We start from the raw sequence: 115,051 nt of genomic DNA on the forward strand, positions 1-115,051 counted from the left end.
ATCGGTGTAAGTGTAGGAGCCAATCAGGTTGATGTTATCCATCAGCGTGGCGTGGATTTCCGCTTCAGCGCCTTTCGAACGCACCTTGCCCGCATTTTCGAACCAGCCTTCAGCGCTGTTATAGGTCGCTACGTTGTCCTGAGTTAAATCGTACAGCGCGAGAGTCATCAGCGTGGTGTCGACCGGCTGATATTTCAGGCCAATCTCGGTCTGCTCACCGGTAGTTGGCCTGAATGGCGCGACGCCCGGCGCACGGTTGGTTTGCAGGTTCGGCTCAAACGACGTGCTGTAGCTGATGTACGGCGAGAGGCCAAAATCGAACGCGTACAGAAGGCCAGTGCGCCAGGTAAATTTGCTGTCGTTCTGCTGCGTAAAGCTATTATCGGTGAAGTCGTTGGTACGCACTTCGCTCCAGTCGTAGCGCCCGGAAACCAGCCACTCCCAGTTGTTCCAGCTCATCTGATCCTGAAGATACAGCCCCATCTGGTCGAGATTTTGCTGCTCGTCGGAGGCCGTTTTGAAGGTGCTTTCATCCACGTTCACGCCGTAAACCGGGGTTGTCCAGTCGAGGTCATACTGTGAGCCGCTCCCGCGCGCCAGCAGCTGTTTATCCTTGCTTGTCTTGTAATCAAACCCGCCGAGCAGGGTATGGCTGACGCTCCCGGTCTCCAGCAGATATTCCAGCTGGTTATCGAGGCCAAATTCATTGGTCGTGCGCTCTTCACGCTGGGCGCGACGGGTCAACACCGTGCTGTTGGCCGCGCTGTTGGCGTAAACCAGATAACGGTATTTCTGCTTGATGGTGGCGTAACGGGCGTTCTGGCGGAAGGTGAGGTTGTCGGCGAACTGGTGTTCCAGCTCGTAGCCAATTATCGTCTGCTCGCGCCAGGACTGATTGTAATTCGGATCGCTGACGTTAAAGTCGCGTGGGATATACTTCCCGACGACGCTTTTCACCGTGCCATACGCGGGCAGGAAGTTGCGGTATCCGGCATCCGGATCTTTCTGGTAGCTGGTCAGCAGCGTAAAGCGGGTCTGATCGTTCGGATACCAGGTGATCGCCGGGGCGATCGCCATCCGCGTCTCTTTATAATCGTCCACCTGATTATGCTGCGTACGGGCGATACCGTTCACGCGATACAGTACGCGGCCGTCGTCGCTCAGCCTGCCGCCGAAATCAAACGCACCTTCGGCGAGATCGTTATTGCCGGTGCGGAACTGCACGTTGTGAATGGCCTCCGCCGTCGGGCGCTTGCTGGTCATGCTGATTAACCCGCCAGGATTCACCTGACCAAACAGGACCGACGCCGGGCCGCGCACCAGCTCCACGCGCTCCAGCAGCCACGGGTCAACTGTGCCCGTCTGTGATGAGGCCGTTGCACCAAAGCTTAAGCCGTCGAGGAATTTTGGCACGTAGCTAAAGCCGCGCACAAACACCTCGTCGTTACGGTTAGACGAGCCCCGGTATTCGGTAAACACGCCCGCCGAGTAGCGCAGCGCCTGCGAAACGGATGTGACGTCCTGCATGTTCATTTGATCGCGGGTGATCACCGATACCGACTGCGGCGTCTTCACAATCTCCGCGCTGGTCTTGGTGGCGGAGAGCGTTTTCGTCGCCACAATGCCTTTTACGGGCGCAGTGGGCTCTTCACTCACGCCCTGCGTCACCGTAATCGTTTCTTCTTTCGTTTCTGCCTGAGCCGCGACGCTGGTCGTCGCCAGACTCATCAGCCAGAGATACATTATCTTATTATTTTTAAACATTTTTATTGAACGTCCTTGGTTGCTATCGCCATAAAAACACCGGTAAATCGCCGTTGATGATATTGCAAATTATTACCATTTGCATTAGCGTTGTTAACAAATTTCGTTGGGGAACAAGCGGTAATGAAGAGGGTATGGAGTGGGTTGCTGTTGGGGATCGGCGCGCTGCCCGCCGTGGCGGCAACGTGCGAGCAGTCGTCCCGGCAGGGCGATGTTCAGGGAAAGTTTGATGCCAGCGGCGAAGTCTGCTTCTCCCTGCCTGAACTGGGTGAAAATTACGTTTCCGCCACGCTGAATGGCGTGACGGATGCGCGCCTGCTGGATGGGCAAAACCGCCGCATCCGCACGCTGATCGAAAATGGTCCTGCGGACGGGGAACACACGCTGCTGTTTGCCCTGCCGGTGAAACAGAACACCTCGCTGGTGCTACACGGCGAAGCCGGTAAGCCGTGGCGTTTTCAGTGGCGGATGAAAGAGACCTCTCCATTACCACGCGTGCAGATGCTGGCGCCAGTAAGCCCGACGCTAAAGGCGCTGGCAAACGTCATTTCTGCCGGTGGAAGTACCGAGGCGTTCTGGCAGGCGCAGCGTCGACAGGGAACGCCAATGGTGGAACCGGTAGATGCGAACCATAAGCGCGTGACCTTTCTGTGGCGCGGCGCGCGGGATAACGTCTTCATTCTCGGCTCTCCGGCGGGGGATCACGATCCGCTGTTCCGCCTGGGCAACAGCGACGTCTGGTTCCGCAGCTACGTGGTCCCCGCTGATACGGTGATGCAATATAAGCTCGCCCCCGATGTGCCGATCGTTGAAGGCTCTGCCCGCGATCAACGCCGTGCCATCCTGGTGAGCGCACAGGCCGATCCGCTTAACCCGAACACCTTTGGGGAGCAGAAGGCGGATCGATGGAACCGTTACTCGCTGCTCGATCTCAGCCCGGCGCGCTACTGCTCAGTTCAGGCCACGGCAAAGCCGCTGGTGCACGGGACGTTGAGCCGTCAGAGTTTTTCCAGCCACATCCTCGGCAACGCCCGCGACGTGATGATCTACAAACCGCGCGGCGCACAGCCCGCACGCTGGACGTTAATTCTGTTCGACGGGCAGATTTATCAGGACGAATACCATTTTGCCAACGTGCTGGACGGTCTGATTGCCCGGCATCACCTGCCACCGATTAACGTGGTGTTTATCGACAGCCTCGATCACGCCCGTCGCGGCAACGAGCTGCCGCCGAACCCGGAATTTGCTGACTTTATGGCGCACGAGCTGCTGCCGTGGCTGCGCGGGCAGGGCATCGGCATGCAGCGGCAGAAAACGGTGCTGGCGGGGTCGAGCTACGGGGGAATTGCCTCGTCATGGGTGGCGCTGCGCTATCCGCGCCTGTTTGGCAACGTGCTGAGCCTTTCCGGCTCCTACTGGTGGGCGCCGAAAGGTGACGCCCCCGGCTGGCTGACGCGTCAGTACCAGCAGTCGCCGCCGTATCCGGTGCGCTTCTGGTTACAGGCCGGAAAGTTTGAAACCACGGGGCCGGGCGGCGGCATTTATCGCACCACGCAGGATTTTGAACAGGTGCTGAAGGAAAAAGGCTATCGCGTCAGCTTCCACCCCTCATCCAGCGGCCACGACTATGCGGCCTGGTGTGAAGCGCTGATCCACGGGATGCGCGATCTCACTGGCTTACGACGCCAGTGAAAACCAGCGGCGCCAGATGAAACGCAGGATAAAGAATTCGATGGCGCCGAGCACCAAAAACCACAGACAGAACAGAATGGTGTACAGCTGATTCAGATCGACCATATGAAAGGTCTGAACCAGTTTCTGCGCCAGCACCAGACCCAGCGACGGCGCAGGTAACAGCAGACAGGAGAGCAGGGCCATCAGCAAAATGCCCCCTGCGGTGAGCAGCGATTCTAACGGGTGTTTCATCGTAATGTTAATCGTGAGTTAAAAATGTCATTGTCCGGCATCCTGAAACGTAAAGCAATATCATCCCCACTGGCAAAATTGAGTGAAAGGCCACCGTTATTCTGTGAGTTAATAACGGAAAATAGATAATATTTACGGGGCGATTAAATTAATATCGCGTAATGTAAATAAACGTCTTTTTCACGAAAATAATTTTACAAAGCTATAGGTGCTATATCCAATTAACGTCGCAATAACAATGGCTGCGACAATGTATAACGCCAGGCGCCGCCCGCGATAAATACCAAACATGCTTCCTCCTCGTTTAGTGTTGGTTTAGAAATATTTTGTAAAAATCAACGCGTCGAAATAATTTTAATCAGTTTTGAATAACCGGGTAGTCAATATATTGCGGTAGATCAATTTAACCCGCAAGACTTAAAAATGAATTATTTAAAGCCAGAAAGGAATTCCGGCTTCCGTCCACCGGATATTGAAGGAAAAATACCATGACCAAAAAAAATTTCTCGCAGAATATGCCACCCGCAGGCGGGCAGGCGTACCAGCAGACCGTAGAGCAGGTGCTTGCTCAGGCGCAGAGCCAGGCGAATGGCCTGGACCGCACCGAGGCGCAGGCACGTTTGCAGAAGCATGGCCCGAACGCGCTGCCGGAGAAAAAAGGCAAGCCGGGCTGGCTGCGTTTTCTCGCGCATTTTAACGATGTCCTGATTTACGTCCTGCTGGCGGCCGCCGTATTAACGGCTGTAATGGGACACTGGGTTGATACGCTGGTTATCCTGGGTGTGGCGGTAATCAATGCCTTAATTGGCCACATTCAGGAAAGTAACGCAGAAAAATCCCTGAAGAGTATTCGCAATATGCTCTCCAGCGAGGCGCGCGTAATTCGTAATGGTAACCATGAAACCATCCCGACGACGGAAATCGTCCCGGGCGATATTATTGTGTTGCGCGCAGGAGATCGTATTCCGGCGGATATGCGCTTAATAGAAGCGCATAATTTACGCGTGGAAGAGGCAATTCTGACCGGCGAATCCACCGTGGTGGATAAACACATTAATCCGCTGAGCGGTGAATTGCCGCTGGGCGACCGCACCAATATGGTCTTCTCCGGGACGACCGTAAGCGCGGGCGGTGGCGTTGGCCTGGTCACCGCGACCGGTAAGGATACGGAGCTCGGCCACATCAACCAGATGATGGCGGGCATTGAAAAGCACCGCACCCCGCTGCTGGTGCAGATGGACAAGCTGGGCAAAGCGATTTTCGCCATCATTCTGGCGATGATGGCCGCGCTGTTTGTCTTCAGCCTGGTGTTCCGCGAGATCCCAATGGGCGAGCTGCTGCTCTCCCTGATTAGCCTGGCGGTAGCCTCCGTACCGGAAGGTCTGCCGGCGATTATCTCCATCATCCTCTCTCTGGGCGTACAGGCGATGGCGCGTAAGCGGGCGATTATCCGCAAGCTGCCGACGGTTGAAACCCTGGGCGCGATGACCGTGGTCTGCTCGGATAAAACCGGCACCCTGACCATGAACGAGATGACGGTGAAAGCCATCATTACCGCCGATACGTGCTATCGCGTGGACGGCAACAGCTACGAGCCGGTGGGCAACCTCTACCTCGAAGGCAGCGACGAGCCGGTGCAGATCCAGCCGGGCACCGTGCTGGAGCAGTACCTGCGCACCATCGACCTGTGTAACGACAGCCAGCTGATTCAGGACGAGCGCGGCCTGTGGGGCATCACCGGCGGCCCGACCGAGGGCGCGCTGAAGGTGCTGGCGGCAAAAGCCCACCTCGCACCGGTCGAGACCACCCTGGTCAACAAGATCCCGTTCGACTCGCAGTACAAGTACATGAGCACCCACTACCAGATTGGCGGTGAGGAGCAGATTTTGATCACCGGCGCGCCGGACGTGATTTTCGCCCTGTGTGAGCAGCAGCAGACCCGCAACGGTGCGCAAGCCTTTGACCGCGCGTACTGGGAAACGGAGATGGAGCGCTATGCGCGTCAGGGGCTGCGCATGGTCGCCGCGGCGTTCAGGCCAGCGAACGGTGAGCAGGCACTGACTCACGACGACCTGAGCCACGGCCTGATCTTCCTCGGCATTGCCGGGATGATGGATCCGCCGCGTCCGGAAGCGATTGAGGCGATTAACGCCTGCCAGCAGGCGGGGATCCGCGTGAAGATGATCACCGGGGATCACCCGCAGACGGCGATGAGCATAGGCCAGATGCTGGGGATCACTAACAGCGAGCAGGCGGTCACCGGCTATGAGCTGGAGAAGATGGACGACGCCGAGCTGGCCGAAGCGGCGGTGAAGTATGACATCTTCGCCCGTACCAGCCCGGAGCATAAGCTGCGCCTGGTGAAAGCGTTACAGGACAAAGGCGAAATCGTCGGCATGACCGGTGACGGCGTGAACGATGCGCCAGCGCTGCGTCAGGCGGATGTGGGTATTGCGATGGGCATCAAAGGCACGGAAGTCACCAAAGAGGCGGCGGACATGGTCCTGACGGACGATAACTTCGCCACCATCGCCAGCGCGGTGAAAGAGGGGCGTCGCGTTTACGACAACCTGAAGAAGACCATTCTGTTCATCATGCCGACCAACCTGGCGCAGGGGCTACTGATTGTGATTGCGCTGCTGGCGGGGAACATCATTCCGCTGACGCCGGTGCTGATCCTGTGGATGAACATGGCGACCTCCGCCACGCTCTCCTTCGGCCTGGCCTTCGAGGCCGCCGAGCGCAACATCATGCGCCGCCCGCCGCGCCAGACCGGGCAGCACGTGATGGACGCCTACGCCGTATGGCGCGTGGCTTTCGTCGGCACCATGATTGCCATCGCCGCCTTTGCGCTGGAAGCCTGGCTGGCCCCGCGCGGGCACAGCGCGGAGTTCATCCGCACCGTGCTGCTCCAGATGCTGGTCTGCGCCCAGTGGGTGTACATGATTAACTGCCGCAACACCGAAGGGTTCTCCCTGAACCGCGGCCTGCTGGCGAACAAAGGGATCTGGCTGGTAACGGGCGTACTGTTCCTGCTCCAGGCGGCGATCATCTACCTGCCGTTTATGCAGATGCTGTTCGGCACCGAAGCGCTGCCGCTGCGCTACTGGTTCGTGACGCTGGCGGTGGCGGGGGTGATGTTCTTCGTCGTCGAAATCGAGAAGCGACTGACCCGCAGGTTCCGTAAGGCTGCATAACTAAAACCTTACCCCTCACCCTGCCCTCTCCCCTTTGGGGAGAGGGTTAGGGTGAGGGGAAAATACTGAGGTACTCCCATGAAATTCCCGCTCCTGCTCATACTCCTCGCCGCTACCCTGCCGCCCGCATTCGCCGCAGTCATTCCCGTGCGTGTCGCCACCGTGGAGCAAACCGCCCACGCCGCCGAACGTCAGATCCCGGGTCGCATCGAAGCGATTCACACCGTTGAACTGCGCGCGCGTACGGAAGGCGTCATCTCCAAAATCCACTTTCGAGACGGCCAGTACGTGAAAAAAGGTGACGTGTTGTTCGAGCTGGACGACGCCGAGCCGCGCGCCGCCCTGCGCCTGGCGCAGGCCGAAGTGAAAAGCGCCGAAGCCACGCTGCGTCAGGCGCAACAGCAGCTGTCCCGCTTCGAAAGCCTGGGCAGCAGCAACGCCATCAGCCGCCACGATGTGGACAACGCCCGCATGCAGCGCGACGTAGCGAGCGCCGCGCTGGAGCAGGCGAAAGCCCGTCTCGACACCCGCAGCGTCACCCTCAACTACACGCGCATTACCTCACCGATTGACGGACGCGTGGGGCACAGCAACTTTCACGTCGGCAGCCTGGTGGATCCTGCCAGCGGTGTGCTGGTGGAGGTGGTGCAGCTCGATCCGATCCGCATCGCCTTTGCGCTGGAAGAGGGCGCGTTCGCCACCAAAGCCGGACAGCATGCGGATATCAGCGCCATGAAGCAGGCCTGGCAGGCGCTGATTGACAGCAACGGCCAGCGCGTCAGCGGGGAACTCACCTCCGTAGACAACCGCATCGACCCGCGTACCGCCAGCGTGATGCTGCGCGCCGAGTTCGCCAACCCGCGCCATCAGCTGCTACCCGGCGGCAATGTGAACGTCTACCTGCGTCCGGCAAGCGAGCAGCCTGTCCTGACCCTGCCCGCCGCTGCCGTACAACAGAATGGCGACGGGTTCTTCGCCTGGGTAGTTAACGCCGAGGATAAAGCCGAAATGCGTCCGCTGAAGGTCGCCGGGCAGATGGGCCAGCAGTTCCAGATTGCCTCCGGCGTTAAGCCCGGTGAGCGAGCAATTACTGACGGTGCGCAGCGCGTGCAGCCAGGCGCTGCCGTTCAGATACTGAATTAAGGAGCCATCATGCTGACGTTTTTCATCAAACGCCCGCGCTTTGCGATGGTGATTGCGCTGGTCATCACCCTGCTGGGGGCCATCGCGCTGAGGATTATTCCGGTGGAGCAGTACCCGCAGATCACACCGCCGGTCGTGAATGTGTCAGCGTCATGGCCGGGCGCCAGCTCGGCTGACGTGGCGGAGGCCATCGCCACGCCGCTGGAGACGCAGCTGAACGGGGTGGATCATATGCTCTATATGGAGTCCACCAGTTCGGACGAAGGCACGTATAGCCTGAACATCACCTTTGCGGCGGGCACCGATCCGGATCTCGCCGCCATCGACGTGCAGAACCGCGTGGCGCAGGCCGTGGCGCAGCTGCCGACCGAGGCACAGCAAAACGGCGTGCAGGTGCGCAAGCGCGCCACCAACCTGATGATGGGGGTAAGCCTTTACTCACCAAATAACACCCACACGCCGCTGTTCGTCAGCAACTACGCCAGCACCCAGGTGCGCGAGGCGCTGTCGCGTCTGCCGGGCGTCGGGCAGGTACAGATGTTTGGCGCGCGCGACTACAGTATGCGCATCTGGCTGCGTCCGGACCGCATGAATGCCCTGAACGTGACCAGCGATGACGTGGCGCAGGCGTTGCGCGAGCAGAACGTGCAGGGGGCGGCAGGCCAGGTCGGCACGCCGCCGGTGTTTAACGGCCAGCAGCAGACGCTAACCATCAACGGGCTAGGGCGCTTAAACCAGGCCGACGACTTTGCCAACATCATTATCCGCACCGGGGAGATGGGCCAGCTGGTGCGCCTGAAGGACGTCGCCACCATTGAGCTTGGCTCGCGCAGCTACAGCTCGGGCGCGCAGCTGAACGGGCATGACTCCGCCTACCTTGGCATCTACCCGACGCCGTCCGCTAACGCCCTGCGCGTGGCCGATGCGGTGCGCGCGGAGCTGGAACGGTTATCCACGCGCTTCCCGGACGATCTGGTCTATGAAGTCAAATTCGACACCACCTCGTTTGTGGCCGCTACCATCAAAGAGATTGGCGTCTCGCTGGCGCTGACGATGCTGGCGGTGGTGGTCGTGGTGTCCCTGTTCCTGCAAAGCTGGCGCGCGACGCTGATTGTCGCCCTTGCCATTCCGGTGTCGCTGGTGGGCACCTTTGCGGTGCTCTACGCGCTCGGCTACTCCGCGAACACGCTCAGTCTGTTCGCCATCATTCTGGCGCTGACCATGGTGGTGGATGACGCCATCGTGGTAGTGGAGAGTGTCGAAACGCTGATGGCGGAAGGGCAGAGCCGCACGGCGGTGACCGCGCTGGCGCTGCGTCAGATTGCCGGGCCGGTGATTGCCACCACGCTGGTGCTGCTGGCGGTGTTTGTACCGGTGGCGCTCCTGCCGGGGATCGTGGGCGAGCTGTACCGCCAGTTCGCGGTGACGCTCTCGACCGCCGTCACGCTCTCAAGCCTCGTGGCGCTGACCCTGACGCCCGCGCTCTGTGCGATGCTGCTGCGCCCGCGTCCGGCACAGCCCGCCGCCGTTTTCCGTGGGTTCAACCGCGGGCTGGACGCCACGCGCACGCTTTACACCCGGATCGTGAGCGTGTTCAACCTCCGTCCGTGGCTGGCGCTGCTGGCCACCGCAGGCGCGGCGGCGGTGGTGGTATTCAGCTTTATGTCGATGCCAAAGGGCTTCCTGCCTCAGGAGGATCAGGGCTACTTCTTCGCCAGCGTCCAGCTGCCAGAGGCAGCCTCGCTGGAGCGCACCGAAGCGGTGATGACCACCGCGCGCGAGCTGATCGCTAAAAACCCGGCGGTGGAAGACGTGATTCAGGTCTCCGGGTTTAACATCCTCAACGGCACCAGCGCATCGAACGGCGGGTTTATCTCCATCATGCTCAAAGACTGGAGCGAGCGTCCGCCGGTGGATGAGGTGATGGGCACCCTTCAGCGCCAGCTGCTGGCCCTGCCGGAAGCCACCATCATGACCTTTGCACCGCCGACGCTGCCGGGGCTGGGCAACGCCTCCGGCTTCGATCTGCGCATTCAGGCACAGGCGGGGCAGAGCCCGGCGGAGCTGGAGCGCGTAACTCGCGAGGTGCTGGCGAAAGCCAACCAGCACCCGCAGCTGAGCCGCGTGTTCACCACCTGGAGCAGCAACGTGCCGCAGATGACGCTCACCGTTGACCGTGAGCGCGCGGCCCGCCTCGACGTGCCGGTGTCGCGCATCTTCAGCAGCCTGCAAACCGCCTTTGGCGGCACGCGCGCCGGGGATTTCAGCGTCAACAACCGCGTCTACCACGTGGTGATGCAGAACGAGATGCAGTGGCGCGAGCGCGCAGAGCAAATCAGCGAGCTGTTCGTGCGCAGCAACAGCGGCGAGCGGGTGCGTCTGAGCAACCTCGTCACCATCACGCCGACCGTCGGCGCGCCATTTATTCAGCAGTACAACCAGTTCCCGTCGGTATCGGTGAGCGGCTCGGCAGCGGAAGGGGTGAGCAGCAGCACCGCAATGGCGGCGATGGGCGAGATTCTGGCGGAAAACCTGCCAGCCGGGTACGACTACGCCTGGAGCGGCATGTCGTATCAGGAGCAGCAGACCGGCAATCAGGCGATATGGATTGTGCTGGCGGCGGTGGTGATGGCGTGGCTGTTCCTCGTCGCCCAGTATGAGAGCTGGACGCTGCCGGCGAGCGTGATGCTCTCGGTGCTGTTCGCCATCGGCGGAGCGCTGGTCTGGCTGTGGCTGGCAGGCTATGCCAACGACGTGTACGTGCAGATTGGTCTGGTGCTATTGATAGCCCTCGCCGCCAAGAACGCAATTCTTATCGTGGAGTTTGCCCGCGCCCGTCGTATGGACGGAATGGCGATTGTCGATGCCGCGCGGGAAGGGGCATCGCGCCGCTTTCGCGCGGTAATGATGACCGCCGTGTCGTTCATCATAGGCGTCCTGCCGATGATGCTGGCGACCGGGGCGGGTGCCCAGAGCCGCCGTATCATTGGCACCACGGTGTTCAGCGGCATGCTGGTAGCCACCGTGGTGGGGATAGTGTTCATCCCGGCGCTGTTCGTGCTGTTCCAGCGCCTTCGCGAGTGGGGGCACGGCCTTACGGACTCGTCGCCCACAGTTCACAGTGCTTCTGCACCAGAGAAATCAGCGAGCCGCCATCGGCGATAAAGTCCCGCATGCGCTGCGCCTCGCTCTTGCCCTGCTTTAACAGCAGGGCAATTTCCTTGATGGCGCTCGTCGCGCCGAGTTTCTCGGCCGACGGTGCAACCTGCTCCAGCAGCCAGGCGATATCTTCCGCCACGGTTTTGTGCTCGCCGGTATGCACGTCGGTCAGAATGCCTTCCAGCCCGTAGCGACAGGCCTGAAAACGGTTAAAGCGGTATAGCAGAAAATCCCGTTCCTGATGCTTATAGGGCCGCGCAGTCAGCAGCCAGTGCGACGTCGCCTGAATAAGCCCGGCGATGTTAATGGCGTGACCGAGCGTCAGCGGCGTATCCATCACCCGCACCTCTACGGTGCCAAAGTGCGGGCTGGGGCGGATGTCCCAGTGCAGATCCTTAATGCTGTCGATCATGCTGGTGGAACTCAGGCGGCGGAACAGCCCCTCGAACTCCTGCCAGCTGTTGACCCACGGCATCTGGCCGTTATCCGGGAACCCGGAAAATATGTTGAGCCGCGACGAGGAAAACTTGGTGTCCGTGCCCTGCATATAAGGCGACGACGCGGCGAGGGCGATAAAGTGCGGCACGAAGCGCGACAGGCCGTGCAGCAGGTAAATCGCGTCGTCCCCGTTTCGGCATCCCACGTGCACGTGCTGGCCGAACACCGTCGCCTGCAAAATCAGATAGCCAAAGCGCTCCAGCGTGACGTTATAGCGCTCGTCGTCACACACCTCCTGCCGCTGCCATTTCTGGAACGGGTGCGTGCCGCCGCCGCAGATCTGGATGTGCTGCTCCGACGCCGCCCGCAGGATGCTCTGCTGCATCACGGAGAACTGCGCCGCCGCCTGGTCGATGGTCTGGCATACACCGGTGGCGATTTCGAGCATGCTTTCGGTGATGTCGTGTTTGACTTCGCCCCCTTTGATGTCGTCTTTGACGGCGGCGATGAGGGCAGAGGAGTCCTGGCTCAGATCGTAACCCGGCGGGTTAACCACCTGGAGTTCGAGCTCAATGCCGAGGGTATAAGGTTCAGAGGACTTGAAATCGGGTAAGGGCATGGCGCACTCCGTTGTCTGTTATGTGTTGAGTATAGACAATGGGCGTGGCGCGCTCTTTTCAGGGTGGTATAACTGATAGCAGGCTTAGCAAAAGGGGAGTGACCCATGTCTGACTATCCAACCATTGCGCTGATTGGTCCCGGTGCGATTGGCACCACCATTGCCGCGGTGCTGCATGACGCGGGCCGTACGCCGCTGCTGTGCGGTCGCACCGCGCATCCGGTATTACGCCTGCGTCACGATGAGGATGAAATTGTGGTGCCCGGTCCGGTACTCACCGATCCCACCGTCATTACCCGCCCCGTAGACCTCGTTTTTGTGGCGGTAAAAACGACGCAAAATGCCGACAGCGCCGGGTGGCTGCGCGCCCTGTGCGATGAAAACACCGTGGTCTGCGCGCTGCAAAACGGCGTGGAGCAGAAAGCCCAGCTTGCGCCTTTGGTCAACGGCGCAACGGTGCTGCCGTCGGTGGTCTGGTTCCCGGCGCAGCGCGAGCCGGACGCCTCCGTCTGGCTGCGGGCAAAACCGCGTCTGACACTACCGGATGTGCCGCAGGTGCAGCGGGTGGTCGAGGCGCTTCGCGGGACGCGCTGTGATGTTGAGCTCTCGACAGATTTCACCACCGTCGCCTGGCGCAAGCTGCTGCAAAACGCGGTCGCCGGGCTGATGGTGCTGGCCAACCGCCGCGCCGGGATGTTCAGACGCGAGGATATCAGCGAGCTGGCCCTGGCCTATCTGCACGAGGGACTTGCCGTCGCCCGCGCCGAAGGGGCGAAGCTGGACGATGCGGTGGCCCAGGAGATTCTGGCGAACTTCCAGCGCGCGCCCGAGGATTTAGGCACGTCAATCCTTGCCGACCGTCAGGCCGAACGCCCGATGGAGTGGGATATTCGTAACGGCGTGATCCAGCGCTATGGCCGCAAGCATGGTATTGCGGTGCCCATCAGCGACGTGGTGGTACCGCTGCTGGCGGCGGGGAGCGAGGGGCCGGGCTAACGGCCGCTGTTTTTCCGTTCGGCGAGCGTGACGGTGGAGCAATAATCTGGGGATAGTCAGCCTTAAACACATATGCGAAACTTACCGCTTCTGAAAAAATGTGGTGGGACCCGCTCAATGTCAGAACCATCTTCGCAGTGCCTGTTTAATGAAGGAATGATTGCTTTTCCTGAGGGCTATCAGGACCGTACCGTCAATGTCTTCGCGCCGCCTGCAGCGGATGCGCCCGCGTTCAACATTTCCCGCGATGCCCTCAACCCCGGCGAAGCGCTTGCCGCGTATATCGATCGCCAGCTCGCCCTGATGGCAAAGCACATCAAGGGCTGGAAGCAGGGTGAGCGCAGCGCCGCTACGCTGGGCGACAGCCTTTTACAGGGTGAAACCGTCCATGCCAGCTACCTGCGCGACGGGAAACGCATCTGGCAGCAGCAGGCCGTGTTTAACGTCGACGGCGATAAAATCCTGGTGTTCACTATGACCTGCACCCGTGCGCTGGGCGATGCCGACGGCGCGCTGTTTGGCGATCTTCTCAGGAGCTTCCGCTTCCACCATTAACTTCAGGGACCGTTGTTATGTTTGAAGCAGCACGCGTTGGTGATGATATCGGCCACTCCGGTGCGCTGGCCGGGATGATTGCCGGAACGATTGTCGGTGGCCTGATTGCCGCCGCCGGGGGCATTCTGGCGGGGGCCATGTTTATTGCCGGTCTCGGCGCATCCTGTCTTGGCGTGGGCGTCCTGCTTGTCGGCGCCAGTCTGGCCGTGGGGTATTACACCGGGGAGCTGGCGACTGCCGCCAGGGACAGCATCGCCGACGCCGGGGCATCCAGCATGACGAAGAAAGGCGTCATCACCTCCGGCTCGCCCAACGTGTTTATCAACGGTAAACCCGCCGCGCTTGCCACCGATAGCACCGTCGACTGTTCTGACGACGGCTCGCAGCAGATGGCCGAAGGCTCTAAGCGAGTCTCCATTAACAGCCAGCCTGCGTCACGCATCGGGGATCGCACCACCTGCGACGCGAAGGTGATGACCGGTTCGGACAACGTCATTATCGGCGGCGATCCGCAGCAAACCCTCCCCATTCAGTCTGAAGTGCCCGAGTGGCTCTATAAGGTCTCCGATCTTACCCTGCTGTTCGCCGGGCTTCTCGGTGGCTGGGGCGGCGCCGCTGGCAAAGTCGGGGCGCTCTCTAAGCTGCTGGGCAAAATCCCCGGCATCAACAAGCTGGCCCGTATCGCCTGTCGCGCCGGCACGCTGATGACCGGCGTGGCGGCCGCGGGGATCATCGCCCGCCCGGTGGATATCGTCAGCGGACAGAAGTTTCTCAGCGGGGATGATGAGCTGGACTTCGTCCTGCCTTCCCGTCTTCCGGTGCGTTGGCAGCGCTACTGGCGCAGCGGCAATCCCGGCGACAGCGTGTTGGGCCGCGGATGGAGCCTGTTCTGGGAAAGCCGCCTGGAGCCTTATCAGGACGGCCTGGTGTGGCGCGCACCGTCCGGCGATTACGTCGCCTTCCCGAAGGTCCCGAAAGGGATGCGCTCCTACTGCGAAAGCGAAAAAAACTGGCTTGAACATCACCAGGACGACAGCTGGTCGGTGTATGACGTCAGCGGCGAGCGCTGGCACTATGCGCCGCTGCGGGATGCTGCCCCGTCGCTGCTCCAGCGCCTCTCCGAACCCTGCGGCAACGATATCCTCTTTGAGTGGAATGCGGATAATACCCTGCATGCCCTGACCGACTGTGCGGGCCAGCGCGTGGTCTGCCGCTACGACCGCGACAGGCTCGTTGGCGCCTGGCTGGATGACGAGATCTGCCTGGTCAGTTACGCTTATGATGAACAGCGCCAGCTGGTCTCCGTGACCGGCCGGGGCGGTAGCGTGCGCCGACGCTTCAGCTGGCAGGACGGGCTGATGAGCGCTCATGAGGACGCCAACGGCCTGCTGAGCGAATACCGCTGGCGGGAGATTGACGGCCTGCCGCGCGTGGTCGGCTTCCGCCATAGCGGCGGCGAACGGCTGACGTTCGAATACGATTTTGAGAACGGCACCCGCCGCGCGACCCGCGAAGACGGCGCGCAGGCGCACTGGCTGGTGGATGACGACGACAACATCGCGCGCTTCACGGATTACGACGGTCGCCAGACGACGTTTGTCTACCGCGACGGCGAGCTCTGCCACGTCATTCTGCCGGGCGGGGCGATGCGCCGCAGCACGTGGGACAAATACGGCCGCATGACCAGCGAGACGGACCCGGCGGGCCGCCGCACGGAGTATCACTGGCATCGCCTGACCGACCGCATCACCCGCACGGTTTACCCGGACGGTACCTCATCGCAGGCCATGTACGACCTTCGCGGTCGCCTGCTGTCGGAGACGGATCCGGCCGGTAGCACCACCGCGTATCGCTATCCCGATGATGAAGAATTCCTCCCGGAGAGCATCACCGACGCCATCGGCGGCGTGGTGCGCCTGGCCTGGAACCACCAGGGGCTGCTGACGCAGCGCACCGACTGCTCCGGCAGCGTCACCCGCTTCACCTACGACCGCTTCGGGCAACTGATTGCCAGCGAAGATGCAGAAGGGAATATCACGCGGCGGGAGTGGAGCCGTGCCGGGCTGCTCAGCGCCGTGATCCATCCGGACGGCAGCCGCGAGTCGCTGGTGTGGAACGAACGCGGCCAGCTCACGGGCTGGCGCGACCCGCTGGAAAGCGAGGTGAGCTGGGCCTATAACGCGCTCGGCCTCCCGGTCAGCCTCACCGACCGTATTGGCCGCGTGCGCCAGTGGCGCTACGACCCGCGCGGTAACCTGCTGCGACTCGATAACGGCAACGGGGCGGAATACCGCTTCACCTACGACGCCGTGGGCCGCCCGCTCAGCGAAACGCGCCCGGACGAGACCGTGCGCCATATGGAATGGGACGCGCGAGGGTTCCTCTGCGCGCTCGAAGAAAACGGCCGGCCTGCCGCCGACGGCGGCATCGCCCGTCGCGTCCAGCAGTTCAGCTATGACGACAGCGGGCTGCTGATCGGGCGCACTCAGCGCCACGCGGAGTACCGCTACTTCCGCGACCTGAGCGGCCAGATTACCCGCATCCGCCGCACGCCAACCGCCGAAGGCGTTGCCCTGGGTATCGAAAGCGATGAGATCGCTTACCGCCACGACGCCGCCGGGCGCGTGCTGAGCGAGTCCGGCATTAACGGCGCGGTGGGCTACGAATGGGATGCCCTGAGCAACCTGACCGGCCTGACGCTGCCCGGCGGGCAAAAGCTGGCCTGGCTGCACTACGGCTCCGGCCACGTCAGCGCCATCCGCTTCGGGCAGCAGCTGGTGACCGAGTTCACCCGCGACCGCCTGCACCGGGAAGTGCGCCGCACCCAGGGCGCGCGCGAGCAGTTCCGCCAGTATGACAGCCTCGGCAGACGCACCCTGCAGTGCAGCGAACTGAGCACGGACGTTACCCTGCCGGAGCAGGCGCTACTGGAACGCCTGTACCGCTACACCGCGCGCGGTGAGCTTTCCGGCGTCAGCGACACCCTGCGCGGTGAGGTGGACTACGGCTACGACGCCGAAGGGCGTCTGCTGAAGCACTACGAGGCCCGACAGGGACACAGCCGCGCGCAGTTCAGCTATGACGCCGCGGATAACCTCGCCGCCAGTGACGATGCGGTACCGGTTACGGATAACCGCCTGCAGCACTGGCAGGCGCTGTTTATGAAATACGACCACTGGGGCAACCTGGTCAGCCGCCGCATCGGGCTGTACGAGCAGCATTATGCGTATGACGCCGAGAACCGGCTGGTGTCCGCCCGCGGAACCGGGCCGGAAGGGCGGTTTGAGGCGCGCTATCACTACGACGCGCTGGGCCGCCGCACGCGCAAAATCGTCACCACGACGCACGGCACTACCGACACCCGCTTCCTGTGGCAGGGCTACCGCCTGTTGCAGGAGCAGCAGCAAACCGGGCTGTGCAGTACGTATATTTATGACCCGAATGAAGCCTGGAGCCCGCTGGCGCGGGTGGATCACCTTCGTGACCAGAGCAACGGTGAGATTTACTGGTTCAACACCGATCTGAACGGCGCGCCGCTGGAAGTGACCGACGAGCGCGGCGCGGTGCGCTGGAGCGGCCAGTACGGCAGCTTTGGCGAAGTGCGCCATCAGAGCGAAGGGTTCTCACGGGTTGTGAATCGCACAGCGATGGCACACCAGCCGCTGCGCTATGCCGGGCAGTACGCTGACGGTGAAACGGGACTGCACTATAACCTGTTCCGCTACTACGACCCGCAGGTCGGGCGGTTTATTGTGCAGGATCCGATTGGGCTGAATGGCGGGTGGAACCTTTATCAGTATGCGCCGAATCCGTTGGGGTGGATTGATCCGCTTGGTTTATGCAAGACAGAATCTAATGCTGGTGGAAAAAATCCTAATCCTCCAGGGCAGGGGTACCACAATGAGACTTATGCTCCTAAGCCAGTTAAACCAGAGGATGCCCTTAATCGTTGGGATGATTTCCTTGGCCCCGGCCCCCATACAAATATCCATCCAAGAACTGGATTACCAGACCCAGACCGAATCGTATCGGCTGACGGTAAGAGAAGTATCCGTTATGGTAACCATGAAATGAATAGTAAACCTACTAAACATCATTACCATGAAGAAACATGGACATTAGATCCTGCAAATAATGTCATGAATGTTGATAATCTTGTTGTGAGAGTACCGATACTAAAATGACAAACATAACAGTAGTAAAATTTGATGGAAATAAAGTAGAGTTCACCTCATCTTTAGGCAATGGAGTGGCTGTATGGTGTGGTGAACCACCGGAAGTAAATGGTTGTTATAATGTCGAATTTGATGTAGATGACATTTTTAAATGGGGCTTGAATATTAATGATGTTTGTCAGGAGACACCTGAAATCAAGGTGGATGGTGATGGAATGTTATTTGTTTCTCAGGTCATCTCTTATGAGAGTGACGGGGTTTTAACTGTTTCATTAGGTGGTCAGATCATTTTTTTAGATGTTGAGTCCTACCCAGGTGGTAGTAAATTTGTTTCGTTTTCAACAGCCATAAAAAATATCTCATTGTATCCTTTTGAAGTGTAGTTTGAAACTGAGAAGAAATTACTTGTTCCGCTACTAAGACCTACAGGTTGGGCAGTTAATTGTGCAGGATCCGCTTGGGTTGAATGCATGGTGGAATCTTTTTCAGTATGCACTGTATCCGCTGGGGTGGTTTGCTCTGTGGGGGTTATGTAATGGTAATACTGTCATAAGAGCGGTGACGCCTGGAAACGCGAGAGTTTGTGAGCGGATAAAAAAATAAGTACAACAGCTTAGCATAAAATAACACCGGCCTAACATATTGCAGGTGCTCCGCATTCGCGTGACTCTTGGATTTCCTCCACCAGAAGCCAGGCATCAGCAGAGAATTTACAAACGCCGTTTACTCGAAATGCTGATGCGGCGCACCAGAAAGTTTTAATTTTGGTGAGGCATTTCACGAAACCTTAATATTTTAATAGGTCATTTATGTTAAATGATGTAAAGAAAAAAATAATTGATAATGATTTTGTTAATATTGTTAGAATTAATATGATTTTCAATGATATACAGTATAATGAATTGGTCTCTAGTTTAGAAGAGCTTGCTAATCTTTTAAAAAATAATGAATCCATAGATAAAGAATTAGCTTTGTATTTATATACAATACCTCAAATGATAAGAAATGCGTATGCTAGTTTTGATAAAGTGGAAAACAAACCAGATTTGGCTTTTAAATTAGAAGATGCAAGGATAGAGTTAGACTCGCTAGTAATAAACTGTCTAAGCTAGAAAGAATGAAGGCCGGGTGAGAAATTCGCCCGGTTTTGATATGATATAATCCTTTCTTGAACCACAAACATAAAATTAATAATCCATCCTCTACTACGACCCGCAGATTGTGCGATTTACTGTACAGGATCCGATTGGGTTATGTAGGGGATTTGAAGTCAGAGGTAACAATCCATACCAGACGCGGGTTGATCCTCATTACACCGGAGGACCTCATCATGCATTCTAAATAGATACCAGAACGTTAATATCAGGAACACGTACTTCAAATTGTTATATAAGAAAACGTCAGGAATTTTGGAGTCAATAATCTGATATGCATCGGGTTCCTTAAGTTAAAGCGAGTTATATAGAATAAAAGAAGTAGAACAGTTACCGAAAATAGATGAAACCTAGATTAACGTATTTCCTGAGCATGTGAATTATAAAGAAGTTGCAATAATACGTTAACATGTCGATTTTGGAATATATGCTATACTCGCACCTGGACGTACTCATGTTGGCAATGGTGATGTTTGACATACGAATTGAGAGTAATAATTCTGTTATTAACAATAAATTAAATTGAAGTTAAATTACATGAGAAGTTCTCTCCTTTTAATGGAGAGATGGATGATTTGATTTTGAAAAAAAGAATTTCGCCTGTAAACAATATCAAACTTTCTGAGGAAAAACTTCGTGTAAATTTCTCAAAGGATTTTATTGAGTTTGTCAATAATTATGATATTGATAACTTCTCTTTGGGGAATATATCTTTCGGCCATGGTGGTGATTATTTGGAGAAAATAGTCAGTATTAACAATGATGAATTTAACCATTGGTGGATTGGCAAGCATAGACCAGATGGTGTGATATGTGTTGCAATATCAGACCCTTATACTATCTTGCTTAATACTCACGATGGCAAAGTTTATGCTATTACAAGTGAACAAACGATGGATGGATGGGAATCGATAGCTGATACTTTTGAGCTATTTATCAGAGGTGTTGGTTCGCATGTTTTAAAAACATGTTCTATATCGGAAATTATTAAGTTAACAGGGGCGAGCGATACTGCATTTTGGAAGGATATCTGATGGCGGTGTCTGGTGATAATTTATATATTTCTGCGCTGGGTGTCTTTTTCGAACAATATCAGAAATGGTGAAAGAAATAGTTTCTTCAATTGTTGTGGTTTGAGGTGGGCATTAAACCAACTTTCGAACTCAGTCCTTTGTATAATTTAATACGTGCGGAACCTTTACAAAAATACGCGCCTGTAGATGCGTTAGGGTGAAATTACTATGTGTCTTACTGGTTCAGAAAATAAACTAACTGTATACGAGATAAATGCTTTCAATACGAGTTTTGATAATCATCTTCCCGCTTCATTTCTTGATTTTTATCTGAAAAATAATGGCGGATATCCTCATAAAAATGAAGTTGGTAATCCGTTTATGCTTGGCGGGTTTAACCCTATAAAATATGGTGACCTGCCTATAGAACAACTCTACCGTGACCTTGTTGAGTCGTTTGGCAAATTGAGGAATATGGTTCCTTTTGCATATGATGACGGGGGGAATTCTTTTCTGCTATCTCTCAAATCTGATGATTCACTAGGGAAAGTGTTTGTTTTTTTGATGGATGATAAAGAAGTTGAATTGGTTTCTGGTGCGTTCTCAGAATTTTTAGAGGAATTGTTTCTTTGAAAGCAATGAGGTAGTGTATAAAATTCATAAAAGGGATTTTGTTGTTAACGAAATCTTAAGAAAAGTACCCAATTAAACTATTTAATGTCAGTCATTAATTTAATGCTTGTAAATTTAATAACTGGGTTTGTGTTTGATTTGTTTATATTTATTAGTAATGATTGATATTGTTATGATATGAAAACCAAGATTAAAACCGTAAGCTTCAGCGTACGTGTAATTTAATGTTAATGCTGAAGAATAGCATGTCAAATGGCAATGCGTGCAATAGCCCAATTTGGAATGGTATAGCATTTACATGCTTGGTGAATTTTATTACATAGCTTCAGATTGATGACGAAAGAAGGAAAGGATAAATGCAACGATTGATGGGAGACGGTTACGAACCTTATGTTAATAAGTTAAATGACAGGCTTATATATTCATTACCTGTTGAATCGGGATTTTTCAGCTTTTATTATGAGTTTGATATTCGTCAGACCGATCTTGACGTCCTGCTGTCCGATCATTACCGGCGGGCCGTCCTGGAAGTGATCGCGCACACTCTGCTTCAGCACTCGACGTTGAAAGGACATAAACGATTTACTCAGAACGATTTTGATAATCTTATTGCCACTACCCTTCACGAATCGCAAGAGCATCTTAGCGCATTGATTTCTCAGATTAATCGGGAGCACAATATGTCGATTGAACATTATGTGAATGACATAGTGAATACACGCTTAACCAAAGGATGAATATACCGATCCCAGATAAGGTCAATATTCATCTTAAAATCACGCTGTATCTACAGCTCTTTTCAACCTCGTGCTGTCAATCGATTTCATGATAACCGGCGAATGCGGCAAGGTGCGCTGGAGCGGCCAGTACGGCAGCTTTGGCGAGGTACGCCATCAGAGCGAAGGGTTCTCAAGGCTTGTGAACCGCACGGCAATGGCGCATCAGCCGCTTCGCTATGCCGGGCAGTACGCTGACGGTGAAACGGGACTGCACTATAACCTGTTCTGCTACTACGACCCGCAGGTCGGGCGGTTTATTGTGCAGGATCTGATTGGGCTGAATGGCGGGTGGAACCTTTATCAATATGCGCCGAATCCGTTGGGGTGGATTTATCCGCTGGGATTGTCTACCTGTTCATCCAAAGACTCATATAAACAGGCCAGAAATAAGGCTCTTAAATGGTTAGAAGAGCGAGGTTTTAAAGCCGAAAAAGTTAACACAGGCAAATTTGGTTCGACTAAAGGTCAACCTGTCGGGATGACAACAATTGACGGAAAAACAGGTTCTAGAGTTGAGTATGATGAGCGAAGCGGAGCTCATATCAATGTGTTTAGCGGTAAAGATAAAGGGGAGCACTTCATGTTTGATGCACCTGAATCCGTTGTAACAAAAATTCAACATTTATTTAATTTACCATCAAAACCATGGAGAGGCTATTAATGACGCTCGATGATGAAATCAGGAAGGAAATATCTTTGCTTCCTGAACAACCAGAAATTGTGGATGACTGGGAACACATTGCGGATGAGTTATCCGATAGTTATAGTTGGGCTGGTTCAAAAATTGACTGGTCAAAGACCAGTGCTCATAGGTCTTTAGAACTACATGGAGACTATAAGGATTGGTTGGTAGATATAAAGAAATTCATTCATGAAACTGATGTTCATGACGTGATTTCAAATAGTGATGAGATTTACTATATAAATGATTCGTCTCTTGATTTTTCTGTCAGATTGAATCCCGCGCAGTTCTTTTTATTTTTTGATGTGGCTATAGAAAATATTCCTCAGCATCATTATTTTTTTGATAGGGAAAATAAATGGTGTCTAGTGATCAGTGCAGAGGGATATATTGACTTCGGTTTCTCATGTTTAGATAAAAAATGATTGAAATGGGAGGTTCATCATCCCAGAACGTTTAGGTAATGCTTTTGTTTTGATACAAAGAAACCTAGGGGGCGAGAGTCTTGCGATGATGATGTGCCTCTACAATTACCGTAAGGTTTTAGACGCGACATGGCTAGCCTGTTTGCCGTACTGTATGGTGATGCTGATCCATTTCGAGCAGATGGCACAATTGTTGAGCCAACGTTCAACGGCGAACAGAATAGCTGTGTCGCTTTTTACTTAATACCTAATAGAATTCTATCCTCATCAATTCCCCACAAATGCACTTACCTGCACGCCAAAACGCTTCGCCAGCGCGCGCATATGATCCAGCGTTAACGTGCGCTGTCCGTTGAGGATCCGACTCACCAGAGACTTCTTACCTATTTCGTTTTCGAAATCGCTCTGAGTGAGATGGTACTGATCCATCAGCGTTCGCAATAACGCAACGCCTGACGGAATGCTGGCAACACGCGCGTTAAATTCTGCAAACTCCGGAGACTCGTTTTCGTATTTATCGATTTTAGCGGTGAGCATCTCTACCAGCGGACTATCGGGGTCATGCTCAATTAGATACTCCACCAACCCCATAGCATCCTCATAATCTTGTCGCGACGGGCTTGAGCCCAGGAAAGGGAGCTCCCTTGTTAGATCGTTTGCCGCTTTGATGGCTGCTGCAAAGTTCATTCTTTCGTTCTCCGGTAGAGGTACGTGAGCTTGTCATACTCTGCGTGAGTGCTGGTGTGTTTGATGAAGAGCTTTCCGCGCTCAAAATCAGTAAATAACATTACTCTTAAATACCCGCCACCTACGTCAATGACCCACCATTTTTCCCGGTATTTCATCCTCTCCCGGCTGGGGAAGCGCTTTCGCATGTCGTCTGGTGATGGGTAGTGGTCTCCTTTTAGTACCCAGTAAAGATCTTCCAGAGCGAGTTCTTGAATAGGAAAATGTCTGGTGGCCGCGTCGAAAGCGCTCTTGAGACTGCGGGCATTTTTGCCCCTTGTTTCCAGATTGGAAACATTTAAGGTGGTGGTCGGCGGGTTGAGAATGTGGGAATTGTCATGGATTGCAGTTTTCATTTGCTCGTGATAAAGGCGATCATTTAATGAGTGTGAACACTGTAAGAGGTGACTGTGAAAGAAATGTCCACTTTGTGCCAGGAGCGGACATTGTTATTAATAGCAGCAGACGCCAGCCGGACTCTCTCGTCTTACAGCACTTCAACCACTTCAAATTCTTCTGCGATCAACTCCATATCTTTAGAAAAATGACCTTCGCGGGTAAAAAATCGCTGATGCTCATTTCGCCAGTATTGAAGGCTTAAATCGCCTTCACCTTCTTTGCGGGCAAACTCCTCAGTCACATCACAAAAACGCACCAGTCGCATTGAAACCAGCCGGGTCACGCAGACCGGGGCATTCAGGCCATCAAGGATAATGTTATAGTTTCCAATCCTCGGGGCAGACTTTTCTTGCTGGTAAGAGGCAAAGGATCCGCAGGAGGCCGTTTTAATCCCTTTTTTAATCAGGTCCGCAAGCTCGCTGGCCAGTTCCGGGCTGTCTCCCATTTGCCAGGCATCTGCGCCTGGATACTTTACTTTTAATACCTCAACAGTAGCCATTAAGAGCCCTTTTTAATCGTCGATGAAAAATGTCATACAGAGTTTTAACATGAACTTTCCGGACATTAACATTGATGCTTTCCCTCTGCTACTTTGTCCGCTCTTCGCTCTTACCAGACATTCAAAAACAACATTAAATTTTGCGTATGGCCGGGGATCCGCTTCTTACCCAGCAGAACTCCGGCCTCCCATCACCCGCCTCAGTGCGTCGTTATATACGGCTCCTTCACAAACTCTGCCAGCAACCAGACCATATCATGCAGTAGCCCGGTGAGTTCTTTCGCCACGCTCGCAGGCAGTGTCCCGCCCATCACCGCCAGCGTTAATGCCACGGCATAATCCACCTGCAACACCGTTTCCTGCCAGCAGTCCGGCACGCAGGAAGTAATCTTTTCACCTGCAATCAATTGCTCAACCAGATACGACGGAAGCTCTGAGTCACAGCACTCACGCAGCCGCTTCAGCGCGGCCAGCAATCGCTTGCAGAGCGTGGTAAACGTCACTGTGTCGTCAGTTTCCACCAGCACGCTGACATACGCGGCGCAGGTATCAGCCAGCTCGAAAAGATTCGCAAAATCGGAAATTGAAGCGTTGATGAGCTGATGAACAGCGCTTTCTTCAGAGAGCGCATAAGAAAAGTTAGGTGTAGTAGCCATTTAGCATCCTCGTTGTGCAGAAAAGTGTCATGTTATGCTAACGGGTTCCTACGCCCGGTTACGGATGTGCCGCAACGCAGGCACTTTACGAGCGTGAAGAAGGGATGAAAAGGGATAACCCTGAATTACATAAGGTTGCTTGCAGGTTTGCGAGGCGGCTTCCAGAAGGGGATTGCCGCGTGGCGGCTACGCCCGACCCGGCCTCCAAAACCACCGCGATACGACCCGTAGGCCCGCGCAAGCGCAGCTCCGCCGGGCACAGTTTGCACTGTGGTTACGTCTTACGCAGACCTTTTCATTTTGAGCATCCCTTCTAATGATGTCTGCGTCGCGCGGGAGGATTTTCCCGCCTGTGAACAAAACACCCCAAACTCCCGGCACAGTGAAAGCGTAGACATTTTGTAGTACATGGTAGACCTCAAGCCAGAACGATGTCTGGCACCGCGACCAGCCATCCGGGCGTTTAAATGGTTAAAATAAATAATAATAATCATTGCGCAATAAATTTCGCTGTGTCTTAATAGCGTCATCGGTTTGGAATACAGACCTTATGAAAGCAGTTTTAGTAAAGCAGTCCTCAGTTCAGGTGTTATCAGTAGATACTCCTTCTTCGTGAGCCTCCTCCTAAGTGCCAAATAAGTAACTCTCGAAATACAGGCCATCATCGCCGCGCTTAAGTGGCTCATAAATTAAGGATTTATCTATGTCTAATAAAATGACTGGTTTAGTAAAATGGTTCAACGCAGATAAAGGTTTTGGCTTTATCACCCCTGACGACGGCAGCAAAGATGTATTCGTACATTTCTCTGCAATTCAGAGCGACAACTTCAAAACGCTTGATGAAGGTCAGAAAGTTTCCTTTACCATTGAGAATGGCGCAAAAGGTCCAGCAGCTGGAAACGTTTCTCCACTGTAACCCGCGCTAAATATCAGTGCGGCGTACGATAGCGATGAAGACAATAGTCCGAGCAGTTAAGCTGTACTGATAAAAAATTAACCCGCACCTGTGCGGGTTTTTTATTTTTAAAGGGTAATGGTACTGAGTTTTATATGGCAGCCTGCCCATACTCTTTTCAAATTCAGCCTCAAAAACTGCTTCGCAATAAATTGGGCATCAATACAGTCCGCAGTTTCTGAAAAGGTTCATCCCTGCTCCCGTTCCCCCTCGCTCATCATCGCCAGAAACCGTTTCACCGTCCGTGAGCGTTCAAAGCGCCGCCAGCAGAGCGCGATATCGGTATAAAGCTCCGGTGAGCTCAGCGCGTGGTAGGTGACATTCGGCGGAGAAATAGCGGCCATCGATTTCGGCACCAGCGCGAACCCGCCGCCAGCGGAGACCATGCTCAGAGAAGAGGAAAGTTGTGAAGATTGCAGCGTGTGTTGCATATCGACTCCGGCCCGCTCGCAGCTGCCGTAAACGCGGTCATACAGTCCCGGCGCGACCTCCTGGGGGAACAGCACCACCGGTGTATCCCGAAGCTGCTCTAACGCCAGCGAATCGCACGCAGCCAGAGGATGATCGCGATGCAACGCCACCACCATCGGCTCCCGGTCGAGGATTTTCAACTCGAACACCTTGCTGCTCTCGCACGGCAGGCGCACGAAGGCGATATCCAGTTCACCCTCCGCCAGCATTGTCGTCAGCGAAGACATATTGGCTTCCACCTGGTGAACCTGCACCGCCATGTTCTGCACCTGAAACTGACGAATCAGCGCGAAAATTTTGGGATGAAAGGCGTCGGAGCTGGTGATGCCAATCGAAAGGCTGCCGTTCAGGCCGCGCGCGATGCCCCGGGCTTTCTCCAGCGCGGCGTCGCTCAGCGCCAGGATCTTACAGGCGTCCTCATAGAAGGCTTCTCCCGCCTCGGTCAGCTCCACGCCCCGCGTCAGGCGCCTGAACAGCGGCGTGCCCACTTCCTCTTCGAGCCGTTTGATCTGCTGACTCAGAGGAGGCTGTGAAATACCCAGCGCTTTGGCCGCCCTGGTGAAGTGTCGCTCGCGTGCTACCGCGACAAAATAGCGCAGATAACGAAGTTCCATATCAAAAACGTCTCAAACCAGCATGGATTCTATATTGGAACTCTCTGCTGAATCGGGTCAACATTTATTTAACCTTTATAAATAAAGTTGAAGAGGACGGGCATGATGATGCATTCATCTGCATGCGACTGTGAGGCGAGTTTATGCGAGACCCTGCGTGGGTTTTCGGCTCAGCATCCTGACAGCGTGATCTATCAGACATCGCTAATGAGCGCCCTGCTAAGCGGCGTCTACGAAGGGGAGACGACGATCGCCGACCTGCTGGCACACGGTGATTTTGGTCTCGGCACCTTTAACGAGCTGGACGGTGAAATGATTGCCTTCAGCAGCCAGGTGTACCAGCTGCGCGCCGACGGCAGCGCCCGCGCCGCGAAGCCGGAGCAAAAAACGCCGTTCGCGGTGATGACCTGGTTCCAGCCGCAGTACCGCAAAACCTTTAACGGTCCGGTCAGCCGTCAGCAGATCCACGACGTGATCGACCAGCAGATCCCCTCCGATAACCTGTTCTGCGCGCTGCGCATCGATGGCAACTTCCGCCATGCGCATACCCGCACCGTTCCGCGCCAGACGCCGCCGTACCGGGCGATGACCGACGTGCTGGACGACCAGCCGGTGTTCCGCTTTAACCAGCGCGAGGGCGTGCTGGTCGGGTTCCGCACCCCGCAGCATATGCAGGGCATCAACGTGGCGGGCTATCACGAGCACTTTATCACCGACGACCGTCAGGGCGGGGGACATCTGCTCGACTATCAGCTGGAGAGCGGCGTGCTCACCTTCGGCGAAATCCACAAGCTGATGATTGACCTGCCCGCCGACAGCGCGTTTTTACAGGCCAACCTGCACCCCAGCAACCTTGATGCGGCTATCCGCGCCGTCGAAAACTAACAGGAGAACTACCGTGAACAGTGAGAAACAGTCACGTCAGTGGGCGCACGGCGCCGATATGGTTGTCGGCCAGCTGGAAGCGCAGGGCGTGAAGCAGGTGTTCGGGATCCCGGGCGCGAAGATCGACAAGGTCTTTGACTCTCTGCTGGATTCCTCCATCGAGATTATCCCGGTGCGTCACGAGGCGAACGCGGCGTTTATGGCGGCAGCGGTAGGGCGGTTAACCGGCAAGGCCGGAGTCGCGCTGGTCACCTCCGGGCCGGGCTGCTCCAATCTGATCACCGGCATCGCCACCGCCAACAGCGAAGGCGACCCGGTCGTCGCGCTGGGCGGGGCGGTGAAGCGGGCGGATAAAGCCAAGCTGGTGCACCAGAGCATGGACACTGTCGCCATGTTCAGCCCGGTGACCAAATACGCCGTAGAAGTGAACTCCCCGGACGCGATTGCCGAGGTGGTGTCGAACGCGTTTCGCGCTGCCGAGCAGGGCAGGCCGGGCGGGGCGTTTGTCAGCCTGCCGCAGGATATTGTCGACCAGCCCACCACGGGGGCGATTTTACCCGCCAGCGGCCCGGCGCTGATGGGCCCGGCACCGGAGTCCGCCATTAACGACGTGGCGAAGCTTATCGAGAACGCCAAAAACCCGGTCATTTTACTCGGCCTGATGGCCAGCCAGCCCGCCAACAGCGCCGCGCTGCGCACGCTGCTGGAGAAAAGCCGCATTCCGGTCACCAGCACTTATCAGGCCGCCGGGGCGGTGAATCAGGAACACTTCACCCGCTTCGCCGGGCGCGTCGGCCTGTTCAACAACCAGGCCGGAGATCGGTTGCTGCATCTGGCGGATCTGATTATCTGCATCGGCTACAGCCCGGTGGAATACGAGCCGTCCATGTGGAACAGCGGCGATGCCACGCTGGTGCACATTGACGTGCTGCCCGCCTATGAGGAGCGCAAGTATGTTCCCGATCTGGAACTGGTCGGGGATATTGCCGCCACGCTGAATCTGCTTGCCAGCCGAATCGAGCACAAACTTGAACTCAGCCAGCGCGCCTCGGAAATTCTTGTCGATCGCCAGCATCAGCGTGACCTCCTCGACCGTCGCGGCGCATCGCTAAACCAGTTTGCCCTGCATCCGCTGCGCATCGTGCGCGCCATGCAGGACATCGTGAATAACGACGTAACGCTCACCGTCGATATGGGCAGCTTCCACATCTGGATCGCCCGCTACCTCTACAGCTTCCGCGCGCGTCAGGTGATGATCTCCAACGGTCAGCAGACCATGGGCGTGGCGCTGCCGTGGGCGATTGGCGCGTGGCTGGTCAACCCGGGGCGCAAGGTGGTGTCGGTCTCCGGGGACGGCGGATTTTTGCAGTCGAGCATGGAGCTGGAAACCGCTGTGCGCCTCAATGCCAACGTGCTGCACATCATCTGGGTGGATAACGCCTACAACATGGTGGCGATCCAGGAAGAGAAAAAATACCAGCGTCTCTCCGGCGTGGAGTTTGGCCCGGTCGATTTTAAAGCCTATGCCGACGCCTTCGGTGCGAAAGGCTTTGCCGTCGAGAGCGCCGACGCGCTCGAACCGACGCTGCGTGCCGCAATGGATGTCGATGGCCCGGCCGTGGTGGCCATTCCCGTCGACTACAGCGATAACCCGCTGCTGATGGGCCAGCTCCATCTCAGCCAGATTTTGTGAATCAATATAAGGACAGAGAAATGCAAAAAGTGGCTCTCGTAACCGGCTCCGGCCAGGGGATTGGCAAAGCGATCGCGCTTCGCCTGGTGAAGGACGGCTTTGCCGTCGCTATTGCGGATTACAACGAAGAGACGGCGAAAGCGGTCGCGGATGAGATCACCCGCAACGGCGGGAAAGCCGTCGCCGTGAAGGTGGACGTCTCTGACCGCGACCAGGTGTTTGCGGCGGTGGAAAAAGCCCGCACTGCGCTGGGCGGCTTCAACGTCATCGTCAATAACGCCGGGGTGGCGCCGTCCACGCCAATCGAATCCATCACGCCGGAAATTGTCGACAAGGTCTACAACATCAACGTGAAAGGGGTGATCTGGGGCATTCAGGCCGCGATTGACGCGTTCCGCAAAGAGGGGCACGGCGGTAAAATCATCAACGCCTGCTCCCAGGCGGGCCATACCGGCAACCCGGAACTGGCGGTGTACAGCTCCAGCAAGTTCGCGGTGCGCGGTTTAACCCAGACCGCCGCGCGGGATCTCGCGCCGCTGGGGATCACCGTTAACGCCTATTGCCCGGGCATCGTCAAAACGCCGATGTGGGCGGAAATCGACCGTCAGGTCTCCGAGGCGGCGGGTAAACCGCTCGGCTACGGAACGGAAACCTTTGCCAAACGCATCACGCTTGGCCGTTTGTCCGAACCGGAAGATGTGGCCGCCTGCGTCTCTTACCTCGCCGGACCAGACTCCGACTACATGACCGGTCAGTCGCTGCTGATTGATGGTGGGATGGTGTTCAACTAAATTCTAATAAGCTCTGACATGAACTTCCCCCTGCTCCCGTGCAGGGGCTTTTTTTTGTCTCCTCAGCCATTGTGCATTACACTGCGCGCTGCAAAACTTTAGTCTTAAGATCTGACAGGCGGTAACAGCGATGAACGGTACAATCACAACGTGGTTTAAAGATAAAGGCTTCGGATTTATCAAAGATGAAAACGGCGACAACCGCTATTTTCACGTGATTAAGGTCGCCAACCCTGATCTGATTAAGAAAGATGCGGCGGTGACCTTCGAACCCACCACAAACACCAAAGGCCTTTCCGCGTATGCGGTGAAGGTGATCCCGGAGAGCAAGCATCTTTATATCGCGGGCGAGCGCGTGAAGCTCACCTCGATCAAATCCTTCGTGGTGTTCAGCGAAGAAGAGCCCGTTGAGACCAAAATCGACAAAGAGAACGCGGTGCTGTCGGTGGGGCTACTGATGAACAGCATCAAGCCGAAAAGTGAGAAAAAGCCGGGCGAGATGCGCACGGTGAAGAAGCTGGCGATCACCACCTTCCAGAACACGACGATGATCTTCACCGAAGATGAAATCGACATCGACGCGACGGTTAAGCTGCTGAAGTAATTTTATGCCGGGTGGCGGCTACGCGTTACCCGGCCTGCACGTTCTTCCTTTTCGACCGCTTTTTAACCTGCTATAACAAACTCCTTACCTTGCAGGGAGTCACCGCCGTGCCCGAAATCAATCAACATGGTCAAACCGTTAACGATATCGTCCCCGACTGGAAATGTGCTCGAGCGCTAACTCGCACGCCGCTAACCGGCCAGTATTGTCGTCTGGAACCGTTGGACGCAGAACGCCACGCGGCGGATCTGTTTGAAGCTTACGCACTGGGCGATGACAGCGACTGGACGTGGCTTGCCAGCACCCAGCCTGTGAGCGTTGAGGCTACTGCGCACTGGGTGCTCGGAAAGGTGCTGGATGACGACCTGGTGCCCTTTGCCGTTATCGATCTGCGCACCGAAAAGGCGGTAGGGCTGGTGAGCTATATGGCGATTGAACGCTTTCTGGGATCGGTGGAAATTGGCCACGTCACCTGGTCGCGCAAGATGAAAGGCACCCGCATTGGCACCGAAGCGGTGTGGCTACTGCTGAAAAATGCCTTTGAGCATAAATATCGTCGGCTGGAGTGGAAATGCGATTCGATGAACACCGCCTCACGCAACGCGGCGGAGCGGCTGGGGTTTGTCTGGGAAGGGCGCCTGCGCCAGAAGCTGGTGCGCAAAGGACGCAACCGCGACAGCGATATGCTTTCGATTATTGACGGCGAGTGGCCGGAAAGGGACGCGGAGTTGCGCGCCTGGCTGGCGGCGGAGAATTTTGACGCTGAAGGGCGGCAGGTCAGGCGGTTAGAGGAATTTCGAAAATAATTTTCCCTCACCCTAACCCTCTCCCCGGAGGGGCGAGGGGATTGCTCAGTGCTCGCATTAATTTGTGGGGAACCCTCAGCCCAAAGGGAGAGGGCCGGGGTGAGAGGAGAAGTTCGCACTCAGCGGCGAACCGGCGCCCCATCCGCCACATAATACGCCGCCGTGCTCTTCGCCAGCGGCTCGCGCCCGCGAATGGCGTCGGCAATCTTCTCACCAATCATGATGGTGGTGGCGTTCAGGTTGCCAGTGATAATTTGCGGCATAATCGACGCATCTACCACGCGTAACCCTTCCAGCCCGTGAACGCGGCCTTCACCGTCAACCACCGCCATCTCGTCATAGCCCATTTTGCAGGTGCCGCACGGATGGAACGCGGTTTCGGCATGGTTACGCACAAACTCGTCCAGCTGTTCGTCGGTCTGGCATTCGACGCCCGGGCTGATTTCGCGCCCACGGTATTTGTCCAGCGCCGGCTGGTGCATGATCTCACGGGTGATGCGGATCGCGTCGCGGAACTCCTGCCAGTCCTGCTCGTGGGACATATAGTTGAACAGGATCGCCGGATGCTGATGCGGGTCGCGGGACTTAATCCGTACGTGCCCGCGGCTCGGCGAGCGCATGGAGCCGACGTGGCACTGGAAGCCGTGTTCTTTCACCGCGTTCGAGCCGTTGTAGTTAATCGCTACCGGCAGGAAGTGATACTGAATATTCGGCCACTCGAACTCCTCGCGGCTGCGGATAAACCCGCCCGCTTCGAAGTGGTTGCTCGCGCCCACGCCTGTGCCGCCAAACAGCCACTCCGCGCCAATCTTCGGCTGGTTCCACCACTGCAGGGCAGGGTAGAGGGAAACGGGCTCTTTGCATTCATACTGAAGGTACATCTCCAGGTGATCCTGCAAGTTTTCCCCCACGCCGGGTAAATCATGTACCAGCGGGATATCAAACTGCTTCAGCAGTTCAGCGTTGCCCACGCCGGAGCGCTGGAGGATCTGCGGAGACGCAATAGCGCCCGCGCACAGCAGTACCTCTTTCTTCGCTGTCGCTTTTGACGGAATGGTGCTTTCGCCTTCCAGCCACTCGACGCCCACCGCGCGCTTGCCGTCAAAGATAATGTGATCGGTCATGGCGTGGGTGCGGATGGTCAGATTCGGGCGCGGTTTGGCCTGATCCAGATAGCCGCGCGCGGTGCTGGCGCGTCGGCCCTGCGGCGTGACCGTGCGATCCATCGGGCCAAAGCCTTCTTGCTGATAGCCGTTGAGATCGTCGGTGCGCGGGTAGCCCGCCTGCACGCCTGCCTCCACCATCGCTTCAAACAGCGGGTTCACGCCCGGCTTAGAGGTGGTGACGCTCACCGGACCGTCGCCGCCGTGGTAGTCGTTCGGCCCCACGTCGCGGGTCTCTGCCTTGCGGTAGTAGGGCAGGCAGTTGAGATAGCTCCAGTGCTCCAGACCCGGTTCTTTCGCCCAGTTGTCCAGATCCATTGCGTTGCCGCGCACGTAGCACATGCCGTTGATCAGCGACGAGCCGCCCAGCCCTTTTCCGCGTCCGCACTCCATGCGGCGGTTGTTCATGAAAGGCTCTGGCTCGGTTTCATACGCCCAGTTGTAGCGCTTGCCCTGCAACGGGAAGGCCAGCGCGGCAGGCATCTGGGTGCGGAAGTCAAAGCGGTAGTCCGGCCCGCCCGCCTCAAGCAGCAGGACGGTGGTGTTCGGATCTTCAGTCAGTCGTGTTGCCAGAACGTTGCCGGCAGAGCCGGCCCCGATAATGATGTAGTCAAATTGCAAATAAACCTCCCGGTTAAAATATGGACTGGAATTTACCCATCTCAACCTGGATGGACTTCACCTGGGTGTAACTCTGAAGCGTCATGACGCCGTTCTCGCGGCCAATGCCGGAGTGTTTGTAGCCGCCCACCGGCATCTCCGCGGCGGATTCGCCCCAGGTGTTGATCCAGCAGATGCCCGCTTCGAGCTGATGAATAGCGCCGTGGGCGCGGTTCAGATCGGCGGTGACAATGCCCGCCGCCAGACCGTAGTCGGTGTCATTGGCGCGACGAATGGCCTCTTCGTCAGTGTCATAGGAAAGAATGGACATCACCGGGCCGAAGATCTCTTCGCGCACGATGGTCATTTCGTCGGTGCAGTCGGTGAACACGGTCGGGGCAACCCACGCGCCGTTATCAAAGCCGTCACCCTTCAGCACGTCACCGCCGCACAGCACGCGCGCACCTTCCTCTTTGCCTTTGGCGATGTAGCGCATCACGCTGTCGCGGTGCGGGAAGCTGACCATCGGGCCGAAGTTAGTGTTTTCATCGAACAGGTCGCCCGCGCGGATGCGGCCCACGCGCTCAACGATTTTTTGCTCAAACGCGGCTTTGAACTTCGCGGGCACGAACACGCGGGTGCCGTTGGTGCACACCTGACCGGAGCTGAAGAAGTTGGCCATCATGGCGATATCTGCCGCGAGATCCAGATCCGCATCGTCAAACACTATCAGCGGGGATTTACCGCCCAGCTCCATCGTCACCTCTTTCAGGGACGAGGCCGCCGAGTTCGCCATCACCTTTTTGCCGCTGGCGACGCCGCCGGTAAAGGAGACTTTGGCGATGCCCGGATGCTCGGTCAGGTACTGGCCGGTTTCCGCGCCCACACCCGGCAGAACGTTAAACACGCCGTCCGGCACGCCCGCTTCGGTGTAGATTTCCGCCAGTTTCAGGGCGGTAAGCGGCGTTACTTCGCTCGGCTTGAAGATCATCGCGTTGCCCGCCGCCAGCGCCGGGGCGGATTTCCACAGGGCGATCTGGATCGGATAGTTCCACGCGCCGATGCCCGCTACCACGCCCAGCGGCTCGCGGCGGGTGTAGACGAAGGAGGTCTCGCGCAGCGGGATCTGGCTGCCTTCCAGTGCCGGGATCAGTCCCGCGTAGTACTCCAGCACGTCCGCGCCGGTGACGATGTCGACGGTCGAGGTTTCAGAAAACGCTTTACCGGTGTCGAGGGTTTCCAGCTTTGCCAGCTCGTCGTTGCGCTCGCGCAGGATATCGACGGCGCGACGCAGGATGCGCGAGCGCTCCATGGCGGTCATCGCCGCCCAGATTTTTTGCCCGCGCTTTGCGCTCTCTACGGCGCGGTCCACGTCTTCGCGCCCGGCGGCCTGCACGGTTACCAGAACTTCACCGTTCGCCGGGTTGATGGTCTCGAAGGTGCGACCGCTGGTGGCCGATGTGTAACCACCATTGATATAAAGCTGCTGTTCTGCCATTCGGGACATAAATTCTCCTCGGTTAATCGGTCGGTAAATGCTGGCTGATAAAGTGGCTGGTAAGCGACTGGGCCAGGGTTTTATCCAGCGGTTTGCCGCTGAGCGCGGCGCGCAGCCACAGCCCGTCAATCAGTGCGGCGAGCCCGTAGCCCGCCTCTTCAGCCTGTTCACGCGGCAGTTCGCGGCGGAATTCGTACACCAGATTTGAGAGCAACCGGCGGCTGCTGACCTGCTGCAAACGATAGAGCATCGGCTGATGCATGCTGCTGGCCCAGAAGGCCAGCCAGGCCTTCATCGCCGCGCCGCTGACCTGGGTTTCATCAAAATTGCCGCCGACAATCGCCTGCAAACGCTGCTCTGCACTACCGTCCGGCAGGGCGCGTAAACGGCTTAATACCGCATCGCGTAACTGACCGGTGATGTCGCGCATGGTTGCTTCCAGCAGACCGTTTTTATCTTTGAAATAGTGGCTGATGATACCCGTGGACACGCCCGCCCGACGGGCGATTTGCGCGATGGTTGCGTCATGCATTCCCACTTCATTAATTGCTTCCAGCGTGGCATTGATGAGCTGCCTGCGCCGGATCGGCTGCATCCCCACTTTGGGCATTTTTGCCACTCCATTCATCAGCGTTGGTAATCTATTAAAGCGGTTTTTGATTGGACGTTCAATATAAAATGTGTCTTAATTGTTGCGATTTTGGATTTTAATAGTTACAAAAACAGTGGGGATACTGGATGACAGACCTTTCACAAGACAGAGAAAAAGACAAAATCAACCCGGTCGTTTTTTATACGTCCGCCGGGCTGATTTTGTTGTTTTCCCTGACGACCATCTTCTTTCGTGATTTTTCTGCCGAGTGGATTGGGCGCACCCTGAACTGGGTGTCGAAGACCTTCGGCTGGTACTACCTTCTGGCGGCGACGCTCTATATCGTGTTCGTCGTCTGCATTGCCTGCTCGCGCTTCGGTTCGGTGAAGCTTGGGCCGGAGCAGTCCAAGCCCGAGTTCAGCCTGCTGAGTTGGGCCGCGATGCTGTTTGCCGCGGGCATTGGCATCGACCTGATGTTCTTCTCCGTGGCGGAACCGGTCACGCAATATATGCAGCCGCCGGAAGGGGCAGGGCAGACGATGGAGGCCGCGCGTCAGGCGATGGTCTGGACGCTGTTCCACTACGGCCTGACGGGCTGGTCAATGTATGCCCTGATGGGCATGGCGCTCGGATACTTTAGCTATCGTTATAATTTGCCCCTAACCATCCGCTCCGCGCTGTACCCGATTTTCGGGAAAAAGATCAACGGCCCGATTGGCCACAGCGTCGATATCGCGGCGGTGATCGGCACCATCTTCGGCATCGCCACCACGCTCGGGATTGGCGTAGTGCAGCTTAACTACGGGCTGAGCGTGCTGTTTGACATCCCGGATTCGATGGCGGCGAAGGCGGCGCTAATTGCGCTGTCGGTGATCATCGCTACCATCTCGGTGACCTCCGGCGTGGATAAAGGTATTCGCGTGCTCTCCGAGCTGAACGTCGCGCTGGCGCTGGGGCTGATCCTGTTCGTGCTGTTTATGGGCGACACCTCGTTCCTGCTCAACGCCTTAGTGCTCAACGTAGGTGATTACGTGAACCGCTTTATGGGCATGACGCTGAACAGCTTCGCCTTTGACCGCCCGGTGGAGTGGATGAACAACTGGACGCTCTTCTTCTGGGCGTGGTGGGTGGCCTGGTCGCCGTTTGTCGGCCTGTTCCTGGCGCGAATTTCGCGTGGGCGCACCATCCGTCAGTTCGTGATGGGCACGCTGATCATCCCGTTCACCTTCACCCTGCTGTGGCTGTCGATTTTCGGCAACAGCGCGCTGCACGAAATTATCCACGGCAATGCGACCTTCGCGCAGGAAGCGATGGTGCACCCGGAGCGCGGCTTCTACAGCCTGCTGGCGCAGTACCCGGCGTTTACTTTTAGCGCCTCGGTAGCAACCATTACCGGCCTGTTGTTCTACGTCACCTCGGCGGACTCCGGCGCGCTGGTGCTGGGGAACTTCACTTCGAAACTTAAAGACATCAACAGCGATGCGCCGAACTGGCTGCGCATCTTCTGGTCCGTCGCCATCGGCCTGCTGACGCTCGGGATGCTGATGACCAACGGCATTTCGGCGCTGCAGAACACCACGGTGATCATGGGCCTGCCGTTCAGCTTCGTGATCTTCTTCGTGATGGCCGGGTTGTATAAATCGCTCAAGGTGGAAGACTACCGCCGCGTCAGCGCCAGCCGCGACACCGCCCCGCGGCCGATGGGCGCGCAAGACAGGTTGAGCTGGAAGAAACGCCTGTCACGCCTGATGAACTACCCGGGCACGCGCTACACCAGCCAGATGATGGAGACGGTCTGCTTCCCGGCGATGGAAGAGGTGGCGCAGGAGCTGAAGCTGCGTGGCGCCTACGTGGAGCTGAAAAACCTGCCACCTGAAGAGGGCGAAACCCTGGGGCACCTGGATCTGCTGGTGCACATGGGCGACGAGCAGAACTTTGTTTATCAGATCTGGCCGCAGCAGTATTCGGTGCCAGGGTTCACCTACCGGGCGCGCAGCGGGAAATCGACCTACTACCGGCTGGAGACCTTCCTGCTGGAAGGGAGCCAGGGGAATGATTTGATGGATTACAGCAAGGAGCAGGTAATTACGGATATTCTGGACCAGTATGAACGGCACCTGAACTTTATCCATCTCCACAGGGAAGCGCCGGGGAATAGCGTGATGTTCCCGGATGTCTAAACGGATTCTTAAAATACCTTCATACTGTATATAAATACAGTTATTTGGCGCAGCATTACTCAAGGAAGAGTAACCATGCAGCAAGAGCCTGATGCTGAAGCATTCGGGCTTTTGCTGCGTTTAGGGAAGGAACTATGGATGAGTCATGCGATAGAGTTTATCGAAACATCACTCTTTACCCGACAGATTAAAAGCATTGCTACGGATGATGAATTAAAGGATCTGCAAGAGGTGATCTATTTCATTATGGCCTATCCAAAATGCATAAAGGACAGCCTGACAGAGACAGAGAAAGCAGAACTTAAAAAGCTGACTTCCATTCTGAAAAATACTGCTTCCAGTGCCGTAAATTTGAGGTGTACTATGTACCCTAATCAGGCAGGTGGAGGCTGATAATGAGTATTTTTAATGAATTAAAATCTTCGCTTGAAGAGGCCGTTGAGATCCATAACGGAAGAAAAGCCGCTTCCCGGGTAACCCGCTATGAAGTTGCTGATGTGCGCGCCATCAGAGAGCAGCTCAATATCACGCAAAGCGAAATGGCGAAGGCGCTTGGCACGAGCGTCGATACGATAAAGAGCTGGGAGTCTAAACGTCGCAACCCAACCGGGCTGGCGGCGAAGGTACTTAATGTGATTCGGGAGAATCCTGCATTTTATAAGGCACTTGCCGGGCAGTGAGTCGCCCTTATGCCGGGTGGCGCTGCGCTTACCCGGCCTACAAAACTCCAAAACTGCTTTACCGTAGGCCTGATAAGCGAAGCGCCATCAGGCTCTCCCTCCGTTGACATAACTTTAATGATAACTATTTTCATTTAAATATAGCCTGTGCTATACCTTATAGCACGGGCTAATTTTGCTTTTAATTTAATCACCTCAGGAGACTTCTGCGATGCATCCACGGCAAGGATTGAAGCGTCTGTTGCTCGGCGCGCTGCTTATGACCGCGACCACAACCGGCGCGCTGGCGGCTGAAAAGTTCCAGGTCATCACCACTTTTACCGTTATCGCTGATATGGCGAAAAACGTAGCGGGGGATGCCGCAGAGGTCACCTCCATCACCAAACCGGGCGCGGAAATTCACGAATACCAGCCCACCCCGGGCGATATCAAACGCGCGCAGAAGGCGCAGCTGATCCTGGCGAACGGCATGAATCTGGAGCTGTGGTTCCAGCGCTTTTATCAGCATCTGAACGGCGTGCCGGAGGTGATTGTTACCAAAGGCATCACCCCGATGGGCATCAGCGAAGGGCCCTATAACGGCAAGCCCAACCCGCACGCGTGGATGTCGCCGGACAACGCCCTGATTTACGTCGATAACATCCGCGACGCGCTGGTGAAGTACGATCCGGCCAACGCGCAGACCTATCAGCGTAACGCCGACGCCTACAAGCAGAAGATCACCGCCACTCTCGAACCGCTGCGCAAGCAGGTCACGGCGATCCCGGTAGACAAACGCTGGATGGTGACCAGCGAAGGGGCGTTCTCCTATCTGGCGTGGGATTTGGGCCTGAAAGAGCTGTACCTGTGGCCGATAAACGCCGATCAGCAGGGCACGCCGCAGCAGGTGCGCAAGGTTATCGATCTGGTGAAAAAACATCACATTCCGGCGGTGTTCAGCGAAAGCACCGTCTCGGATAAGCCCGCTCGTCAGGTGGCGCGGGAAACCGGCGCCCATTACGGCGGCGTGCTGTACGTTGACTCCCTGAGTGCAGAAAACGGCCCGGTGCCGACCTATATCGATCTGCTGAACGTCACCACCCGCACGCTGGTGCAGGGCATCCGCGACGGGATGAAGGAGTAACCATGCAGAAGGGGATTGTTGTAACCGACGTGACCGTGACCTACCGCAACGGCCACACGGCGCTGCGCGACGCGTCGTTCAGCGTGCCGGGCGGATCGATTGCCGCCCTGGTGGGGGTGAACGGTTCCGGCAAGTCCACGCTGTTTAAGGCGGTGATGGGCTTTGTGCGGGCGGCGAGCGGCACTATCTCCATTCTCGGGCTTCCGCCTCACCGGGCGCTGCGCCTGAACCTGGTCGCCTACGTGCCGCAGTCGGAAGAGGTCGACTGGTCATTTCCGGTGCTGGTCGAGGACGTGGTGATGATGGGCCGCTACGGGCATATGGGGTTTCTGCGTCGGCCTAAAGAGCGCGACAGGCAGATTGTAACCGACGCCCTGAAGCGCGTGGATATGCTTGAGCTGCGTCATCGGCAGATTGGCGAGCTCTCCGGCGGCCAAAAGAAGCGCGTGTTTCTGGCGCGGGCGATTGCCCAGCAGGGCGAGGTGATCCTGCTCGACGAGCCGTTTACCGGCGTGGACGTCAAAACCGAAGCCAGGATCATCAGCCTGCTGCGGGAGCTGCGCGACGAGGGTAAAACGATGCTGGTCTCGACCCACAATCTGGGCTCGGTCACGGAATTCTGCGATTACACGGTGATGGTCAAAGGCACCGTGCTGGCGAGCGGCCCGACGGATATCACCTTTACCGCTGAGAATCTTGAGCGCGCCTTCAGCGGCGTGCTGCGCCACGTGGTGCTCAGCGGCTCGGAAGATCGCATTATTACCGACGACGAACGCCCCTTCGTCACGCACCGACAGGAGGCCAAATGAACGCGCTTCTCGAACCCTTCGGCTACGAGTACATGCTCAACGCGATGTGGGTCTCGGCGATGGTGGGCGGGCTGTGCGCGTTTCTCTCCTGCTATCTGATGCTCAAAGGCTGGTCGCTGATCGGCGATGCGCTGTCGCACTCCATCGTGCCGGGCGTAGCGGGCGCTTACATGCTCGGACTGCCGTTCTCGCTGGGGGCGTTTTTATCGGGCGGGCTGGCGGCGGGCAGCATGCTGTTTCTCAACCAGCGCAGCCGCCTGAAGGAGGACGCCATTATCGGGCTGATCTTCTCCTCGTTTTTCGGGCTGGGGCTGTTTATGGTCTCACTCAACCCGACCTCGGTGAACATTCAGACCATCGTCCTCGGCAATATTCTCGCCATCGCCCCGGAAGATATCGTCCAGCTGGCGATTATCGGCGTGGTGTCGATAGTTATCCTGCTGTTCAAATGGAAAGATCTGATGGTGACCTTTTTTGATGAGAACCACGCCCGCGCCATCGGTCTGCGTCCTGAACGCCTGAAAATTCTCTTCTTCACGCTACTGGCGGTCTCTACCGTGGCGGCGCTGCAAACCGTCGGCGCATTTCTGGTGATCTGTCTGGTGGTTACGCCCGGTGCGACCGCCTGGCTGCTGACCGATCGCTTCCCGCGCCTGTTGATGATTGCCGTCGCCATTGGCAGCATCACCAGCTTCCTCGGTGCGTGGGCCAGCTATTACCTGGACGGCGCCACCGGCGGCATTATCGTGGTCGCCCAGACGCTGCTGTTCCTGCTGGCGTTCGTCTTTGCGCCGAAGCACGGGCTGCTTGCCAGCCGCCGTCGGGCGCGGGAGGCACATCCATGATGACGCTGATCCTCGAACCGTTCCAGTTTGCGTTTATGAACAACGCGCTGCTGATTTCACTCCTGGTGGCCGTGCCCTGCGCGCTGCTGTCGGTTTTTCTGGTGCTGAAAGGCTGGGCGCTGATGGGCGACGCCATGAGCCACGCGGTGTTTCCCGGCGTCGTGCTGGCCTGGATGATGGGCCTGCCGCTGGCGCTGGGCGCATTCGTGGCTGGTCTGTTCTGCGCGGTCGCCACCGGATACCTGAAGGATAACAGCCGAATCAAGCAAGATACGGTTATGGGGATCGTCTTTTCCGGCATGTTCGGCGCCGGGCTGATCCTCTATATCGCCGTCAAACCTGAGGTGCATCTCGACCACATTCTGTTCGGCGATATGCTGGGCATTAACGGGATGGACATTTTGCAAAGCGGTCTCGTCGCGGGGTTGATTGCGCTGGTGATTGGCCTGAAGTGGCGCGATTTTCTGCTGTTCTGCTTTGACTATCAGCAGGCGCAGGCGAGCGGCCTGCGCACCCGCTGGCTGCACTACGGCTTACTGTGCATGGTTTCGCTGACCATCGTGGCGACGCTGAAAGCGGTGGGTATAATTCTGTCGATTTCGCTGCTGATTGCCCCCGGCGCGGTGGCGGTGCTGATTACCCGACGCTTTCACATGGCGCTGCTGGTGGCGGTCGCCGTTTCAGCGCTGGTGTCGGTAAGCGGCGTGTATGCCTCGTTTTATCTCGACAGCGCGCCCGCGCCGACCATTGTGGTCCTGTTCGCGATGGTGTTTATCGTGACGTTTGTGGTGACCAGCGTGAAGGCACGTCGGCAGGAGCGTGTGACAGCAGGGTGATGACCTGTTCGCCGTGCTGCTGCCAGTGAAGGGTGAAGGCAGTGCCTTCCTCAAAGCCTGCAAGTTGACGGGTCAATGCCAGCGTAAGCGTCCTGTCGTCGAGCAGGGTAATGCGGGCGCTGTCAAAACCCATCCAGGCCTGCACCTGCGGAAAGAGGGCCTTGAACAGGCTCTCTTTGGCGCTGAACGCCAGCGTCAGGGCGAGGGCGAACGGGTATCCCGAGCGGGAAAGCACAGGTTCTTCCTGCGTATCAATAATGCCGTCTTTGATTTCCCTGGCTTCGTTTTCGGAAAGGATCGTTTCACAATCGATGCCGATAAGCGCCGGGTGATGCGTGACGACGGCCATCGCCTGCGTGCCGCTGTGGGTGATGCTGCCGGAAATACCTTGCGGCCAGAGCGGTTCGCCGCTGGGTCCGATGCCGGGGATTACGCGCTCGTTTAGCGCATGCGCCGCGGCGATGCGGCCTGCCAGGTGGTCGGATTTGCGCTTGCGTCCGGCGTCAGCCAGCTGTGCGTGATGGGGCAGCCAGAGGAGATCGGCGTCGGTGAAGGTGGTGGGGTCGAAAGTGATGCGGTGAAGGGTGTGGCCGGCGAGAGAAAATGTGCTGTGGGTTGTGTGCATGGTTTTCCCTTCAGTATTGTGCGGCCTGATGCCCTCACCCCGGCCCTCTCCCATAGGGCTGAGGGTTCCCCACAAATTAATGCGAGCACTGAGCAATCCCCTCGCCCCTCCGGGGAGAGGGTTAGGGTGAGGGGAATATACGGCGGTGGTGGTCATTCCGTTCACTTTATGTTCCTTGCTACTCTGTAACGACATGACCGGTGAACGTGCCAGGGTGGCTCAGTCGCCACCACCCTGGCGACCCGGGCTCCCGGCGGTAAATCGCCGCTTCGCGGTGCCCTCGGCTTATTCCTTCCGGCTTATCGGGTACGGGGGGAGGCAACGTCCCTGTAAAGCCGCCCTCTCGGCGCATCCCTGCGCCTCGCCCCGGCCGGAAGGCAAACGCCTCAGCGATTTACAGCCGGACCAGGGCATCGCTGACAGCCCTCAGTCATTTAGAAAGCAACTTTATTGCTTCTGCATAAAAAAATTACTGGGGATCCCTCAGCCCACAGGGAGAGGGGGAAGTCACTGCCTGTATCAGAACCTCGTATTCACGCTCATGTACCAGGTGCGACCCGGCTCATTATACGTATACGCACCCGCACCGTACATATACGCACCCGTCGTGGTATTACCCGTGGTCTGGGCGTTACCGGCGCGCCACTGGCGCTTGTCGAAGACGTTGTCCACGCCGCCGGTCAGGCTGACGTTTTTGGTCACGTCCCAGGTCGCGCTCAGGCCAACGATGCTGTACGGGCTGACTTCGTCTTTCTCAGACCCGGTCACCGGCTGACCTTTGTAGTTGTACTTCTTCGGCTGCTGCTTGCCGTACCAGGTGAAGGTCGACTGCAATGAGACATCCTGACGTACCTGCCAGCTCAGGGTAGAGTTCAGCGTATACTCCGGGATGATCGACAGACGATCGCCGGTCTCCTTGTTCTTGCTTTGCAGCATGTAGGTGATGTTGTTGGTCCAGTTGATGGTGTCGCTGACCGGCACGTTCAGGGAGCCTTCCAGACCTTCCACTACCGCCTTCGGTACGTTTTCCCACTGGTAGATATCGGTGGTGACTTTGCCGGTGGACGTCTGGCCAATCGGCGCATAGCCCGCTTCAATCTTGTTGCGGTAGTCGTTGCGGAACCAGGTCACGCCCGCCAGCCAGCCGTCGCGTTTCCACTCCAGGCCAATCTCTTTGTTGATGCTGGTTTCCGCTTTCAGATCGTCGTTACCCATCATGTAGCAGCCCACGCCGTCGGAACTGGCGTAGCAGCCCTGGCCTTTACTGTACAGCAGGTAGTTCGGGTTGGTCTGATACAGGCTTGGCGCTTTATAGGCGCGCGCGATGCCCATCTTCAGGGTGAAGTCATCCCCCAGACCCTGCGACAGGTTCAGGGACGGGCTCCAGTTATTGCCGACAATAGTGTGGTGGTCGAAGCGCAGGGCAGGGGTCAGCATGGTGCTGTCGGTCAGCTCCATGTTGTTTTCGGCGAACAGGGAGAAGATCTCCGCTGACGTGTAGGGGCTACGGTCTTCGCTCATGCCCGGGATGGTGCCGCCCTGCTGGGTTTGCGTGAAGGAGGTCGAGTCCTTCATGCGCTGCTGGTTCCACTCGGTGCCGAGCGTCAGGTTCTGGTTCACAATGAAATCAATCGGCAGGTTGATTTCGCTGTGCAGCATCACGTCGGACAGATCGGTGTCGGTGAATTTATTGCTGTTGAACAGACCTTCAGTACCGCCCGCCAGTCCTTCACCCAGACGGGAGTTGCGGGTGTGCTCGTACTGCGCCCAGTTGCTGGTGGTAATGCCGTTATCCCAGCCGCCGTTCCAGGTCACGGCGAAGTTCTGACGATAAATGCGGTTTGTCTCTTTACCGTAGTTCTTCTTCACCAGCGCGTTGTCGTTGTTGGTGTTCTGCGTATCGCCCGCATACAGGTTGTTCTGGCGGCTGTAGCCCGCTTCAAACTCCAGCGACTGCATCGGTGCGAAGTCCCAGCGCACCACGCCGTTGATGTCTTTGTTTTCCACACCTTCACGGCCTGCGGGCAGGGTGTTGGCGTAGGCACCGGTACGTTCAGACTGGTGACCCTGGTTGATGTCCCACGCATCGGCCTGGGTTTTGTCCAGGTTACCGAACATGCGGAAGCTGAAGTCGCCGCCCAGCGGGCCGCTCAGGCTGAAGTTGGTGCGTTTAGTCGAACCTTCGTCCTTATGTTCTGGCGCGTTCAGGTAGGTGTTCCAGGAGCCGTGCCACTGGTCGTCGAATTTTTTGGTGATGATGTTCACCACGCCGCCCGCCGCGCCGTTACCGTAGCGTGCAGCGGCCGGGCCACGGATCACTTCGATGCGCTCGATCATCTCCGGCGGTACCCAGCCGGTATCGCCGCGGGTGTCACGCTCGCCGCGCCAGCCCAGACGGATGGAGTTGCGGCTGGTGACCGGCTTGCCGTCGATCAGGATCAGGGTGTTTTCCGGGCCCATGCCGCGAATGTCAATCTGACGGTTGTTCCCGCGCTGGCCGCTGGTGGAGTTGCCGGTCAGGTTAACGCCCGGCATGGTGCGGATGATTTCCGCCACGTCGCGCGCGGGCGGGTTTTTGCGGATCTCGTCGGCGGTGATGGTCGACACGCCCGGCGCCTGCAAATTCTGCTCGGCGGCGGTGATCACCATGGTGTCTTCGTGCTGCGCGGAGGCGGTGTTGTCGTCTGCCATGGCGGGCAGCGCGACACCATAAATCCCTAAATTGACCAGCAAGGCCAGAGAGTGAATCTTCTTATTCATTGTACGTCCCGCTTTTATGGTTATTTAATGAGCGCGCTTCCCACAGCGCGGGCATTACGCTATTGCAAATGCAAATAGTTATCAATAATATTATCAATAAAATTTGCTCTGAAACAAAAAAGACTGTTAAACATGGGGTTATAAGGGTGACGGCGTTAACAACCGGAAGTGAAGCGTGGTGGCAGGCGAAAAACGGGCCGGAACGGGAACGTCATCAGGAAAACTATCGCGTGACATTCTGGTGGCGGGACCCGGCGGGAACGCAGAAAACGTCGACGATTAAACGCGTCTGGCTCTACGTCACCGGCGTGACCGATCACCATCAAAATGCCCGTCCGCAGTCCCTTGAACGTATCCCGGATACCGACGTCTGGCAGTGGCAGGGCGAGTTCAGCCCCGAATGGCGCGGCAGCTACTGTTTTATCCCCTCCGACAATGAAGATGATTTTGCCAGCGCAGTGTTTGAAGGCGAGCAGCCGGACCGCATGGCGCTGCGCGAAGGCTGGCGCAAACTGCTGCCGCACGCGGTTTCCGATCCGCTGAATGCGCAGAGCTGGCGCGGCGGGCGCGGGCACGCCGTCTCGGCGCTGGAGATGCCGGAGGCGCCCGTACAGCCCGGCTGGAATCATCCCGATACGCCCTATAAAAAGCCTGTCTGCATTGAGTGGCACAGCGCGCGTCTGAAGAACCATCGCCGCGTGTGGATTTTTACCACCGGGGATGAAAGCCCCGAGCGCCCGCTGGCGGTGCTGCTTGACGGGCAGTTCTGGGCCGAAAGCATGCCCGTCTGGCCTGCGCTGGCGTCGCTCACCCATGAAGGCAAACTGCCGCCTGCGGTTTATGTCTTAATCGACGTCATTGACACCGCACACCGCAGCCGCGAGCTGCCGTGCAACCCTGATTTCTGGCTGGCGGTGCAGGACGAACTCCTCCTGCAGGTGAAAAGCATGGCCCCGTTCAGCGACCGCGCCGACCATACCGTGGTGGCGGGCCAAAGCTTCGGCGGGCTCTCTTCCCTCTATGCGGGCCTCAACTGGCCGCAGCGTTTTGGCTGCATCCTCAGCCAGTCCGGATCCTACTGGTGGCCGCACCGCGGCGCGCAGCAGGACGGGCTGCTCATTGAACAACTCAAAGCGGGTGAAAAAACCGCTCGCGGGCTGCGCATCGTCCTTGAGGCCGGGCGCAACGAGCCGCTTATCTTACGCGCAAACCAGGCGATCCTCGCCGAACTACACACTCAGCAACCGGTTTTCTGGCGTCAGGTTGACGGCGGACACGATGCGCTTTGCTGGCGCGGTGGGCTGACACAGGGGCTGATGACCCTCTGGCAGCCGCTTATTCAATAACGGAGTCTGTATGGAATTCAGCAATCCTTTCGATAATCCGCAGGGACAGTTCGCCATTTTGCAAAATGACCAGGGGCAGTACAGCCTGTGGCCGCAGGAGTGCGAGTTGCCCGCGGGCTGGCGCGTGGTGTGCGAACCGCAATCTCAGGAGGCGTGCCAGCAATGGCTGGCGGAACAGTGGCAGACGCTTGAGCCGTCTTATTTTGCGGGGGAGCGCGCATGAACCGTCTCCCTCTTGTCGCCGCCCAGCCGGGGATCTGGATGGCAGAGCAGCTTTCCTCCCTGCCAAACGCCTGGAGCGTGGCGCACTACACCGAACTGAAAGGCGCTATCGACGCGCCGTTGCTGGCAAAAGCCATCGCTGAAGGCATGATGCAGGCCGACACCCTGCGGATGCGTTTCGCTGAGGATAACGGCGAGGTGTGGCAGTGGGTCGATGAGGCCATGATCCTGCCGGAGCCGTCCATTGTGCGCGTTAACTCCCACGACGCCGCCGTGGCGCTGATGGAGGCCGATCTCAACCAGAACCTGCGCGTCGACAGCGGTCAGCCGCTGGCGTTTCACCAGCTGATTCAGGTGGGAGAAAACCACTGGTACTGGTATCAGCGGTATCATCATCTGGTGGTAGATGGCTTCAGTTTCCCGGCCATTACCCGTCAAATCGCCGCCATTTACGCTGCGTGGCAGAAAGGTGAACCTGCGCCCGCCTCCCCGTTTACTCCGTTCGCCGAGGTGGTGGAGGAGTATCAGCGCTATCGCGACAGCGAGGCGTATCAGCGCGACGGTGCTTTCTGGGCCGAACAGCGCCAACAGCTTCCTTCTCCGGTCTCGCTCTCTTCCGCACCCCTGCCGGGACGCGCCGCCACCACCGACATCCTGCGCCTGAAAATGGCGATGGACGGCCGTGCGTTCAGCCAGCTTGCACAGGCGGCCGGACAAACGCAGCGAACCGATCTGGCGCTTGCGCTGGTGGCGCTGTGGCTGGGCCGCCTGACCGGACGGCTGGACTACGCCGCCGGGTTTATCTTTATGCGCCGCATGGGCTCCGCCGCGCTGACCGCGACCGGACCGGTGCTCAACGTCCTGCCGCTGGCGGTGAATATTCGCCCGCACGAGAGCCTGTCGGCGCTGGCGCTGCGCCTGGCGAACCAGCTGAAAAAGATGCGCCGCCATCAGCGCTACGACGCCGAGCAGATCGTGCGCGACAGCGGGCAGGCAGCAGGGGACGAACCCTTGTTTGGTCCGGTGCTGAACGTCAAGGTGTTCGATTATCAACTGGATATCGACGGCGTGGAGGCCATTACCCACACGCTGGCGACCGGCCCGGTGAACGATCTGGAGCTGGCGCTGTTCCCGGACGAGCAGGGCGGACTAAGCATTGAGATCCTCGCCAACAGGCAGCGTTACGACGAGGCGACGCTGAAGGGGCACGCGGCGCGGCTGAACGCAATGCTGACGCAGTTTGCCGCCAACCCGGACCTGCGCTGTGGCGACGTGGAAACCGTATCAGAGCAGGAATACGCGCGGCTGGCGCGAATCAACGATACCGGGCTGGCGCTGCCGTCCAGCACGCTGGCGGACCTTGTCGCGGAGCAGGCGAGCAAAACGCCGGACGCCCCGGCGCTGGCGGATGCCCATACTGAGCTGAACTACCGCCAGATGCGCGAGCAGGTGGTCGCGCTGGCAAATCTGCTGCGCGCGCGCGGCGTGAAGCCGGGCGACAGCGTGGCGGTGGCGCTCCCGCGCTCGGTGTTCCTGACCCTGGCGCTGCACGGGATTGTTGAAGCTGGCGCCGCCTGGCTGCCGCTGGATACCGGTTACCCGGACGATCGTCTGCGGATGATGCTGGAGGACGCGAAGCCGTCGCTGCTCATTACCACCGACGAGCAGCTTCCGCGCTTTAACGATCTGCCGATCGCCACCTTTAGTTACAACACACTATTACCGGCCACCGATGCTGAACCTCTGCGCCTGGCGAAGCCGGAGCAGACCGCGTACATCATCTTTACCTCCGGTTCGACGGGACGACCAAAAGGCGTGATGGTCGGCCATACCGCCATCGTTAACCGCCTGAAGTGGATGCAGGATCATTATCCACTGGCGGCGCATGACGTGGTGGCGCAGAAAACGCCGTGCAGCTTTGACGTGTCGGTGTGGGAGTTCTGGTGGCCGTTTATCGCCGGGGCGAAGCTGGTGATGGCCGAGCCGGACGCGCACCGCGATCCGCAGGCGATGCAGGGCTTCTTCGCACAATATGGCGTAACCACCACCCACTTCGTGCCGTCGATGCTGGCGGCGTTCGTCGCCTCGCTGACGCCGGAAAACGTCGACTGTTGCAGGACGCTGAAGCAGGTGTTCTGTAGCGGCGAGGCGTTGCCGACTGCGCTGTGCCGCGAGTGGGAACAGCTCACCCATGCGCCGCTGCACAACCTCTATGGCCCGACCGAAGCGGCGGTGGACGTCAGCTGGTATCCGGCGTACGGCCCCGAGCTGGCGGCGGTGGAAGGGAACAGCGTGCCGATCGGCTTCCCGGTGTGGAATACGGGGCTGCGCATTCTGGACGCGATGATGCGCCCGGTGCCGTTCGGCGTGGCGGGGGATCTGTATCTCACCGGCATCCAGCTGGCGCAGGGGTATCTGGGACGCCCCGACCTTACCGCCAGCCGCTTTATCGCCGATCCGTTTGCCCCCGGCGAGCGGATGTACCGCACCGGGGACGTTGCTCGCTGGCTGGACAACGGCGCGGTAGAATATCTGGGCCGCAGCGATGACCAGTTAAAAATTCGCGGTCAGCGCATTGAGCTGGGCGAAATCGACCGGGCCATGCTTGCGCTGCCGGATGTGGCCCAGGCCGTGGCGCACGCCTGCGTGTTCAACCTGGCAACTGCCACGGGTGGCGATGCCCGCCAGCTGGTGGGGTACGTTGTCTCCGAATCCGGCTTACCGCTGGATCGCGACGCGCTGCTAGCATCACTCAAAGCCCAGCTGCCGCCACATATGGTGCCGGTGGTGCTGCTGCAAATCAGCGCGCTGCCGTTAAGCGCCAACGGCAAGCTGGATCGCAAGGCGTTGCCGCTGCCGGAGCTGACCAGCAAAACCTCTGGTCGCGCGCCTGAGACACAAACCGAAGTCGCCGTGGCGCAGGCGTTTTCTGCCCTGCTGGGCTGCGCAGTGAACGATATCGAAGCCGATTTCTTTGCCCTCGGCGGCCACTCGCTGCTGGCGATGCGCCTCGCGGCTCAGCTCAGCCGTGCGTTCAGCCGTAAGGTCACGCCGGGCCAGATTATGGTCGCCTCGACGGTGAGTAAGCTTAGCGGCCTGCTGGACTCGCAGATGAGCGACGAGCAGGCGCAGCGTCTGGGGTATGAAACTGTTCTCCCGCTGCGTGAAAGCAACGGCCCGACGCTGTTCTGCTTCCATCCGGCATCCGGCTTTGCCTGGCAGTTTAGCGTCCTGGCGCGCTACCTCAGCCCGCGCTGGTCAATCGTCGGTATTCAGTCTCCCCGGCCTGAGGGGCCGATGGAGCAGTGTGCGGATCTCGATGCGGTGATCGAACATCATCTGAACACGTTGCGTAAGCAGCAGCCGCAGGGGCCGTATTATCTGTTCGGCTATTCCCTCGGCGGCACGCTGGCGCAGGGCATTGCGGCGCGTCTGCGCGAGCAGGGTGAAGCGGTGGCGTTCCTCGGCCTGCTGGATACCTGGCCGCCGGAAACCCAGAACTGGGCGGAGAAAGAGGCTAATGGCCTCGATCCGGAGGTGCTGGCGGAAATTGAGCGCGAGCGTCAGGCGTTTATCGCCGCCCAGCAGGGGCAAGGTTCCAGCGAGCTGTTTAACGCTATTGAAGGCAACTACGCCGATGCGGTGCGGCTGCTCACCACCGCGCATAGTTCACGGTTCGACGGTAAAGCGACGCTGTTTGTCGCCGAACGCACGCGAACCATGGAGCCGCAGGCCGCATGGGCGCCGTGGGTGAGTGCGCTGGAGGTGTACAGCCAGGACTGCGCCCACGTGGATATTATTTCACCGCAGGCGTTTGAAAAGATTGGGCCGGTACTGAAGGAAATTTTAGGATAGTGCAAATGCCCCTCACCCTAACCCTCTCCCACGGGGAGAGGGCCGGGGTGAGGGCATCAGACCGCACGCTTGCCCAACGGCACCACCAGCGGCGTACCCGCCACCGGATCGTCAATAATCATGCAGCGCATGCCGTAGATCCGCGCGATCAGATCCGGCGTCACAATCTCCTTCGGCGCGCCCTGCGCCACAATCTCGCCGTCGCGCAGCGCAATCAGATGCGTCGCGTAGCGGCACGCCTGATTTAAGTCGTGCAGCACTGCCGCCAGGGTGTACCCCTGCGTGCGGTTCAGTTCGCTCAGCAGCTCCAGCAGATCAATCTGATGGCTGATATCGAGCCAGGTTGTCGGCTCGTCCAGCAGCATAATCGAGGTTTCCTGCGCCAGTACCATTGCAATCCAGGCGCGCTGGCGCTGTCCGCCGGAGAGAGTATCGACGCTTTGTTGGGCCAGATCGGTGATGCCCGTAGCCTGCATCGCGCGCTTCACCGCCTCGTCGTCCTCCTTGCGCCAGCGGGTAAACAGCGGCTGGTGCGGGTAGCGCCCGCGGGAGACCAGCTCCTGCACGGTAATATCCCCCGGCGTGGTGGCGTTTTGCGCCAGCAGGCCAATTCGGCGCGCCACCTCTTTGCTGGCGAAGCGCTGGATCTGCTCCCCGTCGAGGAACACGCTACCCTCAACCGGCGACATCAGGCGGCTCAGCGTGCGCAGCAGGGTCGATTTGCCGCAACCGTTCGGACCGATAATGGCGGTGAAGTGGCCGTCCGGAATGGACACGGATAAATCCCGGGCAATGATTTTTTTGCCGTAGCCGAGGGTCAAGTTTTCGCCGCGCAAGCGGAATGTTGAATCTGTCATTTCTTGCGTGACTCCTGAACGAGCAAGACGATGAGGTAAATCCCGCCGAGGCTGACGGTCACCACGCCCACCGGCAGTTGATAAGGCATAAACAGCTGCTGAGCGCAGAGATCGGCGGCCAGCAGTAACAATGCGCCGCACAGCGCCGCCTGGGTTAATCCCCAGCGCGCGGTACCGCTAAGACGCCGCGCGATATGCGGGGCTACGAGGGCAATAAAGGAGATCGGCCCGGCGATGGCGGTAGACGCTGCGGTCAGCAAGACCGCCACCAGCATCAGCATCAGGCGCGAGCGCTCTACGCTCACGCCCAGCGCGCAGGCGCTGTCGTCGCCCATCTCCAGCAGCCGCATGCGCCTGACCAGCAGCAACGCGCCAATAAACATCAGCAAAATCAGCGGCGCGGCGGGCCAGGTTTTTCCCCACGTCAGACCGTTGAGGGAGCCGGCGTACCACAGCCCGGCGGAGAGCGCGGTTTCCAGCGATGCCTGTAGCAGAAGCCAGGTGTTGAACGCCATCAGCATCGCACGGATGCCGATCCCGATGATGATCAGACGGAAGGTGTCGATGCCGTTGCGCCAGGCCAGGGCCCAGATAAGCAGGGAGGTGAGAATGCCGCCCGCCATCGCCGTAAAGGTAATGGCCGTAAGATGCTGCCCGAACAGCACCATCGCCACCAGCACGCCGCTCCACGCGCCGGTATTCAGGCCCATCACGTCCGGGCTCCCGAGGGGGTTACGCATCAGCGACTGGAATATCGCGCCGCTGACGCCAAGCGCCGCGCCCACCAGGATCGCCATCGCCACGCGCGGCAGTCGCCATTCGGTGACCACCATGGTGATGTTACGCGGCGCGCTGCCGGTGAGAGCGTGAAAGACCTGCGCGAAATCAAGCGTTACGGCACCGCTTTGCAGGCTCCAGACCGCCAGCAGCAGACTGGCGACGACCAGCAGGGCGACGCTGGTAAGTAAACGACGGGACGGGGCCATCATGCGCCACCCCCGCGTCTGCGTCGAACCAGGAAGATCAGCACCGGCGCGCCGATAAAGGCGCTGACCACCGAGACGCGCAGTTCACCCGGCACCAGCAGGCGGCCCAGTACGTCAGCAAAGAGCAGCAGGGCAGGGGTCGCCAGCAGCGTGACCGGCAGCGACCAGCGGTGATCCGCCCCCACCAGCCAGCGCGCCATGTGCGGCATCATCAGGCCGATAAAGGCAATCGGCCCGACCACGGCGGTCGCGCTGCCGCAGAGCACGGTAATGGCGAGTAGCCCCGTCAGCTGCGTGCGCGCCACGCGGTTGCCGAGGGCGGTCGCGGTATCGCTGCCGAGGCTCAGGCTGTTCAGCGCCCGGCTTAAACAGAGCGCCACGGCGGCAGCGACGATCGTCGGGATCACCACCACCTTTAAGGTTTCAAGGGTACGAATATCCAGCGAACCCGCCTGCCAGAAGCGCAGCTGGTCATACACGTCCGGGTTGAGCAGGGCGATGCCGTTGGACAAGCCTTCCAGTACCGCCGCGAGCGCTACGCCCGCCAGCGTTAAGCGTACCGGGCTGAGCTGGCCGCCGCCCTGGCTGCCGGTAAACGCCACCACCAGCGAGGCCGCCAGCGCGCCGCAAAAAGCCATCATCAGCTGTTCAGAGGGGGACGTAAATCCAAACAGCGCTGCGCCGAGCACGATGGCAAAGCTTGCGCCGGAGTTAACGCCGAGAATGCCGGGGTCCGCCAGCGGGTTGCGGGTGAGGGTTTGCATCAGGGCACCGGCAAGGCCGAGCGCACCGCCAGCCAGCAATCCGGCAAGGGTGCGGGGCAGGCGAGCGTCGAGCACGATGGTGCAGTCGGCGCTCTGACAGGTACCGGATAGCGCATCGACAATAACGGACGCGGGCAGCGGTTTTGCGCCGACCAGCAGGCTGAGTGCAATCGCAAGGATTAGCAGTAGCAATAAAACGGGCACGGCAAGGGCGCGCACCGCAGAAGAGGAAAACGACATAGCAACATCCATGATTTGATAATGATAGTGATTATCGTTATCTATCTTATTTGGCTATGTTAGCATGTGCGCCCATGGAATGGGTAGAAATAGACTCAAGGCTTTGTCATGAATCAAAAATCCTGGCTGCTTAACCTCAGCCTGCTCAAAACACACCCGGCGTATCGCGCCGTTTTTATCGCTCGCTTTATCTCCATTTTGTCCCTCGGTCTGCTTGGTGTGGCCGTACCGGTGCAAATCCAGACCATGACTCACTCCAGCTGGCTGGTAGGGTTATCCGTCACCTTAACCGGCGGGGCGATGTTTATCGGCCTGATGGTGGGCGGCGTGCTGGCGGACCGCTACGAGCGTAAAAAGCTGATCCTGCTGGCGCGCGGCACCTGCGGGGTGGGCTTTGTCGGGCTGTGTCTGAACGCCATGCTGCCGGAGCCGTCGCTGGTGGCCATTTACGTGCTGGGATTGTGGGACGGCTTTTTTGCTTCGTTAGGCGTGACGGCGCTGCTGGCGGCCACGCCCGCGCTGGTCGGGCGCGAGAACCTGATGCAGGCGGGGGCGATCACCATGCTCACCGTACGTCTCGGCTCGGTGATTTCGCCGATGGTGGGCGGTCTGTTGCTGGCGACCGGCAACGTGGCGTGGAACTACGGCCTTGCCGCGGCGGGAACGTTTATTACCACCCTGACGCTACTGCGTCTGCCGCTCCTGCCACCCCCGCCGCAGCCGCGCGAGCATCCGCTGAAGTCCCTGATGGCCGCGATTCGTTTCCTGTTCAGCAACCCGTTGATTGGCGGCATTGCGCTGCTCGGCGGCCTGCTGACGATGGCGAGCGCCGTGCGCGTGCTGTATCCGGCGCTGGCGGGTGAGTGGCAGATGAGCGCCTCAGAGATTGGTGTGCTGTACGCCGCCATTCCGCTCGGTGCGGCCTTCGGGGCGCTGACCAGCGGCAACCTGGCGCAGAGCGCGAGACCGGGGTTGATCATGCTGGTGGCGACGCTGGCCTCGTTTATCGCCATTGGTTTCTTTAGCCTGATGCCGGTGTGGGCGCTGGGGGTGATGTGTCTGGTGATTTTCGGCTGGCTGAGCGCGGTCAGCTCTCTTTTACAGTACACCCTGATCCAGACCCAGACGCCGGAAGGGATGCTCGGGCGCATTAACGGCCTGTGGACGGCGCAGAACGTCACGGGCGATGCGATTGGCGCGGCGATCCTCGGCGGGCTGGGGGCGATAATGACCCCGGTGGCGTCGGCGAGCAGCAGCGGGTTTGTGTTAGCCGTTGTTGGCGTGATTTTACTGGCGGTTCTGGTGGAGTTGCGTCGGTTCAGGCAGACCCTGTAAGTCGGGTAAGGCGTAGCCGCCACCCGACAAAACGCCCGGTGGCGCTGCGCTTACCGGGCCTACGGGGAACGTGCCACTTATTTAAAAATTGAATTCAAACGCTGCAACACCAACATCGCGCTGTAATAATCCAGGCGGAACGTCTCGGTTCCTAATGCCCAGACGCGCTTGTTCTTCACCGACGGCAGATGCGCCAGCAGCGGGTTGGCGTAAATCGCGTCCACGTCTTTCTGATCGCCGGCAAACACGAACAGCCCTTCGCCGTTCAGCCCCGTCGCCAGGTTTTCACCCCCTAACTGGATAATGTCGTGGCGTTTGCCCTGACTTTTTGAGGTGTGCAACCCGGCAGGCACGTCGGCCAGCGTAAAGCCCAACTGGTGCAAAAGCTTGCCCTGCGCGGAGTCTGTCGTCCACAGGTTCGCCGTGTGCGCCGCGGCGGTGTAGACGATGGCGTTCACCGGCTGTGGCGGCAGCTTCATCTGCTGTTTCACCTTGGCGAGCTGTTTGTCGAAGGCAGCGATGCGCTCTGCGGCCTGTGTCTCCTGCCCGGTGATCGTCCCCAGTTGGGTCAGCAGTTCCTGCCAGCTTTTGTCGTCGTAGTTAATGATAAGCGTCGGCGCGATGGCGGAAAGCTGATCGTAGAGCGCCAGCGCGGAATCCCCGCCGGTGGCGCTGATCAAAATCAGGTCCGGCATCTGGGCCGCGACGGCTTCGGCGCTCGGCTCGCCGATGTACAGCCGGGCAACCTTACGCTGTTTGGCGATATCGCCCCACTGACGCAGGAAGCCCTGCGCATCCGCCACGCGGTTGTTTGGCGTGGTCGCGCCGCTGGCAATGACCGGCGCGTCAATGGCCAGCAGGGAGCCGGTTAAGGTCACGCTGGTGGAGACAATGCGCGTCGGTTTGCTCTCAAGCGTGTGAACGCCGCGGCTGTCGGTGACCTGGCGCGGCCAGTCGGCGGCGAGGGCTGAGGTTAGTCCTAAAACAAAAAGTCCTGTTAAAAGAAGGGCATTGCGGCAAACGGCAGCGATTTTCACAGAGCGGCATCCTGATTTTATTGAAGATAATGCTTCTCATTTTCAGGGCTGTAGGGAAGGGATGCAAGCGTTTGTCGCACAAGTTATTTGCCCGACGGTTGACAGCGGGGCGATGTGGGATTAGGTTAGCCGACGAAAATATAAATGATAATCATTATTGCTTCTTTTATCATTTTAAGGAGGATGATATGGACACGTCCCTGGCTGAGGAAGTTCAGCACACCGCGACAACGCTGCAATCAGACAGCTTTTTCTTTATGTCGCCTTACCGCAGTTTTACCACGTCCGGCTGTTTCGCCCGTTTTTCTGAACCCGCCGTCGGCGGTGACGATCCGGCGGGTCCCTTTCAGCAGAAATTAGCTCAGGCTTTCCAGAATGCGAAAAACAGCGGCATTGCCCATCCGGTGATGGTAGGGGCGATCCCCTTCGATACCCGCAAACCGTCATCGCTGTTTATTCCACAACGCTGGCAAACCTTCTCCCGCCCGGCGCGTCAGCAGTCCGCACGTTATGCCTCCGGCGCGCAGACGCTGAACGTGCAACAGCGCACCGAGATCCCGTCGCAGCCGGTTTTCGAGGAGATGGTTGCTCGCGCCGCGTCGCTCACCGCTACGCCGCAGGTGAATAAGGTGGTGCTGTCGCGCCTGATTGATATCGCTACCGACAAACAGATCGATAGCAGCGCGCTGATGGAGCGTCTTATCGCCCAGAACCCGGCGAGCTTTAACTTCCACGTACCGCTGGAAGACGGCGGCGTGCTGCTGGGCGCCAGCCCGGAACTGCTGCTGCGCAAAGAGGGCGCGCACTTTAGCTCGCTGCCGCTGGCAGGCTCTGCGCGCCGTCAGCCGGACGATGTGCTGGATCGCGAAGCGGGCACTAAGCTGCTGGCCTCCGAAAAAGACCGCCACGAGCACGATCTGGTCACGCAGGCGATGAAAACCATTCTGGAACCGCGTAGCCATCATCTGAGCATGCCGGCTTCCCCGCAGCTCATCACCACCCCGACGCTGTGGCATCTGGCCACGCCGGTAGAAGGTGAGGCACGTGAAAACGAGAACGCCCTGACGCTGGCCTGCCTGCTGCACCCGACGCCCGCGCTGAGCGGCTTCCCGCATCAGGCGGCAAAAGAGCTGATTGCCGAGCTGGAGCCGTTCGACCGCGAGCTGTTCGGCGGCATCGTCGGCTGGTGCGACAGCGAAGGTAACGGCGAGTGGGTAGTAACTATCCGCTGCGCGCGGCTGCATCAAAATACCGTTCGCCTGTTTGCCGGCGCGGGCATTGTGCCTGCCTCCTCCCCGGTCGGCGAGTGGCGCGAGACGGGCGTGAAGCTCTCCACCATGCTCAACGTGTTTGGTTTGCACTAAGGAATACTCATGACCATCCCCTTTACCCGCTGGCCTGAGGAGTTTGCCCGCCGCTACCGTGAAAAAGGCTACTGGCAGGATCTGCCGCTGACCCACATCCTGACGGACCATGCGGACAGCGATGCGGTCGCGATAATTGACGGCGATCGCCGCATCACCTACCGCGCGTTTAATCAGGCGGTGACGAATCTGGCGTCCTCCCTTCAGGCGCAGGGGCTGCATCGCGGTGAGACCGCGCTGGTGCAGCTTGGCAACGTGGCCGAGTTCTACATCACCTTCTTCGCGCTACTGCAAATCGGCGTCGCGCCGGTCAACGCGCTCTTTAGCCATCAGCGCAGTGAACTCAACGCCTACGCGGAGCAGATCAAACCCGCCGTGTTGATTGCCGATCGCGACCACGCGCTGTTCTCAGGCGATGATTTTCACAACACCTTTGTGGATGCGCATCGCTCGGTACGCGTTGTGCTGCTGCGTGGCGATAAGGGCGAACATGCGCTGGAGGCGGCGATTGCGCGCCCGGCGGACAATTTCATCCCGAACCCGACGCCCGCCGACGAAGTGGCGTTCTTCCAGCTCTCCGGCGGCAGCACCGGCACGCCGAAGCTGATCCCGCGCACGCATAACGATTACGACTACAGCATCCGTCGCAGCAACGAAATCTGCGGTATCACTGCGCACACCCGCTATCTGAACGCCCTTCCCGCGGCGCATAACTACGCCATGAGCTCGCCAGGATCGTTAGGCGTTTTCACGGCGGGTGGCTGCGTGGTGCTGGCGAACGATCCGAGCGCCACGCTCTGCTTCCCGCTGATTGAGCAGCATCAGATAAACGTCACCTCGCTGGTGCCGCCCGCGGTCAGCCTGTGGTTGCAGGCGATTGCCGACGGCGCGGGGAACGCCCAGCTGAAATCCCTCAGGCTGCTCCAGGTGGGCGGCGCGCGCCTCTCCGCCACGCTTGCGGCGCGCATTCCGGCGGAAATTGGCTGCCAGCTTCAGCAGGTATTTGGCATGGCGGAAGGGCTGGTGAACTATACCGCCCTCGACGATGCGCCGGAGCGCATCATCAATACCCAGGGCCGCCCGATGTGCCCGGACGATGAAGTGTGGGTGGCGGACGAGGACGGTAACCCGCTGCCGCGCGGGGAGGTCGGGCGTCTGATGACGCGCGGCCCTTACACCTTCCGCGGCTATTTCAACAGCCCGGACCACAACGCCAGCGCCTTCGATGCCAACGGCTTCTACTGCTCGGGCGATCTGATCGCCATCGATGAGCAGGGTTACATCACCGTGCAGGGGCGCGAGAAAGATCAGATCAACCGCGGTGGCGAGAAGATCGCCGCCGAAGAGATCGAAAACCTGCTGCTGCGCCACGAAGCAGTGATCCACGCCGCGCTGGTGAGCATGGAGGACAGCCTGCTGGGCGAAAAAAGCTGCGCGTACCTGGTGGTGAAACAGCCGCTGCGCGCGGTGGATGTGCGCCGCTTCCTGCGCGAGCAGGGCGTTGCCGAATTTAAGCTGCCGGACCGCGTGGAGAGCGTGGATGCGCTTCCGCTCACGCCGGTCGGCAAAGTTGATAAGAAACAGTTGCGCCTGTGGCTTGCTGAACGCGCCCGGGGCTGAGGAACAGAGAATGGCTATTCCAAAATTAACCGCATATGCGCTGCCAACCGCCGCCGAACTGCCGACCAGTAAAGTAAGCTGGGCGTTTGAACCGGAGCGCGCCGCGCTGCTGATCCACGATATGCAGGAGTACTTCCTGAATTTCTGGGGCGAAAATAGCGACATGATGCAGCAGGTAGTGGCGAACATCGCTAAACTGCGCGCGTACTGCAAAGAGCACAATATTCCGGTGTATTACACCGCGCAGCCGAAAGATCAGAGCGATGAAGACCGCGCCCTGCTGAACGATATGTGGGGGCCGGGTCTGACTCGCTCACCGGAGCAGCAGCGCATCGTCGCTGAGCTGACCCCGGACGAAGCGGACACCGTGCTGGTGAAGTGGCGCTACAGCGCGTTTCACCGCTCCCCGCTGGAGCAGATGCTGAAAGAGACCGGCCGCAACCAGCTTTTGATCACCGGCGTGTACGCCCACATCGGCTGCATGACCACCGCCACCGACGCCTTTATGCGCGACATCAAACCGTTCTTTATCGCCGACGCGCTGGCGGATTTCACCCGCGACGAGCACCTGATGTCGCTGAAATACGTGGCCGGACGTTCGGGCCGCGTGGTGATGACCGACGAGTTGCTGCCGTCTGTTCCGGCAACGAAAGCCGCGCTGCGTGAGCTGATCCTGCCGCTGCTGGACGAGTCCGACGAGCCGATGGATGACGAAAACCTGATCGACTACGGTCTGGATTCAGTACGGATGATGGCGCTCGCCGCCCGCTGGCGCAAAGTGCACGGCGACATTGATTTCGTGATGCTGGCAAAAAATCCGACCCTCGACGCCTGGTGGGCGCTGCTCTCCCGCGAGGTGAAGTGATGGCTTTTGATTTTACCGGTAAAACCGTCTGGGTGACGGGCGCGGGTAAGGGCATTGGCTATGCGACCGCGCTGGCATTTGTGGAGGCCGGGGCGCAGGTGACCGGGTTCGATCTGGCTTTCCCTCACGGCGAATATCCGTTTGCCACCGAAACGCTGGACGTGGCGGATGCGGCGCAGGCGAGTGATGTCTGCAGGCGTTTGCTCAGCAGCCTTGAGCGGCTCGACGTGCTGGTTAACGCGGCGGGCATTCTGCGTATGGGCGCGACGGATCAGCTTTCGCAGGAGGACTGGCAGCAGACCTTTGCGGTCAACGTCGGCGGCGCGTTCAACCTGTTCCAGCAGACGATGGGCCAGTTCCGTCGTCAGCAGGGTGGGGCGATTGTGACGGTGGCCTCTGACGCGGCGCACACGCCGCGCATCGGCATGAGCGCCTACGGCGCGTCGAAAGCGGCGCTGAAAAGCCTGGCGCTGACCGTCGGGCTGGAGCTGGCGGGCAGCGGCGTACGCTGTAACCTGGTGTCGCCGGGTTCTACGGATACCGACATGCAGCGCACGTTGTGGACCAGCGATGATGCGGAACAGCGGCGCATTCGCGGCTTCGGCGAGCAGTTCAAACTCGGCATTCCGCTCGGTAAAATTGCCCGTCCGCAGGAGATTGCCGCGACCGTGCTGTTCCTGGCATCCGATGCCGCCAGCCATATCACCTTGCAGGATATCGTGGTGGACGGCGGCTCCACGCTGGGGGCGTAATGATCTGGAAACGTCATTTATCCCTCGACGAACTGAATGCCACTAGCCAGAACACGATGGTGGAACACCTTGGCATCGTCTATACCCGCCTCGGGGACGATACGCTGGAAGCGGAGATGCCGGTGGATGCGCGCACCCACCAGCCGTTTGGCCTGCTGCACGGCGGTGCGTCGGCGGCGCTGGCGGAAACGCTGGGGTCGATGGCCGGTTTTCTGATGACCCGCGACGGGCAGAATGTGGTGGGCACGGAACTGAACGCTACGCACCACCGCGCGGTCTCTCACGGTAAGGTGCGCGGCGTATGTCAGCCGCTGCATCTGGGCCGCTCCAGTCAGAGTTGGGAGATTGTGGTGTTCGACGAGCAGGGGCGGCGGTGCTGTACGTGTCGGTTGAGTACGATGGTGCTGGGTTAGATTGTGCGGCGGGAGTGCCGGGTGGCGGCTTCGCCTTACCCGGCCTACGAAACATGCAGGCCCGGTAAGCGAAGCGCCACCGGGCGGTTGTTACAACATCGATACCACCCGCTTCAACAGCCGAATTCGCGGCGCAATGGACGCTTTATCCAGCCATTCCGCCGGGCTGTGGAACCCGGCGCCAACCGGCCCGAAGCCGTCAAGCGTGGGGATGCCGAGCGCGGCGGTGTGGTTGGCGTCGCTGCCGCCGCCGACTGCCTGCCAGGTAATGTCGATGCCTTCCGCTTTACCCGCCGCTTCAACCTGCTGCATCAGCGCCTGCGTCGCGTCGCTCGCGGCCATCGCCGGTTTGTGATTAACCCGCGTCAGCGTGGTGGTCACGCCGTCTAAAAAACCTTGTTCACATAACAACTCCAGCGCCTGGTTCACCCGGTCATACTCGTCGTTTTCCCAGAAGCGAACGTCCAGTTCTGCCACAGCGCTGTCCGCGACCACGTTCGCCGCGCTGCCGCCCTGAATTACGCCGACGTTAAGTGTAGTGCCGCGATCCCAGTCCGTCAGCGCATTGATGGCGATAACGCTCTTTGCCAGCGCGGTGATCGCCGAGCGGCCTTTTTCCGGGTCATTGCCCGCGTGTGCCGCCACGCCGCTAAAGGTGAGGTGATAGCCCGCCATCCCTTTACGCGCTTTCACCAGCGAACCGTCGGCGCGGGCGGCTTCGCACACCAGCACGCAGCGGGAACGCTTAGCCAGCTCGCCAATCCACTCATGGGAATGGACAGATCCGGTCTCTTCGTCCGGGTTCATCGCAACGGCAATCGCGAGACGATCGTTGTCTGCGGCGTCAAGCGCGCGCATTGCCCACAAAATATTCAGAAGTCCGCTCTTCATATCCGAGACGCCGGGGCCGTACAGGCGGGTTTCATCCTCGCTCAGCGGACGCGCGGCCACGGTGCCGGCGGGAAATACGGTATCCAGATGCCCGACCAGCAGCACGTCGAACCGTTCCGCCTGCGGCTTGTTACTGACGAAGACGCCGGGGCCCACCTTGTCGCCCAGGTTCACCTGCTCCGTATGCCAGCCTTCGCGCTGCCACAGTTGCTGCATGATGCCTGCAACAGCGGCGACGCCGTCAATCGTCTGGGTGCCGCAGTCTACGTTCACCAGGGTTTTCAGCTCTTCGATATAATGGTCAAGATTCATGTTCACGTCCTGTTCAGAGAATAATGCGCATCAGCAGCATGGCTAAGAAAGCGTTGACCACCGAGAGGGCGATCATCAGCGGAATACGTTTGGCGCGGGTGCCAATCACCCCCAGAATGCGGCCCAGGTACTGCACCTGCGAGCCCATCAGGTAGATGGCGGGCGCCAGGATCGCCAGGTGCTCGCCGGTGAGGATGCCTTTATCAAACAGGCCGATGGCAACGCCGATCCCGCCGCCCATCGACATCCAGCCGCCAATCAGCACGGCGGCCGCTTCGCCCGGCAGGCCAAACAGGCCCATCAGCGGGGAGAAGATCGTGCCCAGCCCTTTCAGCGCGCCGGTAATTTCCAGCGCCTTGATGATGATAAAGGCCATCACCACGTTGGGCAGCGTGCTGCTGGTGGCAATGCTCCAGCCTTTGCGCGCGCCTTCGATAAACACATCGGTAATGACGGGATTGGACTGTGGGGCACTCATGCGGCGTCTCCTTTATGGGTAAACGTCAGGATCAGGCGCAGCAGATTGGCGCCGACAATTTTCATGATAAACATCACCGCGATACAGGCCCCGATGGAGGTGGGCACCGCCGCCGTGCCGTCAACGGCGAGCAGCGTGAAGAGGATCGCCCCGGAAGAGAAAAAGTTGGTGATCATCGCCCCGGCGGAGAACTGGAACATGGCGAAAACGTCTTTCTCTTTTTCGCTGATTTGCCCTTCATCAGAGAGATTACGGGTAAGCGACGCGCCCACGTCGGTACTTTGCAGGCTGCCAATCAGCGCCAGCCCGGTGGTGCCAGGGATCCCCAATAGCGGGCGCAGCAGAGGAGTTAAGAGTTTGCGCGCGGCACGCAGGGCGCCATAGTGCTCCAGCACGTTGATCATCCCCAGCGCGAACATCACCGCGGGAATTAAACCGAGCGCGAAGAGAAACCCGTCCATCGCGCCGCTGCCGCCGGTGCCGCGAAAGGCGCTGCTGGCTGTGGTTAACGTACCGTCATCCAGACTGGCTTTGCTGACCACTTTGCCAAATGCGCCGTTGAGGGTGGTGAAATCAAAGACGCCGTACCACTCTGGTCCGCCTAACAGACCCGAGAAGAAAACGGCTGCAAACGCCAGCGCGAAGTACGCGCCCGGCCCGACCTGACTATCCTGAGGTACTGAACTGGTCATATCCTTTTCCTTGTATGCACGCGATTGCGCAGGATCATTCTGGCGAGGTTATGGCCAAAAAAAATGATACAAATCATTCCGTAAGGCGGTGTCTGGCCGAAAAAGGTAAAAGTGTGAACGGTGACGCTACGAAAGTGATCGGCTTAACAATGTGGTGTAAATGTCTGGTTTGACCACGCATTATTGCGTTTCAAAGTTGTTAAATTTTATCCGTTGTTCTAGAAACAAAATGTAACATCTCACTGTTTCACAACAACGGATAACCATTATGAACAACTCAGGGAAATACCTTATATGGGCAGGGCTCTCCGTTGTGGGAGCCTTTGCCCTGGGCTACATCGCCCTCAACCGGGGGGAGCAGATCAATGCGCTCTGGATCGTGGTCGCCTCCGTCTGCATTTATCTGATCGCATACCGTTTTTATGGCCGTTATATCGCGAAGACGGTACTGGGCGTAGACGGCACGCGCATGACGCCGGCCGTGCGTCATAACGATGGTCTGGACTACGTGCCGACCGATAAAAAAGTGCTGTTCGGTCACCATTTCGCGGCGATTGCCGGGGCAGGCCCGCTGGTGGGACCGGTACTGGCCGCGCAGATGGGCTACCTGCCGGGGATGATCTGGATCCTCGCGGGGGTGGTGCTGGCGGGCGCGGTGCAGGACTTCATGGTGCTGTTCGTCTCCACCCGTCGCGACGGTCGTTCGCTGGGTGAGCTGGTGAAAGAGGAGATGGGGGCAACTGCCGGGGTGATTGCGCTGGTGGCGACCTTTATGATCATGGTCATCATCCTCGCGGTGTTGGCGATGATCGTGGTGAAAGCCTTGACCCACAGCCCGTGGGGAACCTATACCGTCGCCTTCACCATTCCGCTGGCGCTGTTCATGGGGATCTACATTCGCTATCTGCGTCCGGGACGCATTGGTGAAGTTTCAGTCATTGGCCTGGTGTTCCTGGTGTTTGCTATTATCTCCGGCGGCTGGGTGGCGGAAAGCCCGACCTGGGCACCGTTCTTCGACTTCACCGGCGTGCAGCTGACCTGGATGCTGGTGGGCTACGGCTTCGTGGCGGCGGTGCTGCCGGTATGGCTCCTGCTGGCCCCGCGTGACTACCTCTCTACGTTCCTGAAAATTGGTACCATCGTCGGGCTGGCGATCGGCATTCTGATTATGCGCCCGACCCTGACCATGCCTGCCCTGACCAAATTCATTGACGGCACCGGCCCGGTCTGGACCGGTAACCTGTTCCCGTTCCTGTTTATCACCATCGCCTGTGGGGCAGTGTCTGGCTTCCATGCGCTTATCGCCTCCGGGACCACGCCGAAGATGCTGGCGAATGAAAATCAGGCCTGCCTGATTGGCTATGGCGGCATGCTGATGGAATCCTTCGTGGCGATTATGGCGCTGGTCTCGGCCTGTATTATCGACCCGGGCGTGTACTTCGCGATGAACAGCCCGATGGCGGTACTGGCCCCGGCCGGCACTGTTGACGTGGTCGCCTCTGCCGCGCAGGTGGTGAGCGGCTGGGGCTTTGCGATCACCCCTGATACGTTGACGCATATCGCTAACGAGGTCGGCGAGCAGTCGATTATCTCCCGTGCGGGCGGGGCGCCGACGCTGGCGGTGGGTATGGCCTACATCCTGCACGGTGCGCTGGGCGGGCTGATGGATGTCTCGTTCTGGTATCACTTCGCCATTCTGTTCGAGGCGCTGTTTATCCTGACGGCGGTGGATGCCGGTACGCGCGCGGCGCGCTTTATGTTGCAGGATCTGCTGGGGGTGATCTCCCCGAATCTGAAACGTACCGATTCACTCCCGGCTAACCTGCTGGCGACGGCACTGTGCGTGCTGGCGTGGGGCTACTTCCTGCATCAGGGCGTGGTCGATCCGCTGGGCGGGATTAACACCCTGTGGCCGCTGTTCGGTATCGCCAACCAGATGCTGGCGGGCATGGCGCTGATGCTTTGTGCCGTAGTCCTGTTCAAGATGAAGCGCCAGCGTTACGCATGGGTGGCGCTGGTGCCAACGGCGTGGCTGCTGATCTGTACCCTGACAGCAGGCTGGCAGAAAGCCTTCAGCCCGGACAACAAGGTGGGCTTCCTGGCCATTGCCAACAAGTTCCAGGCGATGATCGACAGCGGCAAGATCCCGGCGCAGTACACCGAATCTCAGCTGTCCCAGCTGGTGTTTAACAACCGTCTGGACGCCGGGCTGACCATCTTCTTTATGGTGGTGGTTGTGGTGCTGGCGTTGTATTCTCTGAAAACCGCGCTGGCGGCGTTGAAAGTCGACAAACCGACGGCGAAAGAGACGCCGTATGAGCCAATGCCTGAGAACCTGGACGAGATTGTCACCCAGGCGAAAGGGGCGCATTAACATTACCAAACCCCCTCACCCCAGCCCTCTCCCCAAAGGGGAGAGGGTGTTAAAGTTCCCTCTCCCCTTTGGGGAGAGGGTCAGGGTGAGGGGAATACAAACGAGAAACTGATTATGTTCGACACCCTTTCCAAAGCAGGTAAATACCTGGGCCAGGCCGCTAAAATGATGATTGGCGTGCCGGATTACGATAACTACGTCGAGCATATGCGCGTCAACCACCCGGACCAGACGCCGATGACCTACGAAGAGTTTTTCCGCGACCGCCAGGACGCCCGTTACGGCGGCAAGGGCGGGGCGAAGTGCTGTTAACCCTCTTTCGGTAAATAGAGGCTGATTTGCTCCTGCTTGCAGCCATAAATTGCCGCCAGCTTTTCGCGTGTGCGCTTTTGCGGACGGGAGTCCAGCGCTTCCAGCTGTGATACGGCGGACTGACTGATGCCAAGCTTCTCCGCCACCTCCTGCTGGGACATACCGCGTAAAATGCGCCAGGCGGCCTGTAGGCTGACGTTCTCGTTATGCATGATGTCGCACACTTCACCCGGTAAACCTACGTTATCGTAGATGTCTGATTCGTAAGGGATGTCTTCCCAGTCGTTTTCATCATCGTCATCGTACTCAAGCATGGCTAAACGCATGCGAAAATATTCACCGTAGGGTATGACAACATACTGTTTTTTTCCTTCTTCATCCTTGATGAACTGAATAGTCATATTCCGTATGCTCCTCATGAAGGTAGGTAGTGGTTGTCCGGCGTTTTACTGCCACTACGTAGCAGATATCACCCGGCGGATCCCCGAAGGTGTAAATGACCCTGTAATCACCTAATCGCAACCTGTAGTGGTTTTCGGGAGAAGATAATTTCTTGATATCCGCGACAGGTGATGTTTTATCATCCATCTTCTCCAGCCTGAATTTAATGCGGTTCTGATATCGCGTATCGATTTTAGAAAATTGCTTCTCTGCTGTTTTTGACCACACGATCTTCATCCGTACCTCCACTGTACGCCCACACAAAATATAAGGAAATAATAAGACTATTAGATAAATTCCGAATTTCTTATGGGGTACTGTAGAGCGGAAAAAAAGCGCAGGTAAGAGGCAAAACGCAAACCGTCGAGGCGGCTCGAAAAGGCCTCTGCTGGGCGACAGAGGCTTGCAGGAAAATTGCGATCAGGCGTTCAAACCGCCATCCACGTCCAGACCGGCGCCGGAAATTTGCCCGGCTGCCGGGCTGGCAAGGAAGGTGACCGCCGCCGCGACGTCTTCCGGCTGGCCGTAATGGCCCAGGGCAATAAGCTGACGCTGTGAGTCAGCCTGTTCACCGTCCTCCGGGTTCATATCGCTGTTGGTCGGGCCGGGATGAACCAGGTTGACGGTAATGCCGCGCGGGCCTAAATCGCGGGCCAGACCCCGGGTAAGGGAGTTTAGGGCCGATTTGGTCATCGAGTAGACGGCGATCCCCGGCTGCGCCACGCGGTTCGCCAGACAGCTGCCGATGTTGATGATGCGTCCGCCGTCAGACATATGCACCAGCGCTTCCTGAATGGCGATCACCACGCCGCGGATATTGACGTTGATCAGAGCGTCGATGTCCGCCAGTGTCATGGACTCCAGCGGGCCGCCGCGTGCAATCCCGGCGTTATTGACAAGAATATCCAGCCCGCCGAGGGAGCGCGCCGCCTGCGTGACCGCATCCTGAATCGCCTGCGCGCTGGCACTGTCGGCCTGAATCGCCTCGCCGTGTCGCCCCAGCGCGTTGATTTCATCGACGACCTGCTGGGCTTTATCGACGGATTTTTCGTAGGTGATAACCACATCGGCACCGGCGCGTGCCAGCGACAGCGCAATTGCCCGACCCAGCCCACGACTGGCGCCGGTGACCAGCGCCTTTTTACCTGTTAAATCGATCTGCATGATGACCTCGTTGCAAGAGTGGAGAGAATCATCATTAGGTATAGCCCGTCGGCGCGATTAACGGCTGAAGGATTCCACCTTCTCAAACGCGGCGCGCAGAACGTCAGGGCTTAACGTAATCGGTAAAAAGTGAATCGACTCCACCGGGCGCAGGGTGTGAGCAATGACCTTGTCCAGCTCGTCGCGGTTATGGATATCGACCTCCAGCGCGCGAAGCGTGGTCGGCAGGTTAAAACGCTGGTATGCCGCCACCAGCTGCGCCAGCACGTCCTCCTGACCGAGCAGGGCGCTCTGCACCAGAATGCCGTAGGCCACCTTGGTGCCGTGGAGGTATTTTTCCGTCTGCGGCAGCACGGTTAAGCCGTTGTGCACCGCATGTGCCGCCGCCACGCGGGTATAGCGTTCGCCCAGACCGCCGACCATACCGCCACCGGCGATAACGGCGTCCACCACGTCCCGAAACGCCTGCGTCTGGTCGCCGCGCTGCTGGTCGGCCAGCGCCTCTTCGCTGCGCTCCAGCAACACGTCGCGGATCGCCAGCGCACCGTTCAGGCCAAGACGCACGGTCAGCGGCAGGTTTTCCGGTTCAGGGGCGAGTACCGCCGCTTCGTACCACTTCGCCAGCGTATCGCCGATGCCTGCCAACAGGTATTCCGCCGGGGCGTTAAGGATGATTTGCGGCTCCACCAGCACCAGATAGTTGGCGTCGTCAAAAATCTCAAACTGTAGCGCCTGCCCGGCATCGTTGTACCACACGGAGAGCGGGGTCCACGCCGCGCAGGTGGCGGCGATGGTGGGAATGCCCACGAACGGCACGCCCAGACGACGCGCCACGGCCTTGACGGTATCCATTACCGCACCGCCGCCCACGCCAATCACCACGCTGGCTTCACCACCCGACGCGTTCACCAGATGAGTGACGTCACGCTCGCTGCAATGGCCCTTAAACAGCAGATGTTTTGCCCCCGTCGCGTTAAAACTCTCCGGCAGATAAGGGCGTGCGCCCTCGATAGCCCGCTCGCCGTAGATCCACACCGCGCGGGAAAGCTGTTCCGGAGTAAAGAAATCATCCAGGTGCGCAAGGCTTCCCGGATGAGAGAAGTAGTTCGCCGGGCCGGGCACGACGCGGATATCGGTGTTGCTCATGAAGTTGTCCTTTTTTAGCAAGCGCTAACCCGATGTTATGTCTGGACATCCGGATGGCTAATAATATTTCGCTTTATCTTATGCCTTTTCCGTCGTTGTCAGTCAACCGGAGCTGTGAAAAATTCGCTAAATCAGAAGAGTAATAAAGGATTTACGCGGATGGTTTCCAGTCGCCTTGAGATGCGCGGTATCAGCCTGGCCTTTTCCGGCTTTCAGGCCCTGTCGCGCGTGGATTTCACCCTGAATGGCGGGTCGGTGCATGCGCTGACCGGCGCCAACGGCGCGGGAAAATCGACGTTGATGGCGGTGCTGTGTGGGACGCACGATCGTTATGAAGGCGAAATCTGCATTAACAATCAGCCGGTAAGCATCCGCGAGCCGCTGGACGCCAAACGGCTGGGTATCCACCTTGTGCAGCAGGAGGTGGACGTGGCGCTGATCCCCGGGCTGAGCATTGCGGAGAACATTATGCTCGACCAGCTGGCGCAGCCGGGACACCGCTACAGCTGGCGCGCGATTCGTCAGCAGGCGCGGCAGGCGCTGGCGCAGCTGGATGTTTCGCTGGACGTTCGCCGTTCCATCGACAGCTGCACGCTGGCTGAAAAGCAGCAGATTTTGCTGGCGCGGGCGCTCTCGCACCACTGCCGTTTTCTCATTCTCGATGAGCCCACCGCGCCGCTGGACGCGCACGAAAGCGAGCGTCTGTTTGCGGTAGTAAGACGTCTGCAACAGCAGGGCATCGGCGTGGTGTTTATTTCTCACCGCATTCACGAGCTGAAGGCCATCTGCGACACCCTGACGGTGCTGCGCGACGGCAGGCTGATTGAGTCCGGCCCGATGGCGGATCTGAGCGGAGAGGAGATCGTCGAGAAGATGCTCGGCCACGAGCTGAGCGATATCTATCCGCCCCCGCGACCGCCGCACGGCGAAGAGACGCTGCTGCGCGTCGACGGGCTTCACGACGATGTCCTGTTGAAAGACATCTCCCTGCACCTGCGCCAGGGCGAAATCCTCGGCATTGCCGGGCTGGCGGGGGCGGGGAAAACGGAACTCTGCAAGGCGCTGTTTGGCGCCAGCAAAAGCCGCGTGGCGCGCGGCGAGCTGAACCATCAGGCCTGGAAACCGCGCGATCCGGCAGACTCGGTGCTACGCGGTCTGGCGCTGGTGCCGGAGGAGCGGCGCAAAGAGGGCATTTTTATCGACGAGCCGGTGAGCATGAACCTTGCCGTGTGCGCCGATAACAGTTTCTCGCGCTGGAGCCTGTTTGGTCATCGTCAGGCGTGGCGCTGGGCGGAAGAGGTGATTGCCCGCGTCGGCGTGCGCACGCGCGGGCCGGGGCAGGTGCTGCGTCGGCTTTCCGGCGGTAACCAGCAGAAGGTCGCCATCGGGAAATGGCTGCGCAATGACGCCAGCGTGCTGATATTCGACGAGCCGACCAAAGGCGTGGACGTGAAGGCCAAAACCGATCTGTTTCAGCTGATCGACGGCCTGGCGCGCGAGGGCAAAGGGGTGATTTACGCCTCGGGTGAATTTGCCGAGCTGGTCGGTCTGTGCGACCGCATCTGCGTGCTGTGGGACGGGCGCATCGTGGCGGAAATCGCCGGGGGAGAGGCCCGGGAAGAAACACTACTTTATTATTCAACCGGAGGAACGGCGTCGTGAGCAAGGCCCTTTCAGTGACCACGGCGGCGTCTGGCCGTCAGCAGATTTTCGATTTTCTTTATAAGTGGGGCATGCTGCTGACCGTCGTCGCGCTGGTGGCGGTGTTTGGCCTGGCGTCGGACAGCTTCCTCGACCCGAACAACATCATCAACATTCTGCGCTCGATTGCCATCGTGACGGTGATTGCCGTTGGCGTCTCGATTTCGCTGACCGTCGGCGGGTTCGATCTCTCCGTGGGATCTACCGCGTCGCTGGCGAACGCGCTGGTGATTTCGCTTTTCGTCTGGCACGGCTTTGGCACCACCGAGTCGATTCTGCTGACCCTCGCGCTCTGTACGCTGGTCGGCCTGTTTAACGCCTTTCTGATCGTCATCCTGCGCATTCCGGACATGCTCGCGACCCTTGCCAGCCTGTTTGTCATTCAGGGTGTGGCGATGACCTACAGCTACGGCGGGTCGATTACCGAGAACATGGTACTGCCGAGCGGCGACATGGCGGAAGGGACCATTCCGGCGGCGTTTGGCCTGCTGGGGCAGGTGCCGACCATTGTGATCGTCATGCTGGTGGTGACGATTCTGGCACAGCTGGGCCTGTCGCTGACCACCCATGGACGCCGGATGTACGCCATTGGCGGCAACCCCGAAGCCGCGCGCCTCTCCGGCATTCGCACCACCCGCTACAAGGTGGCAGCCTACGTGATTGCCTCTCTGCTGGCGGGGCTGGGCGGCATTCTGCTGGCCTCGCGTATTGGTTCATCGCAGGTGAATGCGGGCGGCGGCTACCTGATGGACGCGGTGGCGGCGGCGTGGATCGGCTTCTCGCTGGCCGGATCCGGCAAGCCGAACGCGCTGGGTACGCTGGTGGGGGCGGTGATCCTCGGCGTGCTGTCGAACGGGCTGGTGATGCTCTCCGTGCCGTATTACGCCATGGACATTATAAAAGGGCTGGTGCTCGCGGTAGCGCTGGCGATTACCTACATACAAAAACGCTGACAACACAACGGGATAATAAATGAAAAAGATTGCGCTCTCTTTGGTAGCTATTGGGTTACTCACTTCTCTGCCGGGCCTGGCGGCTACCCCCGCGCCGGTTCCGACCGCCATTGCCAGCCATGACGGTCCCATTCGCATTGCGGTGATCCGCAACCTGGGCTCGGACGACAACACCACGCAGTTTGTTGCCGGGGCGATTCAGGAAGGGAAAAAGCTCGGCTTTAAGGTCAGCACCTTTTTAAGTAACGGGGACGACGCCAAATTCCAGGATTTCGTTAACCAGGCCATCAGCCAGAAATACGACGGGATTATTCTCTCTCAGGGGCGCGATCCGTACTCCACCGCGCTGGTGAAGAAGGCGGTGGATGCCGGGATCAAAGTTTCGGTGTTTGATACCGCTGTGAACGGCGAGATCCCGGGCGTAACCGTTACCCAGCAGGACGATGCCTCCCTGACCAACCTCTCTTTCGGCCAGCTGGCGAAAGATTTCAACGGCAAGGCCAATATCGTCAAGCTATGGGTCGCGGGCTTCCCGCCGATGGAGCGCCGTCAGGCGGCCTACAAAGAACTGCAAAAGCAGTACCCGGAGATTAAAGAGCTGGAGTCCATCGGCGCGGTCTCCTCTGACGTGCAGGGCGACACTGCCAACAAGGTGGGCGCGATCCTCGCGAAATACCCGAAAGGTAAAATCGATGCCATCTGGGGTACCTGGGATGCCTTCAGCCAGGGCGCCTATAAGGCGCTGAAAGAGAACGGCCGAACCGAGATCAAACTCTACAGCATCGACATCTCCAACCAGGATTTACAGCTGATGCGCGAGCCGGGTAGCCCATGGGCAGTGAGCGTGGCGGTGGATCCGAAGCTGATTGGCGCGACCAACGTACGCCTGATTGCCAATAAGATTGCCGGAGAAGCGACGCCTGCCACTTACGATTTCAAGGCGGCGGCCATTCCGCAGGCGCTGCTGACCGCCCAGCCGGGCGCGGTGAACGTGGCGTCTCTGGGGAAAATCATTCCGGGCTGGGGCCAGACGGAAGATTTTGTTGCGCCGTGGTTTGCGACCCTTGCCGCTAAAAACAAGTAAACCAAGCCGGGTGGCGGCTGCGCCTTACCCGGCCTACATTTCGCACCCGTAGGCCCGGTAAGCGCAGCGCCACCGGGCGTAAGGAGCATAAGGTGTCTCAATTACCCCCTCCCGAATACAGCCGCAATATGCGGCTAATTGGCCATAGCGATCAGGGCGGTCGCCCGGACGGCGTGCAGCTGATGGTGCACCGCGGTTTCGCCTATATCGGCCATATGGTGTCGCAGGGCTTTTCGATAGTGGATGTGCGCGACCCGAAAAAACCAAAAGCCGCAGGATACGTGCCTGCGCCGCCGGGTACCTGGAATGTGCATCTCCAGGCGCATGACGACCTGCTGCTGGTGATCAACGCCCGGGATCTGTTTGCCGATGCGCGTTTTGCCGACGAGAAGGTCTACTACACCCGCCAGGTGGGGGAGACCGTCAGCGATGTGCAGGATAAAGGCTGGAGCGCAGGGCTTCGCGTCTTTGATATCTCCACACCGGACAGGCCACGCGAGATAGGCTTTTTATCGCTGAGCGGCATCGGCATTCACCGCATCTGGTACGTCGGTGGCCGCTGGGCGTATGTCTCAGCGCTGATAGACGGCTTTACCGACTACATCTTTCTGACCATCGATCTGGCGGACCCGCGCAAGCCTGAAGTGGCGGGACGCTGGTGGCTGCCGGGGATGAATCAGGCCGAAGGCGAACAGCCGAACTGGCCGGAAGGCAAACGCTACGCCCTGCACCATGCGATTATTGCAGGCGATACCGCGTACGGCAGCTGGCGCGACGGTGGCCTGACGCTGCTGGACGTTAAGGACCGCACCCGGCCTAAGCTCATTAGCCATCGTAACTGGAGCCCGCCGTTTGGCGGCGGGACGCACACCGCGCTTCCGCTGCCGGATCGCGACCTGCTGGTGGTGCTGGACGAGGCGGTGCTGGATAACCAGCAGGACGGCGAGAAGCTGATCTGGCTGTTTGATATCCGCGAGCCGTCGAACCCGGTGAGCATTTCTACCTTCCCGCAGCCGGATGAAACCGACTACGTGGCGAAAGGGGCGCATTTCGGCCCGCACAACCTGCACGAAAACCGGCCGGGGAGCTTTGTCAGCTCAACGTTGATCTTCGCGACGTACCAGAACGCGGGCGTGCGCGCGTATGACATTTCCAATCCGTATCGCCCGGTGGAAACGGGGGCGCTGGTGCCCGCGGCGCCGGAAAAGATGATGGATACGCGGCCCAATCGCCCGCAGGTGATCCAGTCGTGCGACGTGTTTGTGGATGCGCAGGGGATTATTTACAGCACGGATTATAACGGTGGGATGTCGGTGATTGAGTATTTAGGATGAGTTTTTGCCGGGTGGCGGCTTCGCCTTACCGGGCCTACATTTTGCACCCGTAGGCCCGGTAAGCGCAGCGCCACCGGGCAAACGTTCTCAACTGTACTGCCGTACTCGCGCTACCAGCTCTTCCGCGCTGTCGATGCGGTCAGCAATCACAATCAGCGCCTTGCCGAGGGATATCGCGTGGCGCAGGCATTCGTGACGCATCGCTTCATCCTGAATGGTGTCGATATCCGCCACATGGGAAAGCCCGACGCTGCGGCGAATCAGCTCGGTGCCGCAGAATCCGATGGCATCGTGCCAGACCTTTTTCAGGAACGCAGAGGCATAGCCCGGCGCGCTGAGCGCGGCGTCGCGCGTTTTCTCATTCGCCAGCGCCTGGAAGCGCTCCGCGAAGGTGTTCCACAGTTCCTGAATATCGGTCAGGCGCTGCTCGCGCGCGGCGGCGGCATCGCGAATGCCCAGATGCCCCGGCAGGCCGCAGAAGTTCAGCAGCAGGTTGCCGATGGCAGTGCCAACGTCAAAGCCAATCGGGCCAAAGTAGCCGAACTCGGCGTCGATGGCTTTCAGGCTGCCGTCGGCCACAAAAATTGAGCCGCTGTGAATGTCCCCGTGCAGCAGGGCTTCGGCATGCGAAAAGAAGCGGTGCTTCAGGGAGGCCACAGCGATTTTAAGCTGGGCGTCGTCGCGCAGGGCGGCAACATCGTTCTCCAGATCGGCCGGGTAGCTGTTGCGCGCGTGGATCTGGTACGGATCGTTAAAGAACAGATCTTCAGTGATCTCGCACATCTCCGGGTTGATGAATTTTGCCACCTGCGCTTTTTTCTCGTGCGGATGCAGATAAAAATCGCTGGTGTGGAACAGGGTGTGAGCCAGATATTCACCCAGCTGCCGCGCCGCCTGCGGGTAGTAAATGTTGTTAATCAGCTCGCCGCGCCAGATGCGATGGCTGGAGAGATCTTCCATCACCATCACCGCCAGTTCCGGGTCAAAGTGGTGGATTTTCACCGTGTGCTCAGGGCTGTGCTTGTAATGCTCGACCAGGGTTTGCGCCTCCAGGCGAGCGCGATCCAGCGTCAGCGGCCAGGACTCGCCGACGCAGCGCACATAGGGCAGCGCCTGCTTAACGACGATGCGGCTCACCCCCGCGCTATCGAATATTTTAAAGACCAGGTTGAGGTTGCCGTCGCCGATTTCCTGCGCCTCCACCAGCGATGACGGATCGTCAAGTCCGCCAAACTGCCTGGCATACTCCACGGCGTCCTGAGCGGTAAAGGTACGGTATTGCGACATGGCCTGCTCCTCAGTTTTGCTAATTAAGACATGTAGACGTCTATACATCTGGATTTCATCCTGACACAATGTGCTACAACAACGCAACAGGGAATTAACGACATGCAGACATTACAGACGACCAGCCTGCGGGTGGCGAATAATCAGCTCTTTATTCTCGACCAGCAGGCGCTTCCGCAGGAGAAACGCTGGCTGGATGCCTCGACGGTGGAGGCGCTGGTTGGGCATATCCACGCTCTGCGCGTGCGTGGCGCGCCGTTGATTGGTCTCTCTGCAAGCCTGCTGCTGGCGCTGTTAGCGGAAAGCGGTAAAGGCCGCGACGAGCTGGCGGCGGCGCTGGAGACCCTGCGTGCCTCCCGCCCGACGGCGGTGAACCTGATGAACAATCTCGACCGCATGAAGATTGCGCTGTGGCAGGAAGCGTTCGTTCCGGCGCTGGTGGCTGAAGCGCTGCGCCTGATTAATGAAGACAAACGGCTTTGCGACGCGATTGCGAAAGCGGGTAGCGCGCTGGTGAAGCCCGGCAGCCGCCTGCTGACCCACTGCAATACCGGCGGGCTGGCAACGGCGGGCGTCGGTACGGCGCTGGGTGTGATTGCCCGCGCGCATCAGGCAGGCAACGTCAGCAACGTCTGGGTGGATGAAACCCGTCCGCTGTTGCAGGGCGGCAGGCTGACCGCATGGGAGCTGGGCGAGCTGGGCGTGCCGTATCAGCTGATTACTGACTCCATGGCCGCCAGCCTGATGGCAAAAGGGCAGGTGGATGCCGTGTGGGTGGGGGCAGACCGCATTGCCGCCAACGGCGACGTGGCGAACAAAATCGGCACCTATTCCCTGGCGGTGCTGGCGAAGTTCCACGGTATTCCGTTCTACGTCGCCGCCCCGCAAACGACCCTCGACCGGGACTGCCCGAACGGTGACGCGATCCCGATTGAGCAGCGCGCGGCCAGCGAAGTGACGGGCGTGGCGGGAAGCTTTGGCGCGGTGCAGTGGGCGCCGCAAGAGGCGCAGGTCTATAACCCGGCGTTTGACGTTACCCCCGCCTCGCTGATTAGCGGCTGGGTGCTGGATACGGGCGTGGTCACCCCTGAAGAGGTAGCGAAAGGGAAATTCGCCTGAGTGGGACTATCCTTGTAAGGGGTTCCCTTTAGAGGACGTTATCGTGACGCTCGATCCTGAAACAGACTTAAAACTGGAACGCGTGGTGGACGCACCGCGCGACCTGCTGTGGCTCTGCTGGACCACACCGGAGCACATCAAAAACTTCTTCATTCCTGCTCCCCATAAGGTAACTGAATGCGACCTCGATCTGCGCGTGGGTGGGCGGTTCAATACCGTGTTTGAGGTGGACGGGCAGCGGATGGATAACCGGGGCGTATTTCTTGAAATCGATCCGGGGAACAAGCTGGTCTTTACCGATGGCTATACTGAGGGCTGGAAGCCGGCTGAAAAGCCGTTTATGACGGCGATCCTGCTGCTGGAAGATGTGGGGGAGGGCAAGACCCGCTACACGGCGATTGCGCGTCACCCAACGAAGGAGATCCGCGAGCAGCATGAACAGATGGGCTTCCACGAAGGGTGGGGCGTGGTGTTGGATCAGCTGGTGGGGTATGTGAAAGGGCTGAAACGGTAGTGCCCTTAGACCCCCTCTCCCTTGAGGGAGAGGGCTGGGGTGAGGGGGGAGAATTCATTGATTATGTTGAAGACAGATTTCTCTTTTTGGTATCCCTCATCTGACGAAATACTCGCTCTCCCTTTTCATCAAAGTATCTTTCCGGCCATATCACATCGGGTGGAATGTCTGGCGCCTGAGCGATAAGCAATTCACCTTTAGCCCATGGTCGGGTAAGCGCATTTGCCAGTGTGGATGAGGAAAGGCCAGCCTTTCTGGACAACGCAGCCAGGCTTGTTCCATGTTTCTTTAGTGCAGCGATAATATCGGCCGGGTGCCAGTTCTGATGTTGCATTGTGTCCTCCTTACATGTGTTCGTTACGTGCTCAATTATCCTATTTTGGGATAAAAAGGCAACGGGAGGATATTCGATTTCAGGATATTTGTATGGAATCGGAACAATGGCTTCAGTTTACTCGGATGAATACCAGCGTGTTATCAATGCGTTGAAGAAAGCGCGTAAAGAGAAGGGGATGACTCAGGCGCAGCTTGCGGAGGCACTGGGAAAACCACAATCGTTTATTGCTAAAGTGGAAAACGGTGAGCGTAGGTTGGACGTGGTGGAGTTTGTGCATCTGGCGAGGCTGGTTGGCGGAGATGTGCAGAGGATTATCGCCAGTATTTAATTAATGCCTGAGTATGGAACTGACCACCTGAGCCGTATGTTCCCCTCACCCTAACCCTCTCCCCAGAGGGGCGAGGGGATAGCACGGTGCTCGCATTACTTTGCGGGGTAGGGAGAAAAGATCAGGCCAGGCGTGGATACGCATCCGCGATTGCATCGCCCGTAAACTGGGCAACCCAGCCTTCCGGATTGTCGAAAATACGAATGGCGGTAAAGTTCGGCTCTGAACCCATGTCAAACCAGTGCGGCGTGCCTGCGGGTACGGAAATCAGGTCGTTTTTCTCGCACAGCACCTGATACACCTCATCGCCGATGTGCAGGCAGAATAGTCCCGCCCCTTCCACGAAAAAGCGCACTTCGTCTTCGCCGTGGGTGTGCTCGTTGAGAAACTTCGCGCGCAGCGCCTCTTTCTGCGGATTGTCGGCGCGAAGGCTAATCACGTCCCAGCTCTGATAACCTTTCTCTGCCACCAGCTTGTCGATTGCATGCTGATACGCCTCAATCACGGCTTCAGGCGCGGGATCCTGCCCTAAATCACGGTCTGCCGCCCAGCGCTCAAACCGCACGCCTTTGGCGTTGAGCTGTTGGGCAATCTCGGCGGCGTCGGTGCTGTGCCACAGGTGCTTACTGGCGTCTTTATCGGAATAAATGGTCAATGCGCTCATGAAGGGATCTGCTCCGGGTTAATCTCGTCAAACTGGTGGATCTGATGGTGATGGCTTGCGCCGTCATCTTCACCGCGTATCAGTTGCAGGGTGCGAAAACCCGCCTGTTCAGCCGCGTCCAGCTCCTGATGAATATCCGACAGGAACAGGATCTGCGACGGGGCGATGCCCGTTTGCGCCGCAATATTTTGATAAGACTGCACCTCACGCTTGGCACCGATGCGGGTATCAAAATAGCCGCTGAACAGATGAGTAATATCACCTTCGTCGCTGTAGCCAAATAACAGTTTCTGCGCGGCGACGGAGCCAGAGGAATAAACATAGAGATCAATCCCTTGTGCCTTCCATTTTTCCAGCGCGGGCAGTACATCAGGGTAGAGATGGCCGGTAAAGTCACCGTTGATGTAACCGTCCTGCCAGATGATGCCTTGCAGGGCTTTGAGCGCCGTCGATTTGCGGTCTTCATCCATAAAGGTAAACAGCACGTTGATGAGATCGCTGACGCTGGCATGCGGAGTGCTGATTTCCTCGCGCAGGTTGTCCAGAATCGATTTGACCGGCTCGGCGTACTGCTGCGCGGTCACAAAGGCCGCCAGCCGCTCACGCGCGTAAGGGAACAAAACATCATGGACAAAACGGATATCGCTGGTGGTCCCTTCAATATCCGTCACAATCGCGCGAATCATACTCTCTCCCATTGTCGTAAACGCATTTCGCATTCAAATAAGAATTCTAAACCTTCCAGATGACGGCGGGCTTCGGCCACGTCGCGTCCCCAGCAGGTTAAGCCATGACCGCGCAGAAGAAAACCATAATTAAGCGGGCGTTCCTGCGCGTAATGGGCGATTCGAGAGGCGAGGGCGTCGATGTCCTGGTCATTATCAAACACCGGGATGGCCACCGTATCCCGATGCGTGGTCTGTCCGGTAAGGGATTTTTGCATCTCGAAGCCGGAGATCTTCAGCTCGGTCTCGTTGACCAGCCGCGACAGCACCGTGGCATTGACGGTGTGAACGTGCAGGACGGCGTTAGCCTCGGGGAACAGGCGGTAGATGAGGGTATGCAGCCCGGTCTCTGCCGACGGTTTACGGCCAGAAAGCGCACGGTTGGTGGCGATTTCAACCTGTAGAAAATCGGCGGTGGTCAGGCTGCCTTTGTCTTTTCCGGATTCGCTCAGCCAGCACAGATGTTCATCCTGACGCACGGACATATTGCCGCCGGTAGCGGGCGCCCAGCCTTTAGCGCCAATCCAGCGGCAGGCCTCGACCAGGTGTGTGAGTTGCAGGTTGTCTGTCATTTCCTTTTACCCTCTCGGTCAGGAATATTTATATCATTTAGACGTCTAAGCGTCTTGATTGCCAAAGACTAACATCGTGTTATAGTGTCAGCAACATAAGTATTACAGGCAGGCACACTACAATGAGCAATAACCCGTTGATCCCGCAGAGTAAACTTCCGAATCTCGGCACGACGATTTTTACGCAGATGAGCGCCCTGGCGCAGCAGCACAACGCCATTAACCTCTCACAAGGTTTCCCGGATTTTGACGGGCCGAAATATTTGCAGGAGCGTCTGGCGTACCACGTTGCGCAGGGAGCCAACCAGTATGCGCCGATGACCGGCGTGCAGGCGTTGCGTGAAGCCATTGCGGATAAAACGGCGGAGTTATACGGCCATAAGCCTGACGCGAACAGCGATATCACGGTAACCGCAGGGGCCACCGAAGCGCTGTATGCGGCGATAACCGCCCTGGTGCGTACGGGCGATGAGGTGATTTGTTTTGACCCGAGCTACGATAGCTACGCCCCGGCGATTGAACTGGCCGGTGGCGTGGTGAAACGCGTGGCGCTCCAGCCGCCGCATTTTCGTCCTGACTGGCAGGCGTTTGCCGCGCTGCTGAGCGATAAAACCCGGCTGGTGATCCTGAATACGCCACACAACCCATCGGCGACGGTGTGGCAGAAAAGCGATTTTGCCGCCCTGTGGCAGGCCATCGCCGAACGTGAAATCTATGTTCTGAGCGACGAGGTGTATGAGCACATCTGCTTTGCCGAAGAGGGTCATGCCAGCGTGCTGGCGCATCCGCAGCTTCGCGAGCGCGCAATCGCGGTATCATCATTTGGGAAAACCTACCATATGACCGGCTGGAAGGTAGGGTACTGCGTGGCGCCCGCCGCCATCAGCGCTGAGCTGCGTAAAGTGCACCAGTATTTGACGTTTGCCGTAAACACACCCGCCCAGCTGGCGCTGGCGGATATGCTGCGCGCTGAACCTGAACATTACCGGGACCTGCCAGCTTTTTACCGTGCGCGGCGGGATCGGTTTGTGACTGCCTTGAGCGAGAGTCGGCTGGAGATCCTGCCATGCGAAGGCACCTACTTCCTGCTGGCGGACTACAGCGCGATTTCCGATCTGGATGATGTCAGTTTTTGCCAGTGGCTGACGAAAGAGGTGGGCGTGGCAGCCATTCCGCTGTCGGTGTTCTGCGCCGATCCCTTCCCGCATAAACTGATTCGTCTTTGCTTTGCGAAGCAGGAGTCGACGCTGCTGGCAGCGGCTGCGCGCTTAAATTCGCTCTGACTATTTAACCGTCCAGGCTTCTGAAAAACGACGGTCCGCGAAGAGTTCCAGCAGACCGTTGATTTGCTTCAGTCGCAGCACTTCATCGCTGTCCATACCCAACTCCAGGCCAATTTTCTGCTCACTCCAGCCCATAAGCACCAGTTCTCGCACGATTTCTGACATGGCATTGATCTGGTGGCGTCCACGCGCGCGGTTGTGACGAATGGTTGCAGCCATGCGATCGAATTTTTCCTGGCGTGCTTTACGCAGGCAGGTAACAGGGAGGTAACCTTTAAGTTGACGCTTCAGAATAGCCCGATGACTGCCAAGCTCATGGCGATGGAATCCATCGACAATTTCATAGCTCTCAGGCGCATTTTCCGTCACAACGATAGGTTGTGTGAATCCATCCAGCTCCAGTGATTTGCTGAGCAACCGCTTCTCCGCCGGAGCGACATTATTTGGGTTGTAGTCATTGGCGGTGATGTCAGTCTGTTTTATCCACAATACGCAGTCGACGGGTTGATTATTAAAAGGGCTGATTTCGTGTAATGCCTGGCGAAAGGCATTAATAGCGCCGATTTTCTCTTCTTCAGAAAGGGTCTGCAGGTACGTCTGCATTTCTCTGATTATTTGCTGCTGCATAAAATCCCCCATTCCTTGCGTTTAGCTTTCACTCTTTCGCTGTAGCGTTGATAGTGTTTAGGTTTGTTTGGACTAAATGAGAGAGCCCGGCACCAGTAGTCATTGTTGAGTAAAACCTTGCAAATGCGTCGCCAGGAAGGGATATCTTTTGCGCCAATGTCACCCTCCTGCGTATCGGGAATATCGTCCAGGCCTCGCTTTTGATACCAGTGGAGATAAATTGCGATTTTATTTCGGTAATGTTCCGCCGTATTTTGCGGCATGCTGTCGAGTAGCAGCATGGCGTATTCGCGCCAGCAGAGATGGTCAGGTTTCAGGATCTTCCGGTGGCCATAAAAATGGTTATCGTGCCCGGCATAAATACCTCCACTTCGCACGCCGCAGGCGCGTTCACACATAGCCGCCCAGCGTTCGGGTTCAATGACATGATAGAGCCATAAGCCCTGACGCTGTTCCGGACCAAACGGTTCGCAGATGCGCATATAACGCGGCGGCACCCCCGCCTTGTACATCAGGTCGTATAACGGGTTATAGCAACATTTTGATTTCGCGAACCACGTCCAGATGTCGGCGGTTTTCCAGTCGTACAGTGGGTAGATATACCAGGCGTGCCCACCCGGGGCGACGGTCGTCCAGGGTTTATCGTCAGAAAAGCGCTGCTTACGCGCCGACGCGATAGCCAGAAAGCGGTTGTAAGATTCATCGGCGCGGATCCCCACCATGACTGCGGAAGGACGTCTTTGCGCATACCATTCGGCAAACTCGCGCACGAAGGCTTCAAACGTCATTCCCTGCTGATAAAAATCGAAATAGTGATAATCGGTAATGGCATCTTCTGGTGGCTGGCGAACCCAGTTTGTCCCGGGTTCCCAGCACCGCCATTCAGGTTGAAACTGTGACAGGGCGTTTTGGGTCGTGAGCGGAAGCGCTACCCACCAGAACTGGTGGATAACATCCCGATAGAGCGTTTTCATAGCGTCAACATGCTGAATGGTCGACGAGAATTGCGCTTCCCAGTCCAGAAAGATGACGTCTATTTTTCGCTTTAATTGCCGTGCTTTCTGGGCAACAAGATGCAGCATCACGGTAGAATCTTTTCCACCGGAAAAGGAAACGCATACCCTGGGGAAATTGTTAAGCGTCCAGTGTATGCGTTCCGCAGAAGCGTCTAAAACATTTTCCTGTAAAGGGATTTTATAGTTCGACATGATTAATCGCGTCCTGCGTGTTAAATGTCTTGGGAAAATCAAAACGATATTATGGAATTATTTATCCTTAATTTCACGGAGTCATTTTTTTCGGTTCGCTTTAATTATATTCACCATGCAAATGTATTTTACGCAGACGGCGGAGAAACGCAGAGCTTATGCATTTTTTCAATGAATGTTGAAAAAACAGAGCTATTCAGTGATGAACGGCCGTAGAGCATATAGATCTTTAATTCAGGCAGCGCAAACGGTGGCTCAAGCCTTTTTAATTTCAAAGATTCTTTAAATGTTTCATAGATCGACACGGGGATATAGCCTAACAAATCAGATGAACTGACCATAGAGATGAGAGAGCTAAGGGAGTCGGTGCGAAAAGCAATATTTCTTTCCGGAAAAGCGTCATTGGCCCGACTCTGGAACTCTTTTACACCCGGATGAGCACTCTGGTAAAAAGTGAATTTCTCCTGGTATAGCGCGTCCACTGTGGCTGTGTCAGCGAGCCTTGGGTGGTCTGCTCTACAGATTAAGGCTATCGGCACCGTAGTGAAGTGGGTGCAGACCACAGAGCGATTGTGGATAGGTGCGATAGAGAAGATGAGATCGGCTTTACGATAGGCCAACAAATCTTCCGCTGATTCGGAGGAAATAAGCATATCTCTTTGTTCTATCTCATAATTCTCCTCAGATATTAAAAGCTTCAACGGTTCCAGCATCGAACCAGGAGACACCATTTGAGTGCAATAGATAACGAACTTTTTCTTGATGTCCGAGTGATGCATCATGTTGATCGTCTGCTCAAGCTGATTGAGATTTTTTTCCAGATGATGATGCAAGTTGGTACCTACCGTGGTGGGCGTAATTCCCTTCCCTGAACGGATAAACAGGGGGTCATCAAGCTGACCGCGCAGGCGTTGCAGCGACTGGCTGACGGCGGATGGTGTGATATAAAGCGTCTCGGCAGCCCTACTGATACTGAGATGTTGGTAAATGCATTCGAAGATAACTAACAGATTGAGATCGAATTTTTTTAGGTCGTAGAGGTTTGCCATGTTTCGTCCTGAGTGAGTTGAGTTTGCTGTCGTTATCACACCGTGGAGTACGACAGAGTGTAGTTACCCTTTACAATCCGTGTGAATAACTCGCTTAATTTAAAATTTAAGTGATCTTAATATATCACGGCTTTGGATTATTGAAACATATCTTCAAGAGTTATTAAGATAATTTTATCTTTAAAGTGTGATTGAATTATTTGAATGACAAATGGCGTTTATATATAGCGTGAAACCCATAATGAAATTAAATTTATAATGTTTCAATGACCTGTTCGAATCTGCCTATCACAGCCATAGGCAGGACTATCCCTCTTATGCATTGCTCATTGCGCGCAGGGGTGCTGTAATCAAACCGCTGTTACGGCCTTGATACAAGGTATGTAGAGCGCAACGCAACGCCAGCTTCGGCTGGCACTGAATGTACCTGCGGGGAATTCAGGTATCAGGGCCGCCCGTTGAGGCGGCCTTTTTACTTTCAGGCTTTCCTGTAAAAGGTTCACCTTGCTGTCTTGTTGCTGTTGTAAGGTTTGGCTGATTGATTTGATAAAGCATACGCATTAGCCCCGATGAACAAAGTTGGTTACCTTACACCTCAACGAAAACACGGAGGAAGTACAGATGTCCTTGATTAACACCAAAATTAAACCTTTCAAAAACCAGGCGTTCAAAAACGGTGAGTTCATCGAAGTTACTGAGAAAGATACCGAAGGCCGCTGGAGCGTGTTCTTCTTCTATCCGGCTGACTTCACCTTCGTTTGCCCGACCGAACTGGGCGACGTTGCAGACCACTACGAAGAACTGCAAAAGCTGGGCGTAGACGTTTACTCTGTTTCTACCGATACCCACTTCACCCACAAAGCGTGGCACAGCAGCTCTGAAACTATCGCGAAAATCAAATACGCGATGATCGGCGACCCGACTGGCGCCCTGACCCGTAACTTCGACAACATGCGTGAAGATGAAGGCCTGGCTGACCGTGCGACCTTCGTTGTTGACCCGCAGGGCATTATCCAGGCTATCGAAGTTACCGCTGAAGGTATCGGCCGTGATGCATCTGACCTGCTGCGCAAAGTGAAGGCGGCTCAGTACGTTGCTTCTCACCCAGGCGAAGTGTGCCCGGCGAAATGGAAAGAAGGCGAAGCGACGCTGGCTCCATCTCTGGACCTGGTCGGCAAGATCTAAGTCTGTAAAGCCTGGCGGCGCTACGCTTGCACAGGCCTACAGTATCGTAGGCCGGGTAAACGAAGTGCCACCCGGCAATCAATGGGCGCTCCCCGCGCCCATTTCATTCCAGCACCATGATGCAAGTTGCATTCAGGCAGCCCGTATAAGGCGGCTTGCATGATGACGTTTTAAGAGAGGGAAGAATAATGCTCGACACTAACATGAAAACCCAGCTCAAGGCCTACCTTGAGAAACTGACCAAACCTGTTGAGCTGATTGCCACGCTGGACGACAGCGCGAAATCGGCAGAAATCAAAGCGCTGCTGACAGAGATTGCTGAGCTGTCGCCGAAAGTGACCTTCAAAGAAGACAACACGCTGGCAGTCCGTAAGCCTTCTTTCCTGATCGCCAACCCAGGGTCTGACCAGGGGCCGCGTTTCGCGGGTTCTCCGCTGGGGCACGAATTTACGTCCCTGGTGCTGGCGCTGCTGTGGACCGGTGGTCATCCGTCAAAAGAAGCGCAGGCGCTGCTGGAGCAGATCCGCGATATCGACGGTGATTTTGAGTTTGAAACCTATTACTCGCTCTCCTGCCACAACTGCCCGGACGTGGTGCAGGCGCTGAACCTGATGTCAGTGCTCAACCCACGCATTAAGCACACGGCGATTGACGGCGGTACGTTCCAGAACGAAATCACCGAGCGCAACGTGATGGGCGTTCCAGCGGTTTACCTGAATGGTCAGGAGTTCGGCCAGGGGCGTATGACGCTGACCGAAATCGTCGCCAAAGTGGATACCGGCGCAGAAAAACGTGCGGCGGAAGAGTTGAACCAACGTGATGCTTATGACGTGCTGATTGTTGGCTCCGGCCCGGCGGGCGCGGCGGCAGCGGTTTACTCCGCACGTAAAGGGATCCGTACCGGTCTGATGGGCGAGCGTTTCGGTGGTCAGGTTCTGGATACCGTAGACATTGAAAACTACATTTCCGTGCCGAAAACCGAAGGCCAGAAGCTGGCCGGGGCGTTGAAAGCGCACGTCAGCGACTACGACGTGGATGTCATTGACAGCCAGAGCGCCAGCAAACTGGTTCCGGCAGCGGTCGAGGGTGGTTTGCACCAGATTGAAACGGCGTCCGGTGCGGTGCTAAAGGCGCGCAGCGTGATCATTGCCACTGGCGCGAAATGGCGCAACATGAACGTGCCGGGCGAAGATCAGTATCGCACCAAAGGCGTGACCTATTGCCCGCACTGTGACGGCCCGCTGTTCAAAGGTAAACGCGTAGCGGTGATCGGCGGCGGTAACTCCGGTGTGGAAGCGGCTATCGATCTGGCGGGAATTGTTGAACACGTTACCCTGCTGGAGTTCGCCCCTGAGATGAAAGCGGACCAGGTGTTACAGGATAAAGTACGTAGCCTGAATAACGTCGACATTGTGCTCAATGCCCAGACGACAGAAGTGAAAGGCGACGGCAGCAAAGTGACCGGTCTGGAATACCGTGACCGCGTGAGTGGCGATATCCACAGCGTAGCGCTGGCAGGGATCTTTGTTCAGATTGGCCTGCTGCCAAACACCACCTGGCTGGAAGGCGCAATTGAGCGCAACCGCATGGGCGAGATCATCATCGATGCGAAATGCGAAACCAGCGTGAAGGGCGTATTTGCGGCGGGCGACTGCACCACCGTGCCGTACAAACAGATCATCATCGCCACTGGCGAAGGGGCGAAAGCGTCGCTGAGCTCGTTTGATTACCTGATCCGCACCAAAACTGCATAATAAAAGAAAGCAAGACGACACCTGCAATACAAGAGGCCACCAAAAGGTGGCCTCTTTTTTTATCTGACGACCATCACCGGAATGTGGGTGTGGCGGATCACGCTGGAGGCGTTCGACCCCAGCAGGTGCGTGGTAATAGACGGGTTGCGCGAACCAATCACCACCACGTCTGCGTTCAGCTCCGCGGCCAGTTCATTAACGGCGTCACGCACGCTACCGAACCGGACGTGGGTTTTTATGCGGGAAGGATCGATGCTGAAGTGCCCGACCATGGTTTGCAGGCGCGTCTCGGCTTCATGCTGTAAATGCTCTTCAAAACGACGCACATCAGCAGCGAAACGATGCAGGCTCAGGCTGGCAGAGCCCGGTAAAACATGCAGAAGATGAATAACTCCGTCCTGCTGCGCGAGAAATTCCGCGTGACGTACAGCCTTATCACTCAGTTCCATTTCGAAAACATCAACCGGCATAATGATTGTTTGATACATACCCGTTTCTCCTTGTTTATAAACGCTGAAATCATTCAACCACAAAATATAAAAGGTTTCCGTAATCTCGACAGCACTTTTTTATCTCGCCAGGATAAATCTCAAAACAGCCGGATTCCGGGGCATATCCCGAGAGGTAGCTACCCTTTTATAAGCTTACCCACACCCTTTCGGAGGTTGCATGAAAGCTCTCACCTATCACGGTCCACATCATGTTCGGGTCGATAATGTCCCCGATCCGGGCATCGAACAGCCTGACGATATCATCCTGCGCGTAACAGCCACGGCGATCTGTGGTTCTGATTTGCATCTTTATCGCGGAAAAATTCCCAAGGTCCAGCACGGCGATATCTTTGGTCATGAATTTATGGGCGAGGTGGTGGAGTGCGGGAGCGAAGTGAAGAACGTGCAGAAAGGTGACCGGGTGGTGATCCCGTTTGTGATTGCCTGCGGTGACTGTTTCTTTTGCCAGATGCAACAGTACGCGGCCTGCGAAAACACGAACCGCGGGCAGGGCGCGGCGCTGAACAAAAAGCAAATTCCCGCCCCTGCCGCGCTGTTTGGCTACAGCCATCTTTACGGCGGCGTGCCGGGCGGACAGGCGGAGTATGTGCGCGTGCCGAAAGGCAACGTGGGGCCGTTTAAAGTGCCTCAGCTGCTGTCAGACGACAAAGCGCTTTTCCTGTCAGATATTCTGCCTACCGCCTGGCAGGCGGCGAAAAATGCGCAGATCCAGAAAGGCTCCAGCGTCGCCGTATTCGGGGCCGGGCCGGTGGGGTTGCTGACCATTGCCTGCGCGCGGCTTCTCGGCGCAGAGCAGATTTTTGTGGTTGACCATCATCCCTATCGACTGCGGTTTGCCCAGGAGCGCTACGGCGCGATCCCGATTAACTTTGATGACGATAACGACGCGGCGGAGAAAATCATTGAGCAAACGGCCGGGCAGCGCGGGGTGGATGCGGTGATTGATGCCGTCGGGTTTGAGGCCAAAGGCAGCACGACGGAAACGATCCTCAGTAACCTGAAAATTGAAGGCAGCAGCGGCAAAGCCCTGCGCCAGTGCATTGCTGCGGTGCGACGCGGCGGCGTGGTCAGCGTGCCGGGCGTGTACGCCGGTTTCATCCATGGCTTCCTGTTTGGCGATGCCTTCGATAAAGGGCTGAGCTTTAAGATGGGGCAGACGCACGTCCACGCCTGGCTGGGAGAGCTGCTGCCGCTTATCGAAAAAGGGTTGCTTACACCGGAAGATATTGTGACCCACTATCTTCCGCTGGCTGATGCGGAGCGCGCCTATAAGATCTTCGAAAAACGGGAGGAGGAGTGCCGCAAGGTGATCCTGGTGCCTGGCGCAGACACCCCGGAGGCTGCGCAGCAGAAAGTGAAGGGACTGGTGAATGCCTTCCCCGGCGGCGTTGTGTGAGGTTTCGTCCCCACGGCACTACGACAGAGTAAACATGGATTAAGCGGTTTTTGTCCGATATAACACAATCGGGTGAATTTGCGGAAAGAGGATGCAGGTGCATCCTCTGTGCAAAGCGGGGTCGCTTGTTCAGAAGGGATTAACGCAGGTAATCGCCAGCGGCTTCGGGCTGGTAGAGCAGCTCAAGCACTTCCAGATGGGCTGAGGCGCCGCCCGGGAGTTCCCAGTGGATAGTATCGCCCGTGCGCAGTCCAAGCAGCGCCGCGCCCACGGGTGCCAGCACCGAAAGCTGCATGCTGCTGTCGGTCATCTGCGCCGGATAGACCAGCGTACGGGTGAGTTCCTCACCGGTGGTCAGGTTGCGGAACTTCACCTGGCTGTTCATGGTGACCACATCATGCGGCATGGTCTCAGGCGTACACATCTGCGCCCGGTCTAGCTCTTCGTTCAGCGCATCGGCTACCGGCAGCGAGGCGAATTCTGGTTTCTCCAACAGTCGGTCAATACGTTCTGCGTCGAGTTCATTGATGATAATCGTAGGTCTGGACATTTTTACTCCATGTCGTTAATGCTGCGTGTAACGCAGAAACCAATCCAAAAGAAAACCCTCGCCGTCTGGCAGCGAGGGTTTAACTTATCTGATGATACTGTCTGAAACCCTAAGTTTGAAGTGATGAAGGTCACATTCGTGCGCCATATGAATTTTTGGCAATAAACCCGGCATCCCGATTCACGCTGAACGGAAATTTCGTTACGCTGGTAAAACTTAAACCGGGCAATGCGCGTTGCAGCCCCAGCGTAGAGAGAGCGATATGTACTTTTACCAACCGTCTCAGGGGCACGGCCTGCCGCACGACCCGCTGAACGCCATTATCGGTCCACGTCCGATTGGCTGGATTTCATCCTGTGATAAGGCCGGTCAACTGAACCTTGCCCCGTACAGCTTCTTTAACTGCTTTAACTATCGCCCACCGATCATTGGTTTTTCCAGCAACGGCTGGAAGGATAGCGTGCGGAATATTACCGAAACGGAAGAGTTTGTCTGGAACCTCGCAACGCGCGATCTGGCTGAGGCGATGAATGAAACCTCCGCCACACTCCCTCATGGCGAGGATGAATTTACCTTTGCCGGCCTGACGCCCGTAGCCAGCCAGCTTGTGCGCTCGCCGCGCGTGGCGGAAAGCCCGGTGAATTTCGAGTGTCGATTGTCACAGTGCATTCAGTTGACCGGCGCGGATGGGACACCGATTGATACCTGGCTGGTGCTCGGCGAAGTGGTGGGCGTCCATATCGCTGAGAGTTTGCTGGAAGAGGGGATTTACCAGACCGCGAAAGCGCAGCCCATTCTGCGTGCGGGTGGACCGTCCGCCTACTACGGCATCAGCGACAGCCATCGCTTCGATCTGGTACGCCCGGATGCGCGCAGGAACAATCAGTAACCAGCTTTATCGATAACAAACTGTTTGCCGCAGTTACCGGGATGCGGCTGTAGCGCAAAGGTGCTGGCTGAGAGCGAGTTGTTAATGGTGCTGGATTTTAGCGAGATCTGCATCTCGGTCAGATAAGCCGGATTGCCATGGCAGGTAAGCTTGAACGCTTTTACGTTCTGTTTCCCCCAGCTTTTGGCCACGGCTGCATCAAAATCGCTACGGCGGACGGTCTTGCCATAGTTTTCCGCCAGAAATTCCCCAACCGCACTATTTTTCACTTCCTGGTTCATGCGCACCATGGTGCCGAAGTAAGCGTCGGGATCAAAACCAAAGCAGACGCCGTGTTTCGCGTATTCATAACGTTCAAGGCAGGAGTTGCCGCCCGCGCCGGGCATCACACTGTTCAGCTTCGCCGCGCCCGTTAGCGATAGTCCGGTCTCTGCGGCGTCACATTTGCGGCTGGCTTTTGCTTCCGGCATATTCGGAACCGGACGAGTGGCACAGCCGAAGCGCATCCAGCGGCGTTCATCCACTCCGCGAGCGGCAATAGATTTCGGCAGCGCTGGCCATAAGCCGTGGACGGTCAGAAAATCGGTTTTGTTGCTGCTCTCTTTTTGCAGGCGACACTCTTCCGGTTCGTCACGGTTGCGTTCGACCATACTCTGGCAAAATCCCGTTTGCCAGGAAAGAGCCAGAACGTAGCGATCGAAATCGCCATACTGGGTTGGCTTAAGCGGATCTGCCTGAATTGAGAAGACACAGAGTGCAAGCGCTACTGCGCCAGACGGGATAACGATATCCTTCCTGAACATTTGCTTTCCTGATTGGTTGGGCGCGATTAATTTCTGGAGGTTATTAAAGCACAAAAAGCGCCCGCAGGCGCTTTTTGGAAAGCAGGAATTTCGCTTAGGCAGCGCCGGGAACCAGCACTTCGGTGGCGATAATAACGATAATCAGGCCAACCAGCACCGGCACTGACGTGCGTTTTACCACTTCAAACGGAGAGATTTTTGCCATCCCTGCAACCGCAACCACCACGCCCGATACCGGAGAAATGGTACGACCCAGGTTGGAGGCCTGGAGCATCGGAATGGACAGGTAAGCCGGGTTGATGCCGGAGGAGTGTGCCAGCTTAGGGATCATCTCAACAAACGCATAGAACGGCGCGTTACCGGAGCCGGTAGTCATCGCCGCCAGCATGGTCAGTACCACCAGCACCAGCATCAGGATAATGCTGGCCGAGCCGAACGAGGTGGCGATAGAGATCAGGCTCTGGATAAAGCCGATTGTGCTCAGCCCCTGAGCAAACACCCCTGCGGCAACCAGCAGCATCACCACGCCCGCGAAGGCATCCGCCATACCGCGGAAGGCGACTTCAAGACCCGTGAACACCTTCTGGGTATTAAAGCCACGAACAAATTCCAGGATGGCCGCCAGCAGCATACAGATCACCAGGATAGTGATGATGTGCAGCTGAGGGCCCCATTTGCCGTCAAAAATAAGCACGCCAATAATCGGCGTGAAGGGCAGGATGGAATAAAACGCCGGGGCGGTACTGGTGATTTCACTGACGTCCATCATCTCATGGCTGACGTTCTCTTTCTTATCGAGGTAGCGTTGCCAGAAGAAATGCGCCACGCCCATGCCGAGAATAGCGGTGATGGAGATTGGCAGTGTGGTTTTGAAGGCGAAGTCAATCAGCGACATTTCCGCGGCTTTCGCGGCCAGCACCACGTCACCGGAAGTAGGGGAGAGAATAATCGCTGCCGGAGAGGCGCAAATAGCCGCCGCTGCGCCACGGCTGATCCCGACGTTAACCATTACCGGGAATAACGTCGCCATTAACAGCACGCCAAGGCCTGTTGCTGAGGAAACGGCTAATGACATCAGACAGGCCAGGAAATAAGCCGCGACCATCAGCAGATAGGGGGAGTTAATATATTGCAGCGGCTTAGAAGCCAGCTTCACCACCATATCATTCGCACCGATATGGGTCATATAGGCAGCAAATCCGCAGAGCATCATGATCATCATGCCCAGGTCGCCGCCGCGGCTCATCAGCAGAATTTTTATATATTCCACAATATCGGTAGCGGTATATCCGGTGCTGGCTTCGCTGGCGGGTAAAACCTGATGACCCATTAGCGCGCTAATGATCAGCAGCGTCAGGCCGCCGACAAATAGCACGCCGGTGGCTGAGTAACCTTTAATGATGTAGCGTGCTACACCGACAATGACCACGACTCCAATGAGGAGTTCGAGAAAAGTAAGCATGATTTCCCCTGTATCCTTGCTGCCCGAGAGACAAATAATCAATAAAAAAGAAGCCTGAAATGTGCCGAATAAATGGCCAGTCCTTGCTGATTAAAATCAAGAAAGAGACTACTAAAGGCAATGATGACGATATTTTTGCTAACCCTGCGTCATTTATATTAAGACGTTATTGACCTGATGAATAGATATTATATGTCATTAAATTGATGGTGAAGTGTTAAGGTTTTGAGTATTACTTGCCGACAATCGATTTAAAAACGTAAATCTCTTTAAAACTACTTCTCTTTCATTCTTTTGCCTGCTTATACTCGGTTCACTTTTACCCTATCCGACGATCTGAATATGCACGCCAGCTGGACGTATCGCCTGCGCTTTATCAAAAAACATCTGCTGATGTTTTTGCTGGCGTTTGGCTGGCTGTTAATCCAGAGTCAGGTGGCCGTCGCCTCCCATCAATGTTCAATGGATTTGCGCGGTGAGGTGGCCACCATCCAGCATATGGATATGATGGCGGAACCGGGGCCGCATTATGCTGCCGGTGCTTCACCGCTGTGTGAAAAACATTGTGTGCCGGATCAGGTACAAAAAGATCCTGCCCAGCCGCATCTGGTGGCGCTGCCTGCCGCCATGACGCTGACCTTAACGACGCCAGAGTGTTCATCTGCAAGCCATTCTGCGTGGTCTGTTACCCCTCCTGCTGTGGGGCCGCCGGCAACGATCCGCTATTGCCGGTTTCGGGAGTAAAAACCTGTTAATTCGTTGATTTTATTTACTTAACGTTTAACAGGAGTTTTATCATGCGTACCCTATTCCTTTCCGCGCTGGTTGGCGCGTCCATCTCTTTCGCTTCTTATACCGTTCAGGCAAACCAGACCTGGCAGGGCCGCGGCGTGGTTCAGTCGATCTCTGACAATGCCGTGATGCTTCGTCACGAGGCCATACCGGAACTAAAATGGCCAGCGATGACCATGCCGTTTACTTTATCTGCCGGCGCCACGCTGAATGGCGCCAAACCGGGGGATGAGGTGACCTTCACGCTTGAGCGTGCGGGTGACGGTTTCCAGATTATCTCGCTGACGCCAGCGCGCTAAGCGAGGTCACCATGAAACAACACTCACTGAGCCTGTGGCTCGGTGGGGTGTTGTTCGGCCTGTTAACCTCCGCCGCGCAGGCGGAGCCGTGGACGCTCGAACACACCCTGACCGAAGCCCAGCGCTACTCGGCAGAACTCTCCGCCAGCCGTAACGAAGCGCAGGCGCTGGATGCGATGGCGGATTCCGCCACGCAATTACCTGATCCAAAACTGAAATTCGGTATTGAAAACGTGCCGGTACAGGGCAGCAACGATCGGCGGCTTACGCGCGAAGGGATGACCATGCAGAAGGTTGGCATCATGCAAAGCTACGTCAGCTCGGAGAAGCGGGAACGTAAAGCACAGACTTTTCAGGCGCAGGCGCGAAGCGTGCTGGCAAAATCCGAGGCCGTACGTGCCGCGCTTCAGCGTGATACCGCCCAGGCCTGGCTGGATCTGGCGCTGGCACAGCAGGCGCTGAAAACGGCCAGAACGCTGGTCCGTGAAACGGAACGCCAGCGGGGCGTGCAGAAGGCGAGCGTCGGGGCGGGAGGCGCAACGCCGGACAGCGTACTGGCCCTGCAAATGATCCTCAGCGCCATGCGCGACAAAGAGACGCTGGCGCAGCGGGATGTGCAGCTGGCGCAAAGCCGTCTGCTGGAGCTAACAGGGCACGCTATTACGGCGGTTCGCGGTCCGCTGCCGCGCTATCAGCGCCTTCCTGCCGATGAAAAAACGTTGCAGGAGGGGATTGCCAGGCACCCGGAAGTGGAGGCCGCGCGACGTGAAGCAGAGACCGCGAAAGCGCGTTCAGCGCAATCTGCCGTGGCAGCGATACCCGATGTGGATGTGGAGGTCTATTACGCCCACCGCGCCGAAGGCTATGACGATATGGCTGGCGTGATGTTCAGCGTGGATCTGCCTTTGTTCCAGTCAAAACGTCAGGACAAGGATTACGCCGCCGATGTTTCCCGCTCAATGCAGGCGGTGGATCAACTGACGCTGCTCAAACGCGAACACATTGCCCAGGTGCAAACGCTGGTGGCGCAGTATCAGGCTGCGCAAACGGTGTGGCAGCGTCAGCGGGATGAGGTACTACCGTTGCAGCGACAACGGCTGGCGGTGCTGACGGCGCAATATCGTTCTGGACAGTCGGCGCTTCCGGCCCTGCTGGAGGCGCGTCGTGGCGTACTGGATACGGAACTGGCGGTGAACCAGGCGGAGCGCGAAATGGCGCGAACCTGGGCTGCCGTGAACTGGCTGATCCCGCAGGAGCTGGCGCAATGAAAAAAACAACGTTAATGGCGATTGCCATCGCGATAGCTGCCGTTGGCGGCTATTTTGTCGGACAGAAGCAGACGCATCAGCCGGATGCGGCTTCACAACCCTCAGAACGCAAGGTGCTTTACTGGTACGACCCCATGGTGCCCGGTCAGCGCTTCGATAAGCCGGGTAAATCCCCCTTTATGGATATGGATCTGGTCTCACGCTACGCCGATGAAGCGCAGGCGGCGTCAGGCGTGGCCATCAGCACTCAACAGCAGCAAAACCTGGGGATGAAAACCGCCAACGTTGAGATGCGCCAGCTGGTTTCGCCGTTCTCGGCCTTTGCCACGGTTGCAACGGATGAACGTAACGTCTCGGTGTTGTCAGCCCCGGCCAATGGCGTGGTGTCAAAATTGTTTGTTAATGCGCCGCAGCAGCAGGTAAAAGCCGGAGAGGCGCTGGCGCAACTGTGGATCCCGCAGTGGACCGCCGCCCAGCAGGAGTATCTCGCGGTTCGTCAGCTTGGCGATGCCGCATTGACCCGCGCCGCACGCGAGCGGCTGGCGTTGCAGTTTATGCCAGAAGAGGTCATTCGTTTGCTGGAGCGTAGCGGTAAGCCGCAGACCACGCTCATTCTGCGCACCAACCGGGCGGGCTATGTGGTGAAGCTGGACGTGCGGGAAGGGGCGCAAATCACCGCAACGGCGCCGCTGTTTGAGATCGCCAGCCTCGATCCGGTCTGGCTGGTGGTCGACTACCCGCAAACGCAGGCGCAGTCTCTGACGGTGGGCAGTAAGGTGGTAGCAACCTCAGAAAGCTGGCCGGGGGAGCAGTTCCACGGCACGGTCAGCGAATTGCTGCCGCAGATGGAGGCGGCCACGCGAACCCTGAAAGCCCGTATCGTGCTGGAAAATTCCGCATATAAGCTGAAGCCGGGCATGTACCTCTCCGTCAGGCGTGCGGAAGAGCTGAAAGGCCCGCCGGTGCTGGCGGTGCCGGAAGAAGCGGTGATTAACAGCGGAGAGTCTGCGCGTCTGCTGCTGGCTACCGGGGACGGTTATTTCCAGCCTGTGACGGTGAAAACCGGCCTGACGGCGCAGGGCTGGACGGCGATCCTGTCCGGGGTCAAAGAGGGCGATAAGGTGGTGACGTCCGGGCAATTCCTGATTGATTCCGAAGCCAGCCTGCATAGCGTGATGCCGGAGGTGACGCCATGATTGCCGCTGTGATTCGCGCCTCGTTGCGTAACCGCCTGCTGGTGATCCTGGCCGCGCTGATGATGGCCAGCTGGGGCTGGTGGGCGGTGCAGCGCGCGCCGCTGGACGCGTTGCCCGATCTGTCTGATGTGCAGGTCATTATCAAAGCGAGTTACCCCGGGAAAGCGCCGCAGGTGATTGAAGATCAGGTGACCTGGCCGCTGACAACCTCCATGTTGTCTGTGCCGGGCGCCAAAACCGTGCGCGGTTTTTCAATGTTTGGTGACGCTTATGTGTATGTGCTGTTTGAGGATGGCACCGATCTCTACTGGGCGCGATCCCGGGTGCTGGAATATTTAAGCCAGGTACAGGCGCAGTTTCCGCCGGGCGTGAAGGTGTCGCTGGGGCCGGATGCGACGGGCGTGGGCTGGATCTACGAATATGCGCTGATCGACCGTAGTGGAAAACACAGCCTGGCAGATCTGCGGGCCCTTCAGGACTGGACGCTTAAGTTCGAGCTTAAGACGGTACCGAATGTATCTGAAGTGGCAAGCATTGGCGGAATGGTGCGTCAGTATCAGATCGTGGCGGACCCGGCGAAAATGCGCGCGCTGAATATTACCCACAGCCAGCTATCCGGCGCGGTGCAGGCCGCCAATAAAGAGAGCGGCGGCGCCCTGCTGGAGATGGGCGAAGCGGAGTATATGGTGCGGACAACGGGCTATTTGCGCTCGCTGGAGGATTTTCGCAATGTGGTGATCGCCACCCGCGATGGCGTACCTGTCCTGCTGAAAGATGTCGCCACCATTGGCATTGGCCCGGAGATCCGCCGGGGCGTGGCGGAGCTTAACGGTGAAGGGGAGGTTGCTGGCGGCGTAATCGTGATGCGCTACGGGCAGAACGCGCTGGAAACCCTTCGCGCGGTAAAAGCGAAACTGAGCGAGCTGCAAAAAACGCTGCCGCAGGGCGTCGAGATTGTTCCGGTCTACGATCGCTCCACGCTGATTGAGGAGTCGGTCAAAACGCTGACGCACAAGCTGCTCGAAGAGTTTGCCGTGGTGGTACTGGTGTGCGCGCTGTTCCTGTTCCACCTGCGTTCCGCGCTGGTGGCGATGGTTTCTCTGCCGCTGGGGATCCTCGGGGCTTTTGTGGTGATGCACTATCAGGGCATTAACGCGAATATGATGTCGCTCGGCGGGATCGCCATTGCCATCGGAGCGATGGTGGATGCGGCAATTGTCATGATTGAAAACATGCACAAGGTGCTGGAGCAGTGGCGGCATGATAATCCGGACAAGGAGCCCGCGCCGGGAGAGTACTGGCGTCTGGCGGAAAAGGCGGCGGTTGAAGTGGGACCGGCGCTGTTTTGCAGCCTGTTAATCATCACGCTGTCATTTATACCGGTATTTTCGCTGGAAGCGCAGGAGGGGCGAATGTTCTCGCCGCTGGCGTTCACCAAAACCTGGTCGATGGCCGTGGCCGCCGGGCTTGGGATCACTCTGGTGCCGGTGCTAATGGGCTTCTTTATTCGCGGGAAAATCCCGGATGAGAAGGCAAACCCGATAAACCGCCTCCTGATCCGCCTGTATGAGCCGCTGCTTGATAAGGTACTGACCTTCCCGAAAACGACCCTGGCACTGGCATGTCTGCTGCTGATCGCCACGCTCTGGCCGCTGAGCCGCCTGGGGAGTGAGTTTATGCCGCCGCTGGATGAAGGGGATTTACTCTATATGCCCTCCACGCTGCCGGGGATCTCTGCTCGCGAGGCATCGCGGCTGCTTCAGCAGACGGACCGCTTGATCAAAAGCGTACCGGAGGTGGCGAGCGTGTTTGGCAAAGCTGGTCGGGCGGAGTCGGCAACCGATCCCGCGCCATTAACCATGCTGGAAACAACTATCCACTTTAAGCCCCGCGAGCAGTGGCGGCCTGGAATGACGCCGCAAAAGCTGGTGGAGGAGCTCGATAAAACCGTGTCGCTGCCGGGCATTGCCAATGTGTGGGTGCCCCCTGTCCGTAACCGTCTGGACATGCTGGCAACCGGGATCAAAAGCCCGGTCGGCATTAAGGTGAACGGCAATAATATTGCCGACATTGAGCGCGTGGCCCGGCAGATTGAGCAGGTGGTGAAGGACGTTCCTGGCGTCTCCTCGGCGCTGGCGGAGCGACTGGAGGGCGGGCGCTACGTGGATATTCGTATCGACCGGCAAAAAGCCGCGCGCTACGGCGTTTCCGTCGATGAACTGCAAAGCCTGGTCTCCACGCTGGTCGGGGGCGATAACATTGGTGAGGTGATCCAGGGACGCGAGCGGTACCCCATCAACCTGCGTTATCCCCGCGATTTGCGTGATAACGTCGACACGTTGCGGGTGTTGCCGGTAGTAACCGCCAGCGGTAGCCAGGTGGCGCTGGGGGAACTGGCCGATATCGTCGTGACGGAAGGCCCACCGATGCTAAAAAGTGAAAACGCGCGCCTTTCCAGCTGGATCTACGTGGACTTGCGCGGGCGCGATCTGAAGTCCGCCGTAGATGAAATGCAAAAACGGGTGGAGGAGAAGGTGCTATTGCCGCAGGGCGTATCTCTCTCCTGGTCCGGGCAGTTTGAATATCTGGAACGGGCGACCGCGACGCTTAAAATAGTCTTACCTGTCACGCTGATGATTATATTCATCCTTTTATGGTTAACCTTCAGGCGGATATCAAATGTCCTGATAATAATGGGGACATTGCCTTTCGCGCTTATTGGTGGGGTGTGGTTATTATGGCTGCTTGAATATAATTTGTCTGTGGCGGGGGCCGTTGGCTTTATCGCCCTTTCCGGGGTGGCAGCAGAATTCGGCGTAATTATGGTTCTATATTTGAATCATGCGCTTGATAAATATCACAGGCTTGAGCCAGAAGGGGGAAATACGGTGCTATTGCGGGCGATCCACGAAGGTGCCGTGCTGCGCGTGCGTCCGAAGGTGATGACGGTCGCCACGATTATGGCGGGACTGCTGCCCATCATGTGGGGCAATGGGAGTGGCTCGGAGGTGATGCAACGTATTGCTGCACCGATGATTGGTGGCATGGTTACTGCACCGTTATTGTCGATGTTAGTTATTCCCGCACTCTACAAATTGTTACATCAACGTTAAAAATGTCAACTGCATGTGCTTATTCAGGCATGCAGTTTATGTATCCTCAGACTATTCTCAGGAACGGGATGGTAATTAGGAATAACACCCATGCTGTTAAGCGTTCATTCAAGTATTCTGTGCTAAGGTCTGCACCGAATACTAAATATGGTAATGGCATTGTGATTGTACGAATTAAATTCCCCCTGATTTTATTGTTTATTATTGCGCAGTTATCATTTGCGTCTGCTGTTAATGCACAGAGCAATACAGCGGATAAAAGCTGGTTCACCACCTTCACGGATAACGTCGCGCAAACATGGAACGAACCTGAACATTACGATCTCTATATTCCGGCCATTACGTGGCATGCACGTTTTGCCTACGATAAAGAAAAAACAGACCGTTATAACGAGCGTCCGTGGGGGGCTGGTTTCGGTCAGTCTCGCTGGGATGAAAAAGGTAACTGGCATGGCCTGTACCTGATGGCGTTTAAGGACTCCTACAATAAATGGGAGCCTATTGGTGGCTACGGCTGGGAAAAAACCTGGCGTCCGTTATCAGACGACAACTTCCGTCTTGGGCTGGGCTATACGGCAGGGTTCACGGCGCGTGATAACTGGAAATACATTCCTGTTCCGGTACTGTTGCCGCTTGCCTCCATCGGCTATGGTCCTGCAACGTTTCAGATGACCTACATACCGGGTACGTATAACAACGGTAACGTTTACTTTGCCTGGATGCGGTTTCAGTTTTAACTGAATTTGTCTGGTAAATCGGCCAAAAAACGCACAGACATTGAAATGTAAAGGATAAAAATCGGACAGCGAAAATTAACGCGACTTTTGTCACTTTTTATCAAAGATCCGCTGGACAAAACGCCTCACAATTGTTGTACTGATACCCGACACAGCATTTGTGTCGTTTTTTAATGTAAAGGTAATTTTGATGTCTAAGATTAAAGGTAACGTTAAGTGGTTTAATGAGTCCAAAGGATTCGGTTTCATTACTCCTGAAGATGGCAGCAAAGACGTGTTCGTACACTTCTCTGCAATCCAGTCTAATGGTTTCAAAACTCTGGCTGAAGGTCAGCGCGTAGAGTTCGAAATCACTAACGGTGCCAAAGGCCCTTCTGCTGCTAACGTAATCGCTCTGTAATTCAGACGCGTCAGCAAGAATTTCAAAACCCGCTCAATGAGCGGGTTTTTTTCGTTATGAATCAACCAAAAAGATAGATCTTCAGAAAGCTGGCGACGATCGCGACGCTTAGCAATACCATACCCACGCCTGACAGATTCTCTCTCATGCTATCACCCTCGTTCAATATTGAGCCAAGAATGACAGAGAAAAATTAAGCCAACATTAAGGTTGTCGCGCTTAATGTCCGCTGGCGGAGGAAAATAACCAGAATGCGATCGCAGTCATCGCAAACGAGCCAAGCATGTTAACGGCAATGTTCGTCAGCGCCCAGCCCATCCGGCCTTCCTGAAACAGAAACACCACCTCCGCAGAGAAGGTAGAAAACGTCGTTAAACCGCCGCAGAAACCGGTCGTAATCAATACCTTCCACATAGGGTCGATGTTGGTCATGCGATTAAACCACGCCAGCCCCATCCCGATGATAAATGCCCCGATCAGGTTTGCCGCCAGTGTCCCCATCGGAATGGCCTGATGCAGCGGGTTAAACCGCATGCTTAAGAGCCAGCGCGCAACGCTACCCGTGCCCCCACCAATAAAAACGGCTATAAGTAGTTGTAACACTGTCAATACCTGCTATTTGCTGTGTAAGTGCGTCGAGTGTAACGCTGTTTTTAACCGGGAGACAATTATGTATGTTGCAGTAGGGCAGTTTGCGGTGACGCCGGACTGGAATGAAAACGCGGACAAGTGCATCTCCCTGATGAACCAGGCGAAGCAAAAAGGGGCGGCGCTGCTGGTGCTTCCTGAAGCGTTACTGGCGCGCGATGATGGCGATCCGGACCTGTCGGTAAAGTCTGCGCAAATGCTGGAAGGGGCGTTTCTGAAACGACTGCTGGCCGAAAGCGTCGGTAACGCGCTCACCACCATTTTGACTATCCATGTTCCCTCCACGCCGGGGCGGGCGGTGAACACGCTGGTGGCGATACGTGAAGGCGCTATTGTCGCAAGCTACGCCAAACTTCATCTGTATGATGCGTTCAGCGTCCAGGAGTCGCGACTGGTCGATCCGGGGAGTGTAATTCCGCCGCTGATTGAGGTGGAGGGTTTTAAGGTTGGCCTGATGACCTGCTACGATATCCGCTTTCCGGAGCTGGCGCTGAACCTGGCACTACAGGGGGCCGAGGTGCTGGTTCTGCCCGCCGCGTGGGTCAGAGGACCGCTTAAGGAGCATCACTGGGTAACGCTACTGGCCGCACGCGCGCTGGACACCACCTGCTATGTAGTGGCTGCGGGTGAATGTGGCAATAAACATATTGGACAGAGCAGGGTTGTCGATCCGCTGGGAGTGACAGTAGCCGCGGCGGCGGAAGCGCCTGCTTTACTGCTGACGGAGATAACGTCAGCACGAATAACGCTTGCGCGTCAGCAATTACCTGTTCTGCGCAACCGCAGGTTTGCGCCACCGCAATTAATATGATGTTTTTTTCAACAATGCTTGATTCACCTTGTTACAGATTGCTATTGTGTGCGCGCGCCTGATGACCGTTAATACGTTCAGGTTTCTTTGGCGCTGAATGCAGCCTGTTTCATGTAAAGAAGGTATTTATGGGTGAGATTAGTATTACCAAACTGCTGGTGGTTGCCGCACTGGTCGTCCTGCTGTTCGGTACCAAGAAGTTACGCACGCTGGGTGGAGACCTGGGTGCTGCCATTAAAGGCTTTAAGAAAGCAATGAACGATGACGACGCGGCAGCGAAGAAAAGTGCCGAAGATGACATCGCAGCACAGAAGCTTTCACACAAAGAGTAATGGCAATGCTGCAAGGCTTGCATAAAAAAACCGGCTCACGAGGCCGGTTTTTTGTTTTACTGTAAATAAGTTTTACAGCTTTATTTCACTTCTTCGCCCTTCGCCTGCATATCGGCGTGATAAGAGGAGCGAACAAACGGACCGCACGCAGCGTGGGTAAAGCCCATCGCCATCGCTTCGGCTTTCATTTCATCGAACTCATCCGGACTCACGTAACGCTGTACAGGCAGGTGGTGACGGCTTGGCTGTAGGTACTGCCCCAGCGTCAGCATGGTGACGCCGTGGCGGCGCAGATCGCGCATCACTTCAATGATCTCAGCGTTGGTTTCACCCAGTCCCACCATCAGGCCAGACTTGGTAGGAATATGCGGATGGGCTTCTTTAAAGCGCTCCAGCAGCTTCAGCGACCAGTTGTAATCTGCACCTGGACGCACCTGACGGTAGATACGCGGTACGTTCTCCAGGTTGTGGTTGAACACGTCTGGTGGCGTCGCGGTCAGGATATCGAGCGCGCGGTCCATACGGCCACGGAAGTCCGGCACCAGCGTCTCAATCTTAATGTTCGGGCTTTTTTCGCGGATGGCGGTAATGCAGTCAGCGAAATGCTGAGCACCGCCATCGCGCAGATCGTCACGGTCAACGGAGGTGATAACAACATAACGCAGCGCCATATCGGCAATGGTCTGCGCCAGTTTTTGCGGTTCGTTAGCGTCAGGCGCAACAGGACGGCCATGGGCAACGTCACAGAACGGACAGCGGCGGGTGCAGATGGCACCCAGAATCATAAACGTCGCGGTACCGTGATTGAAACATTCAGCAAGGTTAGGGCAGGAGGCCTCTTCACAGACAGAGTGGAGGCCATTTTTGCGCATCGCCGCTTTGATCCCCTGAATACGCGAAGAGTCAGCCGGAAGTTTAATTTTCATCCATTCCGGTTTTCTTAACAGCGCCTCGCGCTCTGTAGCCACGTTTTTAACCGGGATAAGGGCCATTTTATCGGCATCGCGGTATTTAACACCGCGTTCCATCACAATGGGTTTACTCATAGCGTGCGTGTTCCAGTTGCGAATATCGAAGGAAAGCGTTTCAATTCAAGGGAATGTTGTAATTATCAACTATTTTTGAACGAACGACAGGCAGTATATCATTTAAAGGGGCGGTAAAGCAGCCTGCCAGGTCGCCAATTTGTAAAATAGTTGTTGTTTTGTGCCTTTTGCCCCGCATGCGGCAGGGCCTTACGCTGAAAGGCGGATCAAAAAGTCTGGCGGATCACATTGATGACGTTTTCCAGCACCGGATCGCGCAGGCTTAGCTTGTTGTAATGCAGTGAGATTTCAATAGATTCCGTCGTAAGTTGACTTAATGGAATGCTCTCCAGTGGCCAGCACTTTTGAAGCAAAGTGAAGAGACGCACAGGCATTATACAGAGCAAGTCGCTGCTGCTAATCAGGGCCGCGAGGGTAAACATATTGTAACTGCTAAAGCTGATCGGACGGTCCGGGAACAGTTCGTCAATACGTTGTCGCAGCGGATCCTGACCCTGTCCTTCGGACATAAATGTCGCATGTTCGTAATGGCGCAAATTTTCTGGCGTCAAAGGTGCGCTCAACGCAGGGTGAGCCTGACGACAAACGAGCGCCAGAGTGTCGGTATAAAGTACGTTATGCCCTAACGCTCTGGCCGTAAAGCTATTGCCGTCGATGATCAGGTCCGTCTGGAATTGCGCCAGCTGTGTTTCCGGATCGGTGACGGGCACGTTGCGGATAAGCAACTGTGGCGCATGCTGTTTCACCGCCTGATAGATGGCCGGCATGACCAGAACGCCCACTGAGGGAGAGGTGCCTATGGTGATAGTTCGTTGCTTATCGTAACTGCCGGTGAGATCCAGCGCGCCCAGTATTGATTCCAGACCCTGGCTGATGTACTCGTGCAGATGGGTGGCGTACGCGGTTGGGGTTACGCCCTGGCCTTTACGAATAAATAACGGATCGGGAAATATCGCGCGCAATTTTTGAATTGACTGGCTAATAGCAGAGGGCGTGAGATTAAGAATTTTCGCAGCATTAACGATACCTTTATGGACATATACCGCCTCAAAAATAGTCAATAAATTGAGATCAATATTACGTAAAGTCCGAAAAATTTGCGGCTTATCTTCGCCGCTGGTTTCATTCAGGCGTTTGGCTGGTAAATTAGTAGGCTCCACGCTCTTACTCCGTATCCATTCACAATATGAATGATAGTTGAATTTATTTATTATGCTTGCAGAGATTCGTAAAGTGTTTAGTAAGTTTCCATTATTTATCGAAAACAAGCAGTTGGGTGATTGTCACGCACGTTACACGAAACCCGGTGATGGTTCTATTAAGGTTCTAATTAATATGTGACGCTAATATATGGGCGACTCGAAAATATAGAATATGCGGTTTATTGTAAAGCGTAAATGCGGTAATTAAGCAGTGGCTGGTCAAATAATTGAGCCACTGCCCAAGGTAAGTTAAGCAGCAATATATTCGTAGGTGGGATTGTTAAGCAGTGCTAAAAAGTTCTTCAGAAGCACGGGCCGGATATTGTCAGGCGTGGCGGTATCGACCCACTGGCGCATTTGCGTCATTTCCATACCGGCATACCCACATGGGTTGATGCGCTGGAAGGGGGCCAAATCCATATTGATATTCAGCGCCAGCCCGTGGAACGAGCAGCCTTTGCGGATACGCAGCCCCAGCGAACAGATCTTCATCTCTCCCACATAAACGCCCGGGGCATCGGCGCGAGGGTGAGCGTCAATATCGTACTCAGCCAGCGTATTCACCACGGTTTGCTCCAGTAAGGTCACGAGCTCACGCACGCCCAGCTTTCTGCGTTTCAGGTTAAGCAGAACATACATCACCTGCTGGCCCGGGCCGTGGTAGGTCACCTGTCCACCGCGATCGCTCTGGATCACCGGGATATCGCCCGTCATCAATAAATGTTCGGCTTTTCCTGCCTGGCCTTGAGTGAACACCGGCAGGTGTTCAACCAGCCAGATTTCATCAGGCGTGGTGTCATCGCGCCTGTCGGTAAAGTCATGCATAGCCTGAGAGACAGGCTCGTAAGGCTGTAGCCCAAGATGGCGGACAAGAATTTTATCCTGGTACAAAAGGATGTCTCCGAAGACAAGGGAGAATAGGTAACGGGGAGTATATCACAGCGGGGAAGTGGGTTACCCGGCAAACCGGGTAACCGCAGAAGGACTACAGCACCATACGAACAATTTCAATATTGCCGAGCTCTTCGTACAGCGTCTCAACCTGCTCAATGTGTGTCGCAGTGATGGTGATTGAGACCGAGTGGTAGTTACCTTTGCTGCTCGGTTTGACTGATGGAGAGTAGTCGCCCGGCGCATGGCGCTGTACCACTTCAACCACCAGATCAACCAGCTCAGGTTTCGCCAGACCCATTACTTTGTAAGTAAAAGGGGTAGGGAATTCAAGCAGTTCGTTAAGTTTGGTTTTCATGTCAGCTCCGGCGTGTGTATAAAAAATAATAACTCCCGCCACGGGGCGGGAGTTTTACTGATACGTAGTATATGGGGATCAAAATCACACTTTCAAGTGTTCAATTTTTAACCAAACCAGTGATGGAACATCAGCTTAATGTAATCAATGATTTTGCCGAAGAAATTGCCTTCAGGAATTTCCTCCAGCACCACCAGCGGGCGCTGATCGATGGTTTTGCCATCCAGCTGGAAGTTGATGGTACCCACGACCTGATTCTTTTGCAGCGGGGCGTGCAGCTCGGTGGTATTCAGCACGTAGCTGGCTTTCAGATCTTTCATACGACCGCGTGGGATCGTCAGATAGAGATCTTTGTCCACACCCAGGGAAGCACGGTCGTTATCGCCAAACCAGACAGGTTCAGAGGCAAATTCTTTACCGGCTTTCAGCGGATTCACGGTTTCGAAGAAGCGGAAGCCCCAGGTCAGCAGTTTTTTACTTTCCGTTTCGCGTCCTTTAAACGTGCGGCCTCCCATCACGGCAGAGATCAGACGCATCTGGCCTTCAGTGGCAGAAGCCACCAGGTTATAGCCGGCTTTGTCGGTGTGACCAGTTTTGATGCCGTCGACGTTCAGGCTATTGTCCCACAGCAGGCCGTTACGGTTGGTCTGACGAATGCCGTTGAAGGTGAACTCTTTCTCTTTGTAGATAGAGTACTCGTTTGGCACATCGCGGATCAGCGCCTGACCGATCAGCGCCATGTCACGCGCGGAGCTGTACTGACCTTCGGCGTCCAGGCCGTGAACGGTCTGGAAGTGGCTGTTTTTCAGGCCCAGCGCAGAGACGTAGCTGTTCATCAGGCCCACAAACGCGTCCTGGCTGCCCGCTGCAAAATCGGCCATTGCCACGCAGGCGTCGTTACCGGACTGCAAGTTGATGCCACGGATAAGCTGAGAGACCGGAACCTGCATGCCTGGCTTCAGGAACATCAGCGATGAACCTTTGAACACCGGGTTGCCGGTTGCCCACGCATCGTTACCGATAGTCACCAGATCGGTTTCTTTAAATTTACCCGCTTTCATGGCCTGGCCAATAACATAGCTGGTCATCATTTTGGTCAGGCTGGCCGGGTCGCGGCGGGCATCGGCGTTCTGTTCTGCCAGAACTTTGCCGGAGTTGTAATCAATCAGGATGTAGGATTCCGCGTCGATCTGCGGAACGCCAGGGATCATGGTCTTGATGTTCAGGTCATCCGCGTGAGCTGCGGAGAACGCAGCAGCGCAAAGGGCCGTGGTCAGCGCCATGCGCTGCACAAAACGAGCAGAAAAAGTGGTCTTCATGGTCAGAACTACGACATCCGTGATGGAATTAAAAAAAGTGCCTTACTATAGCAAATGCTATACGGGCAGGCATCCGACTTTCATCATGAGAGTGTTAACGTGGTTTACACAAACTGACATTTCGGATACCACCGATTAATTACTTCGCAACAGCGATAAACGACTGGAGCTGCGCCTCGCTCTGCAAACGCTGTTGCAGGGACGCTGCCTGCGATTTGCTGGCAAACGGACCCATCTGGATACGCCATACCGCACCGTTTTGCTCAACGCGGCCTGGCACGCCAAACTGCTGGCTTAAACGCTGCTGATACTGCTCTGCACGGGCCCGATCGCTGACGGCGCCAACCTGAACCACGTAGCTGCCGCTCGCCGTCGCAGGCGCCGCAGTCTGCGTAGCAGCCGGTGCGGTCACCGGGGCGGGTTGTGTAGCGGGTGCAGCAACAACGGGCGCAGGCGCTGGGGCAGGTTCATTTGATTCAATCACGCCCGGCGCTAACGTGGTGGGTGCACCAAGGAAACCACTGCTTTTCACCGGGGCGCCTGTCGCATCTTCACTTTGTAGCGTATCGTTGCTGATGGCGTGCACTTCACCCTGCGGCTGCGCGGGCTCTGCTGGCATTGAAGCGCCCCCCATACCACCGCTTAGATCCGGGCGTGCGGGCAGGGCGTAGGTCTGTTTCGCGACCGTGGTACAGGCCGTGCCCGGGCCAGACAGCGAACCATCCTGCGCCACGATAATCGGGTCGATACGCACTTTTGTATTATTTGAGGTATTCAGACGGTCGGCTGCCGCGCGTGACAGGGAGATCACGCGATCGTTGCCGTAAGGGCCACGATCGTTGATACGTACCACGATCATCCGGCCATTCGCCAGGTTAGTGATGCGCGCATAGCTTGGAATAGGCAGTGTCGGGTGTGCCGCCGTGATCTGCATCGGATCGAAGGTTTCACCTGACGCGGTCAGATTGCTGCCTGGCTCAGCGTCATAGATGGCAGCAAAGCCGGCCTGGCTGAAACGGGAAGGATCCTGAACGATTTTATAGCTTTTACCGTCGCGCTGATAATCCTGATTCACGCTGGCGTTCAGCGGTTCATAAACGGGATCGGCACCGCTAATTTCAACAATCGGGCCATTACAGACCGCAGGCTGCGGCGGCGCGACGGTTGCCTGTTGCTGACCATCATCACTTGTACAGGCGGCAAGTAAACTTGCTGCGATGCAGATCCCCAGCCACTGCTTACGCATTGCGATCCCCTTATTTTTATACGCTTTTGGACAACATTTTCCTGTGGGTATGGATCGACATGACGATACCAAACCCGGCCATCAACACGATCAGTGCCGAGCCCCCGTAACTCACCAGCGGCAGCGGTACGCCAACAACCGGCAGAATACCACTCACCATACCAATATTTACGAAGACATAAACGAACAAAATCAACATTAATCCACCCGCCATAACCCGGCCAAAGGTGGTCTGTGCGCGTGCGGCAATGTAGAGCCCACGCATGATCAACAGCACGTAGAGTGCAAGCAGCACCAGAATGCCAACCAGCCCTAACTCCTCAGCCAGAACGGCAAAGATAAAGTCGGTGTGGCGTTCCGGTAAAAATTCGAGCTGCGACTGTGTCCCGTGCAGCCAGCCTTTTCCGCGCAAGCCGCCGGAGCCAATCGCAATCTTCGACTGAATAATATGATAGCCTGCGCCCAGCGGATCGGTCTCGGGATCGAGCAGCATCATCACGCGCTGGCGCTGGTAATCATGCATCAGGAAGAACCAGAGAATAGGAATAAAGGCAGCCAGCAGGATCACCGCGATGCCGATCAGACGCCAGCTCAGGCCGGACAGGAACAGGACGAACAGGCCGGAGAGGGCGATGAGAATCGAGGTACCGAGGTCAGGCTGTGCGGCCACGAGCAGCGTCGGCAGGAAAATCAGCACCAGCGCAATGGCGGTATTCTTCAACGACGGCGGGCAGACGTCGCGGTTAATGAAGCGCGCCACCATCAGCGGAACGGCGATTTTGGCGATTTCTGACGGCTGGAAGCGGACAATTCCCAGATCCAGCCAGCGTTGCGCCCCCTTCGAGATAGCACCGAACGCATCTACTGCCACCAGCAAAATGATACAGAAAATATAGAGATAGGGCGCCCAGCCCTCATACACGCGCGGTGGTATTTGCGCCATCACCACCATAATGACCAGACCCATGGCGATCTGGCCAACTTTACGCTCCATCATGCCGATATCCTGGCCGCTGGCGCTCCAGATAACGAGGGCGCTGTACACCAGCAGAGCCAGCAGGATCAGCAGCATGGCAGGGTCGATGTGGATCTTGTCCCACAGCGATTTTTTATTCGGATTATCCGTCATGATTATTGGTCCTCCGCCGCAGCGGCTGCCGGGTTTTCAGCTGGCAGTTCGGTGTTGTTATCACCCAGCATGATGTGGTCGAGGATTTGACGCATGATGGTACCCACCGCCGGGCCTGCGCCGCCGTTCTCAAGAATCATCGCCACCGCAACTTGCGGGTTATCATAAGGGGCAAACGCCGTCATGAGCTTGTGGTCACGCAGACGTTCGGCAATTTTATGTGCGTTATAGGTTTCATTCGCTTTCAGACCGAAGACCTGAGCCGTACCTGATTTCGCGGCAACCTTATACGGTGCGCCAGCGAAATATTTGTGCGCCGTCCCGTTAGGGCGGTTGGCTACGCCATACATGCCGTCTTTCGCGATTTCCCAGTACCCGGAATGAATGTCACCCACCGGCGGCTCGTGCGGCTGTATCCACGGCACTTTTTTGCCGTCTTCTACGGTGCTTTGCAGCAGGTGCGGTACTTTCACAACGCCATCGTTGATGAGGATCATCATCGCCTTGTTCATTTGCAGCGGCGTTGCCGTCCAGTAGCCCTGGCCGATCCCCACCGGAATGGTATCACCCTGATACCAGGGTTTTTTAAAGCGCTTCAGCTTCCATTCGCGGGTTGGCATGTTGCCGGAACGTTCTTCCGCCAAATCTATACCGGTGTAATGTCCGTAGCCGAATTTGCTCATCCATTCAGACAGACGATCAATACCCATGTCGTAGGCGACCTGATAGAAGAAGGTATCCGCCGACTCCTCCAGTGATTTGGTCACGTTCAGATGGCCGTGACCCCATTTTTTCCAGTCACGGTAGCGTTTTTCAGAGCCAGGCAACTGCCACCAGCCAGGGTCAAACAGACTGGTATTACGGGTAATGACGCCCGCGCTCAGCGCAGAAACGGCGACATACGGTTTTACCGTTGAGGCTGGAGGATAAACCCCCTGCGTGGCGCGGTTCACCAGCGGGGTGTTTGGATCGTTGAGCAGGCCGGAGTAATCCTTGCTGGAGATGCCATCCACGAAGAGGTTCGGATCGTAGCTTGGCATAGAAACCATCGCCAGAATACCGCCGGTACGCGGGTCGGTCACGATCACGGCGGCCCGGCTACCCGCCAGCAGCGTTTCGATATACTGCTGTAGCTTCAGGTCGAGCGTCAGATAAACGTCATGTCCCGCCTGTGGGGGAACCTCTTTGAGCTGACGGATCACGCGGCCACGGTTGTTAACTTCAACCTCTTCATACCCGGTCTGACCGTGCAGGACATCTTCGTAATAACGTTCAATCCCAAGCTTGCCAATATCATGGGTTGCGGCGTAGTTAGCCAGCTTGCCGTCTTTATCAAGGCGTTCGACGTCTTTATCGTTAATTTTGGAGACGTAGCCTATGACGTGCGTCAGCGCGGAGCCGTAAGGATAGTAGCGACGTTTATAGCCTTTGACTTCCACACCGGGGAAACGGTACTGGTTAACGGCAAAACGGGCGACCTGCACTTCCGTCAGGTTGGTTTTTACCGGAATAGAGGTGAAGCGGTGAGAACGTGCGCGCTCTTTTTTGAACGCAGCGATGTCGTCATCAGTCAGGTCGACAACGCTTCTCAGCGCGTTCAGCGTATCCTGCACGTTATCCACTTTCTCCGGCATCATCTCTATCTGGTAGATGGTGCGGTTTAGCGCCAGCGGGGTGCCGTTACGATCGTAGATAATGCCGCGGCTGGGCGCGATGGGTACCAGCTTGATACGGTTTTCGTTTGAGCGGGTCTGGTAATCGGTATAGCGGACAATTTGCAGATTATAGAGGTTGGCGATCAGCACGCCGGTAAGCAGCAAAATCCCCGTAAAGGCGACCAGCGCCCGGCGCACAAACAGCGCGGACTCAGCCGTATAGTCGCGAAAAGAATTCTGTAGTTTCATCCGCTGCTTAAATTACCCTGGTCTGTCATTACTCGCGGTGATAAGGGTGGTTGGTAGTGATGCTCCATGCGCGATACAAACTTTCTGCCACGAGAACCCGCACAAGCGGGTGGGGCAACGTCAGCGCCGAGAGTGACCAACTTTGTTCTGCTGCCGCTTTGCAGGCGGGAGATAACCCCTCTGGTCCGCCAATCAACAGACTGACATCACGACCATCCTGCTTCCAGCGCTCCAGTTCGTGCGCCAGCTGCGGCGTATCCCAGGGTTTTCCCGGGATATCGAGGGTCACGATGCGGTTTTTGCCTGCGGCAGCCAGCATCAGCTCTCCCTCTTTATCGAGAATACGTTTGATATCTGCGTTCTTGCCGCGCTTTCCTGCTGGGATCTCCACCAGTTCGAACGGCATATCTTTTGGGAAACGACGCAGATACTCAGTAAAACCGGTTTGTACCCAGTCCGGCATTTTGGTGCCGACGGCGACCAGTTGCAACTTCACGCATTAACCCCAGAGTTTTTCCAGCTCATACAGGCGACGGCTCTCTTCCTGCATGACGTGGACAATCACATCGCCGAGATCGACAACCACCCAGTCAGCGGTCGCTTCACCTTCAACGCCCAGCGGAAGCAGCCCTGCCGCGCGCGATTCCTGAACAACATGGTCAGCAATCGAAACAACGTGACGAGTTGAGGTCCCGGTGCAGATGATCATGCAGTCGGTGATGCTGGATTTACCCTTAACGTCGATAGCGATGATGTCCTGACCTTTCAGGTCATCAATTTTGTCGATAACAAAATCCTGGAGTGCTTTACCCTGCAAGTTTTCCCCCTGGGTGAATGAGATTGTACAACTATGAATTCGTGGCCAGTCAGTATACCTGAACTGACGCCAGTCGCGGGACAAATGTCACCGCCCGGCTTTTGAAGGCGGGTATCATCCCACCCTCCGCCTGAGATTGCATCGCCATTTTTGTAAAACAATTTCTGTAAAGCAGCGATCGGCGGGAAAGTCTGGCAGCGGAGGATATCAGTATGGCTTAGCCTGTCAAGGCAGGATAAACATTAACAGACAATTTCGCCGGTGATGATCAGGCATCTGTACTTTTCTGATACAAACCGTGTGCGTGGATATAGGCCAGCACGGGCGAGGGCAGGAGATCGTCACAGTCTAAACCCTGCTGGAGACGCTCGCGGATGAGGGTGGCGGAAATATCAAACCACGGCGTTTCAGCGAGGTAAATTTTCCCGGCGGGTAGACTGTGCAGGTCTTCTATATTGTCCGTCAGATGCGCGTCAAGCCACTGCTGATGCTGCGCGTCGCGCATGGTCAACGGGTAGCCCGGACGGCGGCAGACCAGCAGATGACTGTTTTCCAGAATGGTTTCGTACTGGTACCAGCTGGGAAAGTTGAGCAAGGAATCCTGGCCGATGATAAACGCCAGCGGTTGCATGGGCCCCTGCTCAGCGCGCCACTCCCGCAGCGTTTGCGATGTCCAGGAAGGGGTATCCCTGCGCAATTCGCGCTCGTCCAGCGTGAAGAGAGGCTTATCTGCGATAGCCAGCGCGAGCATCGCTTTGCGCTGCTCGCTGGTTGCTTCTGGCTGAGGACGATGCGGAGGAACATTGTTGGGCATGATGATTACCCGCTGCAACCCAATCAAATTCGCGAGGATTTCTACCGGCTTAAGATGCCCATAGTGTACCGGGTCGAAGGTCCCGCCATACATTGCCTGTAAAGAATGCATATCACCCATCGATAAATACGTCTGCCAGCGCCTTATGGCAGAGCAGCAAAGAGAGGCTCTCCAGCTCCGCCCAGACAGACTGGCCGTAGTCCTGTTTTAACGTCAGTTCGGCGCGCATCAGAAGTTGCACTGCCTGACGCAACTGCTCCTGGCTAAGGCGGTTTATCGCCTCCGTGGTCATCGCCCGACGGTTCTGCCAGACGCGATGTTTATCGAATAAGGCGCGCAGGGGCGTATGTGCCGACTGACGTTTAAGGTTGTTCAGCAGCAGTAATTCGCGCTGGAGCGTGCGGAGCAGAATGACCGGCTCACTCCCTTCCAGGCGCAGCTGTTGCAGTATGTGCAGGGCTCGCTTACTTTTCGCCGACAGCAGCGCATCAACCCAGTGGAAGGGAGTAAAGTGCGCGGCATCATTCACCGCCTGTTCCACGCGCGGTAGCGTCAGCTTGCCATCGGGCCACAGCAGGGCGAGCCTGTCCAGCGCCTGCGCCAGTGCCAGAAGGTTGCCTTCATAGCAATAGCAAAGGAGCTGGCTGGCGGCCTCATCCAGCTGCAAATTGTGCTGCTTTGCTCGCGCGGCAACCCATTTTGGCAGATGCGCCTGCTCTGGCGTCTGGCAGGAGACAAGCACCGCACTGGGGGCTAGCCGGGTAAACCAGGCCGCGTTTTCCTGCGCTTTTGTGAGTTTGTTGCCGCGTACGATAAGCAGCAGATCGCCGTGTAACAAACTCACCAGCATAGCCAGCTGTTCATTGATGGCAGCGTTAGGACCATTCTCAGGCAGCAGGATCTGGATTGTCTGACGAGAGGCAAACAGGCTCATGGCCTGACAAAGCGAGAAGATAGCGTTCCAGTCGGTACTGTTATCGATCTGGAACGTATGATGCTCATCGAAACCCTGCGCGGCTGCCGCATGGCGAACCGCATCAAGGCTTTCCTGGAGTAACAGGGGGTCGTTGCCGAGTAGCAGATAGGCCGCGCGCAGCCCTTCGTTGAGCTGCGCGCGGAGTTGTTCAGGATACAACCTGATCATCAGTTACCCAGCGACGTTGGCATATCCGGCGTGCGGGCATCCGGTGTTTCGATGACGTCAGCGCCTTTTTTCGTCGACGCGGCAATGGTAGGCAGCTTACGGATCAGCTGCTCCGCAGCCTTATCGTACATCTCTTTGATGATAATCTGCTCTTCGGCGTCTTTCGCCAGCGCCGTCTGCGGGTTATCGAAGAACGAACGGTAGACTTTGGTACTGATAGGGTAAATATCTTTACCCGGTATCAGAACAGCCGCGCTAACGGTCAGCACCATCTGATATTCCGCCGTCCGCCCATCCTGGAAGATTGACGCAGTGTCTTTTGCCAGCGTTGATTTCAGGACGCGAAGCGAAGGAACATCCTGACGCAGGGTTCCCTTCTCGATCAGTTCAACATCGTTCAAACGCAGCTGGTTACGAATGGCCCGGCTCAGCGGTCCATTCGGATCGGATGAGTCGAAGATCATTGTTTTCATCTGAGCAGGCACTGCCGTGGTATTGCGCAGGTGCCAGCCGCAGCCAGCGGTGACCAGCACCGCCAGAGATAAGAGTATTGTTGCCAGGTGTCGCACGTTTCCTCCCGCGCTTAGCCAACGACCAGATTCAGCAGTTTACCGGGTACGTAGATCACTTTACGTACGGTAACGCCCTCAAGGTATTTCGCGACCAGATGCTCCTGGCCTGCGCGCTCGCGAACCTGTTCTTCGGTTGCGTCGACCGCGACGGTAATTTTACCGCGCACTTTACCGTTAACCTGCACCACAACCAGCGTGGTGTTTTCCACCATAGCGGATTCATCCGCCACTGGCCACGGCGCGTTGTCGATATCCCCTTCGCCTTTCAGCTCCTGCCACAGGGTGAAGCTAACGTGCGGCGTGAACGGGTTCAGCATGCGAACGACCGCCAGCAGCGCTTCGCGCATTAACGCGCGATCCTGCTCGCCGTCCTGCGGGGCTTTTGCCAGCTTGTTCATCAGTTCCATAATAGCCGCAATTGCGGTATTGAAGGTCTGACGACGACCAATATCATCGGTGACTTTCGCAATGGTTTTATGAACATCACGACGCAGCGCCTGCTGATCTTCGCTCAGTGCAGCCACGTTCAGCGCTGGCGCATCACCTTGTGAGGTGTGCTCGTAAACCAGTTTCCAGACGCGTTTCAGGAAGCGGTTTGCCCCTTCAACGCCGGATTCCTGCCATTCCAGCGTCATATCTGCCGGGGAGGCGAACATCATGAACAGACGCACGGTGTCAGCGCCGTAACGCTCAACCATCACCTGCGGGTCGATACCGTTATTTTTAGACTTGGACATCTTGCT

109 protein-coding genes and 1 pseudogene (2 of these 110 running past the window's edge) are annotated in these 115,051 nt (G+C 57.1%); 59 read left to right on the top strand and 51 right to left on the bottom strand.

All coding sequences use genetic code 11. The features are described from left to right. Positions 1-1,764, bottom strand: partial view of a TonB-dependent siderophore receptor gene (locus BFV65_RS05340; protein WP_069596322.1) — the 5' portion only. 381 nt of this gene lie to the left of the window's left edge; the window shows 1,764 of its 2,145 coding nt (coding positions 1-1,764); it begins with the start codon at positions 1,762-1,764; the stop codon falls past the left edge of the window. Positions 1,765-1,887: 123 nt separating this feature from the next. Here BFV65_RS05340 and BFV65_RS05345 point away from each other — a divergent pair, with 123 nt between their 5' ends. After that, positions 1,888-3,456: an alpha/beta hydrolase-fold protein gene (locus tag BFV65_RS05345; protein ID WP_063152378.1), complete on the top strand. Its 1,569-nt coding sequence runs from the start codon at positions 1,888-1,890 to the stop codon at positions 3,454-3,456. Here the strand turns inward: BFV65_RS05345 and BFV65_RS05350 are convergent. Then, a complete protein-coding gene (locus BFV65_RS05350; protein WP_003858875.1) occupies positions 3,442-3,690 on the bottom strand; it encodes a DUF1158 domain-containing protein in 249 nt (82 codons plus the stop codon). The genes BFV65_RS05345 and BFV65_RS05350 overlap by 15 nt on opposite strands. Before the next feature lie 488 nt (positions 3,691-4,178). Between BFV65_RS05350 and BFV65_RS05355 the strand changes: the two genes are divergently transcribed. From BFV65_RS05355 to BFV65_RS05365, 3 genes are all read left to right on the top strand, one after another. Then, positions 4,179-6,887: a cation-transporting P-type ATPase gene (locus BFV65_RS05355; protein WP_045307909.1), complete on the top strand. Its 2,709-nt coding sequence runs from the start codon at positions 4,179-4,181 to the stop codon at positions 6,885-6,887. A 78-nt stretch (positions 6,888-6,965) separates the two neighbouring features. After that, positions 6,966-8,030, top strand: coding sequence for an efflux RND transporter periplasmic adaptor subunit (locus tag BFV65_RS05360; protein WP_069596323.1), 1,065 nt, complete (start codon positions 6,966-6,968; stop codon positions 8,028-8,030). Between the two features lie 9 nt (positions 8,031-8,039). Next, positions 8,040-11,195, top strand: a complete 3,156-nt coding sequence (locus BFV65_RS05365; RefSeq protein WP_069596324.1) for an efflux RND transporter permease subunit — start codon at positions 8,040-8,042, stop codon at positions 11,193-11,195. Here BFV65_RS05365 and BFV65_RS05370 read toward each other — a convergent pair. Then, positions 11,125-12,246: a YbdK family carboxylate-amine ligase gene (locus BFV65_RS05370; protein ID WP_022647338.1), complete on the bottom strand. Its 1,122-nt coding sequence runs from the start codon at positions 12,244-12,246 to the stop codon at positions 11,125-11,127. The genes BFV65_RS05365 and BFV65_RS05370 overlap by 71 nt on opposite strands. A 105-nt stretch (positions 12,247-12,351) precedes the next feature. Here BFV65_RS05370 and BFV65_RS05375 point away from each other — a divergent pair, with 105 nt between their 5' ends. From BFV65_RS05375 to BFV65_RS05415, 10 genes and pseudogenes are all read left to right on the top strand, one after another. After that, the gene (locus tag BFV65_RS05375) at positions 12,352-13,242 is read left to right on the top strand and encodes an oxidoreductase (protein ID WP_069596325.1); all 891 of its coding nucleotides are present in this window, start codon (positions 12,352-12,354) and stop codon (positions 13,240-13,242) included. Between the two features lie 117 nt (positions 13,243-13,359). Then, positions 13,360-13,797 (top strand): DcrB-related protein, encoded by a 438-nt coding sequence (locus BFV65_RS05380; protein WP_048965638.1) that lies wholly within the window; start codon positions 13,360-13,362, stop codon positions 13,795-13,797. 17 nt (positions 13,798-13,814) lie between these two features. Continuing rightward, on the top strand, positions 13,815-17,981 hold the full coding sequence (locus BFV65_RS05385) for an RHS repeat-associated core domain-containing protein (protein ID WP_236724043.1): 4,167 nt from the start codon (positions 13,815-13,817) through the stop codon (positions 17,979-17,981). Beyond that, positions 17,978-18,355, top strand: a complete 378-nt coding sequence (locus BFV65_RS22305; RefSeq protein WP_071892814.1) for a hypothetical protein — start codon at positions 17,978-17,980, stop codon at positions 18,353-18,355. The genes BFV65_RS05385 and BFV65_RS22305 overlap by 4 nt, the downstream gene beginning before the upstream one ends. 426 nt (positions 18,356-18,781) lie before the next feature. Beyond that, positions 18,782-19,084 carry a hypothetical protein gene (locus tag BFV65_RS05390; protein ID WP_069596326.1) on the top strand — a complete coding sequence of 101 codons (303 nt, stop codon included), beginning with the start codon at positions 18,782-18,784 and terminating at the stop codon, positions 19,082-19,084. 608 nt (positions 19,085-19,692) lie between these two features. Then, positions 19,693-20,160, top strand: coding sequence for an SMI1/KNR4 family protein (locus tag BFV65_RS05395; RefSeq protein ID WP_236724044.1), 468 nt, complete (start codon positions 19,693-19,695; stop codon positions 20,158-20,160). Positions 20,161-20,367: 207 nt separating this feature from the next. Then, complete coding sequence (locus BFV65_RS05400; protein WP_071892816.1) at positions 20,368-20,772, top strand: SMI1/KNR4 family protein; 405 nt, start codon at positions 20,368-20,370, stop codon at positions 20,770-20,772. Between the two features lie 356 nt (positions 20,773-21,128). Continuing rightward, on the top strand, positions 21,129-21,509 hold the full coding sequence (locus BFV65_RS05405; RefSeq protein WP_069596328.1) for a hypothetical protein: 381 nt from the start codon (positions 21,129-21,131) through the stop codon (positions 21,507-21,509). Between the two features lie 91 nt (positions 21,510-21,600). Beyond that, positions 21,601-22,212 (top strand): annotated as a pseudogene (locus BFV65_RS05410) (RHS repeat-associated core domain-containing protein); the annotation flags it as partial. Then, the gene (locus BFV65_RS05415) at positions 22,212-22,658 is read left to right on the top strand and encodes a hypothetical protein (protein ID WP_045623318.1); all 447 of its coding nucleotides are present in this window, start codon (positions 22,212-22,214) and stop codon (positions 22,656-22,658) included. The pseudogene BFV65_RS05410 and the gene BFV65_RS05415, both read left to right, overlap by 1 nt. 267 nt (positions 22,659-22,925) lie before the next feature. Here the strand turns inward: BFV65_RS05415 and BFV65_RS05420 are convergent, their stop codons facing one another. The 4 genes from BFV65_RS05420 to BFV65_RS05435 form a co-directional block, all read right to left on the bottom strand. Next, positions 22,926-23,345, bottom strand: coding sequence for a helix-turn-helix domain-containing protein (locus BFV65_RS05420; RefSeq protein ID WP_069596330.1), 420 nt, complete (start codon positions 23,343-23,345; stop codon positions 22,926-22,928). After that, the gene (locus BFV65_RS05425) at positions 23,342-23,671 is read right to left on the bottom strand and encodes a type II toxin-antitoxin system HigB family toxin (RefSeq protein ID WP_032671566.1); all 330 of its coding nucleotides are present in this window, start codon (positions 23,669-23,671) and stop codon (positions 23,342-23,344) included. The genes BFV65_RS05420 and BFV65_RS05425 overlap by 4 nt, the downstream gene beginning before the upstream one ends. A 200-nt stretch (positions 23,672-23,871) precedes the next feature. After that, positions 23,872-24,282 (bottom strand): ASCH domain-containing protein, encoded by a 411-nt coding sequence (locus BFV65_RS05430; protein WP_069596331.1) that lies wholly within the window; start codon positions 24,280-24,282, stop codon positions 23,872-23,874. 200 nt (positions 24,283-24,482) lie between these two features. After that, positions 24,483-24,938 carry a hypothetical protein gene (locus BFV65_RS05435; RefSeq protein ID WP_023305643.1) on the bottom strand — a complete coding sequence of 152 codons (456 nt, stop codon included), beginning with the start codon at positions 24,936-24,938 and terminating at the stop codon, positions 24,483-24,485. Between the two features lie 703 nt (positions 24,939-25,641). Between BFV65_RS05435 and cspE (BFV65_RS05440) the strand changes: the two genes are divergently transcribed. Next, entirely contained in the window at positions 25,642-25,854 is a 213-nt protein-coding gene (gene cspE, locus BFV65_RS05440) for a transcription antiterminator/RNA stability regulator CspE (protein ID WP_022647355.1), read from the top strand. Positions 25,855-26,081: 227 nt separating this feature from the next. Here the strand turns inward: cspE (BFV65_RS05440) and BFV65_RS05445 are convergent, their stop codons facing one another. Next, the gene (locus BFV65_RS05445; protein WP_023305644.1) at positions 26,082-26,978 is read right to left on the bottom strand and encodes a LysR family transcriptional regulator; all 897 of its coding nucleotides are present in this window, start codon (positions 26,976-26,978) and stop codon (positions 26,082-26,084) included. A gap of 105 nt (positions 26,979-27,083) precedes the next feature. Between BFV65_RS05445 and budA the strand changes: the two genes are divergently transcribed. The 5 genes from budA to BFV65_RS05470 all read left to right on the top strand — a co-directional run bounded on the left by budA (position 27,084) and on the right by BFV65_RS05470 (position 31,757). Next, positions 27,084-27,863, top strand: coding sequence for an acetolactate decarboxylase (budA, locus tag BFV65_RS05450; protein ID WP_088581799.1), 780 nt, complete (start codon positions 27,084-27,086; stop codon positions 27,861-27,863). Next, positions 27,835-29,556, top strand: coding sequence for an acetolactate synthase AlsS (gene alsS, locus BFV65_RS05455; RefSeq protein WP_152811382.1), 1,722 nt, complete (start codon positions 27,835-27,837; stop codon positions 29,554-29,556). Before budA ends, alsS begins: the two co-directional genes overlap by 29 nt. Before the next feature lie 20 nt (positions 29,557-29,576). Further along, a complete protein-coding gene (locus BFV65_RS05460) occupies positions 29,577-30,347 on the top strand; it encodes a (S)-acetoin forming diacetyl reductase (RefSeq protein WP_022647359.1) in 771 nt (256 codons plus the stop codon). Positions 30,348-30,477: 130 nt separating this feature from the next. Beyond that, positions 30,478-30,951, top strand: coding sequence for a cold-shock protein (locus BFV65_RS05465; protein ID WP_022647360.1), 474 nt, complete (start codon positions 30,478-30,480; stop codon positions 30,949-30,951). Between the two features lie 107 nt (positions 30,952-31,058). Beyond that, on the top strand, positions 31,059-31,757 hold the full coding sequence (locus BFV65_RS05470; protein WP_063150426.1) for a GNAT family N-acetyltransferase: 699 nt from the start codon (positions 31,059-31,061) through the stop codon (positions 31,755-31,757). Positions 31,758-31,876: 119 nt separating this feature from the next. On the opposite strand, the gene betA is transcribed toward BFV65_RS05470, so the two are convergent. Genes betA through betI form a run of 3 tightly spaced genes read right to left on the bottom strand, consistent with a single transcriptional unit; the run spans position 31,877 to position 35,628 of the window. Then, a complete protein-coding gene (gene betA, locus BFV65_RS05475; RefSeq protein WP_017694353.1) occupies positions 31,877-33,541 on the bottom strand; it encodes a choline dehydrogenase in 1,665 nt (554 codons plus the stop codon). Positions 33,542-33,554: 13 nt separating this feature from the next. Beyond that, entirely contained in the window at positions 33,555-35,027 is a 1,473-nt protein-coding gene (betB, locus tag BFV65_RS05480) for a betaine-aldehyde dehydrogenase (RefSeq protein ID WP_069596332.1), read from the bottom strand. Between the two features lie 13 nt (positions 35,028-35,040). Continuing rightward, positions 35,041-35,628, bottom strand: a complete 588-nt coding sequence (gene betI, locus BFV65_RS05485; protein WP_063147216.1) for a transcriptional regulator BetI — start codon at positions 35,626-35,628, stop codon at positions 35,041-35,043. A gap of 128 nt (positions 35,629-35,756) precedes the next feature. On the opposite strand from betI, the gene betT reads away from it, so the two are divergent. The 7 genes from betT (at position 35,757) to BFV65_RS05520 (ending at position 42,083) form a co-directional block, all read left to right on the top strand. Further along, positions 35,757-37,790: a choline BCCT transporter BetT gene (gene betT / locus BFV65_RS05490; protein WP_023305649.1), complete on the top strand. Its 2,034-nt coding sequence runs from the start codon at positions 35,757-35,759 to the stop codon at positions 37,788-37,790. Positions 37,791-37,928: 138 nt separating this feature from the next. Continuing rightward, positions 37,929-38,183: a hypothetical protein gene (locus tag BFV65_RS05495; protein WP_063201267.1), complete on the top strand. Its 255-nt coding sequence runs from the start codon at positions 37,929-37,931 to the stop codon at positions 38,181-38,183. 2 nt (positions 38,184-38,185) lie between these two features. After that, positions 38,186-38,470: a NadS family protein gene (nadS, locus tag BFV65_RS05500; RefSeq protein WP_003858821.1), complete on the top strand. Its 285-nt coding sequence runs from the start codon at positions 38,186-38,188 to the stop codon at positions 38,468-38,470. A 211-nt stretch (positions 38,471-38,681) separates the two neighbouring features. After that, positions 38,682-39,593: a metal ABC transporter substrate-binding protein gene (locus BFV65_RS05505; RefSeq protein WP_069596333.1), complete on the top strand. Its 912-nt coding sequence runs from the start codon at positions 38,682-38,684 to the stop codon at positions 39,591-39,593. Positions 39,594-39,595: 2 nt separating this feature from the next. Then, a complete protein-coding gene (gene sitB, locus BFV65_RS05510; protein WP_023299548.1) occupies positions 39,596-40,402 on the top strand; it encodes an iron/manganese ABC transporter ATP-binding protein SitB in 807 nt (268 codons plus the stop codon). Beyond that, positions 40,399-41,247 carry an iron/manganese ABC transporter permease subunit SitC gene (gene sitC / locus BFV65_RS05515; protein WP_022647369.1) on the top strand — a complete coding sequence of 283 codons (849 nt, stop codon included), beginning with the start codon at positions 40,399-40,401 and terminating at the stop codon, positions 41,245-41,247. The genes sitB and sitC overlap by 4 nt, the downstream gene beginning before the upstream one ends. Next, positions 41,244-42,083: a metal ABC transporter permease gene (locus BFV65_RS05520; protein ID WP_022647370.1), complete on the top strand. Its 840-nt coding sequence runs from the start codon at positions 41,244-41,246 to the stop codon at positions 42,081-42,083. The genes sitC and BFV65_RS05520 overlap by 4 nt, the downstream gene beginning before the upstream one ends. On the opposite strand, the gene entD is transcribed toward BFV65_RS05520, so the two are convergent. Together entD and BFV65_RS05530 are read right to left on the bottom strand one after the other, a co-directional pair. Next, positions 42,019-42,708: an enterobactin synthase subunit EntD gene (gene entD / locus BFV65_RS05525; protein WP_069596334.1), complete on the bottom strand. Its 690-nt coding sequence runs from the start codon at positions 42,706-42,708 to the stop codon at positions 42,019-42,021. The genes BFV65_RS05520 and entD overlap by 65 nt on opposite strands. Positions 42,709-43,227: 519 nt before the next feature. Continuing rightward, entirely contained in the window at positions 43,228-45,468 is a 2,241-nt protein-coding gene (locus tag BFV65_RS05530; protein WP_023299551.1) for a TonB-dependent siderophore receptor, read from the bottom strand. Positions 45,469-45,614: 146 nt separating this feature from the next. Here BFV65_RS05530 and fes point away from each other — a divergent pair, with 146 nt between their 5' ends. The 3 genes from fes to entF are packed head-to-tail and all read left to right on the top strand — an operon-like array spanning position 45,615 to position 50,891. Continuing rightward, a complete protein-coding gene (gene fes / locus BFV65_RS05535; protein WP_046618945.1) occupies positions 45,615-46,814 on the top strand; it encodes an enterochelin esterase in 1,200 nt (399 codons plus the stop codon). A gap of 10 nt (positions 46,815-46,824) precedes the next feature. Then, positions 46,825-47,037, top strand: a complete 213-nt coding sequence (locus BFV65_RS05540; protein WP_032624700.1) for an MbtH family protein — start codon at positions 46,825-46,827, stop codon at positions 47,035-47,037. Next, entirely contained in the window at positions 47,034-50,891 is a 3,858-nt protein-coding gene (entF, locus tag BFV65_RS05545; protein ID WP_069596335.1) for an enterobactin non-ribosomal peptide synthetase EntF, read from the top strand. Before BFV65_RS05540 ends, entF begins: the two co-directional genes overlap by 4 nt. A gap of 56 nt (positions 50,892-50,947) precedes the next feature. On the opposite strand, the gene fepC is transcribed toward entF, so the two are convergent. The 3 genes from fepC to fepD are packed head-to-tail and all read right to left on the bottom strand — an operon-like array spanning position 50,948 to position 53,738. Further along, positions 50,948-51,748: an iron-enterobactin ABC transporter ATP-binding protein gene (gene fepC, locus BFV65_RS05550; protein WP_038415628.1), complete on the bottom strand. Its 801-nt coding sequence runs from the start codon at positions 51,746-51,748 to the stop codon at positions 50,948-50,950. After that, complete coding sequence (gene fepG / locus BFV65_RS05555) at positions 51,745-52,734, bottom strand: iron-enterobactin ABC transporter permease (RefSeq protein ID WP_072200994.1); 990 nt, start codon at positions 52,732-52,734, stop codon at positions 51,745-51,747. Before fepG ends, fepC begins: the two co-directional genes overlap by 4 nt. After that, on the bottom strand, positions 52,734-53,738 hold the full coding sequence (gene fepD, locus BFV65_RS05560) for a Fe(3+)-siderophore ABC transporter permease (protein WP_022647378.1): 1,005 nt from the start codon (positions 53,736-53,738) through the stop codon (positions 52,734-52,736). Before fepD ends, fepG begins: the two co-directional genes overlap by 1 nt. Before the next feature lie 108 nt (positions 53,739-53,846). Between fepD and entS the strand changes: the two genes are divergently transcribed. Continuing rightward, a complete protein-coding gene (entS, locus tag BFV65_RS05565; RefSeq protein WP_023299557.1) occupies positions 53,847-55,073 on the top strand; it encodes an enterobactin transporter EntS in 1,227 nt (408 codons plus the stop codon). A gap of 77 nt (positions 55,074-55,150) precedes the next feature. Here entS and fepB read toward each other — a convergent pair whose 3' ends face one another. Then, positions 55,151-56,110, bottom strand: a complete 960-nt coding sequence (fepB, locus tag BFV65_RS05570; protein ID WP_032676374.1) for a Fe2+-enterobactin ABC transporter substrate-binding protein — start codon at positions 56,108-56,110, stop codon at positions 55,151-55,153. Positions 56,111-56,298: 188 nt separating this feature from the next. Between fepB and entC the strand changes: the two genes are divergently transcribed. From entC to entH, 5 genes are read left to right on the top strand one after another with little or no spacing between them, the layout of a single operon-like run. Next, positions 56,299-57,474: an isochorismate synthase EntC gene (gene entC / locus BFV65_RS05575; protein ID WP_022647381.1), complete on the top strand. Its 1,176-nt coding sequence runs from the start codon at positions 56,299-56,301 to the stop codon at positions 57,472-57,474. Between the two features lie 9 nt (positions 57,475-57,483). Then, positions 57,484-59,094, top strand: coding sequence for a (2,3-dihydroxybenzoyl)adenylate synthase EntE (entE, locus tag BFV65_RS05580; protein ID WP_069596336.1), 1,611 nt, complete (start codon positions 57,484-57,486; stop codon positions 59,092-59,094). Positions 59,095-59,104: 10 nt separating this feature from the next. After that, positions 59,105-59,959, top strand: coding sequence for an isochorismatase (locus BFV65_RS05585; RefSeq protein WP_022647383.1), 855 nt, complete (start codon positions 59,105-59,107; stop codon positions 59,957-59,959). After that, positions 59,959-60,711, top strand: a complete 753-nt coding sequence (gene entA / locus BFV65_RS05590; RefSeq protein WP_048966668.1) for a 2,3-dihydro-2,3-dihydroxybenzoate dehydrogenase EntA — start codon at positions 59,959-59,961, stop codon at positions 60,709-60,711. Before BFV65_RS05585 ends, entA begins: the two co-directional genes overlap by 1 nt. Beyond that, the gene (gene entH, locus BFV65_RS05595; RefSeq protein WP_022647384.1) at positions 60,711-61,124 is read left to right on the top strand and encodes a proofreading thioesterase EntH; all 414 of its coding nucleotides are present in this window, start codon (positions 60,711-60,713) and stop codon (positions 61,122-61,124) included. The genes entA and entH overlap by 1 nt, the downstream gene beginning before the upstream one ends. A gap of 90 nt (positions 61,125-61,214) precedes the next feature. Here the strand turns inward: entH and BFV65_RS05600 are convergent, their stop codons facing one another. From BFV65_RS05600 to BFV65_RS05610, 3 genes are read right to left on the bottom strand one after another with little or no spacing between them, the layout of a single operon-like run. Further along, the gene (locus tag BFV65_RS05600) at positions 61,215-62,327 is read right to left on the bottom strand and encodes a M20 family metallopeptidase (RefSeq protein ID WP_058677444.1); all 1,113 of its coding nucleotides are present in this window, start codon (positions 62,325-62,327) and stop codon (positions 61,215-61,217) included. Positions 62,328-62,340: 13 nt separating this feature from the next. Then, a complete protein-coding gene (locus BFV65_RS05605) occupies positions 62,341-62,805 on the bottom strand; it encodes a YjiG family protein (protein ID WP_023305665.1) in 465 nt (154 codons plus the stop codon). After that, complete coding sequence (locus BFV65_RS05610) at positions 62,802-63,497, bottom strand: nucleoside recognition domain-containing protein (protein ID WP_069596337.1); 696 nt, start codon at positions 63,495-63,497, stop codon at positions 62,802-62,804. Before BFV65_RS05610 ends, BFV65_RS05605 begins: the two co-directional genes overlap by 4 nt. Before the next feature lie 268 nt (positions 63,498-63,765). Between BFV65_RS05610 and cstA the strand changes: the two genes are divergently transcribed. After that, positions 63,766-65,871, top strand: a complete 2,106-nt coding sequence (gene cstA, locus BFV65_RS05615) for a pyruvate/proton symporter CstA (RefSeq protein WP_069596338.1) — start codon at positions 63,766-63,768, stop codon at positions 65,869-65,871. A gap of 114 nt (positions 65,872-65,985) precedes the next feature. Beyond that, positions 65,986-66,183, top strand: a complete 198-nt coding sequence (locus BFV65_RS05620; RefSeq protein ID WP_006809671.1) for a YbdD/YjiX family protein — start codon at positions 65,986-65,988, stop codon at positions 66,181-66,183. On the opposite strand, the gene BFV65_RS05625 is transcribed toward BFV65_RS05620, so the two are convergent. From BFV65_RS05625 to BFV65_RS05640, 4 genes are all read right to left on the bottom strand, one after another. After that, positions 66,180-66,584 (bottom strand): helix-turn-helix domain-containing protein, encoded by a 405-nt coding sequence (locus tag BFV65_RS05625; protein WP_022647392.1) that lies wholly within the window; start codon positions 66,582-66,584, stop codon positions 66,180-66,182. The genes BFV65_RS05620 and BFV65_RS05625 overlap by 4 nt on opposite strands. Next, the gene (locus BFV65_RS05630) at positions 66,559-66,861 is read right to left on the bottom strand and encodes a type II toxin-antitoxin system RelE family toxin (protein ID WP_023299564.1); all 303 of its coding nucleotides are present in this window, start codon (positions 66,859-66,861) and stop codon (positions 66,559-66,561) included. The genes BFV65_RS05625 and BFV65_RS05630 overlap by 26 nt, the downstream gene beginning before the upstream one ends. Positions 66,862-67,044: 183 nt before the next feature. Further along, positions 67,045-67,788: an SDR family NAD(P)-dependent oxidoreductase gene (locus BFV65_RS05635; RefSeq protein ID WP_069596339.1), complete on the bottom strand. Its 744-nt coding sequence runs from the start codon at positions 67,786-67,788 to the stop codon at positions 67,045-67,047. Positions 67,789-67,845: 57 nt separating this feature from the next. Further along, positions 67,846-68,934, bottom strand: a complete 1,089-nt coding sequence (locus tag BFV65_RS05640; protein WP_023299565.1) for an oxidoreductase — start codon at positions 68,932-68,934, stop codon at positions 67,846-67,848. A gap of 159 nt (positions 68,935-69,093) precedes the next feature. Between BFV65_RS05640 and BFV65_RS05645 the strand changes: the two genes are divergently transcribed. The 4 genes from BFV65_RS05645 to BFV65_RS05660 all read left to right on the top strand — a co-directional run bounded on the left by BFV65_RS05645 (position 69,094) and on the right by BFV65_RS05660 (position 74,006). Next, positions 69,094-70,596 (top strand): sugar ABC transporter ATP-binding protein, encoded by a 1,503-nt coding sequence (locus BFV65_RS05645; RefSeq protein WP_069596340.1) that lies wholly within the window; start codon positions 69,094-69,096, stop codon positions 70,594-70,596. Then, the gene (locus tag BFV65_RS05650; protein ID WP_022647397.1) at positions 70,593-71,588 is read left to right on the top strand and encodes an ABC transporter permease; all 996 of its coding nucleotides are present in this window, start codon (positions 70,593-70,595) and stop codon (positions 71,586-71,588) included. The genes BFV65_RS05645 and BFV65_RS05650 overlap by 4 nt, the downstream gene beginning before the upstream one ends. Before the next feature lie 19 nt (positions 71,589-71,607). Then, complete coding sequence (locus BFV65_RS05655) at positions 71,608-72,672, top strand: sugar ABC transporter substrate-binding protein (protein ID WP_069596341.1); 1,065 nt, start codon at positions 71,608-71,610, stop codon at positions 72,670-72,672. Positions 72,673-72,764: 92 nt separating this feature from the next. Further along, a complete protein-coding gene (locus tag BFV65_RS05660; protein ID WP_022647399.1) occupies positions 72,765-74,006 on the top strand; it encodes an LVIVD repeat-containing protein in 1,242 nt (413 codons plus the stop codon). 87 nt (positions 74,007-74,093) lie between these two features. Here the strand turns inward: BFV65_RS05660 and mtnK are convergent, their stop codons facing one another. After that, the gene (gene mtnK, locus BFV65_RS05665) at positions 74,094-75,293 is read right to left on the bottom strand and encodes an S-methyl-5-thioribose kinase (protein WP_023305670.1); all 1,200 of its coding nucleotides are present in this window, start codon (positions 75,291-75,293) and stop codon (positions 74,094-74,096) included. Positions 75,294-75,395: 102 nt separating this feature from the next. Here mtnK and mtnA point away from each other — a divergent pair, with 102 nt between their 5' ends. Together mtnA and BFV65_RS05675 are read left to right on the top strand one after the other, a co-directional pair. After that, positions 75,396-76,412, top strand: a complete 1,017-nt coding sequence (gene mtnA, locus BFV65_RS05670) for an S-methyl-5-thioribose-1-phosphate isomerase (protein WP_038415650.1) — start codon at positions 75,396-75,398, stop codon at positions 76,410-76,412. Between the two features lie 43 nt (positions 76,413-76,455). Further along, positions 76,456-76,926 (top strand): SRPBCC family protein, encoded by a 471-nt coding sequence (locus tag BFV65_RS05675; RefSeq protein ID WP_045622238.1) that lies wholly within the window; start codon positions 76,456-76,458, stop codon positions 76,924-76,926. Between the two features lie 61 nt (positions 76,927-76,987). Here the strand turns inward: BFV65_RS05675 and BFV65_RS05680 are convergent, their stop codons facing one another. Continuing rightward, the gene (locus BFV65_RS05680) at positions 76,988-77,260 is read right to left on the bottom strand and encodes a helix-turn-helix domain-containing protein (protein WP_069596342.1); all 273 of its coding nucleotides are present in this window, start codon (positions 77,258-77,260) and stop codon (positions 76,988-76,990) included. A gap of 106 nt (positions 77,261-77,366) precedes the next feature. Here BFV65_RS05680 and BFV65_RS05685 point away from each other — a divergent pair, with 106 nt between their 5' ends. Next, complete coding sequence (locus BFV65_RS05685) at positions 77,367-77,591, top strand: helix-turn-helix transcriptional regulator (protein WP_069596343.1); 225 nt, start codon at positions 77,367-77,369, stop codon at positions 77,589-77,591. 121 nt (positions 77,592-77,712) lie between these two features. Here the strand turns inward: BFV65_RS05685 and BFV65_RS05690 are convergent, their stop codons facing one another. The 3 genes from BFV65_RS05690 to BFV65_RS05700 are packed head-to-tail and all read right to left on the bottom strand — an operon-like array spanning position 77,713 to position 79,552. Continuing rightward, entirely contained in the window at positions 77,713-78,255 is a 543-nt protein-coding gene (locus tag BFV65_RS05690) for a 1,2-dihydroxy-3-keto-5-methylthiopentene dioxygenase (protein ID WP_022647405.1), read from the bottom strand. Then, positions 78,252-78,941, bottom strand: a complete 690-nt coding sequence (gene mtnC / locus BFV65_RS05695) for an acireductone synthase (RefSeq protein WP_023299575.1) — start codon at positions 78,939-78,941, stop codon at positions 78,252-78,254. Before mtnC ends, BFV65_RS05690 begins: the two co-directional genes overlap by 4 nt. Beyond that, positions 78,938-79,552, bottom strand: coding sequence for a methylthioribulose 1-phosphate dehydratase (locus BFV65_RS05700; RefSeq protein ID WP_069596344.1), 615 nt, complete (start codon positions 79,550-79,552; stop codon positions 78,938-78,940). The genes mtnC and BFV65_RS05700 overlap by 4 nt, the downstream gene beginning before the upstream one ends. A 122-nt stretch (positions 79,553-79,674) precedes the next feature. Here BFV65_RS05700 and BFV65_RS05705 point away from each other — a divergent pair, with 122 nt between their 5' ends. Then, positions 79,675-80,835: a pyridoxal phosphate-dependent aminotransferase gene (locus BFV65_RS05705; RefSeq protein WP_032676370.1), complete on the top strand. Its 1,161-nt coding sequence runs from the start codon at positions 79,675-79,677 to the stop codon at positions 80,833-80,835. Here BFV65_RS05705 and BFV65_RS05710 read toward each other — a convergent pair whose 3' ends face one another. From BFV65_RS05710 to citR, 3 genes are all read right to left on the bottom strand, one after another. Continuing rightward, the gene (locus BFV65_RS05710; protein ID WP_069596345.1) at positions 80,836-81,462 is read right to left on the bottom strand and encodes an IbrB-like domain-containing protein; all 627 of its coding nucleotides are present in this window, start codon (positions 81,460-81,462) and stop codon (positions 80,836-80,838) included. It abuts the gene before it with no gap. After that, the gene (locus BFV65_RS05715) at positions 81,447-82,670 is read right to left on the bottom strand and encodes a phosphoadenosine phosphosulfate reductase (RefSeq protein ID WP_069596346.1); all 1,224 of its coding nucleotides are present in this window, start codon (positions 82,668-82,670) and stop codon (positions 81,447-81,449) included. Before BFV65_RS05715 ends, BFV65_RS05710 begins: the two co-directional genes overlap by 16 nt. A gap of 128 nt (positions 82,671-82,798) precedes the next feature. Further along, entirely contained in the window at positions 82,799-83,719 is a 921-nt protein-coding gene (citR, locus tag BFV65_RS05720) for a DNA-binding transcriptional repressor CitR (protein WP_022647411.1), read from the bottom strand. Between the two features lie 621 nt (positions 83,720-84,340). Here citR and ahpC point away from each other — a divergent pair. Together ahpC and ahpF are read left to right on the top strand one after the other, a co-directional pair. Further along, the gene (ahpC, locus tag BFV65_RS05725) at positions 84,341-84,904 is read left to right on the top strand and encodes an alkyl hydroperoxide reductase subunit C (protein ID WP_014882974.1); all 564 of its coding nucleotides are present in this window, start codon (positions 84,341-84,343) and stop codon (positions 84,902-84,904) included. A 188-nt stretch (positions 84,905-85,092) separates the two neighbouring features. Continuing rightward, positions 85,093-86,658 (top strand): alkyl hydroperoxide reductase subunit F, encoded by a 1,566-nt coding sequence (gene ahpF, locus BFV65_RS05730; protein ID WP_022650587.1) that lies wholly within the window; start codon positions 85,093-85,095, stop codon positions 86,656-86,658. Positions 86,659-86,717: 59 nt separating this feature from the next. Here ahpF and uspG read toward each other — a convergent pair whose 3' ends face one another. After that, positions 86,718-87,146 carry a universal stress protein UspG gene (gene uspG, locus BFV65_RS05735; RefSeq protein ID WP_022647413.1) on the bottom strand — a complete coding sequence of 143 codons (429 nt, stop codon included), beginning with the start codon at positions 87,144-87,146 and terminating at the stop codon, positions 86,718-86,720. A gap of 181 nt (positions 87,147-87,327) precedes the next feature. Here uspG and BFV65_RS05740 point away from each other — a divergent pair, with 181 nt between their 5' ends. Next, positions 87,328-88,566 carry a zinc-dependent alcohol dehydrogenase gene (locus tag BFV65_RS05740; RefSeq protein WP_015571156.1) on the top strand — a complete coding sequence of 413 codons (1,239 nt, stop codon included), beginning with the start codon at positions 87,328-87,330 and terminating at the stop codon, positions 88,564-88,566. 139 nt (positions 88,567-88,705) lie between these two features. Here BFV65_RS05740 and rnk read toward each other — a convergent pair whose 3' ends face one another. Further along, the gene (rnk, locus tag BFV65_RS05745; protein ID WP_022647414.1) at positions 88,706-89,116 is read right to left on the bottom strand and encodes a nucleoside diphosphate kinase regulator; all 411 of its coding nucleotides are present in this window, start codon (positions 89,114-89,116) and stop codon (positions 88,706-88,708) included. A 262-nt stretch (positions 89,117-89,378) separates the two neighbouring features. Here rnk and BFV65_RS05750 point away from each other — a divergent pair, with 262 nt between their 5' ends. Next, complete coding sequence (locus BFV65_RS05750; RefSeq protein WP_063146995.1) at positions 89,379-90,005, top strand: flavin reductase family protein; 627 nt, start codon at positions 89,379-89,381, stop codon at positions 90,003-90,005. Here the strand turns inward: BFV65_RS05750 and rna are convergent. Together rna and dcuC are read right to left on the bottom strand one after the other, a co-directional pair. After that, positions 89,999-90,808, bottom strand: coding sequence for a ribonuclease I (gene rna / locus BFV65_RS05755; protein WP_069596347.1), 810 nt, complete (start codon positions 90,806-90,808; stop codon positions 89,999-90,001). The two genes, BFV65_RS05750 and rna, sit on opposite strands and share 7 nt — an antisense overlap. 94 nt (positions 90,809-90,902) lie before the next feature. Next, positions 90,903-92,270, bottom strand: a complete 1,368-nt coding sequence (gene dcuC, locus BFV65_RS05760) for an anaerobic C4-dicarboxylate transporter DcuC (RefSeq protein ID WP_069596348.1) — start codon at positions 92,268-92,270, stop codon at positions 90,903-90,905. Between the two features lie 342 nt (positions 92,271-92,612). Here dcuC and BFV65_RS05765 point away from each other — a divergent pair, with 342 nt between their 5' ends. The 7 genes from BFV65_RS05765 (at position 92,613) to cspE (BFV65_RS05795) (ending at position 100,075) form a co-directional block, all read left to right on the top strand. Continuing rightward, on the top strand, positions 92,613-93,014 hold the full coding sequence (locus BFV65_RS05765; protein ID WP_023305682.1) for a hypothetical protein: 402 nt from the start codon (positions 92,613-92,615) through the stop codon (positions 93,012-93,014). Positions 93,015-93,067: 53 nt separating this feature from the next. Continuing rightward, complete coding sequence (locus BFV65_RS05770) at positions 93,068-93,361, top strand: copper-binding protein (RefSeq protein WP_023299583.1); 294 nt, start codon at positions 93,068-93,070, stop codon at positions 93,359-93,361. Between the two features lie 11 nt (positions 93,362-93,372). After that, the gene (locus tag BFV65_RS05775; protein WP_045621817.1) at positions 93,373-94,629 is read left to right on the top strand and encodes a TolC family protein; all 1,257 of its coding nucleotides are present in this window, start codon (positions 93,373-93,375) and stop codon (positions 94,627-94,629) included. Further along, positions 94,626-95,825, top strand: a complete 1,200-nt coding sequence (locus BFV65_RS05780) for an efflux RND transporter periplasmic adaptor subunit (protein ID WP_069596349.1) — start codon at positions 94,626-94,628, stop codon at positions 95,823-95,825. Before BFV65_RS05775 ends, BFV65_RS05780 begins: the two co-directional genes overlap by 4 nt. Further along, entirely contained in the window at positions 95,822-98,938 is a 3,117-nt protein-coding gene (locus tag BFV65_RS05785; protein ID WP_069596350.1) for an efflux RND transporter permease subunit, read from the top strand. The genes BFV65_RS05780 and BFV65_RS05785 overlap by 4 nt, the downstream gene beginning before the upstream one ends. A gap of 161 nt (positions 98,939-99,099) precedes the next feature. After that, positions 99,100-99,675, top strand: a complete 576-nt coding sequence (gene pagP, locus BFV65_RS05790; RefSeq protein WP_032621658.1) for a lipid IV(A) palmitoyltransferase PagP — start codon at positions 99,100-99,102, stop codon at positions 99,673-99,675. A 190-nt stretch (positions 99,676-99,865) separates the two neighbouring features. Next, a complete protein-coding gene (gene cspE, locus BFV65_RS05795; RefSeq protein WP_002439184.1) occupies positions 99,866-100,075 on the top strand; it encodes a transcription antiterminator/RNA stability regulator CspE in 210 nt (69 codons plus the stop codon). Positions 100,076-100,294: 219 nt separating this feature from the next. Here the strand turns inward: cspE (BFV65_RS05795) and crcB are convergent, their stop codons facing one another. Beyond that, positions 100,295-100,678: a fluoride efflux transporter CrcB gene (gene crcB / locus BFV65_RS05800; RefSeq protein WP_017382474.1), complete on the bottom strand. Its 384-nt coding sequence runs from the start codon at positions 100,676-100,678 to the stop codon at positions 100,295-100,297. A gap of 67 nt (positions 100,679-100,745) precedes the next feature. Between crcB and BFV65_RS05805 the strand changes: the two genes are divergently transcribed. Further along, complete coding sequence (locus BFV65_RS05805; protein ID WP_069596351.1) at positions 100,746-101,534, top strand: deaminated glutathione amidase; 789 nt, start codon at positions 100,746-100,748, stop codon at positions 101,532-101,534. A 128-nt stretch (positions 101,535-101,662) separates the two neighbouring features. After that, positions 101,663-101,866, top strand: coding sequence for a twin-arginine translocase subunit TatE (tatE, locus tag BFV65_RS05810; protein WP_022647424.1), 204 nt, complete (start codon positions 101,663-101,665; stop codon positions 101,864-101,866). Between the two features lie 80 nt (positions 101,867-101,946). On the opposite strand, the gene lipA is transcribed toward tatE, so the two are convergent. The 14 genes from lipA to leuS all read right to left on the bottom strand — a co-directional run. Next, on the bottom strand, positions 101,947-102,912 hold the full coding sequence (gene lipA / locus BFV65_RS05815; protein WP_006809637.1) for a lipoyl synthase: 966 nt from the start codon (positions 102,910-102,912) through the stop codon (positions 101,947-101,949). Positions 102,913-103,118: 206 nt separating this feature from the next. Beyond that, positions 103,119-104,072, bottom strand: coding sequence for a YbeF family transcriptional regulator (locus tag BFV65_RS05820; RefSeq protein WP_069596352.1), 954 nt, complete (start codon positions 104,070-104,072; stop codon positions 103,119-103,121). A gap of 291 nt (positions 104,073-104,363) precedes the next feature. After that, positions 104,364-105,005, bottom strand: coding sequence for a lipoyl(octanoyl) transferase LipB (gene lipB, locus BFV65_RS05825; RefSeq protein ID WP_023299587.1), 642 nt, complete (start codon positions 105,003-105,005; stop codon positions 104,364-104,366). Between the two features lie 94 nt (positions 105,006-105,099). Beyond that, a complete protein-coding gene (gene ybeD, locus BFV65_RS05830; protein WP_069596353.1) occupies positions 105,100-105,363 on the bottom strand; it encodes a DUF493 family protein YbeD in 264 nt (87 codons plus the stop codon). Positions 105,364-105,470: 107 nt separating this feature from the next. Next, a complete protein-coding gene (gene dacA, locus BFV65_RS05835; RefSeq protein ID WP_003858714.1) occupies positions 105,471-106,682 on the bottom strand; it encodes a D-alanyl-D-alanine carboxypeptidase DacA in 1,212 nt (403 codons plus the stop codon). Positions 106,683-106,821: 139 nt separating this feature from the next. Then, the gene (gene rlpA, locus BFV65_RS05840) at positions 106,822-107,928 is read right to left on the bottom strand and encodes an endolytic peptidoglycan transglycosylase RlpA (RefSeq protein ID WP_023305687.1); all 1,107 of its coding nucleotides are present in this window, start codon (positions 107,926-107,928) and stop codon (positions 106,822-106,824) included. Positions 107,929-107,944: 16 nt separating this feature from the next. Further along, positions 107,945-109,057: a peptidoglycan glycosyltransferase MrdB gene (gene mrdB, locus BFV65_RS05845; protein WP_069596354.1), complete on the bottom strand. Its 1,113-nt coding sequence runs from the start codon at positions 109,055-109,057 to the stop codon at positions 107,945-107,947. A gap of 2 nt (positions 109,058-109,059) precedes the next feature. Further along, positions 109,060-110,961 (bottom strand): peptidoglycan DD-transpeptidase MrdA, encoded by a 1,902-nt coding sequence (gene mrdA, locus BFV65_RS05850; protein WP_015571138.1) that lies wholly within the window; start codon positions 110,959-110,961, stop codon positions 109,060-109,062. 28 nt (positions 110,962-110,989) lie between these two features. Then, positions 110,990-111,457 carry a 23S rRNA (pseudouridine(1915)-N(3))-methyltransferase RlmH gene (gene rlmH / locus BFV65_RS05855; RefSeq protein WP_003858701.1) on the bottom strand — a complete coding sequence of 156 codons (468 nt, stop codon included), beginning with the start codon at positions 111,455-111,457 and terminating at the stop codon, positions 110,990-110,992. Positions 111,458-111,460: 3 nt separating this feature from the next. Continuing rightward, positions 111,461-111,778 (bottom strand): ribosome silencing factor, encoded by a 318-nt coding sequence (gene rsfS, locus BFV65_RS05860; protein WP_003858696.1) that lies wholly within the window; start codon positions 111,776-111,778, stop codon positions 111,461-111,463. A gap of 268 nt (positions 111,779-112,046) precedes the next feature. Continuing rightward, positions 112,047-112,712: a nicotinate-nucleotide adenylyltransferase gene (nadD, locus tag BFV65_RS05865; RefSeq protein WP_023299589.1), complete on the bottom strand. Its 666-nt coding sequence runs from the start codon at positions 112,710-112,712 to the stop codon at positions 112,047-112,049. Beyond that, entirely contained in the window at positions 112,705-113,736 is a 1,032-nt protein-coding gene (gene holA / locus BFV65_RS05870; RefSeq protein WP_069596355.1) for a DNA polymerase III subunit delta, read from the bottom strand. The genes nadD and holA overlap by 8 nt, the downstream gene beginning before the upstream one ends. Further along, on the bottom strand, positions 113,736-114,305 hold the full coding sequence (lptE, locus tag BFV65_RS05875; protein ID WP_058677430.1) for an LPS assembly lipoprotein LptE: 570 nt from the start codon (positions 114,303-114,305) through the stop codon (positions 113,736-113,738). Before lptE ends, holA begins: the two co-directional genes overlap by 1 nt. Before the next feature lie 14 nt (positions 114,306-114,319). Continuing rightward, positions 114,320-115,051 carry the final stretch of a leucine--tRNA ligase gene (gene leuS, locus BFV65_RS05880; RefSeq protein ID WP_015571136.1) on the bottom strand. Its footprint extends 1,851 nt past the window's final position, so 732 of the gene's 2,583 nt are visible here — the last part of the coding sequence; its start codon lies beyond the right edge, outside the window — the gene reads right to left on this strand; it ends in the stop codon at positions 114,320-114,322.

The sequence above is a fragment of the Enterobacter hormaechei subsp. hoffmannii genome, assembly GCF_001729745.1.
In the GTDB taxonomy this organism is placed as follows: domain Bacteria; phylum Pseudomonadota; class Gammaproteobacteria; order Enterobacterales; family Enterobacteriaceae; genus Enterobacter; species Enterobacter intestinihominis.

Coding starts and splice junctions, on each gene's coding strand:
- BFV65_RS05530 (WP_023299551.1), bottom strand. CDS start 45,468: ATGAATAAGAAGATTCACTCTCTGGCCTTGCTGGTCAATTTAGGGATT.
- BFV65_RS05465 (WP_022647360.1), top strand. CDS start 30,478: ATGAACGGTACAATCACAACGTGGTTTAAAGATAAAGGCTTCGGATTT.
- uspG (WP_022647413.1), bottom strand. CDS start 87,146: ATGTATCAAACAATCATTATGCCGGTTGATGTTTTCGAAATGGAACTG.
- BFV65_RS05805 (WP_069596351.1), top strand. CDS start 100,746: ATGTATGTTGCAGTAGGGCAGTTTGCGGTGACGCCGGACTGGAATGAA.
- dcuC (WP_069596348.1), bottom strand. CDS start 92,270: ATGCTTACTTTTCTCGAACTCCTCATTGGAGTCGTGGTCATTGTCGGT.
- BFV65_RS05390 (WP_069596326.1), top strand. CDS start 18,782: ATGTTAAATGATGTAAAGAAAAAAATAATTGATAATGATTTTGTTAAT.
- holA (WP_069596355.1), bottom strand. CDS start 113,736: ATGATCAGGTTGTATCCTGAACAACTCCGCGCGCAGCTCAACGAAGGG.
- entA (WP_048966668.1), top strand. CDS start 59,959: ATGGCTTTTGATTTTACCGGTAAAACCGTCTGGGTGACGGGCGCGGGT.
- BFV65_RS05700 (WP_069596344.1), bottom strand. CDS start 79,552: ATGACAGACAACCTGCAACTCACACACCTGGTCGAGGCCTGCCGCTGG.
- cspE (WP_002439184.1), top strand. CDS start 99,866: ATGTCTAAGATTAAAGGTAACGTTAAGTGGTTTAATGAGTCCAAAGGA.
- ybeD (WP_069596353.1), bottom strand. CDS start 105,363: ATGAAAACCAAACTTAACGAACTGCTTGAATTCCCTACCCCTTTTACT.
- BFV65_RS05375 (WP_069596325.1), top strand. CDS start 12,352: ATGTCTGACTATCCAACCATTGCGCTGATTGGTCCCGGTGCGATTGGC.
- BFV65_RS05445 (WP_023305644.1), bottom strand. CDS start 26,978: ATGGAACTTCGTTATCTGCGCTATTTTGTCGCGGTAGCACGCGAGCGA.
- lipA (WP_006809637.1), bottom strand. CDS start 102,912: ATGAGTAAACCCATTGTGATGGAACGCGGTGTTAAATACCGCGATGCC.
- BFV65_RS05690 (WP_022647405.1), bottom strand. CDS start 78,255: ATGAGCGCATTGACCATTTATTCCGATAAAGACGCCAGTAAGCACCTG.
- betT (WP_023305649.1), top strand. CDS start 35,757: ATGACAGACCTTTCACAAGACAGAGAAAAAGACAAAATCAACCCGGTC.
- BFV65_RS05765 (WP_023305682.1), top strand. CDS start 92,613: ATGCACGCCAGCTGGACGTATCGCCTGCGCTTTATCAAAAAACATCTG.
- BFV65_RS05355 (WP_045307909.1), top strand. CDS start 4,179: ATGACCAAAAAAAATTTCTCGCAGAATATGCCACCCGCAGGCGGGCAG.
- BFV65_RS05625 (WP_022647392.1), bottom strand. CDS start 66,584: ATGACTATTCAGTTCATCAAGGATGAAGAAGGAAAAAAACAGTATGTT.
- BFV65_RS05600 (WP_058677444.1), bottom strand. CDS start 62,327: ATGAATCTTGACCATTATATCGAAGAGCTGAAAACCCTGGTGAACGTA.
- BFV65_RS05780 (WP_069596349.1), top strand. CDS start 94,626: ATGAAAAAAACAACGTTAATGGCGATTGCCATCGCGATAGCTGCCGTT.
- BFV65_RS05460 (WP_022647359.1), top strand. CDS start 29,577: ATGCAAAAAGTGGCTCTCGTAACCGGCTCCGGCCAGGGGATTGGCAAA.
- BFV65_RS05520 (WP_022647370.1), top strand. CDS start 41,244: ATGATGACGCTGATCCTCGAACCGTTCCAGTTTGCGTTTATGAACAAC.
- BFV65_RS05775 (WP_045621817.1), top strand. CDS start 93,373: ATGAAACAACACTCACTGAGCCTGTGGCTCGGTGGGGTGTTGTTCGGC.
- BFV65_RS05415 (WP_045623318.1), top strand. CDS start 22,212: ATGACGCTCGATGATGAAATCAGGAAGGAAATATCTTTGCTTCCTGAA.
- nadS (WP_003858821.1), top strand. CDS start 38,186: ATGAGTATTTTTAATGAATTAAAATCTTCGCTTGAAGAGGCCGTTGAG.
- mtnK (WP_023305670.1), bottom strand. CDS start 75,293: ATGTCGCAATACCGTACCTTTACCGCTCAGGACGCCGTGGAGTATGCC.
- cstA (WP_069596338.1), top strand. CDS start 63,766: ATGAACAACTCAGGGAAATACCTTATATGGGCAGGGCTCTCCGTTGTG.
- BFV65_RS05610 (WP_069596337.1), bottom strand. CDS start 63,497: ATGACCAGTTCAGTACCTCAGGATAGTCAGGTCGGGCCGGGCGCGTAC.
- BFV65_RS05385 (WP_236724043.1), top strand. CDS start 13,815: ATGTTTGAAGCAGCACGCGTTGGTGATGATATCGGCCACTCCGGTGCG.
- BFV65_RS05350 (WP_003858875.1), bottom strand. CDS start 3,690: ATGAAACACCCGTTAGAATCGCTGCTCACCGCAGGGGGCATTTTGCTG.
- fepD (WP_022647378.1), bottom strand. CDS start 53,738: ATGTCGTTTTCCTCTTCTGCGGTGCGCGCCCTTGCCGTGCCCGTTTTA.
- BFV65_RS05380 (WP_048965638.1), top strand. CDS start 13,360: ATGTCAGAACCATCTTCGCAGTGCCTGTTTAATGAAGGAATGATTGCT.
- ahpC (WP_014882974.1), top strand. CDS start 84,341: ATGTCCTTGATTAACACCAAAATTAAACCTTTCAAAAACCAGGCGTTC.
- fepG (WP_072200994.1), bottom strand. CDS start 52,734: ATGGCCCCGTCCCGTCGTTTACTTACCAGCGTCGCCCTGCTGGTCGTC.
- BFV65_RS05705 (WP_032676370.1), top strand. CDS start 79,675: ATGAGCAATAACCCGTTGATCCCGCAGAGTAAACTTCCGAATCTCGGC.
- entE (WP_069596336.1), top strand. CDS start 57,484: ATGACCATCCCCTTTACCCGCTGGCCTGAGGAGTTTGCCCGCCGCTAC.
- entF (WP_069596335.1), top strand. CDS start 47,034: ATGAACCGTCTCCCTCTTGTCGCCGCCCAGCCGGGGATCTGGATGGCA.
- BFV65_RS05430 (WP_069596331.1), bottom strand. CDS start 24,282: ATGGCTACTGTTGAGGTATTAAAAGTAAAGTATCCAGGCGCAGATGCC.
- BFV65_RS05365 (WP_069596324.1), top strand. CDS start 8,040: ATGCTGACGTTTTTCATCAAACGCCCGCGCTTTGCGATGGTGATTGCG.
- BFV65_RS05635 (WP_069596339.1), bottom strand. CDS start 67,788: ATGCAGATCGATTTAACAGGTAAAAAGGCGCTGGTCACCGGCGCCAGT.
- BFV65_RS05505 (WP_069596333.1), top strand. CDS start 38,682: ATGCATCCACGGCAAGGATTGAAGCGTCTGTTGCTCGGCGCGCTGCTT.
- BFV65_RS05655 (WP_069596341.1), top strand. CDS start 71,608: ATGAAAAAGATTGCGCTCTCTTTGGTAGCTATTGGGTTACTCACTTCT.
- BFV65_RS05680 (WP_069596342.1), bottom strand. CDS start 77,260: ATGCAACATCAGAACTGGCACCCGGCCGATATTATCGCTGCACTAAAG.
- BFV65_RS22305 (WP_071892814.1), top strand. CDS start 17,978: ATGACAAACATAACAGTAGTAAAATTTGATGGAAATAAAGTAGAGTTC.
- BFV65_RS05540 (WP_032624700.1), top strand. CDS start 46,825: ATGGAATTCAGCAATCCTTTCGATAATCCGCAGGGACAGTTCGCCATT.
- betI (WP_063147216.1), bottom strand. CDS start 35,628: ATGCCCAAAGTGGGGATGCAGCCGATCCGGCGCAGGCAGCTCATCAAT.
- BFV65_RS05405 (WP_069596328.1), top strand. CDS start 21,129: ATGCAACGATTGATGGGAGACGGTTACGAACCTTATGTTAATAAGTTA.
- sitC (WP_022647369.1), top strand. CDS start 40,399: ATGAACGCGCTTCTCGAACCCTTCGGCTACGAGTACATGCTCAACGCG.
- BFV65_RS05640 (WP_023299565.1), bottom strand. CDS start 68,934: ATGAGCAACACCGATATCCGCGTCGTGCCCGGCCCGGCGAACTACTTC.
- cspE (WP_022647355.1), top strand. CDS start 25,642: ATGTCTAATAAAATGACTGGTTTAGTAAAATGGTTCAACGCAGATAAA.
- dacA (WP_003858714.1), bottom strand. CDS start 106,682: ATGAAGACCACTTTTTCTGCTCGTTTTGTGCAGCGCATGGCGCTGACC.
- rna (WP_069596347.1), bottom strand. CDS start 90,808: ATGTTCAGGAAGGATATCGTTATCCCGTCTGGCGCAGTAGCGCTTGCA.
- BFV65_RS05360 (WP_069596323.1), top strand. CDS start 6,966: ATGAAATTCCCGCTCCTGCTCATACTCCTCGCCGCTACCCTGCCGCCC.
- BFV65_RS05685 (WP_069596343.1), top strand. CDS start 77,367: ATGGCTTCAGTTTACTCGGATGAATACCAGCGTGTTATCAATGCGTTG.
- entD (WP_069596334.1), bottom strand. CDS start 42,708: ATGCACACAACCCACAGCACATTTTCTCTCGCCGGCCACACCCTTCAC.
- sitB (WP_023299548.1), top strand. CDS start 39,596: ATGCAGAAGGGGATTGTTGTAACCGACGTGACCGTGACCTACCGCAAC.
- mtnC (WP_023299575.1), bottom strand. CDS start 78,941: ATGATTCGCGCGATTGTGACGGATATTGAAGGGACCACCAGCGATATC.
- BFV65_RS05645 (WP_069596340.1), top strand. CDS start 69,094: ATGGTTTCCAGTCGCCTTGAGATGCGCGGTATCAGCCTGGCCTTTTCC.
- citR (WP_022647411.1), bottom strand. CDS start 83,719: ATGGCAAACCTCTACGACCTAAAAAAATTCGATCTCAATCTGTTAGTT.
- BFV65_RS05770 (WP_023299583.1), top strand. CDS start 93,068: ATGCGTACCCTATTCCTTTCCGCGCTGGTTGGCGCGTCCATCTCTTTC.
- BFV65_RS05630 (WP_023299564.1), bottom strand. CDS start 66,861: ATGAAGATCGTGTGGTCAAAAACAGCAGAGAAGCAATTTTCTAAAATC.
- BFV65_RS05345 (WP_063152378.1), top strand. CDS start 1,888: ATGAAGAGGGTATGGAGTGGGTTGCTGTTGGGGATCGGCGCGCTGCCC.
- entC (WP_022647381.1), top strand. CDS start 56,299: ATGGACACGTCCCTGGCTGAGGAAGTTCAGCACACCGCGACAACGCTG.
- betB (WP_069596332.1), bottom strand. CDS start 35,027: ATGTCCCGAATGGCAGAACAGCAGCTTTATATCAATGGTGGTTACACA.
- alsS (WP_152811382.1), top strand. CDS start 27,835: ATGCGGCTATCCGCGCCGTCGAAAACTAACAGGAGAACTACCGTGAAC.
- nadD (WP_023299589.1), bottom strand. CDS start 112,712: ATGGGTGATATGCATTCTTTACAGGCAATGTATGGCGGGACCTTCGAC.
- BFV65_RS05740 (WP_015571156.1), top strand. CDS start 87,328: ATGAAAGCTCTCACCTATCACGGTCCACATCATGTTCGGGTCGATAAT.
- mtnA (WP_038415650.1), top strand. CDS start 75,396: ATGCAGACATTACAGACGACCAGCCTGCGGGTGGCGAATAATCAGCTC.
- BFV65_RS05370 (WP_022647338.1), bottom strand. CDS start 12,246: ATGCCCTTACCCGATTTCAAGTCCTCTGAACCTTATACCCTCGGCATT.
- BFV65_RS05750 (WP_063146995.1), top strand. CDS start 89,379: ATGTACTTTTACCAACCGTCTCAGGGGCACGGCCTGCCGCACGACCCG.
- ahpF (WP_022650587.1), top strand. CDS start 85,093: ATGCTCGACACTAACATGAAAACCCAGCTCAAGGCCTACCTTGAGAAA.
- mrdB (WP_069596354.1), bottom strand. CDS start 109,057: ATGACGGATAATCCGAATAAAAAATCGCTGTGGGACAAGATCCACATC.
- rnk (WP_022647414.1), bottom strand. CDS start 89,116: ATGTCCAGACCTACGATTATCATCAATGAACTCGACGCAGAACGTATT.
- BFV65_RS05710 (WP_069596345.1), bottom strand. CDS start 81,462: ATGCAGCAGCAAATAATCAGAGAAATGCAGACGTACCTGCAGACCCTT.
- BFV65_RS05435 (WP_023305643.1), bottom strand. CDS start 24,938: ATGGCTACTACACCTAACTTTTCTTATGCGCTCTCTGAAGAAAGCGCT.
- BFV65_RS05585 (WP_022647383.1), top strand. CDS start 59,105: ATGGCTATTCCAAAATTAACCGCATATGCGCTGCCAACCGCCGCCGAA.
- BFV65_RS05715 (WP_069596346.1), bottom strand. CDS start 82,670: ATGTCGAACTATAAAATCCCTTTACAGGAAAATGTTTTAGACGCTTCT.
- BFV65_RS05395 (WP_236724044.1), top strand. CDS start 19,693: ATGGATGATTTGATTTTGAAAAAAAGAATTTCGCCTGTAAACAATATC.
- BFV65_RS05420 (WP_069596330.1), bottom strand. CDS start 23,345: ATGAACTTTGCAGCAGCCATCAAAGCGGCAAACGATCTAACAAGGGAG.
- fepC (WP_038415628.1), bottom strand. CDS start 51,748: ATGACAGATTCAACATTCCGCTTGCGCGGCGAAAACTTGACCCTCGGC.
- tatE (WP_022647424.1), top strand. CDS start 101,663: ATGGGTGAGATTAGTATTACCAAACTGCTGGTGGTTGCCGCACTGGTC.
- rlpA (WP_023305687.1), bottom strand. CDS start 107,928: ATGCGTAAGCAGTGGCTGGGGATCTGCATCGCAGCAAGTTTACTTGCC.
- entH (WP_022647384.1), top strand. CDS start 60,711: ATGATCTGGAAACGTCATTTATCCCTCGACGAACTGAATGCCACTAGC.
- budA (WP_088581799.1), top strand. CDS start 27,084: ATGATGCATTCATCTGCATGCGACTGTGAGGCGAGTTTATGCGAGACC.
- BFV65_RS05495 (WP_063201267.1), top strand. CDS start 37,929: ATGAGTCATGCGATAGAGTTTATCGAAACATCACTCTTTACCCGACAG.
- BFV65_RS05400 (WP_071892816.1), top strand. CDS start 20,368: ATGTGTCTTACTGGTTCAGAAAATAAACTAACTGTATACGAGATAAAT.
- mrdA (WP_015571138.1), bottom strand. CDS start 110,961: ATGAAACTACAGAATTCTTTTCGCGACTATACGGCTGAGTCCGCGCTG.
- BFV65_RS05620 (WP_006809671.1), top strand. CDS start 65,986: ATGTTCGACACCCTTTCCAAAGCAGGTAAATACCTGGGCCAGGCCGCT.
- BFV65_RS05785 (WP_069596350.1), top strand. CDS start 95,822: ATGATTGCCGCTGTGATTCGCGCCTCGTTGCGTAACCGCCTGCTGGTG.
- entS (WP_023299557.1), top strand. CDS start 53,847: ATGAATCAAAAATCCTGGCTGCTTAACCTCAGCCTGCTCAAAACACAC.
- BFV65_RS05605 (WP_023305665.1), bottom strand. CDS start 62,805: ATGAGTGCCCCACAGTCCAATCCCGTCATTACCGATGTGTTTATCGAA.